Source organism: Mycobacterium sp. 852002-51152_SCH6134967, assembly GCF_001667105.1.
In the GTDB taxonomy this organism is placed as follows: Bacteria; Actinomycetota; Actinomycetes; order Mycobacteriales; family Mycobacteriaceae; genus Mycobacterium; species Mycobacterium neumannii_A.
Window position 1 is genome coordinate 57672 of sequence record NZ_LZIK01000071.1, and the last position, 114465, is coordinate 172136.

Annotated in this window: 106 protein-coding genes and 1 tRNA gene (2 of these 107 running past the window's edge); 36 read left to right on the top strand and 71 right to left on the bottom strand. The window is 67.3% G+C overall.

Annotated features, from left to right (window positions below; translation table 11 throughout):
- On the bottom strand, positions 1-160 hold the beginning of the coding sequence (uvrB, locus tag A5790_RS24300; protein ID WP_066850183.1) for an excinuclease ABC subunit UvrB. 1991 nt of this gene lie to the left of the window's left edge; only the first 160 of its 2151 coding nucleotides appear in the window; the start codon lies at positions 158-160; the stop codon falls past the left edge of the window.
- Between the two features lie 62 nt (positions 161-222).
- Between uvrB and A5790_RS24305 the strand changes: the two genes are divergently transcribed.
- Together A5790_RS24305 and A5790_RS24310 are read left to right on the top strand one after the other, a co-directional pair.
- A complete protein-coding gene (locus A5790_RS24305; protein WP_082961872.1) occupies positions 223-729 on the top strand; it encodes a DUF402 domain-containing protein in 507 nt (168 codons plus the stop codon).
- A 201-nt stretch (positions 730-930) separates the two neighbouring features.
- Positions 931-1455 carry a hypothetical protein gene (locus A5790_RS24310; protein WP_066850189.1) on the top strand — a complete coding sequence of 175 codons (525 nt, stop codon included), beginning with the start codon at positions 931-933 and terminating at the stop codon, positions 1453-1455.
- 4 nt (positions 1456-1459) lie between these two features.
- Here the strand turns inward: A5790_RS24310 and coaE are convergent, their stop codons facing one another.
- On the bottom strand, positions 1460-2671 hold the full coding sequence (gene coaE / locus A5790_RS24315) for a dephospho-CoA kinase (protein WP_066850192.1): 1212 nt from the start codon (positions 2669-2671) through the stop codon (positions 1460-1462).
- Between the two features lie 73 nt (positions 2672-2744).
- Positions 2745-4193, bottom strand: a complete 1449-nt coding sequence (gene rpsA, locus A5790_RS24320) for a 30S ribosomal protein S1 (RefSeq protein WP_066850194.1) — start codon at positions 4191-4193, stop codon at positions 2745-2747.
- Positions 4194-4384: 191 nt separating this feature from the next.
- On the opposite strand from rpsA, the gene A5790_RS24325 reads away from it, so the two are divergent.
- Positions 4385-5551, top strand: coding sequence for a PrsW family intramembrane metalloprotease (locus tag A5790_RS24325; RefSeq protein WP_304441303.1), 1167 nt, complete (start codon positions 4385-4387; stop codon positions 5549-5551).
- Positions 5552-5556: 5 nt separating this feature from the next.
- Here the strand turns inward: A5790_RS24325 and A5790_RS24330 are convergent, their stop codons facing one another.
- Both A5790_RS24330 and polA read right to left on the bottom strand, forming a co-directional pair.
- Complete coding sequence (locus A5790_RS24330; protein WP_066850198.1) at positions 5557-6792, bottom strand: threonine/serine exporter ThrE family protein; 1236 nt, start codon at positions 6790-6792, stop codon at positions 5557-5559.
- Between the two features lie 40 nt (positions 6793-6832).
- A complete protein-coding gene (polA, locus tag A5790_RS24335; protein ID WP_197696885.1) occupies positions 6833-9493 on the bottom strand; it encodes a DNA polymerase I in 2661 nt (886 codons plus the stop codon).
- A gap of 275 nt (positions 9494-9768) precedes the next feature.
- On the opposite strand from polA, the gene A5790_RS24340 reads away from it, so the two are divergent.
- Genes A5790_RS24340 through A5790_RS24355 form a run of 4 tightly spaced genes read left to right on the top strand, consistent with a single transcriptional unit; the run spans position 9769 to position 12287 of the window.
- The gene (locus A5790_RS24340; RefSeq protein ID WP_064395703.1) at positions 9769-10206 is read left to right on the top strand and encodes a Zn-ribbon domain-containing OB-fold protein; all 438 of its coding nucleotides are present in this window, start codon (positions 9769-9771) and stop codon (positions 10204-10206) included.
- The gene (locus A5790_RS24345; RefSeq protein WP_066850456.1) at positions 10203-11402 is read left to right on the top strand and encodes a lipid-transfer protein; all 1200 of its coding nucleotides are present in this window, start codon (positions 10203-10205) and stop codon (positions 11400-11402) included. The genes A5790_RS24340 and A5790_RS24345 overlap by 4 nt, the downstream gene beginning before the upstream one ends.
- Positions 11392-12069, top strand: a complete 678-nt coding sequence (locus A5790_RS24350) for a TIGR02206 family membrane protein (protein WP_066850202.1) — start codon at positions 11392-11394, stop codon at positions 12067-12069. Before A5790_RS24345 ends, A5790_RS24350 begins: the two co-directional genes overlap by 11 nt.
- The gene (locus A5790_RS24355; protein WP_082961878.1) at positions 12066-12287 is read left to right on the top strand and encodes a DUF167 domain-containing protein; all 222 of its coding nucleotides are present in this window, start codon (positions 12066-12068) and stop codon (positions 12285-12287) included. The genes A5790_RS24350 and A5790_RS24355 overlap by 4 nt, the downstream gene beginning before the upstream one ends.
- Here A5790_RS24355 and A5790_RS24360 read toward each other — a convergent pair whose 3' ends face one another.
- The 6 genes from A5790_RS24360 to A5790_RS24385 all read right to left on the bottom strand — a co-directional run bounded on the left by A5790_RS24360 (position 12288) and on the right by A5790_RS24385 (position 18183).
- On the bottom strand, positions 12288-13052 hold the full coding sequence (locus A5790_RS24360) for an ABC transporter ATP-binding protein (protein WP_066850206.1): 765 nt from the start codon (positions 13050-13052) through the stop codon (positions 12288-12290).
- Positions 13036-13863, bottom strand: a complete 828-nt coding sequence (locus tag A5790_RS24365; RefSeq protein ID WP_064395705.1) for an ABC transporter ATP-binding protein — start codon at positions 13861-13863, stop codon at positions 13036-13038. The genes A5790_RS24360 and A5790_RS24365 overlap by 17 nt, the downstream gene beginning before the upstream one ends.
- Complete coding sequence (locus A5790_RS24370) at positions 13860-15029, bottom strand: branched-chain amino acid ABC transporter permease (protein ID WP_066850208.1); 1170 nt, start codon at positions 15027-15029, stop codon at positions 13860-13862. The genes A5790_RS24365 and A5790_RS24370 overlap by 4 nt, the downstream gene beginning before the upstream one ends.
- A complete protein-coding gene (locus tag A5790_RS24375; RefSeq protein WP_066850210.1) occupies positions 15026-16072 on the bottom strand; it encodes a branched-chain amino acid ABC transporter permease in 1047 nt (348 codons plus the stop codon). The genes A5790_RS24370 and A5790_RS24375 overlap by 4 nt, the downstream gene beginning before the upstream one ends.
- Positions 16073-16154: 82 nt before the next feature.
- Positions 16155-17369 carry a branched-chain amino acid ABC transporter substrate-binding protein gene (locus A5790_RS24380; protein ID WP_066850212.1) on the bottom strand — a complete coding sequence of 405 codons (1215 nt, stop codon included), beginning with the start codon at positions 17367-17369 and terminating at the stop codon, positions 16155-16157.
- A gap of 181 nt (positions 17370-17550) precedes the next feature.
- Positions 17551-18183, bottom strand: coding sequence for an ANTAR domain-containing response regulator (locus tag A5790_RS24385; RefSeq protein ID WP_066850215.1), 633 nt, complete (start codon positions 18181-18183; stop codon positions 17551-17553).
- 92 nt (positions 18184-18275) lie between these two features.
- On the opposite strand from A5790_RS24385, the gene A5790_RS24390 reads away from it, so the two are divergent.
- Both A5790_RS24390 and A5790_RS24395 read left to right on the top strand, forming a co-directional pair.
- A tRNA-Leu gene (locus A5790_RS24390) sits at positions 18276-18349 on the top strand.
- Positions 18350-18399: 50 nt separating this feature from the next.
- Complete coding sequence (locus A5790_RS24395) at positions 18400-19701, top strand: adenylate/guanylate cyclase domain-containing protein (protein ID WP_082961879.1); 1302 nt, start codon at positions 18400-18402, stop codon at positions 19699-19701.
- Here the strand turns inward: A5790_RS24395 and A5790_RS24400 are convergent.
- The 8 genes from A5790_RS24400 to A5790_RS24435 form a co-directional block, all read right to left on the bottom strand.
- The gene (locus tag A5790_RS24400; protein ID WP_066850218.1) at positions 19676-20125 is read right to left on the bottom strand and encodes an SRPBCC family protein; all 450 of its coding nucleotides are present in this window, start codon (positions 20123-20125) and stop codon (positions 19676-19678) included. The genes A5790_RS24395 and A5790_RS24400 overlap by 26 nt on opposite strands.
- Positions 20126-20240: 115 nt before the next feature.
- Positions 20241-20732, bottom strand: coding sequence for a Dps family protein (locus A5790_RS24405; RefSeq protein WP_066850221.1), 492 nt, complete (start codon positions 20730-20732; stop codon positions 20241-20243).
- A gap of 54 nt (positions 20733-20786) precedes the next feature.
- Positions 20787-22538: a DUF2339 domain-containing protein gene (locus tag A5790_RS24410; RefSeq protein WP_066850225.1), complete on the bottom strand. Its 1752-nt coding sequence runs from the start codon at positions 22536-22538 to the stop codon at positions 20787-20789.
- A gap of 44 nt (positions 22539-22582) precedes the next feature.
- Positions 22583-23236, bottom strand: a complete 654-nt coding sequence (locus A5790_RS24415; RefSeq protein ID WP_064395588.1) for a response regulator transcription factor — start codon at positions 23234-23236, stop codon at positions 22583-22585.
- Complete coding sequence (gene macS / locus A5790_RS24420; protein ID WP_197696880.1) at positions 23209-24336, bottom strand: MacS family sensor histidine kinase; 1128 nt, start codon at positions 24334-24336, stop codon at positions 23209-23211. Before macS ends, A5790_RS24415 begins: the two co-directional genes overlap by 28 nt.
- Positions 24337-24340: 4 nt before the next feature.
- Positions 24341-25093 carry an amino acid ABC transporter ATP-binding protein gene (locus A5790_RS24425; protein ID WP_066850462.1) on the bottom strand — a complete coding sequence of 251 codons (753 nt, stop codon included), beginning with the start codon at positions 25091-25093 and terminating at the stop codon, positions 24341-24343.
- Between the two features lie 5 nt (positions 25094-25098).
- The gene (locus tag A5790_RS24430; RefSeq protein WP_066850227.1) at positions 25099-26031 is read right to left on the bottom strand and encodes an amino acid ABC transporter permease; all 933 of its coding nucleotides are present in this window, start codon (positions 26029-26031) and stop codon (positions 25099-25101) included.
- Positions 26032-26041: 10 nt separating this feature from the next.
- On the bottom strand, positions 26042-26887 hold the full coding sequence (locus A5790_RS24435) for an ABC transporter substrate-binding protein (RefSeq protein ID WP_082694267.1): 846 nt from the start codon (positions 26885-26887) through the stop codon (positions 26042-26044).
- Between the two features lie 255 nt (positions 26888-27142).
- On the opposite strand from A5790_RS24435, the gene A5790_RS24440 reads away from it, so the two are divergent.
- The 6 genes from A5790_RS24440 (at position 27143) to A5790_RS24465 (ending at position 33928) form a co-directional block, all read left to right on the top strand.
- Positions 27143-27745, top strand: coding sequence for an HdeD family acid-resistance protein (locus tag A5790_RS24440; protein ID WP_066850231.1), 603 nt, complete (start codon positions 27143-27145; stop codon positions 27743-27745).
- Between the two features lie 62 nt (positions 27746-27807).
- A complete protein-coding gene (locus A5790_RS24445; RefSeq protein WP_066850233.1) occupies positions 27808-29262 on the top strand; it encodes a cytochrome ubiquinol oxidase subunit I in 1455 nt (484 codons plus the stop codon).
- A gap of 14 nt (positions 29263-29276) precedes the next feature.
- A complete protein-coding gene (gene cydB / locus A5790_RS24450; RefSeq protein WP_066850234.1) occupies positions 29277-30317 on the top strand; it encodes a cytochrome d ubiquinol oxidase subunit II in 1041 nt (346 codons plus the stop codon).
- A complete protein-coding gene (gene cydD / locus A5790_RS24455) occupies positions 30314-31891 on the top strand; it encodes a thiol reductant ABC exporter subunit CydD (protein ID WP_082961873.1) in 1578 nt (525 codons plus the stop codon). The genes cydB and cydD overlap by 4 nt, the downstream gene beginning before the upstream one ends.
- Complete coding sequence (locus tag A5790_RS24460) at positions 31884-33374, top strand: ATP-binding cassette domain-containing protein (protein ID WP_066850237.1); 1491 nt, start codon at positions 31884-31886, stop codon at positions 33372-33374. Before cydD ends, A5790_RS24460 begins: the two co-directional genes overlap by 8 nt.
- The gene (locus A5790_RS24465; protein WP_066850240.1) at positions 33371-33928 is read left to right on the top strand and encodes a DUF4190 domain-containing protein; all 558 of its coding nucleotides are present in this window, start codon (positions 33371-33373) and stop codon (positions 33926-33928) included. The genes A5790_RS24460 and A5790_RS24465 overlap by 4 nt, the downstream gene beginning before the upstream one ends.
- Here the strand turns inward: A5790_RS24465 and A5790_RS24470 are convergent, their stop codons facing one another.
- The 14 genes from A5790_RS24470 to A5790_RS24535 all read right to left on the bottom strand — a co-directional run bounded on the left by A5790_RS24470 (position 33929) and on the right by A5790_RS24535 (position 53459).
- Entirely contained in the window at positions 33929-34789 is an 861-nt protein-coding gene (locus tag A5790_RS24470; RefSeq protein WP_066850243.1) for an acyl-CoA thioesterase II, read from the bottom strand.
- Positions 34786-36204, bottom strand: a complete 1419-nt coding sequence (gene pyk / locus A5790_RS24475; RefSeq protein WP_066850244.1) for a pyruvate kinase — start codon at positions 36202-36204, stop codon at positions 34786-34788. Before pyk ends, A5790_RS24470 begins: the two co-directional genes overlap by 4 nt.
- Positions 36205-36230: 26 nt before the next feature.
- Positions 36231-37739, bottom strand: a complete 1509-nt coding sequence (locus A5790_RS24480; protein ID WP_066850246.1) for a glutamate synthase subunit beta — start codon at positions 37737-37739, stop codon at positions 36231-36233.
- Positions 37732-42273, bottom strand: coding sequence for a glutamate synthase large subunit (gene gltB / locus A5790_RS24485; RefSeq protein ID WP_066850248.1), 4542 nt, complete (start codon positions 42271-42273; stop codon positions 37732-37734). The genes A5790_RS24480 and gltB overlap by 8 nt, the downstream gene beginning before the upstream one ends.
- A gap of 84 nt (positions 42274-42357) precedes the next feature.
- Positions 42358-42768 carry a DUF2752 domain-containing protein gene (locus A5790_RS24490; RefSeq protein ID WP_066850251.1) on the bottom strand — a complete coding sequence of 137 codons (411 nt, stop codon included), beginning with the start codon at positions 42766-42768 and terminating at the stop codon, positions 42358-42360.
- Positions 42758-43171: an NINE protein gene (locus A5790_RS24495; protein ID WP_064426732.1), complete on the bottom strand. Its 414-nt coding sequence runs from the start codon at positions 43169-43171 to the stop codon at positions 42758-42760. The genes A5790_RS24490 and A5790_RS24495 overlap by 11 nt, the downstream gene beginning before the upstream one ends.
- Before the next feature lie 196 nt (positions 43172-43367).
- Entirely contained in the window at positions 43368-44792 is a 1425-nt protein-coding gene (locus A5790_RS24500) for an HNH endonuclease signature motif containing protein (protein ID WP_066850465.1), read from the bottom strand.
- Between the two features lie 76 nt (positions 44793-44868).
- A complete protein-coding gene (lgt, locus tag A5790_RS24505) occupies positions 44869-47682 on the bottom strand; it encodes a prolipoprotein diacylglyceryl transferase (protein WP_066850254.1) in 2814 nt (937 codons plus the stop codon).
- Positions 47679-48467: a tryptophan synthase subunit alpha gene (gene trpA / locus A5790_RS24510; RefSeq protein WP_066850256.1), complete on the bottom strand. Its 789-nt coding sequence runs from the start codon at positions 48465-48467 to the stop codon at positions 47679-47681. Before trpA ends, lgt begins: the two co-directional genes overlap by 4 nt.
- Positions 48464-49723 carry a tryptophan synthase subunit beta gene (gene trpB, locus A5790_RS24515; protein ID WP_066850258.1) on the bottom strand — a complete coding sequence of 420 codons (1260 nt, stop codon included), beginning with the start codon at positions 49721-49723 and terminating at the stop codon, positions 48464-48466. Before trpB ends, trpA begins: the two co-directional genes overlap by 4 nt.
- Before the next feature lie 3 nt (positions 49724-49726).
- Complete coding sequence (gene trpC / locus A5790_RS24520; RefSeq protein ID WP_064395570.1) at positions 49727-50545, bottom strand: indole-3-glycerol phosphate synthase TrpC; 819 nt, start codon at positions 50543-50545, stop codon at positions 49727-49729.
- Between the two features lie 77 nt (positions 50546-50622).
- Positions 50623-51213, bottom strand: coding sequence for a TIGR02234 family membrane protein (locus A5790_RS24525; RefSeq protein WP_066850261.1), 591 nt, complete (start codon positions 51211-51213; stop codon positions 50623-50625).
- Complete coding sequence (locus A5790_RS24530; RefSeq protein ID WP_066850265.1) at positions 51210-52736, bottom strand: anthranilate synthase component I; 1527 nt, start codon at positions 52734-52736, stop codon at positions 51210-51212. The genes A5790_RS24525 and A5790_RS24530 overlap by 4 nt, the downstream gene beginning before the upstream one ends.
- Before the next feature lie 3 nt (positions 52737-52739).
- Positions 52740-53459 carry a phytanoyl-CoA dioxygenase family protein gene (locus tag A5790_RS24535; RefSeq protein ID WP_066850268.1) on the bottom strand — a complete coding sequence of 240 codons (720 nt, stop codon included), beginning with the start codon at positions 53457-53459 and terminating at the stop codon, positions 52740-52742.
- A gap of 158 nt (positions 53460-53617) precedes the next feature.
- Here A5790_RS24535 and A5790_RS24540 point away from each other — a divergent pair, with 158 nt between their 5' ends.
- Positions 53618-54082, top strand: coding sequence for a peroxiredoxin (locus A5790_RS24540; RefSeq protein WP_066850467.1), 465 nt, complete (start codon positions 53618-53620; stop codon positions 54080-54082).
- 15 nt (positions 54083-54097) lie between these two features.
- On the opposite strand, the gene hisI is transcribed toward A5790_RS24540, so the two are convergent.
- Genes hisI through hisD form a run of 8 tightly spaced genes read right to left on the bottom strand, consistent with a single transcriptional unit; the run spans position 54098 to position 60519 of the window.
- Positions 54098-54448 (bottom strand): phosphoribosyl-AMP cyclohydrolase, encoded by a 351-nt coding sequence (gene hisI / locus A5790_RS24545; protein ID WP_066850271.1) that lies wholly within the window; start codon positions 54446-54448, stop codon positions 54098-54100.
- Positions 54445-55227, bottom strand: a complete 783-nt coding sequence (hisF, locus tag A5790_RS24550; protein ID WP_066850273.1) for an imidazole glycerol phosphate synthase subunit HisF — start codon at positions 55225-55227, stop codon at positions 54445-54447. Before hisF ends, hisI begins: the two co-directional genes overlap by 4 nt.
- Positions 55227-56042, bottom strand: a complete 816-nt coding sequence (locus tag A5790_RS24555) for an inositol monophosphatase (RefSeq protein WP_066850276.1) — start codon at positions 56040-56042, stop codon at positions 55227-55229. The genes hisF and A5790_RS24555 overlap by 1 nt, the downstream gene beginning before the upstream one ends.
- Positions 56042-56770, bottom strand: coding sequence for a bifunctional 1-(5-phosphoribosyl)-5-((5-phosphoribosylamino)methylideneamino)imidazole-4-carboxamide isomerase/phosphoribosylanthranilate isomerase PriA (gene priA / locus A5790_RS24560; protein ID WP_197696886.1), 729 nt, complete (start codon positions 56768-56770; stop codon positions 56042-56044). Before priA ends, A5790_RS24555 begins: the two co-directional genes overlap by 1 nt.
- Before the next feature lie 50 nt (positions 56771-56820).
- Positions 56821-57441 (bottom strand): imidazole glycerol phosphate synthase subunit HisH, encoded by a 621-nt coding sequence (gene hisH / locus A5790_RS24565; protein ID WP_066850279.1) that lies wholly within the window; start codon positions 57439-57441, stop codon positions 56821-56823.
- The gene (gene hisB / locus A5790_RS24570) at positions 57438-58070 is read right to left on the bottom strand and encodes an imidazoleglycerol-phosphate dehydratase HisB (RefSeq protein ID WP_197506185.1); all 633 of its coding nucleotides are present in this window, start codon (positions 58068-58070) and stop codon (positions 57438-57440) included. Before hisB ends, hisH begins: the two co-directional genes overlap by 4 nt.
- Positions 58049-59179 (bottom strand): histidinol-phosphate transaminase, encoded by a 1131-nt coding sequence (locus A5790_RS24575; RefSeq protein WP_066850281.1) that lies wholly within the window; start codon positions 59177-59179, stop codon positions 58049-58051. Before A5790_RS24575 ends, hisB begins: the two co-directional genes overlap by 22 nt.
- The gene (gene hisD, locus A5790_RS24580; protein ID WP_197696881.1) at positions 59176-60519 is read right to left on the bottom strand and encodes a histidinol dehydrogenase; all 1344 of its coding nucleotides are present in this window, start codon (positions 60517-60519) and stop codon (positions 59176-59178) included. Before hisD ends, A5790_RS24575 begins: the two co-directional genes overlap by 4 nt.
- Before the next feature lie 36 nt (positions 60520-60555).
- On the opposite strand from hisD, the gene A5790_RS24585 reads away from it, so the two are divergent.
- Positions 60556-60966, top strand: coding sequence for a nitroreductase family deazaflavin-dependent oxidoreductase (locus A5790_RS24585; RefSeq protein ID WP_066850284.1), 411 nt, complete (start codon positions 60556-60558; stop codon positions 60964-60966).
- Between the two features lies 1 nt (position 60967).
- On the opposite strand, the gene A5790_RS24590 is transcribed toward A5790_RS24585, so the two are convergent.
- A complete protein-coding gene (locus A5790_RS24590; RefSeq protein ID WP_066850288.1) occupies positions 60968-61993 on the bottom strand; it encodes a zinc-binding dehydrogenase in 1026 nt (341 codons plus the stop codon).
- A gap of 64 nt (positions 61994-62057) precedes the next feature.
- Here A5790_RS24590 and A5790_RS24595 point away from each other — a divergent pair, with 64 nt between their 5' ends.
- The gene (locus tag A5790_RS24595; RefSeq protein ID WP_066850291.1) at positions 62058-62624 is read left to right on the top strand and encodes a TetR/AcrR family transcriptional regulator; all 567 of its coding nucleotides are present in this window, start codon (positions 62058-62060) and stop codon (positions 62622-62624) included.
- Between the two features lies 1 nt (position 62625).
- On the opposite strand, the gene A5790_RS24600 is transcribed toward A5790_RS24595, so the two are convergent.
- From A5790_RS24600 to nadA, 4 genes are read right to left on the bottom strand one after another with little or no spacing between them, the layout of a single operon-like run.
- Complete coding sequence (locus A5790_RS24600; protein WP_066850295.1) at positions 62626-63108, bottom strand: hypothetical protein; 483 nt, start codon at positions 63106-63108, stop codon at positions 62626-62628.
- A gap of 22 nt (positions 63109-63130) precedes the next feature.
- Positions 63131-63988, bottom strand: coding sequence for a carboxylating nicotinate-nucleotide diphosphorylase (gene nadC / locus A5790_RS24605; protein ID WP_066850473.1), 858 nt, complete (start codon positions 63986-63988; stop codon positions 63131-63133).
- The gene (locus A5790_RS24610; RefSeq protein WP_066850299.1) at positions 63988-65553 is read right to left on the bottom strand and encodes an L-aspartate oxidase; all 1566 of its coding nucleotides are present in this window, start codon (positions 65551-65553) and stop codon (positions 63988-63990) included. The genes nadC and A5790_RS24610 overlap by 1 nt, the downstream gene beginning before the upstream one ends.
- Positions 65550-66593 carry a quinolinate synthase NadA gene (gene nadA, locus A5790_RS24615; protein WP_066850302.1) on the bottom strand — a complete coding sequence of 348 codons (1044 nt, stop codon included), beginning with the start codon at positions 66591-66593 and terminating at the stop codon, positions 65550-65552. Before nadA ends, A5790_RS24610 begins: the two co-directional genes overlap by 4 nt.
- 47 nt (positions 66594-66640) lie before the next feature.
- Here nadA and A5790_RS24620 point away from each other — a divergent pair, with 47 nt between their 5' ends.
- Both A5790_RS24620 and A5790_RS24625 read left to right on the top strand, forming a co-directional pair.
- Positions 66641-67345: an NUDIX domain-containing protein gene (locus tag A5790_RS24620; RefSeq protein WP_066850305.1), complete on the top strand. Its 705-nt coding sequence runs from the start codon at positions 66641-66643 to the stop codon at positions 67343-67345.
- Between the two features lie 42 nt (positions 67346-67387).
- Positions 67388-68725 (top strand): lipase family protein, encoded by a 1338-nt coding sequence (locus A5790_RS24625; RefSeq protein ID WP_066850308.1) that lies wholly within the window; start codon positions 67388-67390, stop codon positions 68723-68725.
- On the opposite strand, the gene A5790_RS24630 is transcribed toward A5790_RS24625, so the two are convergent.
- Genes A5790_RS24630 through bioB form a run of 3 tightly spaced genes read right to left on the bottom strand, consistent with a single transcriptional unit; the run spans position 68682 to position 70546 of the window.
- On the bottom strand, positions 68682-69338 hold the full coding sequence (locus A5790_RS24630) for a DUF2567 domain-containing protein (RefSeq protein ID WP_066850310.1): 657 nt from the start codon (positions 69336-69338) through the stop codon (positions 68682-68684). The two genes, A5790_RS24625 and A5790_RS24630, sit on opposite strands and share 44 nt — an antisense overlap.
- The gene (locus A5790_RS24635; RefSeq protein WP_064395549.1) at positions 69335-69526 is read right to left on the bottom strand and encodes a hypothetical protein; all 192 of its coding nucleotides are present in this window, start codon (positions 69524-69526) and stop codon (positions 69335-69337) included. Before A5790_RS24635 ends, A5790_RS24630 begins: the two co-directional genes overlap by 4 nt.
- A gap of 24 nt (positions 69527-69550) precedes the next feature.
- Positions 69551-70546: a biotin synthase BioB gene (bioB, locus tag A5790_RS24640; RefSeq protein ID WP_066850314.1), complete on the bottom strand. Its 996-nt coding sequence runs from the start codon at positions 70544-70546 to the stop codon at positions 69551-69553.
- A 142-nt stretch (positions 70547-70688) separates the two neighbouring features.
- On the opposite strand from bioB, the gene A5790_RS24645 reads away from it, so the two are divergent.
- Positions 70689-71267 carry a TetR/AcrR family transcriptional regulator gene (locus A5790_RS24645; RefSeq protein WP_066850317.1) on the top strand — a complete coding sequence of 193 codons (579 nt, stop codon included), beginning with the start codon at positions 70689-70691 and terminating at the stop codon, positions 71265-71267.
- On the opposite strand, the gene A5790_RS24650 is transcribed toward A5790_RS24645, so the two are convergent.
- Positions 71264-72037 carry a hypothetical protein gene (locus tag A5790_RS24650; RefSeq protein WP_066850320.1) on the bottom strand — a complete coding sequence of 258 codons (774 nt, stop codon included), beginning with the start codon at positions 72035-72037 and terminating at the stop codon, positions 71264-71266. The two genes, A5790_RS24645 and A5790_RS24650, sit on opposite strands and share 4 nt — an antisense overlap.
- 80 nt (positions 72038-72117) lie before the next feature.
- Here A5790_RS24650 and A5790_RS24655 point away from each other — a divergent pair, with 80 nt between their 5' ends.
- On the top strand, positions 72118-72453 hold the full coding sequence (locus A5790_RS24655) for an MmcQ/YjbR family DNA-binding protein (protein WP_066850321.1): 336 nt from the start codon (positions 72118-72120) through the stop codon (positions 72451-72453).
- Here the strand turns inward: A5790_RS24655 and A5790_RS24660 are convergent.
- The 4 genes from A5790_RS24660 to A5790_RS24675 form a co-directional block, all read right to left on the bottom strand.
- On the bottom strand, positions 72446-72967 hold the full coding sequence (locus A5790_RS24660; protein ID WP_066850322.1) for a 2'-5' RNA ligase family protein: 522 nt from the start codon (positions 72965-72967) through the stop codon (positions 72446-72448). The two genes, A5790_RS24655 and A5790_RS24660, sit on opposite strands and share 8 nt — an antisense overlap.
- Before the next feature lie 2 nt (positions 72968-72969).
- On the bottom strand, positions 72970-73635 hold the full coding sequence (bioD, locus tag A5790_RS24665; protein WP_066850323.1) for a dethiobiotin synthase: 666 nt from the start codon (positions 73633-73635) through the stop codon (positions 72970-72972).
- On the bottom strand, positions 73632-74780 hold the full coding sequence (locus tag A5790_RS24670) for an 8-amino-7-oxononanoate synthase (RefSeq protein WP_066850325.1): 1149 nt from the start codon (positions 74778-74780) through the stop codon (positions 73632-73634). Before A5790_RS24670 ends, bioD begins: the two co-directional genes overlap by 4 nt.
- A gap of 85 nt (positions 74781-74865) precedes the next feature.
- On the bottom strand, positions 74866-76164 hold the full coding sequence (locus A5790_RS24675) for an adenosylmethionine--8-amino-7-oxononanoate transaminase (RefSeq protein WP_066850327.1): 1299 nt from the start codon (positions 76162-76164) through the stop codon (positions 74866-74868).
- Positions 76165-76196: 32 nt separating this feature from the next.
- Between A5790_RS24675 and A5790_RS24680 the strand changes: the two genes are divergently transcribed.
- From A5790_RS24680 to treZ, 4 genes are read left to right on the top strand one after another with little or no spacing between them, the layout of a single operon-like run.
- Positions 76197-78374: an acyltransferase family protein gene (locus A5790_RS24680; protein WP_066850328.1), complete on the top strand. Its 2178-nt coding sequence runs from the start codon at positions 76197-76199 to the stop codon at positions 78372-78374.
- Positions 78374-80524: a glycogen debranching protein GlgX gene (gene glgX, locus A5790_RS24685; RefSeq protein ID WP_066850474.1), complete on the top strand. Its 2151-nt coding sequence runs from the start codon at positions 78374-78376 to the stop codon at positions 80522-80524. Before A5790_RS24680 ends, glgX begins: the two co-directional genes overlap by 1 nt.
- Complete coding sequence (treY, locus tag A5790_RS24690; RefSeq protein ID WP_197696882.1) at positions 80524-82857, top strand: malto-oligosyltrehalose synthase; 2334 nt, start codon at positions 80524-80526, stop codon at positions 82855-82857. The genes glgX and treY overlap by 1 nt, the downstream gene beginning before the upstream one ends.
- Positions 82850-84574 carry a malto-oligosyltrehalose trehalohydrolase gene (gene treZ, locus A5790_RS24695; protein ID WP_066850332.1) on the top strand — a complete coding sequence of 575 codons (1725 nt, stop codon included), beginning with the start codon at positions 82850-82852 and terminating at the stop codon, positions 84572-84574. Before treY ends, treZ begins: the two co-directional genes overlap by 8 nt.
- A 74-nt stretch (positions 84575-84648) precedes the next feature.
- On the opposite strand, the gene ilvA is transcribed toward treZ, so the two are convergent.
- On the bottom strand, positions 84649-85929 hold the full coding sequence (gene ilvA / locus A5790_RS24700; protein WP_066850334.1) for a threonine ammonia-lyase IlvA: 1281 nt from the start codon (positions 85927-85929) through the stop codon (positions 84649-84651).
- Between the two features lie 29 nt (positions 85930-85958).
- Positions 85959-86396, bottom strand: a complete 438-nt coding sequence (locus A5790_RS24705) for a nitroreductase family deazaflavin-dependent oxidoreductase (RefSeq protein ID WP_066850335.1) — start codon at positions 86394-86396, stop codon at positions 85959-85961.
- 88 nt (positions 86397-86484) lie between these two features.
- On the opposite strand from A5790_RS24705, the gene A5790_RS24710 reads away from it, so the two are divergent.
- Positions 86485-86715: a hypothetical protein gene (locus tag A5790_RS24710; protein WP_066850337.1), complete on the top strand. Its 231-nt coding sequence runs from the start codon at positions 86485-86487 to the stop codon at positions 86713-86715.
- On the opposite strand, the gene A5790_RS24715 is transcribed toward A5790_RS24710, so the two are convergent.
- On the bottom strand, positions 86712-87125 hold the full coding sequence (locus A5790_RS24715; protein ID WP_066850339.1) for an SRPBCC family protein: 414 nt from the start codon (positions 87123-87125) through the stop codon (positions 86712-86714). The genes A5790_RS24710 and A5790_RS24715 overlap by 4 nt on opposite strands.
- 30 nt (positions 87126-87155) lie before the next feature.
- Between A5790_RS24715 and A5790_RS24720 the strand changes: the two genes are divergently transcribed.
- On the top strand, positions 87156-87839 hold the full coding sequence (locus A5790_RS24720) for a hypothetical protein (RefSeq protein WP_066850341.1): 684 nt from the start codon (positions 87156-87158) through the stop codon (positions 87837-87839).
- 4 nt (positions 87840-87843) lie between these two features.
- On the opposite strand, the gene dnaE is transcribed toward A5790_RS24720, so the two are convergent.
- The 4 genes from dnaE to lspA form a co-directional block, all read right to left on the bottom strand.
- A complete protein-coding gene (dnaE, locus tag A5790_RS24725) occupies positions 87844-91389 on the bottom strand; it encodes a DNA polymerase III subunit alpha (protein WP_066850343.1) in 3546 nt (1181 codons plus the stop codon).
- A gap of 188 nt (positions 91390-91577) precedes the next feature.
- Complete coding sequence (rarD, locus tag A5790_RS24730) at positions 91578-92477, bottom strand: EamA family transporter RarD (protein WP_066850345.1); 900 nt, start codon at positions 92475-92477, stop codon at positions 91578-91580.
- Positions 92474-93403: an RluA family pseudouridine synthase gene (locus A5790_RS24735; protein WP_066850347.1), complete on the bottom strand. Its 930-nt coding sequence runs from the start codon at positions 93401-93403 to the stop codon at positions 92474-92476. Before A5790_RS24735 ends, rarD begins: the two co-directional genes overlap by 4 nt.
- Positions 93404-93922, bottom strand: coding sequence for a signal peptidase II (gene lspA / locus A5790_RS24740; RefSeq protein ID WP_231987891.1), 519 nt, complete (start codon positions 93920-93922; stop codon positions 93404-93406).
- Between the two features lie 73 nt (positions 93923-93995).
- On the opposite strand from lspA, the gene A5790_RS24745 reads away from it, so the two are divergent.
- Both A5790_RS24745 and A5790_RS24750 read left to right on the top strand, forming a co-directional pair.
- Positions 93996-94931, top strand: coding sequence for an asparaginase (locus A5790_RS24745; protein WP_066850351.1), 936 nt, complete (start codon positions 93996-93998; stop codon positions 94929-94931).
- Between the two features lie 36 nt (positions 94932-94967).
- Positions 94968-95435: a hypothetical protein gene (locus A5790_RS24750; protein WP_066850476.1), complete on the top strand. Its 468-nt coding sequence runs from the start codon at positions 94968-94970 to the stop codon at positions 95433-95435.
- On the opposite strand, the gene A5790_RS24755 is transcribed toward A5790_RS24750, so the two are convergent.
- Positions 95417-96787, bottom strand: a complete 1371-nt coding sequence (locus A5790_RS24755) for a DNA polymerase IV (RefSeq protein ID WP_066850352.1) — start codon at positions 96785-96787, stop codon at positions 95417-95419. The genes A5790_RS24750 and A5790_RS24755 overlap by 19 nt on opposite strands.
- 33 nt (positions 96788-96820) lie before the next feature.
- Here A5790_RS24755 and A5790_RS24760 point away from each other — a divergent pair, with 33 nt between their 5' ends.
- Entirely contained in the window at positions 96821-97054 is a 234-nt protein-coding gene (locus A5790_RS24760) for an RNA-binding S4 domain-containing protein (RefSeq protein ID WP_066850353.1), read from the top strand.
- On the opposite strand, the gene ileS is transcribed toward A5790_RS24760, so the two are convergent.
- Both ileS and A5790_RS24770 read right to left on the bottom strand, forming a co-directional pair.
- Positions 97051-100167, bottom strand: a complete 3117-nt coding sequence (gene ileS, locus A5790_RS24765) for an isoleucine--tRNA ligase (RefSeq protein WP_066850355.1) — start codon at positions 100165-100167, stop codon at positions 97051-97053. The two genes, A5790_RS24760 and ileS, sit on opposite strands and share 4 nt — an antisense overlap.
- 279 nt (positions 100168-100446) lie before the next feature.
- Positions 100447-101091 (bottom strand): hypothetical protein, encoded by a 645-nt coding sequence (locus A5790_RS24770; protein WP_066850357.1) that lies wholly within the window; start codon positions 101089-101091, stop codon positions 100447-100449.
- A gap of 136 nt (positions 101092-101227) precedes the next feature.
- Here A5790_RS24770 and A5790_RS24775 point away from each other — a divergent pair, with 136 nt between their 5' ends.
- Positions 101228-101599 carry a hypothetical protein gene (locus tag A5790_RS24775; RefSeq protein ID WP_064395525.1) on the top strand — a complete coding sequence of 124 codons (372 nt, stop codon included), beginning with the start codon at positions 101228-101230 and terminating at the stop codon, positions 101597-101599.
- 44 nt (positions 101600-101643) lie between these two features.
- A complete protein-coding gene (locus tag A5790_RS24780; protein ID WP_064426658.1) occupies positions 101644-102381 on the top strand; it encodes a hypothetical protein in 738 nt (245 codons plus the stop codon).
- Positions 102382-102388: 7 nt separating this feature from the next.
- Here A5790_RS24780 and A5790_RS24785 read toward each other — a convergent pair whose 3' ends face one another.
- From A5790_RS24785 to mutA, 4 genes are read right to left on the bottom strand one after another with little or no spacing between them, the layout of a single operon-like run.
- Positions 102389-103663 (bottom strand): serine hydrolase domain-containing protein, encoded by a 1275-nt coding sequence (locus tag A5790_RS24785; protein WP_066850359.1) that lies wholly within the window; start codon positions 103661-103663, stop codon positions 102389-102391.
- A 47-nt stretch (positions 103664-103710) separates the two neighbouring features.
- Positions 103711-104703, bottom strand: coding sequence for a methylmalonyl Co-A mutase-associated GTPase MeaB (meaB, locus tag A5790_RS24790; protein ID WP_066850360.1), 993 nt, complete (start codon positions 104701-104703; stop codon positions 103711-103713).
- Positions 104704-106953 carry a methylmalonyl-CoA mutase gene (scpA, locus tag A5790_RS24795; RefSeq protein ID WP_156656504.1) on the bottom strand — a complete coding sequence of 750 codons (2250 nt, stop codon included), beginning with the start codon at positions 106951-106953 and terminating at the stop codon, positions 104704-104706. It abuts the gene before it with no gap.
- Positions 106954-106972: 19 nt separating this feature from the next.
- On the bottom strand, positions 106973-108790 hold the full coding sequence (mutA, locus tag A5790_RS24800; RefSeq protein WP_066850362.1) for a methylmalonyl-CoA mutase small subunit: 1818 nt from the start codon (positions 108788-108790) through the stop codon (positions 106973-106975).
- 99 nt (positions 108791-108889) lie between these two features.
- Between mutA and A5790_RS24805 the strand changes: the two genes are divergently transcribed.
- Together A5790_RS24805 and A5790_RS24810 are read left to right on the top strand one after the other, a co-directional pair.
- Positions 108890-109636 carry a TVP38/TMEM64 family protein gene (locus tag A5790_RS24805; RefSeq protein ID WP_066850363.1) on the top strand — a complete coding sequence of 249 codons (747 nt, stop codon included), beginning with the start codon at positions 108890-108892 and terminating at the stop codon, positions 109634-109636.
- A 60-nt stretch (positions 109637-109696) separates the two neighbouring features.
- Complete coding sequence (locus tag A5790_RS24810) at positions 109697-110893, top strand: phytanoyl-CoA dioxygenase family protein (RefSeq protein ID WP_066850364.1); 1197 nt, start codon at positions 109697-109699, stop codon at positions 110891-110893.
- 16 nt (positions 110894-110909) lie between these two features.
- Here the strand turns inward: A5790_RS24810 and A5790_RS24815 are convergent, their stop codons facing one another.
- Positions 110910-112115, bottom strand: coding sequence for an SPFH domain-containing protein (locus A5790_RS24815; protein WP_066850366.1), 1206 nt, complete (start codon positions 112113-112115; stop codon positions 110910-110912).
- Between the two features lie 30 nt (positions 112116-112145).
- A complete protein-coding gene (locus tag A5790_RS24820; protein ID WP_066850368.1) occupies positions 112146-112577 on the bottom strand; it encodes an NfeD family protein in 432 nt (143 codons plus the stop codon).
- A 60-nt stretch (positions 112578-112637) separates the two neighbouring features.
- Between A5790_RS24820 and A5790_RS24825 the strand changes: the two genes are divergently transcribed.
- Positions 112638-113486 (top strand): hypothetical protein, encoded by an 849-nt coding sequence (locus A5790_RS24825; RefSeq protein ID WP_066850370.1) that lies wholly within the window; start codon positions 112638-112640, stop codon positions 113484-113486.
- On the opposite strand, the gene A5790_RS24830 is transcribed toward A5790_RS24825, so the two are convergent.
- On the bottom strand, positions 113483-114465 hold the 3' portion of the coding sequence (locus A5790_RS24830; protein WP_066850477.1) for a ferrochelatase. Its footprint extends 4 nt past the window's final position; the window shows 983 of its 987 coding nt (coding positions 5-987); the start codon falls outside the window, past its right edge — the gene reads right to left on this strand; the stop codon is at positions 113483-113485. The two genes, A5790_RS24825 and A5790_RS24830, sit on opposite strands and share 4 nt — an antisense overlap.

Below are 114465 nucleotides of genomic sequence, written 5' to 3' on the forward strand. Positions count from 1 at the left end.
CCGCCTTGATCCGGCGCTCCAGCTCGTCGATGGCGGCCGGCTGGTCGCCCGCCGGCGAATAGGGGCTGACCACCTCGAAGCGGTTGCCCGTGCGCACGATCGCATCGACGGGGCGGTACTCGGAGTGCGCGAGCACGGGGTGTTCAGTAGCGAAAGCCATAATCACTCAGGGTAAGCGCGTACTCCGACAAGTTCATTCCCGCTGCGGCCTATCCTGTTGTCATCCACGCTCCCAAACACGAGACGTTCGACCTCGTCGCCCGCACCAACACCGACCCGAAGGGCATCGTGCGGGCGGTCGACATCTACACGGTCCAGCCTTGGGGCCTCTACATGGCCCGTCCGACCCCGGGCCGGGCGCAGTTCCACTATCTGGAGTCCTGGCTGCTGCCTTCGCTGCGGCTGCGCGCGACGGTGTTCCACTTCAACGCAGGTCACGAGCTCGACCAGGACTACTACCTGGATGTGGGCCACTACACACCGGGCTCGAAGGTCTGGCACGCCGAAGACCACTACCTCGACCTGGCGGTTCGCACCGGCCGGGGCGTCGAACTCCACGACGTCGACGAACTGCTCACCGCGGTCCGGCACAACCTGCTGGCGCCCGAGACCGTAGAACAGGCGGTCCAGACCGCGGCGGCCGCGATCGACGGGCTGGCCAGGCACGACTACGACCTCAACCGGTGGCTTGGCGGTCTGGGCATGCCGCTCACCTGGCGCGACGAGTAGTCATGCCCGAACCACCCGACGTCGAGGGCTTCCGCAGGGAGCTGGCTGGCGCCTGAGCTGCCGGGGCGTCGCATCCGCCGCGTCGACGTGCGCGACGCGGAATGGCTTCGGGTAACGAACCACCTGCAGTTACCGATCTTGATGTCGATGGCTACCGCTACGAATTTGTCTGCCCAGGTACGGCCGGTATTCTCTCGTCGCATGTCCCCCACAACACGCATCCGGACCGCTGGCGCGACGGCCGCGGCGATGCTCGTGGGCTCGGTTCTGTTCCCGGGTGGCGCCGCGGCCCAACCGAGCGCCGAGACCGAGGCGCAGCCGGCGCCCGAAGTTCTGCACAACGTCATCTACCGAGCGCGTGCGGACGGTACCTCCCGCGGCGCGGTCGTCGCGTACAAGATGGACGACCACAACGTCAACAGCGCGCAGCCCACGCTGCTACCCGGTCAGACGTTCGAGGTGAACGCGGTGCTGGCCGACCCCCAACTGGCCGGCATGGAGATCTCCATCGAATGGCCCTACGGCTCCAACCTGCACTGCGAGATCCTCGTCGACGACCAGATCGTGGCCAAGGCCGACCAGTTCATCGCGCCGCGCCTGCTGCGGCCCAAGGACGACCCGATGTACGGGGTGCTGCAATGCGGTGCCCCGCTGAACCTGCCGACCGACGGGGCCGCCACCGCACCGACACCCGACGTCAGCACACCGTTGCCTCCCGAGGCTTAACGCCTCACGGCCGCCACCCGGTGGTGTCGGCCCACTCCCACGCACGCCGGTAGGCATCGAGGAACCAGGGCTCCTTCGCGTCGGCATAGGCGCCCGTGTGTACATGCCCCTCCTCGGCGACGCGCCGCTTCAACGCGACGTAGTCGGCCTGGACGCCGGGATTGGCACGCATCCAGTCCACGAACAGCAACGCGAACTGCTGGCCCGGCCATCCGTCGACGCGGATGTGAACGTTGGTCGGCCGCCCCGGATCGGCTGAGCAGTGAATGCGCTTGTGCCACAACGCATCATCGTTCGAATGATCGAACTCGGCGACCGTGCTGCGGGCATCCGGCTTGGCGACGTCGGCGGTGGCCTGTCCGCGCACGTAACCCGCGCCGGTCAGCGCGTCGTCCAGTTCGTCGGCATCCGCGAGCGAGGCGACCGTCACCTGGACGTCGATCACGTCCTTGGCGTCCATCCCCGGCACCGCCGTGGAGCCGACGTGGTCGACGCGGACGGCGCGGTGCCCGCATGCGGTGTTGAGCCGAGCCACGATGCGCCGCGCCTGATCGGGCCACGTCGGGTCGAATGGCACCAGGACGGGCTTGGAGTGTGCCGGCTGCTTTTCATGCAGGTTGTGGGCGAACGGCAGGATCCGCTCGTGCCACAGCGCGCGGGCCTGCTCGACCAGTTCACCCGCGGTGCCCGAGTTGTCGAGCCAGACGTCGGCGACGGCGCGGCGCTGCTCCTCGGTGGCCTGCGCGGCGATCCGCGCCCGGGCGTCCTCTTCGGTGAAGCCGCGGTACTCGAGCAGGCGCTTCACTCGCACCTCTTCGTCGGCGTGGACGATGACCACCAATGGAAACATCGGAGCCATACCGGATTCGACGAGCAGCGGGATGTCCTCGATGATCACGGCGTCGTCGGCCGCGGCCGCGATGAGCTCGGACCGGCGGTGGGCCACCAGCGGATGCACGATCCCGTTGAGGGTTTGACGCTTCTGTTCGTCGCTGAACGCGATCGCTGCCAGCGCGGGACGGTTCAAGGCGCCGTCCTCGTGCAGGATCTCCCTGCCGAACGCGTCGACGAGCTTGGCCAACCCTTCCGTCCCCGGTTCGACGACCTCGCGGGCGATCACGTCACCGTCGACGACGATTCCGCCCAGATCGCTAAAAGTCGAAGACACCGTCGATTTTCCGGCGCCGATACCGCCGGACAGCCCAATGCGCAGCACCGCACCAGTCTGTCAGGGCCGCTCGACGACGAAGGCCCCGGCTCGGTGAGCCGGGGCCTTCAGTCGTTACGAGTTAGGCGTTGCCTGCGAGCTTCTCACGCAGCGCCGCGAGTTGGGCGTCGCTGGCCAGCGAGCCGCCTGCCGACTGCTCCTCGCCGCGCGAGGCGCCGTTGGACCTGGAACCGGACGCCTCAACAGCTTCTGCTTCAGCAGCGGCGAACTTCTCCATCTGCGCGGTGTGCATCTTGTGCCGGCGCTCGGCCTCGGCGTAGCGGGACTCCCACTCCTCACGCTGCTTCTCGAAACCCTCGAGCCATTCGTTGGTCTCGGAGTCGAAGCCCTCCGGGAAGATGTAGTTGCCCTGCTCGTCGTAGCTGTCGGCCATGCCGTACTTGCTGGGGTCGAACTCCTCGGTGTAGTCCTCGTTGGCCTGCTTGAGGCTCAGCGAGATACGGCGTCGCTCCAGGTCGATGTCGATGACCTTGACCATCGCGTCGTCGCCGACCTGCACCACCTGATCCGGGACCTCGACGTGGCGCTCAGACAGCTCGGAGATGTGCACCAGGCCCTCGATGCCCTCCTCGACGCGGACGAACGCACCGAATGGCACCAGCTTGGTGACCTTGCCCGGCACGATCTGGCCGATCGCATGGGTGCGGGCGAAGTGGCGCCACGGGTCTTCCTGAGTCGCCTTGAGCGACAACGAAACCCGCTCGCGGTCCATGTCGACGTCGAGCACCTCGACGGTGACCTCGTCGCCCACCTGAACCACCTCGGACGGGTGGTCGATGTGCTTCCAGGACAGCTCGGAAACGTGCACCAGGCCGTCGACGCCGCCGAGGTCGACGAACGCACCGAAGTTGACGATGCTGCTGACGACGCCCTTGCGGATCGCGCCCTTCTGCAGCTGGTTGAGGAACTCGCTGCGGACCTCGGACTGGGTCTGCTCCAGCCATGCGCGGCGGCTCAGCACGACGTTGTTGCGGTTCTTGTCGAGCTCGATGATCTTGGCCTCGATCTCCTTGCCGATGTACGGCTGCAGATCGCGGACGCGACGCATCTCGACCAGCGACGCGGGCAGGAAGCCGCGCAGGCCGATGTCGAGGATCAGGCCGCCCTTGACGACCTCGATGACGGTGCCCTTGACGGCCTCGTCCTTCTCCTTGAGCTCTTCGATGGTGCCCCAGGCCCGCTCGTACTGAGCGCGCTTCTTGGACAGGATCAGACGGCCTTCTTTGTCCTCCTTGGTGAGGACCAGGGCTTCGACCTCATCGCCCACGGAAACGACCTCGTTGGGGTCGACGTCGTGCTTGATGGAAAGTTCTCGGGACGGGATGACGCCTTCGGTCTTGTAACCGATGTCGAGCAGGACTTCGTCCCGGTCGACCTTGACGATGGTTCCCTCGACGATGTCGCCATCGTTGAAGTACTTGATGGTCTTGTCGATGGCGGCGAGAAAGTCCTCGCTCGAGCCGATGTCGTTGACGGCTACTTGCGGCGAGGTGACGGAGGGACTTGGCATGTGGTGGGTTGCTCCGGACAGGTTTGATCGTAGGGACTTAGGACATTCGAGTTATTGGCTCGGCGCGGGCGCCGACATCGTGCTCTGCACCCGCCGCGGAAGATGACGAAAACCACAGACAGGTACCCGTAGAGGCTACTCGACTGGGCACATGCTGGACAAACTCGGTCCCCACCGGCCGCTAGTCTGCTCTGGTGTCACATCCCGGCGCCCCGCATCACCCCTGGCTGCCTGCCCCGCCGTTTCAACGCAAGGTCCGCAAGGTCGGGGCGCCGCTGGCGGTGCTCATCCTGCTCGCCACCGTGGTCGGGCTCATCATCATCGGGCTGACGGCGCTGAACCCTGTCGGGGCCGGGATCGGGCTGGTGCTGTCGAGCCTGGCCATGGTGGTCGTGGTCCTGGCATACGTGTGGCTCGACCGCTTCGAGCCCGAACCGCCGCGTCTGTTGGCCTTCGCGTTCCTGTGGGGCGCCTCGGTCGCGGTGGTGTTGTCGGTGATTCTCGGCCTCTACCTCGAGTCGTTGATCGTGACGGGTGACTCCGACGGGGTCAGCGCGGTCTCGGTGGTGGTCATCGCCCCGGTCATCGAGGAAGCGGCAAAAGGCGCGTTCCTGCTGGTCATGATGACCGGCCGGCGTCGGCGCGAGCTGAACTCCCTGACCGACTGCCTGGTCTACGCGGGGTTGGTCGGCGCGGGATTCGCCTGGCTGGAGGACATCCTCTACATCGCCAGCGGAGAATCACTCGGAGACTCGCTGCTGACAGCCGCGCTACGACTGGTCATGGCACCGTTCGCGCATTCGCTGTTCACCACGTTCTTCGGGATCGGCGTCTACTTCGCTCTGCACCGCCGCGACGTATCCGCCAAGGCCGGCGCCGTTCTGCTGGGCTACCTGGCGGCGGTCTTCACCCACGCACTGTGGAACGGTTCGTCGCTGCTGGGCGTCGAGTGGTATCTCGGGGTGTATTTGTACTGGATGATGCCGCTGTTCGCGCTGGCGATCGTCCTGGGCGTGCAGAGTCGCCGTCGCGAGCAGGCGATCGTCGCCAGCAAGCTGCCCGGCATGGTGCAGGCCGGTCTCGTCACACCCGCCGAGGCCGCCTGGCTGGGCTCGCTACGGCACCGCAAGCTGGCGCTCGCCCAGGCCGCGCGCCAGGGAGGGCGCCCCGCCCGCAACGCGGTCAAACGGTTCGCCGGCCAGGTCGTCGAGTTGGCGTTCGTGCGAGACCGCATCGATCGCGGGTTCAGCGATCCGCGCGTGCAGGCGATGCTGGTCGAGGAGACCTACGCGCTCTACGCCGCCCGCGCGGCTGCGCCGGTGCTGCAGGCGATGGCCGGCTATCGCGGCGGGCGCTGACCGGCTCACCGCCTGCGCAGCAGCCAGCCGCCGGGGCGCCGGAACGCTTGCCACAACACCAGGCCCGCCTGCAGGCCGAGCGCGACCGAGATCATCGAGATGAATGTGACGCCCAGCGCGGAGTCACCGTCGGCGCCGAACAATTCGGCGATTCCGATCAAACCCATCGAGCCTGGGACCAGGAGCCAGAAGCCGGGCAGAATCAGGGTGAGCGCCGGCGGCGCTCCTCGGCGTCGGCTCAACAGCAGTGCACCCACGGTCAGCACCACGCCGCCACAAAAGCCGCTCGCGTAGCTGCCCAGCACCAAATCGCCGACGTACTGAGCAGTGAAGGCGGCGTAGGAGACCACCAGCAGCCACGGCAGAAACGACGTCGGCGGCCCGAGAAACAGCATGACGCCGACGGCGTAGACCGCGACCCCCAGCCAGGGGGCCCACGGCCCCAGTTTGTTCAACGGCTCGGCGCTCAGATGCGATACGTCCTCGCCGAGCAGCTGGGCGGCGATGAGGATTCCGAACGCCAACTGGGCCAATTGCGCGAACCCGGCCACCAGCCGACTGGAACCCGACACCGCGTCTCGGGCGGTGACCTCGATGACCGCCAGAGTGATCGCGGCGCCGGGCAGGAACATCGCCAGCGGGGGGATCAGTGCGCGCAGCCCGATGTGGTCGAGCCCGAGGTACTCGGCGACGGCGATACTCACCGCGGCCACGGAGAAAGCGCTGACAACCGGCAGAAGCTGGGCGAGCACACCGAAGCGCTGCCCCACCATGGCGAAAATCCCGACCATCAGACCGAGCGCGGTGGCGCCGAGCAGGTTCAGCGGCGTGGGCTCGAGCACCAGACCCAGACCGGCGCTCCACACTCCATATCCCAGTACGGTCAACCACGGCCGGAACCGGGGCCGCAAGGCCAGGATGCGGTCGAGTTCGGTGTCTCCCCCCGCGGGATCGATCGCGCCGCGCATGGCGTCGGAAACCAAGCGCGCCAACGGGAAAGCTTGGTCGAAACGCACATCGCGATCCAGATGGGCCGACTTCACGATCGTTCCCGAGCCGGTCGCCGGGCCGACGACCTGCACGGTGTTGGGTAGCACGATCACTTCGTTGGGAACGCCGTAAGCGGCGGAGGCGCGGCCCAGCATCTGCCGGATCAAGGTCACCGGGTAATTCGCCGCGGCCATGGCCGCACCCAGTCGGGCCAGGAACCGGATTTCGTCGTCTGTGGTCTTGCTGTCCATCACACGCGCCCGTGTCGGACCGTACCCGACGACCGGCTCGCTAGTGGGCTGCGGCGTCCCAGCTGCGCCCGTAACCGACGCTGACCTCCAGCGGCACGTCCAGCGGGTAGGCGTTGCCCATCTGCTCGCGGACCAGCGCCTCGACCGCCTCGCGCTCCCCGTCGGCGACCTCGAACAGCAGCTCATCGTGCACCTGCAGCAGCATCCGCGACTTCAGCCCCGCTTCTTTGAGCGCCGTGTCGACGTTGATCATCGCCACCTTGATGATGTCGGCGGCGCTGCCCTGGATCGGCGCGTTGAGCGCGGCACGCTCGGCGGCCTCGCGCACGTTGCGGTTGCTGCTGTCCAATTCCGGCAGATAACGCCGCCTGCCGAACACCGTCGACGTGTAGCCGTCCTTGCGCGCCTGGTCCACCACGTTGCGCAGGTAGTCGCGCACCCCGCCGAAGCGGTCGAAGTACTGCTCCATCTGGACCTTGGCTTCTTCGGTGGAGATCTTGAGCTGGGCGGCCAGCCCGTAGGCGCTCAGCCCGTAGGCCAGCCCGTACGACATCGCCTTGACTCGGCGCCGGAGTTCGGCGTTGACCTCGTCGATCGGCACCGAGAACGCCCGTGATGCGACGAAGGAGTGGAGGTCCTCGCCGGTGTTGAAAGCTTCGATGAGGCCCTCGTCCTTGGACAGGTGGGCCATGATGCGCATCTCGATCTGGCTGTAGTCCGCGGTCATCAGCTCCGCATAACCCTTGCCCACCACGAAGGCGTCGCGGATTCGGCGGCCGGCGTCGGTGCGGATCGGGATGTTCTGCAGATTCGGCTCGGTCGACGACAACCGCCCGGTCGCCGCGATGGTCTGGTTGAAGGTGGTGTGAATGCGGCCGTCGGAGGCCACCGAATTGAGCAGCCCGTCGACGGTGACCTTCAGCCGGGTCGCATCGCGGTGGGTCAGCAAATGTTGCAGGAACGGGTGGCCGGTCTTGTCGAACAGGGATTGCAGCGCGTCCGCGTCGGTGGTGTACCCGGTCTTGGTGCGCTTGGTCTTGGGCATCTCGAGTTCGTCGAACAGCACCACTTGCAGCTGTTTCGGCGAGCCGAGGTTGATCTGCTTGCCGATCACCGCGTAGGCAGCCTCGGCCGCGTCGCGGATGTGGTCGGCGAACTCGCTCTGCAGCTGCCCCAGTTGCTCGAGGTCCACCGCGATGCCCGCGGTCTCCATCTCGGCCAGCACCCGCTGCACGGGCAACTCCATGTTGCTGAGCAGAGCCAGCGAGTCGATGCGGGCGAGTTCCTCGTCGAGCGCGTCGGCAAGGTCCATCACCGCGCTGGCCCGCAGGATCACGGTCTGCACGGCCTGGTCATCGACGCCGTCATTGTCGTCGAGCAGCGAAAGTTGTTGTTGCTCTGGGTTTTCGGCGCGTAGCTCGCGCTTGAGGTAACGCAACGAGAGGTCGTCGAGCGCGAAGCTTCGCTGGCCTGGCCGGACCAGGTACGCGGCGAGCGCGGTGTCCGACGTGACGCCGGCGAGCTTCCAGCCTCTGCCTTCGAGGTCGTGCATCGCCAGTTTGGCCTCGTGCAGCGCTTTGGGCGGTCCAGGGTCGGCCAGCCACGACGCGAGGGCGGCCTCGTCGTCGTCGGTCAGCGCGGCGGTGTCGATGTAGCGCCCGTCGCCGTCGGCGGCGACGATCGCGAGCGCGGTCGCGTCCGCGTCGTAGGCCAGGTGCGTGCCGACGACCGCCATGCCGAACCGCTTGCCCGAGCTGTGCTCGGCCAGCCACGCGGCCAGCTCGCCCGCTTCCAGCGCCCCGCCGCGCACGTCGAAGCCCTGGTCGACCTCGGGATCGGCCGAGGCCAGGGTGTCGAACAGCCGATCGCGCAGAACGCGGAACTCCAGGTCGTCGAACAGCCGGTGGATCTGGTCGCGGTCCCACGGCTGCATGCGCAGGGTGTCGGGGGTCTGCGGCAGCGGGACGTCCCTGACCAGATCGGTCAGTTCCCGGTTGAGCACGACGCTGGACAGGTTGGCCCGTAACGCGTCGCCGACCTTTCCCTTGACGGTGTCGACGTTGTCGACCAACGCCTGCAGCGAACCGAACTCCGCGATCCACTTGGTCGCCGTCTTCTCACCGACGCCGGGGATGCCGGGCAGGTTGTCGCTGGGGTCGCCGCGCAGCGCCGCGAAGTCCGGGTACTGCTGCGGGGTCAAGCCGTACTTGTCCAGCACCGCGTCCGGGGTGAACCGGGTGAGCTCGCTGACGCCCTTGCGGGGGTACAGCACTGTGACGTCATCGCTGACCAACTGCAGCGAGTCGCGGTCTCCGGAGACCACCAGCACCCGGTAACCGCCCTGCTCGGCCTGCGTGGCCAGTGTGGCGATGATGTCGTCGGCCTCGAAGCCCGGTTCGGCGAGCACGGTGATGCCCAGCGCGCCGAGCACCTCCTTGGTGATGTCGATCTGGCCGCGGAACTCATCGGGCGTCGACGAGCGGCCGGCCTTGTACTCGGGGTACTTGTCCACGCGAAACGTCTGCCGCGACACGTCGAACGCGGCGGCGATGTGGCTGGGCTGCTCGTCGCGCAGCAGGTTGATCAACATGGCGGTGAAGCCGTACACCGCATTGGTGGTGAGCCCGCCCTGGGTCTTGAAGTTCTCGGCGGGCAGTGCGTAGAACGCCCGGTATGCCAGGGAATTGCCGTCGAGCAACATCAATGTCGGCTTCTGGTCCGTCGGCTGGGACGCCGCCTTCTTGGCGGTGGCGGTGGTGGCAGGGCTCACGGCCCTAACTCTAGGCACCGCCGCCGACATCGAGGCCACCGCCGCGGCGACCGACGTGGCCCGCGGACGTGGCCCGTGGATGTGCGGTTTCATCCGCGACTCGCCGGCGCGGTCGGATGAATTCGCACGCTCACGACGGTCAGACCCATGTCCCACTGAACTGGAACACGTTTCAGTTCTGCCGCTCCACTCGGTACTCTGAGCGGGTGTCAGCTTCCACTCAGCCCGCGATCGACGGTTGGTTCGCCACCGACGGGTCCGGAGCGCCCTATCTGATCGGCGGCAAGTGCCACCAGTGCGGCACGTATGTGTTTCCGCCCCGCGCCAACAACTGTCCCAATCCCGCGTGCGACGGTGACGAACTGGCGCAGGTGCCGCTGTCGCGGCGCGGAACTCTGTGGAGCTACACCGAGAACCGTTACGCTCCCCCACCGCCGTACCCGGCGCCGGATCCCTTCGAGCCCTTCGCCGTTGCCGCGGTGCAGCTCGCCGACGAGGGTCTGATCGTGCTGGGCAAGGTCGTCGAGGGAACCTTGGCCGCCGACCTGAAGGTCGGTATGGAGATGGAGCTGACCACGATGCCGCTGTTCGTCGACGACGACGGCGTCGAACGCGTCGTCTACGCATGGAGGCCTGCGTCATGAGTCCCGAACCGCTGTACATCCTCGGCGCCGGCATGCACCCGTGGGGCAAATGGGGGCGCGACTTCACCGAGTACGGCGTCGTGGCCGCGCGGGCCGCGCTGGCCGAGGCGGGCCTGGACTGGCGGCAGATTCAGCTCGTCGCGGGAGCGGACACGATCCGCAACGGCTACCCCGGCTTCGTGGCCGGCTCGACGTTCGCGCAGAAGCTGGGCTGGAACGGTGTGCCCGTGTCGTCGAGTTACGCCGCGTGCGCCAGCGGTTCTCAGGCCCTGCAGAGTGCCCGCGCCCATATCCTCGCCGGATTCTGCGATGTGGCGCTCGTGATCGGCGCCGACACCACGCCGAAGGGCTTTTTCGCCCCGGTCGGCGGTGAGCGTAAGAACGACCCCGACTGGCAGCGCTTCCACCTGATCGGCGCCACCAACACCGTCTACTTCGCCCTGCTGGCGCGCCGGCGCATGGACCTCTACGGAGCCACGCTGGAGGACTTCGCCGCGGTGAAGGTGAAGAACGCCAAGCACGGGTTGGACAACCCGAACGCGCGCTACCGCAAGGAAGCCACGATCGACGACGTGCTCGCCAGCCCGGTGGTCTCCGATCCCCTACGGCTGCTTGACATCTGCGCGACGTCGGACGGCGCGGCCGCGCTGGTGGTGGCGAGCAAGTCGTTCGCCGAGAAGCATCTGGGTTCGGTCGACGGGGTTCCGTCGGTGCGCGCCGTCAGCACGGTGACACCGCAGTACCCGCAGCATCTGCCCGAATTGCCGGACATCGCAACGGATTCCACCGCGGTGGTGGGTGCGCCCGAACGGGTGTTCAAGGACCAGATCCTCGACGCCGCCTACGCCGAGGCCGGCATCGGGCCGGAGGACTTGAGCCTCGCCGAGGTGTATGACCTGTCCACCGCGCTCGAACTCGACTGGTACGAGCACCTGGGCCTATGCCCGAGGGGCGAGGCCGAGCAACTGCTGCGCAGCGGTGCGACGGCGATCGGCGGGAAGATCCCGGTCAACCCGTCCGGCGGCCTGGCGTGCTTCGGCGAAGCCATTCCGGCGCAGGCCATTGCGCAGGTGTGCGAGCTGACCTGGCAACTGAAGGGACAGGCGACCGGCCGCCAGGTCGAAGGCGCCACGGTCGGTGTCACCGCCAACCAGGGCCTGTTCGGGCACGGCTCGTCCGTGATTGTTGCTCGCTAGGCAGTTCGAACCGTACGGCCCCTCCTACTGGGGCGCCATCACCGTGTTCGTGGTCGGCGCCTCCGTGCTGGTGTGGGCGGGTCGCCGGCAGACGGACGCGCAGGCGCAGCGGTGGGGCCGTGCGCTCGGCGGGCTGACCGCGCTGATCTACGCTGCGATCCTGGTCTACAACCTGGTGCCGCCGACCCTGGCCGGTTCGGTGCCGCTTCAGCTCACCGACCTGGCGACCGTCGTCGCGGCCTACGCGCTGTGGTCCCAGCGGCAGTGGGCGTATGCGCTCACCTACTACTGGGGTCTGGTGCTGAGCGTGCAAGCGTTGATCTCACCGGTGTTGCGGGGCCCCGACTTTCCGCACTACCGCTTCCTGGCGTTCTATGCGATCCACCTGCTCGTGGTGTGGGCGGCGATCTATCTGACCTGGGGCCGCGGCATGCGGCCCGACTGGCGCGACTACCGACTGGCGGTGGCGGTCACCAGCGGGTGGGCGGTGGTGACCGTCGTGTTCAACAGGATCGCCGACACCAATTACGGCTTCACGAACCACAAACCGGAGACCGCGTCGGCGTTGGACATCCTCGGGCCATGGCCGGTCTACATCGTGAGTACTGCGGCCCTGGTCTTCGCCGTGTGGGCGTTGATGACATGGCCCTGGGTGCGACGGCGATGATCGTCGTCGTCCGCGTCAAGCCCGGCAGCGCGAAAGGCCCGCTGGTGGAGGTCGACGACGCTGGCGAGCTGACGGTCTACGTTCGGGAGCGAGCCGTCGAGGGCAAGGCCACCAGGGCCGTCACCAAACTGCTCGCCGCGCACCTGGGCGTCGCGCCAAGCCGGCTCAAGCTGGTATCGGGCGCCGCGGCGCGGATCAAGCGCTTCGAGGTCAGTTGATCAAGCGACACCGAGGTAGGCGGCGCGAATGCTGTCGTCGTTCAACAACTCCCGGGCATCCCCGGTGCGTGTGACCTCACCGGTCTCGAGGATGTAGGCGCGGTCCGACCGGCTCAGCGCCTGCTGCGCGTTCTGCTCCACCAGCAGCACCGTGGTGCCCTGTGCGTTGATCTCCGCGATGATCCTGAAGATCTGCGAGATCACCATCGGCGCCAGGCCCATGGACGGCTCGTCGAGCAGCAACACCCGCGGCCTGGCCATCAGCGCCCGGCCGATCGCGAGCATCTGCTGCTCGCCACCCGACAGCGTGCCGCCGACCTGGCTGCGGCGTTCGGCCAACCGAGGAAACGTCTCCAGGATCCAGTCCAGTCGTTGCCTGTGCTCGGAGCGGGAGGGGAATTTACGGCCGTAACAACCCATTTCGAGGTTTTCCACGACCGTCATCCCCGGGAACACCCCCCGCCCCTCTGGCGCCTGCACCAGCCCCTGGACCACGCGTTGATGGGCCTTGACCTTGCTGATGTCCTGACCCTCGAACCATATCGAGCCCGACGTCAGGGGCAGCAGCCCCGAGATCGCACGCATGGTGGTCGTCTTACCGGCGCCGTTGGAGCCAAGTAGCGTGACGAGCTCACCCTCGTGGACCTTCAGCGAGATACCGTGCAGTGCACGGATTCTGCCGTACTGCACGACGATGTCGCGCAGCTCGAGGATGACGGGCCGTTCGGAGGCCTGCTCAGTCGGCCCTTCATTCGAGGCTGTCATCGGGCACCCCCAGATAGGCTGCGATGACCTTCGGGTCCTCGCGGATGTCGGAAGGCAGGCCGTCGGCAATCTTGCGCCCGAACTCCAACACCACGATGCGATCGGTCACGCCCATCACCAGCCTCATATCGTGTTCGATCAGCAGCACCGTGTAGCCGTCGTCGCGGATCTTCTGGATCAGTTCGATCAAGGCGGCCTTCTCGCGCGGGTTGAACCCTGCGGCCGGTTCGTCCAGACACAGCAGTTTGGGTTCGGTGGCCAGCGCCCGGGCGATCTCCAGCCGGCGCTGATCGCCGTACGACAGGTTCTTCGCCTTCTCCTCGCCGCGGTTCGCGATCCCGACGAAATGCAGTAGCGCCGCGGACCTCTCGATAGCCGACCGCTCCTCGCGGCGGTGGCGCGGGGAGCGGACCAGCGCACCCGGCACCGAGGTGAAGTGCCTGGCGTCGGTGCCGACCATGACGTTCTCCAGAGCCGTCATCTCGCCCCACAACCGGATGTTCTGGAAGGTGCGGGCGATACCGCGGCGGGTGATCTGGTGGCGTTTGATCCGGCCCAGCGGCGCGCCGTCGAACGTGACGGTGCCCGACGTGGGTCGGTACACGCCGGTGATCGCGTTGAAGCACGTGGTCTTGCCTGCCCCGTTCGGCCCGATCATGCCGAGAATCTCACCGCGGCGGATGTCGAAGGACACCGAGTCCAGCGCCGTCAGCCCGCCGAACTTCATTGTGAGATCAGTTGTCCGCAACAGGATTTCACCCTCTGCGGCCTGGATCTCGCGGTGCACACCCGCCAACTCTTCGATGGTCATCGCGCCGACTCCTTCTCCGGCGAGCGCAGCAGGTCGCGGGCGGCCTTACCGTAGGCCAGCAATTGCGCTCGCGCCGGGAACAGGCCCTGCGGCCGGAAGATCATCAACACCACCAGCGCCAGCCCGAAGAACAGGTACTTCAGGTCACCGAGGTTGATGCCGAGGAACTCCACCCCCAGCAACCGGTTCGGCAGGTAGACGATGATGAACGCGCCGACCACCACGCCGAGCTTGTTGCCCTGCCCGCCGAGCACCACCGCGCACAGGAACAGCATCGAGTTGATGATGTTGAACGTCGGTGGGGCCACGAACTGCACCTGACCGGCGTACAGCGCGCCCGACAGCCCACCGATCGCCGCGCCGATGACGAAGGCCCAGAGCTTGAACCGGAACGTGTTGACGCCCATCACTTCCGCGGCGTCCTCGTCCTCGCGGACCGCGATCCAGGCACGTCCCACGCGGCTGCGTTCGAGGTTGCCCACCAGGACCAGGATCCCGATCATCAGCACGATGCCCAACCAGAACCACCACGTCCCGTAGTTGGCGTCGCCCGCGGAGTTGCCGCTCGAGAAGACGCCGTCGGGCACGCGTTCGCTCGCCCCCACCCGTGGATAGGCGACCTCGTTGAGGCCGCGCGGCCCGTTGGTCACCTCCGAGAGGTTGTCAGCCATCAGGCGAATGATCTCGCCGAACCCCAGTGTGACGATCGCCAGGTAGTCGCCGCGCAACCTCAGCGTCGGCGTTCCCAGGATCAAACCCGTCAGCGCGGTGATCGCCATCGCCAGCGGTACACACGCCAGCCACGCCCAGTCCTCGTTGAACCACCCCGTGGCGCCCATCTTGTTCCACGGACTATTCGGACTGGTCAGCAGCGCAACGGTGTACGCGCCCACGGCGTAGAACCCGACGTAGCCGAGGTCGAGCAGACCGGCCTGGCCGACCACGACGTTGAGGCCGATCGCGATGATCGCGACCATCGCGAACTGCGCCATGGTGCCGCCGAAGCTGATGTTCGGCGTGTTCAGGAACGGCGGCGGAAACAGCGGCAGCAGCGCGAGCAGGCCGAAGGCGATCAACCCGAAGCCCCACTTCTGCGCGCGGGAAAGCCCGTCCCACCACCGACGCAGTGCGTCGCCGGGTGCCAAGACCCTCTCGCTGGCCCTCATGCTCGCGCCTTCCCGAGGCTTTCGCCGAGTATCCCCGTCGGCCTGAAGAACAGAACGAGAACCAGCAGCACGAAGGCGACGACGTCACGCCACTGGGTCCCGAACACGGCCTGCCCGTAGTTCTCCATGATGCCGAGCAGCAGCCCGCCCAGCAGGGCGCCGCGCAGGTTGCCGATGCCGCCGAGGACCGCGGCCGAGAACGCCTTGATGCCGAGCAGGAAACCGCCGGAGTAGATGATGCCCTGCGGCACCTTCAGCGTGTACAGCAGCGCGGCCGCCCCGGCCAGCAGGCCGCCGATCAAAAACGTCGTCATGATGATGCGTTCGCGCGAGACACCCATCAGGGTCGCGGTGTCCGGGTCCTGGGCAACCGCCCGGATCCCGCGCCCGAACCTGGTCCGGTTGATGGTCAGATCGGTCATCAGGGCGAGAACCAGCGCCGCGCCGACGATGATCAGCGTGATGTTGGAGACCGCGGAACCGAACACCGTGAACTGGGTTTCAGGCGCGACGAGCCGGATCGGTTGTTGCGCATTGGATCCGCCGTACCCGTCGATGATCTTGGGCAGGATGAAGTGCACGAATTCCTGCAGCACGAACGACATGCCGATCGCGGTGATGAGAAACGACAGTCGGTCGGCCTTGCGTCGTCGCAGCGGTCGGTAGGCCACCGCCTCCAGGCCCACCGCGGTGGCACCGGACACCGCCATCGCGAACAGCATGGCGATACCGAGATACAGCACCGTCAGGGCGATGCCCCTGTTGTAGGTGTTACCGCTCGGTGTGAAACCCAGGATCATGTCGAGGCAGAAGTACGCTCCGAACATGCCGAACATGAACACTTCCGAATGCGCGAAGTTGATCAGCTTCAGCACGCCGTAGACCAACGTGTAGCCGACGGCCACCAACGCGTAGATGGCGCCCCACGAAAGTCCGTCGATCGTCAACTGCCAGAAGCCGTCTCGCAACCCGTCGAGGTTGAAGCTGATGTTGGCGGCCAAGCAGGTGTACTGGTCGACGCACTCGGGTGGGATCCCGGTCATCCGGTGGCGGCTCCTCGCGGGAACGGGCCTCTAGCGAAAACGCGTCCGAGCCTTTCGGTCTCGGACGCGTTCGCCTCAGCGGCTATTGAACTTTGTAGATCCAGATCAAGCTGGTGGTCAGCTCGCCGTTCGGGGTCCACTGGTACTGCCGGGCCACACCGCGACCGTCGTAATTGCGGACGAAGTCGAGCAGCGCGGGCCGGGTAACGGCGCCCGAGTCGATGCCCTTCAGCAGGATGGTGCCCAGGTCGTAGCCCTCGCTGCTGTAGGTGCCCGGTGCCTGGTTGAACTTCTTGTTGTACTCGTCGGCGAAGCCGCCGGTGGCCGGGCCGCACGGGCAGGACAGCACGGCGTCCTTGGCCGCGTCGCCGGCCTGCTTGACGAACTCGGGATCCTTGGTGCCGTCGGCGCTGGCGAACGTTCCCTCGTACCCGCCGTCCCGCAGCTGCTGCACGAACGGCGCCGCTTCGGCGTAGTAACCGCTGAAGAACACCGAGTCCGGGGTGGCGCCCTTGATCTGGGTCACGGCCGCCGAGAAGTCCTTGTCGCCCTTCTTGACCGAGATGTTGCAGGACGAGTCGGCCACCGGACCGAGCGTCTGACGAACGGTCTGCGCCAGGCCCAGGCCGTAGTCGGTGCTGTCGTCGACGACGCAGACCTTCTTGTGGCCGAGGGTGTTCTTCAGGTAGTTGGCCACCGAGGGGCCCTGCACGCCGTCGTTGCCCAGACCGCGGAAGAAGGTCCGCCAGCCCTTGTCGGACAGCGTCACGTTGGTGGCCGAGGCCGTGGCGGCGACGAGACCGGCCTGATTGAACACGTCGCCGGTGGCCATGGTCTCACCGGAGAACGCGGGACCGATCAGGCCGATGGTGGAGGCGTCGTTGATGATCTGCGGTGCGATCTGGGTGGCCTTCTGCGGATCACCCTCGGTGTCGAAGGTCTTCAGCTGGACCTGGCAACCCGGGTTCGCGGCGTTGTGCTTGTCCACGGCCAGCTGGATGCCGTTCTTGATGTTGATGCCCAATGCCGCATCGGGACCGTTGAGCGCTCCGGCCATCGCCAGCGACACCGGCGGGCACTGCGCGTTGCCGTCACCGGCGGGGTCGGCAGGCGCGGCGCTCTCGTCGGCCTTGACCTCGGCGCCGTTCTCGTCGATCTGTACCTGTTCGACGATCTTCAGAGCGGTCTGTGCCTCACCGCCCTCGGTCGGCTCGGCCTGTTGGCAGCCGGCTATGCCGAGCACAACCAGACCAGCGCTGCTGATAGCAAATGCTTTCCGTGCCATGCGACCGCGCACGCTTCACCTCCGGGTCGTTGTGTTAGTCGGCTCCGGCGCCTCGGCCCGGCGGGCGGGGGCGGCGACGTTCCGGGAAGACCATAGCCAACGCTCGGCGCTGGTGCGCGGTGTTGAACGACGCGTCGCGGCCGTCGCGGTCAAACCGCGCCATCGGAAACGCACTTTTTACGGGGTGGCGAAGTTAGCTCGACTCCGGCGCGTCGCTCGGTGTGTCGAGGGTTTCGAGGACCACTTCGGCGACGCGTTTCATGGTGGTGCGCCGGTCCATCGCGGCACGTTGAATCCACTTGAACGCCTCGGGCTCGGTCATCCCCTGTTTGGCCTGCAGCAAACCTTTGGCCCGTTCGACGAGCTTGCGCGTCTCCAGCCGGTCGGCCAATGTGGCCACTTCCTGCTCCAGCGCGGCGATCTCGCCGAAGCGGCTCACCGCGACCTCGATGGCCGGGATGAGGTCGGTGACGGTGAAGGGTTTGACCAGGTAGGCCATGGCACCGGCATCCCTGGCGCGTTCGACCAGTTGTCGTTGGCTGAACGCGGTCAGGATGACGATCGGCGCGATGCGCTTGCTGGCGATCTCGGCCGCCGCGTCGATGCCGTCGCGACGGGGCATCTTGACGTCCATGATCACGAGGTCGGGCTTGAGGCTCTCGGCGAGATCGACGGCCTCCTGGCCGTCGCCGGCCTCGCCGACGATCTCGTAGCCTTCTTCGCGGAGCATCTCCGCCAAGTCCATCCGAATCAGCGCTTCGTCCTCGGCGACGAGCACACGGCGGGCCTTACCGGCCTCTGGCGGTGCCCCAGCAGCGGTTGCCATGGAAGCCATTGTGGCGGTAGCGGTGCCGTTCAGCGAGTTCGGGGCATCATCTAAGGTGGTAAGCCGCGCAACAGAGCCGTCCAACTACTACAGCCCTCGTAGCCCAATTGGCAGAGGCACACGACTCAAAATCGTGACAGTGTGAGTTCGAGTCTCACCGAGGGCACCGAGAATCAGCAGGTCGATCCGGTTCGGCGTTACGCTCTAGTCGTGGAGATGAGGCTGCGGCCGGTCTGCGTGCCCGATGTGGCGCTGGAGAACCGGACGCCCGCCCGGGTTCGGCACCAAGCGGAAAGGTCCGTGCGACGCCGCCGGGTGCTCGACGTCACCGCAATGATCAGCGCGGCGATCAGCGCCTTCTTCGGTTTTCAGGGTCTGCTCGTCGGTGTCGAGGTGTGGTGGATCCCGGTACTCAGCCTCGTCAGCGCCGTGGCGTTCGCGACGATTCCGCTGCTGTGCCGGTTCGGTGAACTCGTCGCACCGCTGGTGTTCTTCGCGGTCGCGTACGTGACCATCGCGATCCAGTGCATACAGTTGGGCACCGGGTCGGGGCTGCAGTTCTACTTCGTCGCCGCCGCCGCGATCGTGGTGGTCATTCTCGGCATCGACCACATCGTGCTGGCTTCCGTACTGGCGGCGCTGGGCGCGGCGACGGTCGTGGCGCTGGAGTACCTCGTCCCCGAAAACACCGGCATTCAACCGGATTGGGCCCGGACGACCTCGTTCGTCCTCACCGTGGCCACGGCGTGGATCCTCGTCGTCGCCACGCTGTGGTTCGCGCTCCGGGAGCTGCGCCGGGCGCGGTTGGCGATGGAGGCCGAATACGAACGGTCCGAACGTCTGCTGGCGAACATCCTGCCCGCGACCATCGCCGAGCGGCTCAAGGACCCGACCCGCACGGTCATCGCCGACAGGTACGACGACGCGTCGATCCTGTTCGCCGACATCGCCGGGTACACCGAGCGGGCCAGCGACACCAATCCCTGCGATCTGGTGCGCTTCCTTGACCGGCTCTACACGGATCTGGACGCACTCGTCGACCGTCACGGGTTGGAGAAGGTCAAAACCAGCGGCGACTCGTACATGGTGGTCAGCGGTGTGCCGCATCCACGGCCGGATCACCTCGAAGCACTGGCGTGCCTGGCGCTCGACATGGCCGACGCCGTAGCCGACCTGCGTGATCCGCGCGGACGCAAGGTGCCGTTGCGGATCGGCCTGGCCGCGGGACCGGTCGTCGCCGGGGTCGTCGGGGCCCGCAAGTTCTTCTACGACGTATGGGGCGATGCGGTCAACGTCGCATCCCGGATGGAGACCACCGACGTCGAAGGGCGCATTCAGGTGCCCCAGGACGTCTACGAACGCCTGCGCAGCACCTTCGTGCTGGAGCCTCGTGGTGAAGTCGAGGTCAAAGGCAAGGGCGTCATGACGACGTGGTACCTCGTCGGACGTCGCGACGACGCGGCCGTGCGCGACGCGGTGGAACTCGAACCGCTCAGCTCTCGACCTCAGTCGGTTTGAGCCGCTCGGCCAGGGCGGCCAGCCGCCACAGGGTTTCGCGGTTACGGGGGTAGACGGCGAGGTCGGTCAGCTTGTTGGGCATCACCGCGGCTGGACCGCTCACCGGGACTTCCGTCATCTCCACCCGGCATCCGTCGGGAATCTCGAACAGCCGCAGAGTGATTCGCGCGCCCCCGAAAGGCCGGCCCTTGGCGTGCAGGACCAACTCCTCGGGCGGCACACTCTTCTCCACCACGGTTTTATCGTCGAGCAGCAGGGGCCAGACGCCCACCGAATGGCGGATCTCGGATCCGGGCGCCGGCCAGTTCGGGTCGACAGCCCGCATCCGGCTGTTGCCGACCACCCATTGCGAGTAGGTCCACCCGTCGGCCATGACGTCCCAGACCTGCTGACGGGAGGCGTGAATATCGCGTGTCACAGTCACGGCGGGAGATATACCCCGATCGCGGAAAACGACTCACCTTCGCGACTGTGCCGTTGCATACGCAAAACGCCGCGACCGGCGTAGTGAAACGCACGGTCGCGGCGTGGGGGTCCCTCTAGACCTTGCGGTTCTCGGACTTGATCAGCCAGGCCAGCTTCTCGAGACCCTCGATCAGCTGATGGAGGATGTCGGCGGAGGTCGGGTCCTCGGCGTCCACCGCGTCGTGAACCTGACGCATGGTGTCGACCGCGGCGTATACCCGAGCCGTGATCAGGTCGACCGCGTCCTGCGTGCTCACCGCGTAGGCGGGGAACTGCGGCAGAGTGGTGCTGGCGGTGACCGTATCCGACCGGCCATCGGGCCAGGCCTCCATCGCACGCATCCGCTCGGCGATGGTGTCGCTGCCCTCACGGGCGAAGTCGACGAGTTCGTCGAGTTGTAGATGAAGGTCGCGGAAGTTGGTGCCGACGATGTTCCAGTGGGCCTGCTTACCCTGAAGATGCAGCTCGATTAGATCGACCAGAACCCGCTGCAGGCTGTCGCTGAGTTCCGGCGAGGCCTCGAAAGCCTGGATGTCTGCTTCTGAACGACGTGTTGTTGTGGTCATGATCGCTACAACGCCTCCTTTTCTGGACTAATTCCAGTTTAGCACATTTCCTGGTCAGAGGTCATTTTGTTGGTCTTGCCTGTCCAAGAGGCGGGCATATCCGGCGCCCATGCCCAACAGCACCAGGCCGACGACGATGAACACCACCACCCGGAAGATCCCGTCGAGCGTGCCCAGGTCGAACAGGAACAACTTCGCCACCGCCGCGGCCACCAGCGCCAGTCCCCCGGCGATCGGAACCGAGCGGTCGGCTCGTGGCAACCGCGCCGCGTAGCCGAACAACGCCGCGGCCAGACCGATCCAGCAGATGGTCGCCGCCATGTGACCGGCGTAGAAGCCGCTGTCGGTGCCGCCAACCAACACGCCGGTCGTGACGGCGAACGTGGTGACCGCATATCCGGCCACCGCGGCCGCGACCGCCCACCAGGCCGAGTTTCTGCGGTCGAACGCCCACACGATCGTCACCGACCACGCGATCAGCAGGACGCTGGCGATCAGCGTCGACGCCGCCACCCCGCCGCTGGTCGCCGTCCCCCGCATCAGCGTGTCCGGCGGGGCCCAGTTCAGGTAGTAGACGGCGCCCACGACCGCGAAGCCGATCGAGATCGCCTTGGCCATGACGAGCTGCCGTCCTGCCGTCGCGACCACCAGCGCCATCGCCAGCAGGACCGGCCCCGCGATCGGGCCGTCGAACGCCACCACCACCGCGATCAGCGCCGATAGTGCGGAGAGCACCGTCCAGATGCGCTGCACCGCGCCGTCCACACCCGGCAATCGGTCGCTGATGAGCACGATGGCAAGCAGTCCGGCCGCCAGTGCGGCCGCCATCAGCGCTGCGACGATGCGGTCGACGGCCAGCGCGACCGACAGCACCGGCAGCAGACCTGCCCCCGTCAGCACGGCCATCGCCGACTTGTTGGCCGTCCCCGGCAGCAGGATCAGCGCGCAGGCGATCGCGAGCAGCGCCGCGATGGCGCACGCGCCGACCAGCCACAGATCGCGGCCGTCGTCGAAATACACGCCGATGAGCGCCACCAGCGGCGGCAGTGTGCCGGCCGCGATGCGGGCGGCGTGCAGCCAGAGCCAGTCCTTGCCGATCTGCACGGGCAGCGAGGCCGCGGACAGCGCGAGCATGAACGCCACGAGCAGCAGCGTCACACCCCCGACCACGATCGGCGCCAGCACCAACAACGGCACCAGGACGAGCAGCCCCAGCTGCTCGGAGTTCCAGCGCCGGGCCAGCGTGAGCCCGCCGCCGCCGATCAACGCGGCGAGTACCAGTCCAGCGGGCGCGGCCACCCAGTCGTAGATCGTGGTCAACGCGATGACGTCCATGTACGCCGCGGCGATACCGGTCGCCGCCAGGGCGACGGCCCCGGTGCGGCCGCCGGGCCTGCGATACAGCCACCAGCCTGCGCCCACAAGCCCACCGGCCAGTACCGCCCCGGCCGCGACGCGGATCTCGGGCCTCAACAGGCCCGCCTGCGCGGCCAGCACGAGGAGGAACACCACCCCGATCAGCGTCACCGCGACACCGGCGACCGCCAGCAGCTTGCCGATCCAGCCTTCGCCCCGGGATGAAGGCGGAGGCGGTGGAGGTGAAGACGCAACGGGCGCAGCGTGATGCGACGGATGCTGCGGCGGCGCTGGGTAGGCATGCGGCTGGTACTGCGGCTGGTATTGCGGTAAGGACGTCAGCTGCCGGTCAAGTTCGGTCAAGTCCGACGACACCCGCGCCAGGTACGCAGAGATCGCGGCGACATCAGCGGACAGGCGGGCGACGACGGCACGCTGCGGTTCGGTCATGCAGCCATCGTCACAGCACGACGGCGTCACCGGGATGAGTAGGACTACTCGTCCAACCCGTGTTCGATCGCATATCGCGCCAACTCGACGCGGTTGGCGACCTGCAGCTTGCGGAACGTGGCCTGCACGTGGTTCTCGACGGTGCGGTGGCTCAGCGACAACCGCGCCGCGATCTGTTTGGCGGTCAACCCTTTGGCGACGTAGCGAAGGATCTCGGTCTCCCGCTCGGTCAGGCTCGGCGTCTCGGGCCCGCCGCGATTCTGGGCGATCCGCCGGTACTCGCCGAGCACCAGGCCCGCCAGGCCGGGGGTGAAGACGGCCCTGCCCTCGGCCGTGGCGCGCACCGCATCGCCGAGTTCCTGCTTCGACGCGCTCTTCACCAGATATCCGGTCGCCCCGGCCTTCACCGCCTCGAGCACGTCCTCACGTTCGTCGGATGCCGACAGCACAAGGATTTTCGATGACGGCGACACGGCGAGCACTTCCGCGGTCGCCTGCGCGCCGTCGCCGTCGGCGAGCCGCATGTCCATCACCACCACATCGGGCTGTACCGCCGCGGCGCGGCGCCGCGCTGCGCCGACGCCGTCGGCCGTGGCGACCACGGTGAAACCGTCCTCTTCGAGGTCGCGGGCCACCGCGTCGCGCCAGATGGGATGGTCGTCGACGACCATCACCGTCGGGGTAGCGTCAGTTCCCATTCCGTCCCGCTCTCCGGCGCGGTGGTCAGCTTGGCGCTGCCACCGAGCCAGTCCATCCGTCCGACAATCGATTTCGCGACACCGATGCGGCCCTCGCGCACCGCCTCCTTGAGCCGCCCTTCGGGAATCCCGGTGCCGTCGTCACGGATGCTCACCGTGATCGTGTCGCCGAGGTCTTCGAGCAGCACATAGGCATGCGCGTCCGGCCCGGCGTGCGCGACCACATTGTCGAGCGCGTTGACGACCGCGGCGGACAACTCGGTGGCCACGACGGCGTCGAGCAGTACGGGATCGGCAGGCAGGCTGACCGATACGCGGTCGGACGCTCGCTGCCGCAACAACGCGCCGACGTCTCTCATCGCCCCGACGCGCGGTTCGGCGTCACCGGAGCTGACCAACCGCCTCAGCGCACGCTCCTGCTCGCCCGCGAGTTCAGCGAGTTCGGCTGTGGCTCCCCCGATTTCGCGGCCACGACGCGAGACCAGCGCGAGCACCTGGATGGCGCCGTCGTGCACCTCCCGAGACAACCTCTCCCGCTCCTGGTGGGCCGCGGCCAGCCTGGTCGCCTGCTCCAGCTCGGAATGGGCTCGTCGGGCAGTCTGCGCGGCCATCCCCACCGCTAGGCCGACCGCGAGCTCGATGACGATCGTCGCGTTGCGGCCGAGGTCGTAGTTGATGAAGCCCTTGACGACGGTGCTGGCCACCATCACGAGCACGCCGGTGAACATGCCCGCGATCGGCCCAGCCACGATCGCCGCCGAGATGGTCGCGTTGGTCGCCCACAACGTCGTCGGCCACGACTGGTTGTCGAACGCCCACTGTGACGAGGCGACCACCTCGGTCGACAGGATCAACGCCACCACCACCGCGATCTCGACCAGCACGAACGCCGGTCGTCTGCCGAACCCCTGCAGATAGGCGACAGCGCACAAGGCACTGAACCCCAGCAACACCGCGAACAGCGCCCACGCCATACCCGGGCGGTCCAGGTCCGGATTCACCGACACCTGGAATCCGAGCGCATAGAGACAACTCAGCAATCGGAACACCTGGGCCGCCCGCCACAGCGGGGTGGCCGGATCCGGGACGTGGGCCGACATCTGTCTACAGCACCTTGGACAGAAACGCCTTCGTGCGTTCGTGCTTCGGGTCGGCCAGCACGTCGCGCGGCGGTCCGCTCTCCACGACCACGCCGCCGTCCATGAACACCAGATGGTTGGCCACCTCGCGGGCGAACCCCATTTCGTGTGTCACCACCACCATCGTCATCCCCTCGACGGCAAGCTTTTTCATCACTTCGAGCACCTCACCCACAAGCTCGGGGTCCAGCGCCGACGTGGGCTCGTCGAACAGCATCAGTTTGGGGCTCATCGCCAGAGCGCGGGCGATCGCGACGCGTTGCTGCTGCCCTCCGGACAGCTGGGCGGGATAGGCGTCGGCCTTGGCGGTCAGCCCCACCTGGTCGAGCAGGTCTCGGGCACGCGCGACCGCCTCGTCCTTCTTGACGCGCTTGACGTGAATGGGTGCCTCGATGATGTTCTCCAACGCGGTGCGGTGGGGAAACAGGTTGAAGTGCTGGAACACCATGCCGATGTCGCGGCGCTGCCGGGCCGCTTCGCGCGGAGGCATCTCGTGAATCTTGTTGCCCCGCTGCCGGTATCCGATCAGCTCTCCGTCCACGTACAGGCGCCCGGCGTTGACCTTTTCGAGGTGGTTGATGCACCGCAGGAACGTGGACTTGCCCGAACCGGACGGCCCCACCATGCACAGCACTTCGCCGCGCCCGATCTCGAGTGTGACGCCTTTGAGAACCTGCAACGCACCGAAGTTCTTACAGACGGCCTCGGCTTTGACCATCGGTGTCACGGGTGCGCCTCCCCCAAGGTCTGCGCCTTGGCCAGCGCCTCGAGTTGTTTGGTGGTCAGCTTGCGCGACGCACCACGCGAGTAGTAGCGCTCCAGGTAGTACTGGCCGACCATCAGCACGCTGGTGATCGCCAGGTACCACGTCGCGGCGACCAGCAGAAGCGGAACGGGTTCGAAGATGCGCGCGGCGATTTCCCGCGACGTGATGCCGTACAGGTCCAGCGTGAACGGCACCGCGGTCACCAGCGACGTGGTCTTCAGCATGCTGATCACCTCGTTGCCGGTCGGTGGGATGATCACCCGCATCGCCTGCGGAAGCACGGTGCGCCGCATCGTCATCCCCCAGGACATGCCCAGCGCCGTCGAGGCTTCGGTCTGACCTTCGGGCACGGAACTGATTCCGGCGCGGATGATCTCGGCCATGTACGCGGCCTCGTTCAGTGCCAGCCCGAGGATCGCCAGCAGGAAGGGGATCGACAGCGACTGCAGGTCCACCTCAAGCAGCGAAGGCCCGAACGGCACGCCGAGCCGAAGGTTCTGGTAGATCGTGGGTAGCAACCCCCAGAACACGAGCTGCACATACACCGGGGTGCCGCGGAAGATCCACAGATACACCCAGGCAACGGCTTTCAGCACCGGGTTGGGCGACAGCCGCATCACCGCGAGCAGCACACCCAACACGATCGCGAGCACCATCGAATAGACAGTCAGCTGCAGCGTGTTGAGCACCCCGACCGTCAGCACCCGTTCGTTGAACAGGTACTTCCAGTACGTCGACCAGCGGTAGGAGTCGTTGGTCGCCGCGCCGTAGAGGAACAGGGCGACGAGTATGACGATGACGACCGCCGCCACCCAGCGCCACGGATGGCGCAGCGGCACCGCATCGATGGCGGCAGGGGCCTCGGGTGACGACGTGTCGACATCGCTCATGGAACGTCCTTTACGAGACGGCGCCGTTGATGACCGGCTTGTCGATCATCCCGTTCTCGACGCCCCAATTGGCGGCGATCTCTTTGTAGGTGCCGGTTTCGATCAGATGCTCGAGCGCCTTCTGCAGCGACTGCGCGAGGGCCGATCCCTTCTGCACGGGCCAGCCGTACGGCGCCGAATCGAAGATCTCACCGGCGGCTTCGAGCTTGCCGTTGGTCTCCTTGATCGCGTACGAGGTCACCGGAGAGTCGGCCGACATCGCGTCGGTCTGGCCGAGCACCACCGCGTTGGTGGCGGCGTCCTGCCCGTCGAATCTGACGATCTCGATCGGTGGCTTGCCCGCGTCGGTGCACGCCCTGCTCTTCGCAGGCAGCTCGTCGGTGTCTTGATAGGTGGTGGCCTGAACCGCAACCTTCTTGCCGCACGCGTTGTTGGGGTCGATCGGCGCCTCCGGTCGCTGAGCCCACAGAGTCCCGGCGTTGAAGTAGGTCACGAAGTCGACTGACTTCTCGCGTTCCTTGGTGTCGGTGAACGACGACATCCCCACATCGAAGGTGCCTCCCTGGATCGACGGGATGATCCTGGCGAAGTCCGCCTCGCGGTATTCGGGCGTCAAGCCGAGCGTGGCCGCGATCGCGTTCATCAGGTCGACGTCGAAGCCCACGATCTTGCCGCTGGGATCCTTGAACTCGTTGGGTTTGTAGGGGATGTTGACCCCGACGATCAGCTCTCCGCTCGACTTGATGTCCTCTGGAACGGTATTGGCGATCTCGTCGACCTTCGCCGCCGGCGCCGTCGGGGATGCACTGGTGGCATCCCCACCGCCGCCTCCGCCACCGCTGGCGCAGCCGGACATCGCCAGGGCGCCGGCCGCGGCGAATACGACTGCGAAACGCCAGAATCCACCTCGACGGTTGTGACACTCACCTAACACGGATGCCTACTTTCTGCGTCGTGGGATCGGTGCGCAGCACCGGTAACGGAACAGTAGTGGAGACGCCACGCTGCGGCAGGGGAACCCAACGGCGTACGCGCGCGACCTCACCACTGATAGTCGAACCGATATCGAAATGCGACGATCATTGACGTTTCGCTATGCCACACTGCGGCCATGACTAGCACCGCGCCGCCCGACTTGCTGCGGCATCTGTGGAAAACGACCCTGGTCTCCGGACTTCTCGCGCTGATCCTCGGCGTGCTCATCTGGGTGTGGCCGGGCAAGACGATCGTGGTCGCTGCGATCTTCTTCGGGGCATACCTGCTGATCGCCGGCATCGCCCAAGTGATCTTCGCTTTCAGCCTGCACGTCTCCGCCGGCAGCAGGGTGTTGCTGTTCATCTCCGGCGCCGCGGCGCTGATCCTTGCGGTTTTGTGCTTCCGTAGCCTGCAGGAGTCGATTCTGCTGCTGGCGATCTGGATCGGCATCGGCTTCATCTTCCGCGGCGTAGCGACCGCGGTCTCGGCGATCAGCGACCCGACGCTTCCCGGGCGGGCGTGGGAGATCTTCGTCGGCGTGATCAGCCTGATCGCGGGCGTGGTGATGCTCGCTCTGCCGTTCGAGTCGCTCGCGATTCTGACGGTTGTGGCCGGCATCTCGCTGGTCGTGATCGGCATCTTCGAGATCGTGGCCGCGTTCGGGATCCGCAAGGCGTTCAAGGACCGTGACAACGCCGGATCGGCCGCTCCACCTGCGTCGGAAGAGCCCGTGAGCTAACCCACACTGACGTCTACTACGCCCTGTCGTAGGCTGGTGCCACAGCCACGGAAGAGGGTGAGATGGACGCGCTCGATGTGTCGCGGTGGCAGTTCGGTATCACGACCGTCTACCACTTCATCTTCGTCCCGCTGACCATCGGGCTGGCGCCGTTGATCGCTGCCATGCAGACCGCGTGGCTGATCACCGGCAACTCGTCCTGGTACCGCCTCACCCGCTTCTTCGGCAAGCTGTTCCTGATCAACTTCGCCCTGGGCGTGGCCACCGGCATCGTTCAGGAATTCCAGTTCGGCATGAACTGGAGCGAGTACTCACGGTTCGTTGGCGACGTTTTCGGCGCACCGCTGGCGATGGAGGGGCTGGCCGCCTTCTTCTTCGAGTCGACGTTCCTGGGCCTGTGGATCTTCGGGTGGACCCGACTCCCCCGCCTCGTGCACCTGACCTGCATCTGGGTGGTGGCCATCGCGGTGAACCTGTCGGCGTTCTTCATCATCGCCGCCAACTCATGGATGCAGCATCCCGTCGGCGCCCGGCTGAACCCGGACACCGGTCGCGCGGAGTTGACCAGCATCGTCGCGCTGTTCACCAACAACACCGCGATCGCCGCGTTCGCGCATGCGGTGTTCGGGGCGTTTCTGACCGCCGGCATGTTCGTCGCAGGCGTGTGCGTGTGGTGGATGATTCGCGCGCGAGACGACAAGCGTTCCGACGCGCAGACGATGTACCGGCCGGCGGCGATCATGGGCTGCCTGGTCGTCCTCGCGTCGACGCTCGGTCTCGTCGTCACCGGCGATGTCCAGGGCAAGCTGATGTTCGAACAACAGCCGATGAAGATGGCGTCGGCAGAATCGTTGTGCCACACCGCAACCGATCCCGACTTCTCCATCCTGACCGTCGGCACCCACAACAACTGTGACAGCGTCACGCACCTCATCGAGGTGCCGTACGTGCTGTCGTTTCTGGCCAAAGGCGAATTCGACGGCGTTCACCTCGAGGGCGTCAAGGACCTTCAGGACCAGTACGTCGAGAAATTCGGACCGGGCGACTACCGGCCCAACCTGTTCGTCACCTACTGGTCGTTTCGCGCCATGATCGGATTCCTCGCCGTCCCAGTGCTGTTCGCTTTGACCGTGCTGTGGCTGACACGTCGTCGCCGGATTCCGCAGTCGCGCCGGCTGTCCCGCTTCGCCCTCGTGGCGCTACCCGCGCCGTTCCTGGCCAACAGCGCCGGATGGATCTTCACCGAGATGGGCCGTCAACCGTGGGTGGTCGTGCCCAATCCGACCGGGGATCCGATGATTCGGCTGACGGTCGCCGACGGGGTCTCCGGGCACCCGGTCGGCATGGTGGTGCTCTCGCTCGTGGCCTTCACGCTGGTATACGCGGCGCTGGCGGTCATCTGGTTCTGGCTCATCCGCCGCTACACGATCGAGGGTCCGCAGGAACACGACTCCGAACCCGTCGCGCCGCTGCCACCCGGTAGCGACGAGGTCGCGCCGTTGTCGTTCGCGTACTGAGAGGAGTGGTGACAATGGCGCTTGCCGAACTGTGGTTCGTGGTGATGGCCGGTCTGTTCCTCGGCTTCTTCGTCCTGGAGGGCTTCGATTTCGGCGTCGGCATGCTGATGCGCATGTTCGGTGGAAAGGGCGGCGATGACCCCGAACGGTCACGTCGCGCGGTGCTCAACACCATCGGACCCGTCTGGGACGGCAACGAGGTCTGGCTGATCACCGCCGGCGGCGCCATGTTCGCCGCCTTCCCCGACTGGTACGCGACCATGTTCTCGGGCCTGTATCTCCCGCTGCTGGCGATCCTGCTGTCGATGATCCTGCGCGTCGTGGCGATCGAATGGCGCGGCAAGATCGACGATCCCGGCTGGCGGCGGTGGGCCGACATCGGGATCGCTGTCGGATCGTGGGTGCCCGCCGTGCTGTGGGGTGTCGCGTTCGCGGCGCTGGTACACGGGCTTCCCGTCGACGCCGACAAGCAGCTACGCACCTCGATCGGCGACCTGATCAACGGGTACACGCTGCTCGGCGGCCTGACCACCGCCGGACTGTTCCTGTTCCACGGCGCGGTGTTCGTGGCGTTGAAAACCGATGGCGCCGTGCGCGAGAACGCACTGCGAGTCGCCGGCCGGCTGGCACTGCCGGTGACGGCGGTACTGGCGTCGTTCGGGCTGTGGACGCAGCTGGAGTACGGCAAGGCCTGGACATGGCTCGTGCTTGTCGTCGCGGGTATGGCACAACTGGCGGCGACCCTTCGGGTGTGGCGCGGTGCCGAAGAAGGCTGGGCTTTCGCGTACACCACTCTGACCGTCGCAGCGGTCGTGGTTCTGCTGTTCGGCGTGCTCTACCCGAACCTGATGCCGTCGACGATCGATCCCGCCTACAGCCTGACGATCGACAACGCGGCCTCCAGCCCGTACACGTTGACGATCATGAGCTGGGCGGCGCTCATCTTCGCACCGCTGGTGCTGGTGTATCAGGGATGGACGTATTGGGTTTTCCGGCAACGCATCTCGGCCGACCGGATTCCCGATCCCGCGGGTTTGACGCGGCGGCGGACATGAACCTGTGGCGGACCTCGCCTGCGATGCGTCGCTACCTGGTCGCATCGGTGCTGTGCGGGGTGCTCATCACCGGCGCGACCATTGGTGCGGCCGTCGTGCTCGCCGATGTCGTGGCAGGCGTGATCACCGACCCCACCACGCGCCACCTCCGCCACTGGGCCGGCCCCCTCGCACTTCTGGTGGCGCTGTGGGTGATCCGCACCGTCGCACACTGGCTCCAGAGCAGGCTGGCCTCGACGGGCGCCACGCAGGTGATCGCCGACCTGTCCGCCCAGGTGCTCCATGCGGTCACCGCGCTGCCACCGCGACTCCTCGCCGCCGAACGCGACACCGCGGCCGCGTTGATCACTCGTGGCCTCGACGGTCTACGACCGTTTCTCACGGCGTATCTGCCTGCGGTGTTCCTCGCGGGCATCCTCACCCCGGCTGCGGTGCTGGTGATCGCCGTGGTCGACTGGCGCTCGGCACTCATCGTCCTGATTGCGCTGCCGCTCATTCCGATATTCATGGTGTTGATCGGGCTGCTGACCAAGGAACGCTCGGAGGCCGCCTTGTCGGCGATGAGCACACTGCAGTCACGGATGCTCGACCTGGTGGCGGGCATACCGACGCTGCGGGCGTTGGGGCGACTCGAAGGCTCTGTCGGGCGCATCACCGAACTGGCTGCGGCGCATCGCCGTTCGACGATGTCCACCCTGCGGATGGCGTTTCTGTCGGCGTTGGTCCTCGAACTGCTGGCCACGTTGGGCGTCGCGCTCGTCGCCGTCGGCATCGGGTTGCGGCTGGTCTTCGGCGAGATGACACTGACCGCGGGCCTCACCGCGCTGCTGCTGGCACCGGAGGTGTTCTGGCCGCTTCGCCGCGTCGGGGTGGAGTTTCACGCCGCCCAGGACGGCAAGACGGCGGCCGACGCCGCACTCCGACTCCTCGACCAACTGCCCAGCCGACCAGCGGGAACCCGCACGGTCCCGGCGGCCGGGGCCACCATCCACCTCGGAGCCCTCGACGAGGATGTGGCGCCGGGCCGGGTGACGGTGCTGACCGGTCCCAACGGTGCCGGTAAGTCGACGCTGCTGCACACGATCCTCGGCCTGCATCCTGGCGAGGTTTCGATCAGCGGGATCGATGTCGGCGACCTCGACCTGCCGTCATGGTGGCACCAGGTCTCCTGGTTACCGCATCGTCCGGTCCTGGTGCCGGGCACCGTCCGCGACAACCTCGAGCTGTTCGGGCCGATTGCCGACCTCGACGAGGCCTGCCGCTCAGCGGGTTTCGACGAAGTCCTCGCAACGCTCCCCCAGGGCCTGGAGACCGTGCTCGGTCGCGACGGTACGGGACTGTCGCTCGGTCAGCGTCAGCGGCTGGGGCTGGCCCGGGCGCTGGGTTCGACCGCGGAGGTGCTGTTGCTCGACGAGCCGACGTCGCATCTCGATGCGGCGATGGAAGCCCGTGCGCTCGACGCGATCGTCGCGCGGGCCCGCGCCGGCGCCACGGTGCTGGTGGTCGGTCACCGGGCTCCGGTGCGCGCGATCGGCGACCGGGTGCTCGTCATGAGGGAGTTCGTCGATGCGTGAACTGTTGAGAGCTCGGCTGGGGCGACTGTCGCTCGCGGCGGTGCTCGGTGTCCTGTCGCTGGGCAGCGCGCTGGCGCTGGCCGCGATTTCGGCTTGGTTGATCACGAGGGCGTGGCAGATGCCGCCGGTGCTGCACCTGACGGTCGCGGTCGTCGCGGTGCGTGCGCTCGGCATCTCTCGCGGTGTCCTGGGGTACTGCCAGCGGCTGGCGTCACACGACACCGCGCTGCGCTGTGCGGCAGACACCCGCGAGGCCCTGTACCGCCGCCTGGCCGAAACGCCTGCCGACACCGCGATGCGAATGCCCAGCGGTGAACTGGTTTCCCGGATCGGCGCGTCGGTCGACGACCTGGCCGACGTCGTGGTGCGGGCGGTGCTGCCGATCGCGGTGGCCGCCGTACTCGGGCTGGCCGCCGTCGTCGGCATCGGCCTCATCTCCCTCGAGGCGGCCGTCGTCCTGGCGCTGTGTCTGCTGATCGCGGGCGTCGTCGCGCCCGTGATGGCAGCCCGGGCCGCCGAGGCGACGGAAGATGCGGCCACGCAACATCATTCGGGACGTGATGTGGCGGTGATGCACGCCCTCGACCATGCTCTGGAGCTTCGGGTCTGCGGACGCCTCGAGGCGGTCCTCGCCGAAGTCGAGCGTCGTCACCGCAACTGGGGACAAGCCACGGACATGGCGGCGGCACCCGCCGCGGTGGCGACCGCGGCCTCGACCGCGGCGATCGGCGCCAGCGTGTTCGGCGCCGTGATCGCCGCGATCGCGATCGCCGACTCGGTCGCACCGACGACGCTCGCGATCCTGATGCTGTTACCGCTGTCGGCGTTCGAGGCGAGCGCCGCATTGCCCGCGGCCGCCGTGCAGTTGACCAGATCGCGTATCGCGGCGCGCCGCCTCGCCGAGATCAGCGAGCCGATCGACTCGCCGCGCGAGCGGCCGACCGTTCCCGAGGTCTCTGTGGGGCCCGGCGACCGCCTCGCGATCGTGGGCCCGAGCGGATCGGGCAAGACCACGCTGTTGCTGTCCATGGCCGAGAGCGACCCGACCGCAGTCTTTCTCGCCGAAGACGCCCACCTGTTCGCCACCACAGTGCGCGACAACATGTTGGTGGCGCGCGGTGATGCCAGCGACGACGAGATTCGAGCCGCGTTACAACGGGTGGGTCTGCGCGACTGGCTCGACGCGTTGCCGGATGGGCTGTCCACGGTGCTGATCGGCGGGGCGGTCGCCGTGTCCGCCGGGCAGCGTCGGCGGCTGTTGTTGGCGCGCGCTCTTCTCACCACGGCCCCGACGGTGTTGCTCGACGAACCCACCGAGCATCTCGACGCCGCCGCTGCCCACCGGATTCTGGTCGACCTGCTGACTCCGGGTGCGCTGTTTGCTGCCGACCGCGCGGTCGTCGTGGCCACACATCATCTGCCCGAGCACCTCGAGTGTCCTACCGTCATCCTCGCTGGTCGCGGAGTAACCTCCTCGGCATGAGCGAGCCGGAAAACCCCGAGACGCCACCGCAAACGCCACCCCAAACACCACCGCCGCCGTCGCAGTCGCCGCCACCGCCGTCACAGCCGCAGCCGCCTCCGTCACAGCCGCAGTACGGCGCCTATCCGGGCGGTTATCCCCCGCCTCCGCCGCAGGGTTACGGCTATCCACCGCCGGCGAGCGCCCCCAAGAACGGCATCGGCATCGCGGCCCTGGTGGTCGCGATCATCGCGCTGCTGTCGGTCTTCGGCGGCGTCGTCCTCGGTGTCGTCGCCGTGATTCTCGGCTTCATCGGCTGGGGCAGGGCCAAGCGCGGTGAGGCCACCAACGGCGGTATCGCCATCGCCGGCATCGTGCTCGGGTTCTTGAGCATCATCGAAGCCATCGTCGTCATCTGGCTGGCCGTCTGGGGTTTCAACGAGGTGGGCGGCAGCGACTACATCGACTGCATATCGCGCGCGGGCAACGACCAGGATGCGGTGCAGCAGTGTGCCGAGGAGTTCCAACACCGTGTCGAGGACCAGTTCGACGTGACGATCACGCCGACGCCGTAGTCAGCGGGGCGGGAAATACTTGACGATACCCTCCTGCACCACGGTGGCGACCGGCTGACCGGACCGATCGAAGAAGTGGCCGGTTCCCAGACCGCGGGAGTCGGCGGCCACGGGTGAGGCCGTCGAGTACAGCAACCATTGGTCGAAGTGCACGGGCCGGTGAAACCACACCGAGTGGTTGGTGGTGACCGCGAAGATCCGGTCGTAACCCCATGACAGGCCGTGCGTGGTGATGATCGAGTCGAGCACGGTGGTGTCCGACGAGTAGACGAGCGCGGCGGCGTGCAGCACCGGATCGTCGGGCATCTGGCCGAGCGCCCTCATCCACACACGGTTGTGCGCCAGCTTCTCGCCTTTGTGGCGCATCACCCAGCTCGGATCGTTGGTGTAGCGCCAGTCGATGGGCCGCAACGCGTTGACGAAATGCGGGACGACTTCCTCGTAGCCGCGCAGCAGGTCGTCCACCGGCGGCACCGACTCCGGGTCGGGCAGGTCGGGTGGCGCGATCGCGTGCTCCAGGCTGCGACCGCCGGCCAGGAAGGACACCATCGCCGTCGTCAGCAGGAGGCCGTCCTGCATGACGTCGACGCGGCGGTTGGCGAAGCGCCGTTCGTCACGGAGTCGCACCACGTGGAACTCGAGATCCTTCTCCGGATCCCCACCCGCGATGAAGTGGGCCGACAACGCACTGGGCGGTGTGGGGTGCTTCAAGCTGCGGCCGGCCGCCACGAACGACTGGGCCATCATCTGCCCGCCGAAGGTCCGCACGGGGTTCTTGCTGGGGTGCGAGCCGATGTAGATGTCGTCGGCGATCTGGCGGAGATTGAGTACCTCGAGCAGTTCGTCGAAGTCCGCTGTCACACGTCGTCCTCGCCGATTCTGTGCACATGGATCAGGTTCGTGGAGCCTACTGTGCCGGGCGGAATGCCGGCGATGACGACCACCAGGTCCCCTCGCTTGTAGCGACCGAGCTCGAGCAGCGACTTGTCGACCTGGCGGATCATTCCGTCGGTGGTCTGGATATGCGGGACGATGAACGTCTCGGTGCCCCAACTCAGCGCGAGCTGGCTGCGCACCTCCGGCAGCGACGTGAACGCCAGCAGCGGCAGCGGCGTGTGCAACCGTGCGAGCCTGCGCACCGTGTCACCCGACTGGGTGTAGGCGACCAGCGCCTTCGCATCGAGGCGCTCGCCGATATCGCGGGCGGCATAGGAGATTACGCCGCGCTTGGTCCGGGGCACGTGCGTGAGCGGCGGTGCGGCCACCGAATTCTCCTCGACCGCCTTGATGATGCGTGCCATCGTCTTGACCGCTTCGAGCGGATACTTGCCGACGGAGGTCTCACCGGAGAGCATCACCGCGTCGGTGCCGTCGAGGATCGCGTTGGCGACATCGGACGCCTCGGCCCGGGTGGGCCGCGAGTTCTCGATCATCGACTCCAGCATCTGAGTCGCGACGATGACGGGTTTTGCGTTCTCCCTTGCCATTTGGATCGCACGCTTCTGCACCAGCGGCACTTCCTCGAGCGGCAACTCCACGCCGAGGTCACCGCGGGCGACCATGATCGCGTCGAATGCCAGTACCACTGCCTCGAGATTGTCGATGGCTTCGGGCTTCTCGAGCTTGGCGATGACGGGCACTCGACGACCGACCCGGTCCATCACCTCGTGCACGAGTTCGATGTCGGCCGGCGACCGGACGAACGACAGCGCGACGAAGTCCACACCGAGGCGCAGGGCGAATTCGAGGTCGTCGATGTCCTTTTCCGACAGCGCCGGCGCCGAGACGTTCATCCCGGGTAGCGACATGCCCTTGTTGTTGCTGACCGGACCGCCCTCGGTGACGGTGCAGACGAGGTCGTTGCCCTCGATGCTCTCGACGACGAGGCCGACGTTGCCGTCGTCGACAAGGACGCGGTCACCGGGGGTGGCGTCCTCGGCCAGCCGCTTGTAGGTGGTCGAAACGCGGTCAGAGCTTCCCTCGACGTCGTCGACGGTGATGCGCACCGTCTCGCCGGCAGCCCAGAAGGTGGGGCCGTCCTTGAAGCGGCCGAGCCGGATCTTGGGGCCCTGCAGGTCGGCGAGGATGCCGACCGCGCGGCCGGTGGCGTCCGACGCGGACCGGACCCGCTTGTAATGGGCTTCGTGATCGGGATAGTCGCCGTGGCTGAAATTGAGCCGCGCAACGTCCATTCCCGCTGTGACCAGGGCACGGACGGCGTCATCGGTCGCGGTGGCCGGACCGAGGGTGCAGACGATCTTTCCGCGTCTATTCACGACACTCGAGCATAGTCGTTATCGATTCAGACGACGGCCAGCGGAAGAGCACCCGGGATCACCGGGGCAGGCAGATCCGACTCCCCCATCAGGAACGTGTCGACCGCGTGCGCGGCGCTACGGCCCTCGGCGATCGCCCAGACGATCAGCGAGGCGCCGCGATGGGCGTCGCCGCAGACGAACACGCCGGGTACGTCGGTCTGCCAGTCAGAGCCACACGGCAGCGCGCCGCGCCGGTTCAGTGTCAGGCCCAGTTGGTCGAGGAGCGGCATGTGTTCGACGCCGTCGAAACCGATGGCCAACAACGCCAGCTCGCAGGGAATTTCCATCGGTTCGCCGACCGGGGTGATGACGCGACGGCCGGTTGGGTCACGCTCGACCTTGACCTCGGCGATCTCGAGAGCGCGAAGGTTCCCGCTGTCGTCGCCGACGAATCGCTGGACGGCAACTTCGTAGCGCCGGTGGCCACCCTCGGCGTGGGCCGGTGAGAGCCGGGTCCGCAATACGAGCGGCCAGGTGGGCCACGGTGTGCGCGAGTCGTCGCGGGTTTCGGGCGGTTCGGGGTTGTAGTCGAGCTGGGTCACCGACAGCGCGCCCTGCCGATGCGCGGTGCCGAGGCAGTCGGCACCGGTGTCACCGCCACCGATGATCACGACGTGCTTGCCGGTCGCGCTGATCATGCTGGGCCCGTCGCCCTCGCACTCCTTGTTCGCGGGCACGAGGTGCTCCATCGCCAGGTGGACACCTTTGAGATCGCGCCCCTCGACCACGTAGTCCCGCGCACGCAACGCCCCGACGGCGAGCACGACGGCGTCGTACTGCGCGCGGAGCTGCTCGACGGAGACATCCACGCCGACTTCAGTCTCGGTGACGAATCGCGTTCCCTCCGCACGCATCTGAGCCAGCCGCTGATCCAGCGTCGCCTTCTGAAGCTTGTACTCGGGGATGCCGTAGCGCATCAACCCGCCGATGCGGTCGTCCCGCTCGTAGACCGTCACCTCGTGGCCGGCACGCGTGAGCTGTTGTGCCGCAGCAAGCCCCGCCGGACCGGAGCCGACGATCGCGACGCGCTTACCGGAAGCGATCGCGGCCGGTTGCGGTTGCACCGCGCCCGAGAGCCAAGCGTGGTCGGCGATGGTCTGCTCGATGCGCTTGATCGTGACGCTGCCGCCGGTCTGCTCCTCCGAGATCGACAGCACGCACGCCGCCTCGCACGGTGCCGGGCACAACCGGCCGGTGAACTCCGGGAAGTTGTTGGTGGCGTGCAGGCGGTCGCTGGCCGCATCCCATCTGCCGCGGCGCACAAGATCGTTCCACTCCGGGATCAGGTTGCCCAGCGGACAGCCCGCGGTTCCGGAGTGGCAGAACGGAATTCCGCAGTCCATGCACCGCCGGGCCTGCTGGGACACCTCGGCGGCGCGCCGGTTCGGGTCCTGCTGCTCGTAGACCTCGCGCCAGTCGCCCACGCGTTCATCGACAGGACGTTTGGCCGCCTCGACCTTCGGAACCTTGAGAAATCCGGTGGGATCAGCCACGGCTGGCCTCCATGATCGCGGTGTCGACGTCGCGGCCCTCGCGCTTGGCGGTGAGAGTGGCCTGCAGGACGCGCTGGTAGTCGCGGGGCATGATTTTGGTGAACTGGCTACTGCGCCTTGGCCAGTCCGACAGCAGCGAGGCCGCCAGGCTGCTGCCGGTGTACTGGGCGTGCCGGGAGATCACGTCGCGCAGCCAGGCGAGATCTTCCGGGTCGAGGCACTGCAGCTCCACCATCTCGGTGTTGACCCGCCTGTGGTCCAGGCCGAGGACGAAGGCGATGCCACCGGACATGCCCGCGGCCATGTTGCGGCCGGTCTTGCCGAGCACCACGACCCGACCGCCGGTCATGTACTCGCAAGCGTGGTCGCCGACGCCTTCGACGACCGTCAGCGCACCCGAGTTTCGGGCCGCGAAGCGTTCGCCGGCGCGGCCGCGCAGGTACACCTCCCCCGACGTCGCGCCGAACAGCAGCGTGTTGCCGGCGATCACGTTGTCCTCGGCCAGGAACAGCACGTCCTCGGGCGGCCGCACCACGATCCGGCCGCCGGACAAGCCTTTTCCGACGTAGTCGTTGGCGTCGCCGACGAGTTCCAGGGTGATGCCCGGTGGCAGGAACGCACCGAGCGACTGGCCCGCAGAGCCGGTCAGGGTGATGTGAATGGTGCCGTCGGGCAGGCCCTGCGCGCCGTAGCGCCGGGTCACCCCGGAGCCCAGCAGCGTGCCGACGGTGCGGTTGACGTTGCGGATGGGCAGTTCGAGCCGGACGGTATGGGCGTCCTCGAGTGCACCCTCGGCGAGCTGGATCAGCGTCTGGTCGAGCGCCTGATCCAGTGCGTGGTATTGCTCGCGGACCTTGCGGCGAGGCGAGGGTCGGCCCGTGTGCCCGTCGGCGGGCACGGCGAAGATCGGTGACAGGTCCAAACCTTGGGTCTTCCAATGCTGGACGCCCGTGACGGTGTCGAGCAGCTCGGCGTGCCCGATCGCCTCGTCGAGGGTCCGGAAACCGAGCTCCGCCAGATACTTACGGATGTCTTCGGCGATGAAGCGGAAGAAGTTCTCGACAAACTCGGGCTTGCCGGTGAACCGGGCGCGCAGTTCGGGGTTCTGCGTGGCGACCCCGACCGGGCAGGTGTCGAGGTGGCAGACCCGCATCATGATGCAGCCGGACACGATGAGCGGGGCGGTGGCGAAGCCGTACTCCTCGGCGCCGAGCAGCGCGGCGACGACGACATCGCGCGCAGTGCGCATTCCGCCGTCGCACTGAACGGTGATCCGGTCGCGTAACCCGTTGAGCATCAACGTCTGCTGAGTCTCGGCGAGTCCGATCTCCCACGGCACGCCGGCGTGCTTGAGGCTCGTCAGGGGTGCCGCCCCGGTGCCGCCGTCGTAACCCGAGATCAGCACGACATCGGCGTGGGCCTTGGACACGCCTGCGGCGACGGTTCCGACGCCGACGCTGCTGACGAGCTTGACGTGGATGCGCGCCTGGTCGTTCGCGTTCTTGAGATCGTGGATCAGCTGCGCGAGATCCTCGATGGAGTAGATGTCGTGATGCGGCGGCGGCGAGATGAGGCCGACCCCTGGGGTGGAGTGTCGCGTCTTGGCGATGTTGGGATAGACCTTGAAGCCCGGGAGTTGACCCCCTTCACCGGGTTTCGCCCCTTGGGCCATCTTGATCTGGATGTCCGTCGCGTTCACCAGGTAGTCGCTGGTGACACCGAAGCGGCCAGAGGCGACCTGCTTGACGGCGCTGCGACGCTTGGGGTCGTAGAGCCTATCGGTGTCCTCGCCGCCCTCACCGGAGTTCGAACGGCCGCCGAGGTTGTTCATCGCGATCGCCATCGTTTCGTGGGCCTCGGCCGAGATGGACCCGTAGCTCATGGCGCCGGTGTTGAACCGCTTGACGATCTCCTCGACGGATTCCACCTCGTCGAGCGGTACCGGCGGCCTGACCTTCTTGAACTCGAACAGGCCCCGCAGAGTTCCGCCTTCGCGGCTGAGGCGGTTCACCTCGTCGGAATACTGCTGGAAGATGTCCTGGCGCGCGGTGCGCGTCGAATGCTGCAGCAGGAAAACGACTTCGGGGGTGAACAGGTGCAGTTCGCCTTCTCGGCGGAACGCGTAGTCGCCGCCGACCTCGAGGCGTCGGTGGACACGCTCGGTCGGGTTCTCCGGGTAGGCCCGGCGGTGGCGTTGTTTGACTTCTTCGGCGATCACGTCGAGGCCGACACCGCCGAGCTGGCTTGGCGTGCCGGTGAAGTACTCGTCGATGACATCTTTGTCGATGCCGACCGCCTCGAAGGCCTGCGCGGCCGTGTAGGAGGCGACGGTGGAGATGCCCATCTTGCTCATCACCTTCATGACACCTTTGCCGAGGGCCTTGCAGTAGTTGCGTACTGCGGCGGCGGGTTCGATGCCGGTCAGTTCCCCTTCGCGGACGAGGTCTTCGATCGACTCGAAGGCGAGGTACGGGTTGACCGCGGCGGCGCCGAATCCGATGAGCATCGCGATATGGTGCACCTCGCGGGCGTCACCGCTCTCGACCACCAGCGCGACGGTGGTGCGCTCCTTCGTGCGCACGAGGTGGTGGTGCACGGCCGAAACGGCCAACAGCGACGGGATCGGCGCGCGGGTGTGGTCGGAGTCCCGATCGGAGATGACAAGCGTTCGTGCGCCTTTGGCGATCGCCTCACAGGCCTTAGTGCGAAGGTCCTCGAGAGCGTCGGCAAGCCCTTCGCCGCTGCGCTCGACGTCGTAGAGGGCCTTCAGCACGGTGGTGCGCAGGCCGGGGTGTTCACCGTCGTCATTGATGTGAACGATTTTGTTGAGCTCGTCGTTGTCGAGAATCGGCCAGCGCAGCACGATCTGGCGACATGAGGCGGCGGACGGTTCGAGCAGGTTCTGTTCGGGACCCATGATCCGGGCCATCGATGTGATGATCTCTTCGCGGATGGCGTCCAGCGGCGGGTTGGTGACCTGTGCGAAGAGTTCGACGAAATAGTCGTAGAGCAGTCGGGACCGTTGTGAGAGCACCGCGGTTGGAGTGTCGGTGCCCATGGAGCCGAGCGGCTCTGCCCCCGAGGCGGCCATCGGTGTGAGCAGCACGCGCAGATCCTCTTCGGTGTAGCCGAAGGCGATCTGGCGCTTCACGACGTTGTCGTGGTTGGGCTGAACACGGGTGCGGTCGGGCAGGGTGGCGATGTCGAGCAGGCCGGCGTGCAACCACTCGCCGTAAGACTCCTGCGCCGACAGGTCCGCCTTGATCTCGTCGTCGGTGACGATGCGCCCAGCGCCGGTGTCGATCAGGAACATCTTGCCTGGTTGCAGGCGGCCCTTGGCGACGATCTGCGCTGACGGCACGTCGAGCACGCCGCTCTCGCTGGCGAGGATGACGCGGTCGTCGATCGTGCGCCACCACCGGCCGGGGCGTAATCCGTTGCGGTCCAGCACCGCACCGACGAGCGTGCCGTCGGTGAAGGTGACACACGCGGGACCGTCCCAAGGCTCCATCAAGGATGCGTGGAACTGCCAGAAGGCGCGTTCGGCGTCGTCCATGGTGGCGCTGTTCTCCCAGGCCTCCGGGATCATCATCAGCACGGCGTGGTGCAGGCTGCGACCGCCGAGGTGCAGCAGTTCGAGCACTTCGTCGAAGGAGGCCGAGTCGGAAGCCTCCGGCGTGCAGATCGGGAACAGGCGGGACAGATCGCCGGGGATGTTCTCGCTGGCGAGCATCGCCTCGCGTGCGCGCATGCGATTGCGGTTGCCGCGAACGGTGTTGATCTCACCGTTGTGGGCGACGTAGCGGAAGGGGTGAGCCAAGGGCCACGACGGGAACGTGTTCGTCGAGAACCGGCTGTGCACGATCGCGATGGCACTACGGCAGCGCTTGTCGCGCAGATCCGAGAAGTATTGTGGCAGCTGCTTTGTGGTGAGCATGCCCTTGTACGCCATGGTGCGGCTGGACAGCGACGGAAAGTAGACGCCTTCGCGCTCGGCCCGTTTGCGGAGCGGATAGACGCGTCGGTCGAGTTCGATGCCGCCGACCTCGGTGGTCGAGGCGACGAACAGTTGCTCCATGTGCGGCATGCAACCCAGCGCGGTGGCACCGAGGTTTGCGCCGAGGGGATCGATCGGCAAGAGACGCCAGCCGAGCACCTTCAACCCTTCGTCGTCGGCGATGGCTTCTACGCTTTCGCGGGCGGCGGCGCGGGCCGCGGGTTCTTGAGGCATGAAACAGATACCTGCGGCGAAGGTGTTGCTTCCGTCGAGCGCAGGGGCCGGGAGGTCGAAGTCGACGACCTCGCGCAGCAGCTCGACGGGCAGTTGGATGAGAATGCCCGCACCGTCACCGCTGTTGGTCTCGGCGCCTGCGGCGCCGCGGTGGTCGAGATGCTCGAGGGCGGTCAGCCCGTCGGCGACGATGGAGTGCGAGCGTCGGCCCTGGATGTCGACGACCATGGCGACACCGCAGGAATCCGCTTCATTGGCCGGGTCGTAGAGACCTTGGGGTTCGGGGAATGTCGAAAAGAGCATCGAGGGGGCACCTTCGCAGTCCGGAAGTGTTCATGTCCGGGACTGCACCGGCCCGCAGCCGATTGTATCAGCGCGGCTAAGCGCTCACCCGTCGAGAACCGTGGGGACCAGCGGGAATCCGGGAAGATTGCGTACCACTGTCCAGGTCAGGGCTGAGACCACAATCACGACAATCATCGGGGTGTTCATCACCGGTTTGCTCTGGCGCCATCGGACCAGAAGCCACGTCAGCAAAAGGGGAAGGCCGACGAGTAGATAGAGGTTGTCCACCACGGCCGCAGCGAGATCGCCGTGCAGCAGATCGTGCGTCATGCGCAGTCCGCCGCAGGCGGGGCAGTCCAGACCGGTGAGCGCCTTGAAGGGGCAGGCCGGAAAGATGAAACCCGGGCGATGCGGATCGGCGATGCCGATGTAGGCCAGCGCGCCAGTCAGGACGGCGCCTGCACCGAGTGCGCCGTAAAGCCGCTTGCGGCTCGTGCCGACGCTAGGTGCCATCGCGCAGCGGGCGCCCCTGAGGATCGCGGACTTTGTCGGTGAGCAGCATGATGGCGTCGATGATGCCCCAGATGATGGCGCCGATACCGCACGTGATCAGGCCGACGACCAATTGCGCTATACCCAGCCCGGTGTAGCCGAGGTAGATGCGGCCGATGCCGACCAGGCCGAAGAGGCCAAGCAGCTGAAGCAGCCCCGCGACGAGTTTGGACTTGTCGGAATAGGGTTCGCCCGTAATGGGGTGACGGCCGTAGGGCGCCAATGGATCGCCGTATGCCGACGGGTAACCCCCCGGCGGCGGCCCGTACTCGCTGCCTGGCGGGGGCGGATATTGCGGCTGGTAATTCGGCTCTTGCGGGGGCGTGCTGCCATGCTCACTACCACCGAACTGCGGCTCCGTCATGGCACCCAGCATGCCAGACGGGGGTGGTGCCAGTCAGTAAGAATTCTGTGCGCACTGGCCTCACGGCATTGCCCCGATGTTTGCGGAGGCTCGACGAACCCGGCGGTCGTAGCCGACAAAGGTCAAGAGATTGTCGCTCAATCTGATTCGCTGGAGCGACCGCGGAAGGACTTCGCAAGTGCCGATACCGCGCGTGTCAGAACGGTGGCGGTTGGTAGTTGGCGGCCAGCCAGGCTTGCCGCTGCCGTTCTTCTTCGGCAATCAGCTCGGCGCGCTGGCGACGTTCGGCTTTTATGCGATCGCGACGGTCGTCTTCGCGTGTCTGTTTGCGCCGGGGCATCATCAGGGTTCGGTCGACCGTAGCGGGCGCGGTATCGGCGGGAATCTCAAGCTCGCCCGTCGACTGCCCGAGTGCCGGAAACATGTTTGCGCCATGGGGTTCGCTGCGCCACACGTGTCCCGTGGGCCCGATCAACTCGATTGTGCCGTCGGCCAACTGTTGATCAGTCCAGCCACGTGGTCCACAGAAGAACGTCTTGATCAGATGGTGAGTCCGGCAGTAGTGCTTGGTGTTCGACGGATGCGTCGGACCCTGGGGCCAAGGAGTGGTGTGGTCGACGTCGGACTGGTGCACCGGTTTGTCGCAGCCCGGCCATCGGCAGGTCAGGTCTCGCCACTGCAGGAAGTCGCGCAGCGCCACGTTGGGCCGGTACCCGTTGTCGGCTTTGGTCGGCACGGTCAACGGCTTCAGTTGCGCGGTCTTGGCAGTCTTACGAATCGACTCGGCGGGCAGCACCCCGAAGCCCTTCAGGTAACCGGGCTTGTCACTGCCCCCCTCGAGGGTGGCCTGCTCGGCAAGCACGTGGATGATGGCCGTCGTTGCGGCCGCGCGTTCTGCGGCTGCGGGGCAGTCGTCGAGCCCACATTCACAGGGCAGTGTGGATTCCCCGCGAGCCAGCGGTCCACATGCATCGGCGCGGCGCTGCTGCTGGGTTCGAGGATCGTTTTCGCACACCGTGGTGGCCAAAGCATTCAGTCGGTTGTCCAGTGCCGCACCATCGGTCGCCCGCAGATTGCCCCCGATCCACGCCATCCCTGGACAGCCCGGCTCGACGTTGATGTGGCGATTGTCTTCGGCTCGTCGCGGGACCCGCACTGCTTCCGGATCGAAGCGTGCTACGAACATGTCCACGCGGTCAATCAGTTTGGGACCAGACAGTTTCATCCACTTCTCGGCCCTGGCAGCCAGCGCCTCATCGAGCGCGGGCATGATGTCGGGCTCGACGTTCTCGGTGCGAGACATGATGGTGGCCACCACCCGGTAATCGATCCACCCGCGTCGAAACACTTCTGCTACCCGCGGAAGCCGTTCGCGCAACGTGTTCGCCGCATGTACTTGACTGAGCGCGCGGGCATGACTGATGTTCTGAACGGGCGATATTTCTGCCGCTACGACGACAGCGACATCGGTTAGAAACATCTTGGCTTCGATATGCTCGGTGACGCGCCGTGCGTAAAGTTCGGCGACGAGCGCCAGCCGGCGCCCCATCGCCGCAGCCTCCTCGCGAGCCTCTTCACCCATAAGGGTGATTAGATCGCCAGCGGAAGCGTCTTCGAACATGAGTTCGACACTACTCGAACCCACCGACAGCACAGCGCATTCGACAGTCGGGCTGTGGAGAACCCGGGAGAAAGGTCTAACCTCTCCGACGGCGGCGCAGCCACTTACGCACTCGCCGGCCGTCCGAGTCCTCGGCTTTGCTTGCGAGCTCTTCGGCTGCGGCTTTAGCCTCGACGGCTGCCTCGTGCGCCTCAGGAGCGTCTACGAGCGCGTCGCTGGCGTCCTCACCTTCGACCGCGCCCACACTACTGACGTCATCAGCGTCGGAGTCGGGCGATTCTTCGCTCACCGCAACATCTTCCGTCGCTTCCGTGTCGGCCGACTCCTCGGCTTCGTCGGCCGCCTCAGCAGCTTCAGCCTCGGCCGCGTCTGCCAACTCGTCCGCAACAGTCTCGCCCTCGACGGCCGACTCGTGTGCCTCAGGAGCGTCTGCGAGCGCGTCGCCGGCTTCCTCACGTTCGACCGCACCGACGCCACCGGTGTCAGCGGGTTCACCGGCATCAGTCGCGTCGCTTTCATTGGCTTCAGCCTCGGCCGCGGCTGCCAACTCTTCGGCAACCGTCTCGCCCTCGACCGCCGACTCATGTGCGTCGGCAGCGTCTGCGAGGGCGTCGCCGGCTTCCTCACCTTCGACCGCACCGACACCACCTGCATCGGCGGGTTCACCGGCAACAGTCGGCTCGTCGCTTTCGTCGGCTTCAGCCTCAGCCTCGTCCGCCAGCTCTTCGGCGACTGCCTCACCCTCGACCGCAGACTCGTGCGCCTCGGCGGCGTCTCCGAGCGCGTCGCTCGCCTCCTCACCCCCAATCGCACCGACACCACCGGCATCGGCGGGTTCACCGGCAACGGCGGCTGCGTCGGCGTCAGCCTCGTCGGTCTCGGTCTCGGTCTCGTCCGTCCCTTCGTCGGCTTCAACCTTGTCAGCCGCTTCAGCCTCGGCCTCGTCCGCCAACTCTTCAGCGGCTGCCTCACCCTCGACCGCCGACTCGTGGGCCTCCGCGGCGTCGACCAATGCGTCACTGGCCTCCTCACCCTCAACCGCGCCCACGCCACCGGCGTCACCGGCTTCACCGGCCTCGGCGAACTCCTCCGCCTCGAGAATCTCCTCCGCCGGCGCCTGGTCCACACCCTCAGCCAGCGCCTCGGCCTCAGCGACCGCCTCCGTCTCGGGCACGCCAGCGTCGGGCTCGTCGATGGCTTCAGCCTCGGCCTCATCGGCCAACTCTTCGGCGGCTGCCTCACCCTCGACCGCCGACTCGTGGGCCTCGGCGGCGCCGACCAGCGCGTCGCTGGCCTCCTCACCCTCGACGGCACCCACACCGCCGGCCTCAACGACCGACTCCGCCTCGGCGGGCGCATCCGCTACCGCCGCACTGCTTACGTCGGCAGCTCCACTGGGCTCCTCCGCGACGTCCTTCCGCCCGCGCTTCGACCAGAACCGCAGCCTGCGCCGCGCCTTCGCCGGTGGCACCACACTCGTCCGTGCCCCCGCCCCGTCTGCCAGATCCTCGGCCGCTGCCTCGCGCTCGACCGCAGATTCGTGGACCTCGGCGGCGTCGACCAGCGCGTCGCTGGCCTCCTCACCCTCGACCGCACCGACACCGCCCGTGTCGGCCGCTGCACCGGCCTCGGCGAACTCCTCCGCCTCGAGAATCTCCTCGGCAGGCGCCTCGTCCACCTCTTCGGCGAGAGCTTCAGCTTCTGCGACCGCCTCGATCTCAGTCTCGGGCTCTTCCGCCGATTCCTCGTCGCCCTCTGCTGCGAACTCCTCGGCCTCTTCCACGTCGTCCGCCGGCACACCTGCCACGTCCGCGCCGAGCTCCTCGGCCGACACGTCCTCGACCGGGACCTCCTCGCCCTCCGGAACATCTGCCGTGAGCGATTCGGCCTTCACCGCTTCCGAGGTTGCTTTCGATGTCTCGTCTTCGTCGGCGGCCGCAGCCTTGGCAGCCGCCACCACCCCTGTCGTCGAGGCCACGGCGGCCAGTTCCTCGGTCAGCTCCTCGACGGTCGTGCGTTCCGGCTGTGGCTCGCCCCGCAGGCTTGCGGGATCTTCGCGGCCCTTCGGCGCGGCCATGATGTAGACAACTGCGCCGATGAACACGAACGTCGCCGTGAAGGAGTTGATCCGGACGCCCTCGATCAGCGTCGCGTCGTCGACCCTCAACAGCTCAATCCAGAAGCGGCCCACGCAATAGCACGCGACATACAACGCGAACAGGCGGCCGTGGCCGAACTTGAAACGGCGATCGACGTAGATGAGAACCACGAAAACCAGCAGATTCCACAGCAGTTCGTACAGAAAAGTGGGGTGGACGAGGTGAACGACTTCACCGGTCGACACGCCGTTGAGATTGTCGATCATGCCGGATGAATCTCGGCGCTCGTAGATCTTCAGCGCCCAGGGCAGCGTCGTTTCGGCGCCCCACAGCTCCTGGTTGAAATAGTTGCCGAGGCGACCGATCCCTTGCGCGAGAATGATTCCGGGCGCGATCGCGTCCCCGAACGCGGGCAGCGGAATGCCTCTGCGCCGGCAGGCGATCCACGCGCCGACGGCACCGAACGCGACGGCTCCCCAGATTCCGAGACCGCCGTCCCAGATTCGGATCACGCCGGCCAACCCGGCACCGTTGTCCCCGAAGTAGCGCCACCAGTCGGTCGCCACATGGTAGAGCCGACCGCCGATCAATCCGAACGGCACGGCCCACAAGGCGATGTCGTAGATGACCCCGCGTTCGCCGCCGCGCGCTTCCCAGCGCCGGTCACCGATGATCAGCGCCGCCACAATGCCGACGATGATGCAGACCGCGTACGCCCGGATCGGCACGGGACCGAGCTGCCAGACGCCCTGAGCCGGGCTGGGGATGGCGGCCAAGACAGTCGTCGTCACGCAGTAACCCTTCGCCTGACGCCGTCGGCGAGTTCGGCTGTCAACGCTCCGACCGCCTCGACACCGTTCTGCAGCGCCGACACCAACGCCGATCCCACGATCACTCCGTCGGCGTAGGCACCGATCTCGGCTGCCTGGGCGCCCGACCGGACCCCAAGGCCCACGCCAACAGGGATATCCGAGACGGCCTTCACCCGGCGAACCAGTTCGGGCGCAGCCGTCGACACTGCGTCACGCGCACCGGTCACACCCATTGTCGATGCGGCGTAGACGAATCCGCGTGATGCCTGCACCGTCATCGTCAGCCGTTCCGGTGTGGATGATGGCGCCACCAAGAAGATCCGGTCCAAGTCGTAGGTCTCCGAGGCCGCGAGCCATTCGTCGGCTTCGTCGGGAATCAGATCGGGCGTGATCATCCCGAGGCCGCCCGCCGAGGCCAGATCTCGAGCGAATGCGTCGATACCCCACCGCAGCACGAGGTTCCAGTACGTCATCACCACGGCCCTGCCGCCGGCATTGGTGATCGCCTCGACCGCGGCCAGCGAGTCTCGCACCCGCACTCCCCCGCGCAGCGCCGCCTCGGTAGCCGCCGCGATCGTCGGGCCATCCATACCGGGATCGGAGTATGCGATGCCGACCTCCACGAGGTCGCACCCGTTTTCGACCAGTGCAGTCATCGCCGAGATCGAGCCGCGCACATCGGGAAAGCCCGTCGGCAGGTAGCCGATCAGCGCACTGCGCGCCTCGCTTCGGCACGTGTCGAACAACGGTGCCAGCCGACTCACGGTGCACCGTCCAGCAAGCCGAACCACTTCGCCGCGGTCTCGACGTCCTTGTCGCCACGTCCGGAAAGGTTCACCAGCACGATTGTTCCGGGCCCGAGCTCTTGCCCTAGCTGCAAAGCACCCGCGAGTCCGTGCGCCGACTCGATCGCAGGAATGATCCCCTCCGTGCGGCACAGCAACGAGAACGCGTCCATTGCCTCGGTGTCGGTGATCGGCCGATACTCTGCGCGGCCGATGTCCTTGAGGAACGCGTGCTCCGGCCCGACCCCTGGATAATCCAAACCCGCTGAAATGGAATGTGATTCGATGGTCTGACCGTCTTCGTCCTGCAGCAGGTATGAGAATGAGCCTTGGAACGCACCCGGTGATCCCCCGGTGAAAGTCGCTGCGTGCCGTCCGGTTTCGACACCGTCACCGGCGGCTTCATAACCCACCAGCCGCACGTTGGGGTCATCGATGAACGCGTGGAAGATTCCGATCGCGTTGGATCCGCCGCCGACACAGGCCGTCACCGCATCGGGCAGCCGGCCCGCCTGCGCCTGGATCTGGGCGCGCGCCTCGAGTCCGATCACCCGCTGAAAGTCGCGCACCATCGTGGGAAACGGGTGGGGTCCGGCGGCTGTGCCGAAGCAGTAGTAGGTGTTGTCGGCGTTGGTCACCCAATCGCGGAACGCTTCGTTGATCGCGTCCTTCAATGTCTTCGAGCCCGCCTCGACCGACACCACCGTCGCCCCCAGAAGACGCATCCGCGCGACGTTCAACGCCTGGCGCGCCGTGTCGACGGCACCCATGTAGATGACGCACTCCAAGCCGAGCAGCGCGCACGCCGTCGCCGTCGCCACCCCGTGCTGCCCCGCGCCGGTCTCGGCGATCACGCGGGTCTTGCCCATCTGCCTGGCCAACAGGGCCTGGCCGAGGACGTTGTTGATTTTGTGGGATCCGGTGTGGTTGAGGTCTTCTCGTTTCAGGAAGATTCGTGCGCCGCCGGCGTGCTCGGACAACCGTTCGGCTTCGTACAACGGTGAAGGGCGCCCGCTGTAGTGCCGCTGCAGGCGATCCAACTCGTCGAGGAAGGTCTGATCTCCGCGCGCCTTCTCGTAGGCCGTGGTGACTTCCTCGATGACGGCCATCAGCGCCTCTGCGACGAATCTTCCGCCGTAGACACCGAAGTGGCCACGCTCGTCGGGGTCGTGGGCCGTGGGCTCGGCTACGGCCGCGCTGGAACGGGGCAGCTCAGGCCCGGCGAGATCGGCCACTTCTCAACGCGCTGGTTTCGGGCACGACGGATGGGTGCCTGCGGTGACCAGATCGGCGACGGCGCTGCGCGGGTCACCGCTGGTGACCAGACCCTCACCGACGAGCACCGCGTCAGCACCCGCACCGGCGTACGCCAGCAGATCAGCGGTGCCGCGGACCCCGGACTCCGCGACGCGGATGACGTCGGTCGGCAATCCCGGAGCGATCCGCGCGAAGCAATCCCGGTCGACCTTCAACGTCTTGAGATCGCGTGCGTTGACGCCGATTACCGCGGCGCCGGCGGACAGCGCACGGTCGGCCTCCTCCTCGGTGTGCACCTCGACCAGTGCGGTCATGCCCAGCGATTCCGTGCGCTCCAGCAACGACTCCAGCACCGGCTGCTCCAACGCCGCGACGATGAGCAACAGCATGTCCGCGCCGTGGGCGCGCGCCTCGTGGATCTGGTAGGGCCGAACGATGAAGTCCTTGCGCAACACCGGGATTGACACCGCGGCGCGCACCGCGTCCAGGTCCTCGAGCGATCCGTTGAAGCGACGCTGTTCGGTGAGCACGCTGATGATGCGCGCACCACCGCTTTCGTAGGCGCTCGCGAGTTCGGCCGGATCCCCGATGGGGGCCAGTTCGCCGCGCGAGGGGCTCGCACGCTTCACCTCGGCGATCACCGCGATCCCCGGGGCGCGCAGCGCGGCCATCACGTCCAGCGGGGGCGGCGCGTCCTTGGCCTTGGCTTTGATGTCGGCGAGCGGGATGAGGGCCTCGCGGGCGGCGACGTCGGCTCGGACTCCCTCGATGATCGAGTCGAGTACCGTCGCCGAACTCATGAGTGCCGCTTCCCTTCCCCCGGAAACACCGAACGATCTTCAACCACGAAGGGTAGCCGCCACCACAACACCGCCGATCACCGGCCCTTGTTGTCCGGATTCGTCGCATCCTGGGTCGGATCGGAACCCGCGTCGAGGGCGTCCCAGATCGCGCGTTCGGACATCTCGCCTGCGGGTTCGTCGGGTTGCGGGGCGCGTCGCGAGTACCGGGCCGCGCCGGAGCGCTCACGGGCCGCAGACCGCATCAACAACACCGCGCAGGCCAGCGCGATCACCGCGGCCACCACAGTGATCACTGCTCCCGCGTAGTGCCGCTGGGTACCGACCAGGTCCGCAACCGGCGCCTCCGCGATGTGCGAGGCGCGTACCGCCACATCCCGAGTGACCCACAGGCTGATGGCCAGATACGCGGTCCCGGCGCTGGCCGCCGCGACGAGCAGAGCCAGCAGCCGCAGCGGCCATCCCCGCACCGCCAAGGCGGCGACCGCGGCGGCCAGCAGGAGCACCGCCAGCGGGATCAGAGCGGTCGACCAGGTGCTGCCGGACAGGGCGACCGTCTTCGGCTCGCCGAGGCCGTCGAACGAGGTCACCTCGACCCAGGTCATCCGCGACGCCACCCAGAGCCCGGCTGCCGCGAGCACGAGACCGAGTTGGGCGAGCCTGATCATGGCTCGGTCAGCGTCTCGGCGGCGGCGATGGCATTGAGCACCGCGCGCGCCTTGTTGGCCGCCTCGGTGTACTCGTAGGGACCGTTGGAATCTGCGACGACGCCACCGCCTGCCTGCACGTACGCGGTGCCGTCGCGCATCAGGGCGGTGCGGATGGCGATCGCGAAATCGGCGTTGCCCGCGAAGTCGAGATATCCCAGCACCCCGCCGTACAGGCCGCGACGCGTCTTCTCGACCTCCTCGATCAGCTCCATCGCCCGTACCTTCGGGGCACCGGAAAGCGTGCCTGCCGGGAAACAGGCGGTCACCGCGTCCAATGCGGTCTTGCCGTCGGCCAGCAGGCCCGTCACCGTCGACACCAGGTGCATGACGTGGCTGTAGCGCTCGATGTGGCTGTAGTCCTCGACGCGTACGGTGCCGGGCCGGCAGACCCGGCCCAGATCGTTGCGGCCCAGATCGACGAGCATCAGATGCTCGGCGCGTTCCTTCTCGTCGGCCTGCAGCTCTTTTTCGAGCAGCAGGTCCTCTTCCTCGGTCGCGCCGCGCCAGCGCGTACCCGCGATCGGATGTGTGGTGGCCCGTCCGTCCTTGACGGTCACCAACGCTTCCGGGCTGGAGCCGACGACCGAGAAGTCTGGTCCGCCAGCGGCATTCGGCACGTTGAGCAGATACATGTACGGGCTGGGGTTGGTCACCCGCAGCATCCGGTACACGTCAAGCGGGTCGGCTTCGGTTTCCATCTCGAACCGTTGCGACGGCACGACCTGAAACGCCTCGCCGGCCTCGATGTCGCGAACCAGCTTCTCGACGATGGCCTCGTACTCCTCGAGCGTGCGCTGAGCGCGGTGCAACGGCTCGGGTCGGCTGAACGTCGCGACCGCCGACGGCAGGTGCTCACCAAGCGCGGCGGTCATCACGTCGAGGCGGGCCACCGCGTCGTCGTAGGCCCAGTCCACCCGCTCGTCGGTGCCGTTCCAGTTGACCGCGTTGGCGATCAACGTGATGGTGCCTTCGTGGTGGTCGACCGCTGCGATGTCGGTGGCCAACAGCAGCAGCATGTCCGGGAGGCCGAGATCGTCGACGGCCAGCGAGGGGAGCTTTTCCAGGCGCCGGACCATGTCGTAGGCGAAGAAGCCCACGAGCCCGCTCGACAGCGGCGGCAAGCCCGGCACCGGCTCGGTCTTGAGAAGCTCCAGCGTCGCGCGCAGCGCCTGCAGCGGGTCGCCGCCCTGCGGCGCGTCCTGCGGCGTCGTGCCCAACCACACGGCCTCACCGTCACGAACGGTAAGCGCCGACGGCGCACCGGCCCCGATGAACGACCAGCGCGACCACGAACGGCCGTTCTCCGCCGATTCCAGCAGGAACGTTCCCGGCCGGTTGGCGGCCAGTTTGCGGTACGCCGACAGCGGGGTCTCGCTGTCGGCGAGGACCTTGCGGGTCACCGGCACCACGCGATGCTCGGCGGCCAGCGCGCGGAAGTCCTCCCGCGAGGTGGTGATCGCGAGGTCGGCCGTGGTCTGCACAGGTCAAGTGTCCCAGACGTGCCCCAGTACCGACGACGACGCGGGCGTGAGCGGGCGAGTCAGCAGGATCGGCGACTGCGCCATGAACCGCGGTGTCCTGCCGCGATGCTCGTCGGCGGCGTGCACGGTGAACGGGTGCAGCACGTACATGTCGCCGGGTTCACCTGTGGCGTACACCACGGGACGAGCCGCGCTCGCGACGTCGACGAGCCGGCCCATCTCGGCGAGTGCGACGGGTTCGGGACCGAGCACCTGAGCCACGTCGCGGTGTGAGCCCGACCTGATCCGCGTCGGTGCGTCATCCGGGCCCACGTCGGACAGCACGGTGAGCAACAGCACGGTCTGTGGGCGTCCGGTGACCACCCATCCCCCGTCGGCCTGCGGCGTGTTTGCGTCGATGTGCCATCCGCGGTCGTCGTCGGCCGGAGATACCGGGAAACGCACGGGGATGTTGCCCAGCGCGCCGCGCGGCGACCAACCCCCGGGACCGCAGATGCGGTCCAACGCCGCAGCCAGTTTCGGGCTTCGCATCAGTTCGCCGAACGGACCCGCGCCCGTCATGTCGCTGGCCCAGTAGACGGGCTTGAGCCATTTCTCGGGCTCGTCCGGCGACAAACCGAGCTGCTGCCACAGCGCAGTTCGCGCCGCATCCGCGACGCCCCGCGGAGCGGCCCCGTTGATCTTCAGATAGCCGTCGGTACAGAAGGCGTCGAGATCCAACATCGAGGCGAGGTTCTCACGATAACCGCGTCCCGCACCAACGATTTTCGGTGGCCGAAACCGACGCAATGGTCGATCCGACTGCCAGAAATCAGCCAAAACGTCGGTCTGGTGGTCGCGCGGCGCGGTCGCGCGATCACTCGCGGCGTAGCGTGACCACCATGAAAAAGGGTGACCGAGTTGCCGAGTTCGAATTGCCGGACCAGTCGGGCACAGTGCGAAGCCTCAGCGAGTTACTCGCCGACGGCCCGATCGTGTTGTTCTTCTATCCCGCCGCGATGACACCTGGGTGCACCAAGGAGGCCTGCCACTTCCGCGATCTGGCCGCGGAGTTCGCCGCCGTCGGTGCCAAGCGCGTCGGAATCAGCACCGACGCGGTCGACAAGCAGGCGAAGTTCGCCGATAAGGAGCGGTTCGACTATCCGCTGCTGTCGGATGCCGACGGCGCCGTCGCAACGCAATTCGGCGTGAAGCGGGGTCTGCTCGGCAAGTTCATGCCTGTCAAGAGGACCACCTTCGTGATCGATTCCGACCGCACGATCCTGGCCGTGATCGCATCGGAGATCAGCATGGACAGCCACGCCGACAAGGCTCTCGAGGTGCTGCGCCAGCGCCAGTCGGCATGACACCGGTTCTCGTAGTCAGCTGTCCTCCGGTGCGAGCAACACATCCGCGTCGAAGCAAGTGTGATCGCCCGTGTGGCAGGCCCCGCCGACCTGATCGACCTCCAGCAGCACCGTGTCGCCGTCGCAGTCGAGCCGCACCGAGTGGACGTATTGGGTGTGACCCGACGTCTCGCCCTTGACCCAGTGCTGTTGCCGAGAGCGCGAATAGTAAGTCCCGCGGCGGGTTTCCAGTGTGCGGGCCAGCGCGAGATCGTCCATCCAGGCCACCATCAGCACCTGCCCGGTACCGCGCTCCTGCACGACGGCGGTGATCAATCCGTTGGCGTCGCGTTTGAGTCGCGACGCGATTTCTGCATCGAGCGTCATCGCACGGTTATCCCTTCGGCCGCCATCGCCGCTTTCACCTCTGCGATGGTGAGCTCTCGGAAATGGAACACGCTGGCGGCCAATACCGCATCCGCCCCCGCGGCGATGGCGGGCGCGAAATGTTCGGGTGCCCCCGCACCGCCGCTGGCGATTACCGGGACGTTGACGGCTCCGCGAACCGCCTCGATCATCGGCAGATCGAACCCGGCCTTTGTGCCGTCGAAATCCATCGAGTTCAACAGGATCTCACCCACACCGAGTTCGGCGCCCCGCGTTGCCCATTCCACAGCATCGAACCCGGTTCCCCGGCGCCCGCCGTGGGTGGTGACCTCCCAGCCCGACGGCGTCGACTCCTGGTCCTGCGGCACCGTGCGGGCGTCGACCGACAGCACGATGCACTGCGAACCGAACTGACGCGACAATTCGGCGAGGAGTTCGGGGCGAGCGATGGCCGCGGTGTTGACCGCGACCTTGTCCGCCCCCGCGCGCAGCAGCACGTCCACGTCGGCCACCGAGCGCACCCCGCCGCCGACCGTCAACGGGATGAACACCTGCTCGGCGGTGCGTTTGACCACCTCGAGCATGGTTGCTCGCCCCGAGGAAGACGCCGTCACGTCGAGGAAGGTCAGTTCGTCGGCGCCCTCGGCGTCGTAGGCCGCCGCCAATTCCACGGGATCGCCTGCGTCACGCAGATTTGCGAAGTTGACACCTTTGACCACACGGCCGTCATCGACATCCAGGCACGGGATGACCCGCACGGCCAGATCCTTGCCGTCCATCAGAAGTCCTTGGGATCGCCGACCGAACGAAGCAGATCGAGCAGTTCTTCGTGCACGCCGGGGCCGCCGGCGAGCGCCGACGGGCAGTCCACCGTCCACTCGTTGCCCGCGAGGTCGGTCACGACACCACCCACCGCGCGGATCAACGCCACACCCGCGGCGTGGTCCCACACGTGGCCACCGAAACTGATTGCGCCGCCGAGGATTGCGGCCGCCGTATAGGCCAGGTCGATGCCCGTGGCACCGTGCATGCGCATGCGTGAGCACTTGCGGCTGAGGCTCTCGATGACGGCGAGTCGGTAACGTCCCGGCACCCTGCCTCGGGAGTCGACGCTGAATGTGCTGACCCCGACCATCGAGTCGGACAGCGCTGCCCGGTCCAGCATCGGCAACTCGACGCCGTTGCTGCGCAAAGGCCCTCCGACCACGGCGGTGAACCGCTCCTTGGTGAAGGGAACCCACGTGAGTCCGGCCACCGGTTCTCCATCACGCACCAGGCCCAGCAGGATCGCCGCCATCGGCGAACCGGCGGCGTAGTTGAAGGTGCCGTCGATCGGATCGAGCACCCACACCAGCGGCGACTTGAGATCCGCGCCGCCGAATTCCTCGCCGTGCACCTCGATCCCGGTTCTAGCGGTCAACGCCTCGACGACCTGTCGTTCGATGGCCAGGTCCACCTCGGTGGCGAAGTCGTCGCCCTTCTTCTGCACCGCGGAATCAGCGCGGTGGCCGTCGATGAACGGGACGGCTGCATCATCGAGGATCTGCGCGGCCTCGGCGACCAGAGCGTCGAGGTCGGCCGCATCGAGGGCCATTACCGCTCCACCGCGGCCAGGGCCTCAGGCAGGGTGAACCGACCGGCGTACAACGCCTTTCCGACGATCGCCCCTTCGACTCCTCGGTCGGTCAGTGTGGCGATCGCCTGCAGGTCGTCGAGGCTCGACACGCCCCCGGACGCGATCACCGGCGCGTCGGTGCGGTCGGTAACCTGCGACAGCAGTTCGAGGTTGGGCCCCTTGAGCGTGCCGTCCTTGGTGACGTCGGTGACGACGAAGCGCGAACAGCCTTCTCGGTCAAGCCGTTCCAGGACGTCCCAGAGGTCTCCGCCGTCGGTCTCCCATCCCCGGCCGCGGAGGCGGTGGTCTCCGTCCACGATCTTCACGTCCAGTCCGACCGCGACCTTCTCGCCGTGTTCGGCGACGACCTTCGCGCACCACTGCGGGTTCTCCAGCGCCGCGGTGCCGAGGTTCACGCGGGCACAGCCGGTGGCGAGCGCCGCCGACAGTGACTCGTCGTCACGGATGCCACCGGACAACTCGACCGCCACGTCGAGCTTGCCAACCACCTCGGCCAACAGTTCTCGGTTGCTTCCCCGCCCGAACGCGGCGTCGAGATCGACAAGGTGAATCCACTCCGCGCCGTCACGCTGCCACGTCAGCGCGGCCTCCAGCGCGGAGCCGTATTCGGTCTCACTGCCGGCCTGGCCCTGCACCAGGCGCACAGCGCGGCCCGCGACCACATCGACGGCGGGCAGAAGAATCAAACGTTTCGGCACCGTGGTGGTCTCCTCTTCGCGCGAGCGCTCATCGGTGGTCAACCTAATGCCTTCACCCAGTTGGCGAGTAACGCGGCACCGGCGTCGCCGCTCTTCTCCGGGTGGAACTGCGTGGCCGACAGCGGCCCGTCCTCGACGGCGGCCAGGAACGGCACGTGGTGCGTGGCCCATGTCAGTTTCGCGGCCGGGTCGCCCTCCCACTGCTGGGCGGCGTACGAGTGCACGAAATAAAAGCGGGTGTCCGCCTCCATCCCGGCGAACAATGTGCTGGCTTCGGGGGCGTCGACCACGTTCCAGCCCATGTGCGGGATCACCGGCGCGTCGAGTCGCACCACCGCACCGGGCCATTGGCCGCAGCCTGTGGTCTCGACCCCGAACTCCACGCCGCGGGAGAACAGGATCTGCATACCGACACAGACGCCGAGCACGGGACGCCCGGCGGCCACCCGGCCGGCGATCAGCTTCGGGCCGTCGATCTTGCGCAGGCCGGCCATGCACGCCTCGAAGGCGCCGACGCCGGGCACCACGAGGCCGTCGGCGTTCATCGCGGCATCGGCGTCGGATGTCACCGTGACGTCGGCACCGACGCGCTCCAGGGCGCGTTGAGCGGATCTGAGGTTGCCCGAACCATAGTCCAGGATCACGACTTTGGTCGTCACAGAGTGCCTTTCGTCGACGGCACACCGGTCACCCGCGGGTCGTACTCGACAGCTTGGCGCAGCGCGCGTGCGACGGCCTTGTACTGCGCCTCGGTGATGTGGTGGGGGTCGCGTCCGTAGATGGTGCGCACGTGCAGCGCGATACGCGCATTCATCGCCACCGACTCGAACACGTGCCGGTTGACCACAGTGTGGTACGGCGCCGAGGAACCGGCGATCGTGAAGTGCAGCATGTGATCCGGTTCTCCGGTGTGCACGCAGTACGCCCGGCCCGATACGTCGACGGCGGCGTGGGCGAGCGTCTCGTCCATCGGGATCCACGCGTCACCGAACCGGCGAATACCCTTCTTGTCGCCCAGTGCCTGCCCGAGGGCCTGCCCCAGCACAATTGCGGTGTCCTCGATGGTGTGATGGCCTTCGATCTCGACGTCACCCTTGGCCCGCACGGTCAGGTCGAAACTCGCGTGACTGCCAAGGGCGGTCAGCATGTGGTCGAAGAACGGCACACCTGTGTCGACGTGCACCTGCCCGGTGCCGTCCAGGTTCAGTTCGACGACGATGTCGGACTCTTTGGTCTTGCGCTCAATCGTCGCGCGGCGGGGTTCGTTCACGGTGCTCCTACTGGGGATAGTTCGGTCTCGGCCAGTCGGGCGCTGGCAGCCAGCAGCGCGTCGTTCTCCTCGGCCAGGCCGGTGGTGGCGCGCAGATAGCCCGGGATGCCGACGTCGCGCACGAGGATGCCAGCGTCCAGATACCGCTGCCAGGTGGCGGGGGCGTCGGCGAACTCGCCGAACAACACGAAGTTGGCGTCACTGCCGATCACTCGGAAACCCATCTCCGACAGGGCTTCTGTGACGCGGTTGCGTTCGGCGATGAGGGTGGCGACGCTGCCGAGCGTGTCGTCGGCGTGGCGCAGCGCGGCGCGGGCGGCGGCCTGCGTCACCGACGACAGGTGGTACGGCAGGCGGACGAGCAGCATCGCGTCGATCACCGCGGGTGCGGCGATCAGATACCCGAGCCGGCCGCCGGCGAACGCGAACGCTTTGCTCATCGTGCGGGTGACCACGAGCCGGGTGGGATACTCGTCGAGCAGACGCACCGCGCTGGGCTGTGACGAGAACTCGCCGTACGCTTCGTCGACGATCATCATGCCGGTGCTCATCGCGTCGAGCAGCCGGCGGAGATCGTCAAGCGGAACGCTCTGTCCCGAAGGGTTGTTCGGGCTCGCGATGAAGACGATGTCGGGGTTGTGTTCCTTGATCGCGTGCACCGCCACGTCGATGTCGAGGCTGAAGTCATCGGCCCGATTGGCCACCAGCCACTGGGTCTGCGTGCCATCGGAGATGATCGGGTGCATCGAGTAGGAGGGCACGAATCCGATCGCGCTGCGCCCGGGCCCGCCGAAGGCCTGCAGGAGTTGCTGCAGGATCTCGTTGGAACCGTTCGCCGCCCAGAGGTTCTCAACGGTCAGCGGAGTTCGGGTCTGCGCCGAGAGGTAGGCGGCCAGATCGGTGCGCAGCGCCACCGCATCACGGTCCGGGTACCGGTGCAGCTCCCTCGAGACCGCGGCGACGGACGCCGTCAGATCGTCGATCAGCGCCTGGGTCGGCGGATGCGGGTTCTCGTTGGTGTTCAACCGCACCGGAACGTCCAGTTGAGGTGCGCCGTACGGTGATTTACCGCGCAGATCGGCCCGCAGCGGCAGATCGTCGAGTGTCGCCTTCTTTCCGAGCGTCACCTTTCGAACCTCCGCCGCACCGCTTCGCCGTGCGCGGGCAGATTCTCGGCTTCGGCAAGAGTAATCACGTAGCCGGAAACGTCTTTCAGAGCTGCCTCGTCGTAATCGACGACGTGGATACCGCGCAGGAACGTCTGCACCGACAACCCGCTGGAGTGACGGGCACAGCCCGCGGTGGGCAGCACGTGGTTGGATCCCGCACAGTAGTCACCGAGGCTGACCGGTGCATACGGGCCGACGAAAATGGCGCCAGCGGAACGGATTCGACCGGCCACCTCGCGCGCGTCGAGGGTCTGGATCTCGAGGTGCTCGGCAGCGTAGGCGTTCACGGTTCGGATGCCGGCCTCGAGATCGTCGACGAGCACGATGGCGGACTGCTTTCCGCCCAGCGCGGCGGTGACCCGCTCGCGGTGCACCGTCGTCTGTAGCTGGTTGGCCAACTCGCGGTCCGTTGCGTCGGCCAACTCCACGCTCGGGGTGATCAGCACGCTGGCCGCCATCTCGTCGTGTTCGGCCTGGCTGATCAGATCCGCGGCGACGTGGGTGGGGTCGGCGGTGTGGTCGGCCAAGATCGCGATTTCGGTGGGTCCGGCTTCGGCGTCGATGCCGACCTGCGAGCGGCAGATGCGCTTGGCGGCGGTGACGTAGATGTTGCCCGGGCCGGTGATCATGTCGACCGGCGCAAGTTCGGCGCCGTCGGTGTCGGCGCCGCCGTAGGCCAGCAGCGCGATGGACTGCGCCCCGCCGACCGCCCAGACCTCGTCGACGCCCAGCAGCGCGGCGGCGGCCAGGATGGTCGGGTGCGGCAGGCCGCCGAACTCCGCCTGCGGCGGGCTGGCGATCACCAGCGAGTCGACACCCGCGGTCTGCGCAGGCACGACGTTCATCACGACGCTGGATGGGTAGACCGCGTTGCCGCCGGGCACGTACAGGCCGACGCGCTCGACCGGTACCCAACGTTCGGTGACCGTGGCGCCCGGGGCGAGCGTCGTCGTCGTATCGATACGGCGCTGGTCGGCGTGGACCGCGCGGGCGCGTTCGATGGCGACCTCGAGCGCGGCGCGGACATCGGTGGGCAGTTCGGCGAGGGCCTTCTGCAGCTCAGAAGCCGGTACGCGAACCTGCGCGGGGCGCACACCGTCGAACGATTCGCCGTATTCCAGCGCCGCCTCGGCTCCGCGTGCGGCGACCGCGTCGACGATCGGGCGCACCTTTGGCACCACCGTGTCCACGTCCACGCCGCCGCGCGGCAGGGCGGATCGCAAGCGCGCGGCAGAAAGCTGCGTACCCCGCAGATCGATGCGGGCGATCGGGCCCGGCGATAGATTCACGGTGTCCATTCTCCCAGAGCAGACCAAATTGGTTATGGAGGCACCATGCGAGCCAGCGAGCACCCGAATAACGCGCCCGGCGTGCCTATGGTATTTCCGCCGTGGTTTGAGAACCTGCAGGTCAAGTACCTGAATAGAATGATCAGACCGCTTTCTCGACTGATGCCCGGGATGGCGATGATCAAACACCGCGGCCGCAAATCCGGAAAACCGTACGAGACGATCGTCACTGTCTATCGCAAGGGAAACACCGTGGCCGTCGCACTCGGGCACGGGAAAACCGACTGGGTGAAGAACGTGCTGGCCGCCGGCGAGGCAGACCTACGCCATGCCCGCCAAGACTTGCATCTGGTCAACCCGCGGATCGTGCCGGCCGGCGGTGACGCGGACGGGCTTCCGTTCATGGCCCGCCTTCAAGCCAAGAAGATGGGCGTCTTCGTCGCGGATATCGCCTGAGCTACAACCGGCTGAACACCGTCTTGCCCGTCATACTCGGCCACGCCTGCGGCGCCTCCTCCCACGGCACCACACGTTCGACGGCAGGCAAAAGGTCCTGCCCGGCAGACAGTTCCAACACCTCCGGCAGTACCGCGCGAGCATTGACCCGCCCGGTGACGAAGCGCACGCCGCGGGTGTACATCGACAGCAGCGGCATGTCCACCGCGCCCTGGTAGTAGATGCCGGTGTCCGTGCACACTCCGTCCGGCCAGGTCGCCCGCAGAGTCGCCGCCAACAGCGCCGGGTCCGCCGACGTGTGCACCGTCACCGGATACGGTTCGGCGGTCTTGTCGGGCTTCTCGCGGTCGTGCACGGTCGCGCCCAACTTCTCGGCCGCCGCGAGCCGATGCGGGTCGGTGTCGACGTAGTCGACGTGCACACCGGCCGCGGCTGCCGTCGCCGCCGCGTACAAGCCGATCGACAGCCGCCCGATGACCAGCACCCTGCGGTCGGCCGGTGAAAGCAGAGCAAGCTCCTCGCGATACGGCCCGACACCGCGCCAACCGTCGGGGATGTTGTCCGACATCGAAGCGACGGCAACAGGGTCGGCGCCATCGGGCAACGGCACGAGCATCGCGTCGGCATAGGGCACCAGCACCAGGTCCGCCATGAAACCCCCGCCGTCGAGACCCGACAGCGGCGCCATCCCATATGTCGCCATCAGCGGTAAGGCCGCACACGATCCGGTCGCTCCGCGCAGACACGCACTGCACTCACCGCAGCTGATCTGGAACGGCACGACGACCCGCGCACCGACCGCAACGCTGCGGACGTCGTCGCCGATCGCGACCACCTCGGCTACTCCCTCATGTCCGACCGCATGACCGGGCGGCATCGGGAGCCGACCCTGCACCACCGCCACGTCGAGGTCGCAGCACGCCACGGCGATTGGCCTGACGAGCGCCTGGCCCGGACCGGCGAGGTGGGGATCGGGCGCCTCGCGCCACGCGTATGTACCGGCGTCTTCGAGCATCAGCTGTTGCATGGTCGGCCCCTTCTTTAGTGATCGCTCAACTATTCTTGAGTGATCTTTCTAGTAAAGTCAAGGCATGCCTCGCCCGGATCGCAGCCGCACCGCCCTGATCGATACCGCGGCGCTGCTGTTCCGCAGGCAGGGCTACGCCGCGACCGGCGTCAACCAGATCCTCGAGCTCGCCGACGTCAAAGCGGGATCGCTGTACCACCACTTCCCCGAGGGCAAGCAGCAGTTGGCGGCCGCCGTGGTAGAGCGCGTCGGGGCGGACATCGAGCAGCGACTGCGGGATCTGCTGGCCGCCGGCTCCCCCGTACCCGACCTCATCGACGGCTGGATCGACCTGATGGCCGTGGGGCTGACCTCCGATCCACGCGACGGCTGCCCGATCGAACCGATCGCCACCGAGTCGGTCGACGCCAGCGCACTGGTTCGGCAAGCGTCGGCGACGGCATTCGCCGGCTGGCGTCGGGCCATTGCGGACCGGCTGCACGCCGACGGGTGGGCACAGGACGACGCCGAGCAGACTGCGCTGGCGTTGATAGCACTCATCGAGGGTGCGTTGATACTCGCCCGGATCGCGGGTGATACCACCGCCCTCGACTCCGCGAAAGTCGCCGCCAGGACGCTGTTGAGCCGGTGAGCTACTTGCAGAGCTCGGTGATGCTCTTGTTCTGCGCGTCGGCGTCGGACAGCCGCTTCGTTTGCGCCGGATCATCATTGGGCACTCCGGCCGTAGCGTTGGCGCCGATGTCCATCAGACTGTTCGCGAACTCTTCGACTTTCTCCGCGAGCACCACCGGGGTCGCCGGATCGAGCCGGTCCAGCAGGTACTGACCTCCGTCGTACAACGAGATGCGCGCATTGGCGGCCACCGCCTGCGCGCCGGTGACGTCCTGTGGGCCGCCTTCGGGTTGCATGTTCGTGTTGAGCGTGATGCCCTTGCGGACGACGTCGGCGGCGCTACAGATCTTGGTCTTGGCCTCGGCGACCTGAGTCGAATCGTATTCAGGCTCAGACGCGCTGGTCTTGTAGAGCGTCCATCCGGCGAGCGCCAAAGCGACGACGGCTACGACCAGGCTGACGACGACCAACAAATTGAGGCGCCGCGACGAATCCTCATCCACGCGACCGATGCTATCGGGCCATTCAGATATCGAGCCCGATATCGAGCACCCGCACCGAGTGCGTGAGCGCCCCCACCGCGAGATAGTCGACACCCGTTCCCGCGTAATCCGCTGCGCTTTCCAGCGACAGCCCGCCCGACGATTCCAGTTTGGTCGCAGGCGAGCGAGAGTCGCGGCGCTGCACCGCGATCTGCGTCTGCCATACGGGAAAGTTGTCGAGCAGCACGAGTTCGACGTTCTCGGCCAGCACTTCGTCGAGTTGCTCGAGGGAGTCGACCTCGACCTCACATTCGAGCTCCGGCGCGGACGCGCGCACCGCCCGCAGTGCCGCCACCACCGACCCCGCGGCCGCAACGTGGTTGTCCTTGATCAGCGCCGCGTCCCCGAGCCCCATGCGGTGGTTGATCCCTCCGCCGACGCGCACCGCGTACTTCTGCAGTGCGCGCAAGCCCGGCAACGTCTTACGGGTGTCGCGGATCTTCGCCGCGCTCCCGGAGACGGCCTCGACCCACGTCGCGGTCGCGGTCGCGATGCCCGACAGGTGACAAACCAGGTTCAGCGTGGTGCGCTCAGCGGTCAACAGCCCCTGGGTGGGGGCTTCGACCGTGAGCACGACACCGCCCGGTTCGAGCCGGGCACCGTCCTCGACGCGATGCTTGACCAGGTAGTTATCGCAACCGATTACCTCGTCGAACGCGAGAAGTGCGATGTCCACACCCGCGATCACACCGGCCTCCCGGACCACCATGGACGCTGTGGTCCTGGCGTCGGCGGGCACCGTCGCCAGCGTGGTGACATCGGGTCCGTACCGCAGATCCTCTTCGAGCGCACGAGCGATGACGCTGCGAGCCTCAGTGAGCTCGTCGGCGGTCAGCTCCATCAGCAGCACGCTCCTGCTGGGACCAGCGTGCGTGCCCGGACGGGGTCGGTGCCCGGGTAGTCGCGGCGATGATGGCAGCCCCGAGATTCAGTCCGGGCCAACGCACCCGCGGCGACCGCCACCGCAGCGGTGGTCAGCGCGGCGTCCTCGAAGTCGGCGCGCGAGCCGATCACCTCGGGTGGCGCGGTGTCGAGTTCCTTGGCCAGGATGCGCAGGCCGTCGGCGTCGCGGACCACCCCGGCGTTCTTGGTCATCGCGCGCTGCAGATCGGCACGGGGCAGCGCACGCCGCACCACCGGCTCCGGAGGCCGCGCCGTCACCGGCCCAGCGGCCAAAGCGTATGCGGCGGCGGCCTTTCCGGCTCTGTCTCCGACGACGAGCCCCTCGAGCAGGCTGTTCGACGCCAGCCTGTTCGCACCATGCATACCCGTGCACGCCACCTCGCCCGCGGCGAACAGACCCGCGAGCTCGGTGCGCCCGTGCACATCGATCACCACACCACCGCAGCTGTAGTGCGCCCCCGGTAGCACGGGAATGGCCTCGAGCGTGGGATCGATACCGGCCGCTCGGCATGCCGCGGTCACCGTCGGGAACCGTCTCTCGAAGTTGGCGATTCGCCGCGCGTCGAGGAACACGCAGGGCGCGCCCGTCTGCTCGATGCGGGCCTGGATCGCCGCGGCAACCACGTCGCGGGGCGCCAGGTCACCCATCGGGTGAATACCCTCGGTGACCGAACGACCTTGCGAGTCAACGAGTATCGCGCCCTCACCGCGGACGGCCTCGGTGATCAGCGGACGCCTGCCCGCATTGTCTCCGTCGAAGAGCATGGTGGGGTGGAACTGGATGAACTCGATGTCGCTGACCGGAACTCCGGCCCATATGGCCAACGCGACACCGTCTGCCGTCGACCCATCGGGATTGGTTGTCGCCGAGTACAGGTGGCCCAGCCCCCCGGTCGCGAGGATCACCGACGGCGCGTGCACCACGCCGAACCCGTCGTCGTTGAGCACCAGCACACCGGTGACCGCTCCGGCGTCGTGCAGGATCTCCACCGCGACGTGGTTGGGTCGGATGTCCAGCGTGGCCGCGGCGACGTTGAGGGTTCGCTGTACCTCGGCGCCGGTCGCGTCGCCACCGGCGTGGATGATCCGGCGTCGGGAATGCCCTCCCTCACGGGTCAGTGACCATGTCCCCGGCGTCGACTCATCGAATTGTGCACCGTGTTCGACCAGTTCGGCGACCGCGCGGTACCCGTCGGCCACGATCGAGCGCACGGCGTCGGGATCACACAGTCCCGCGCCCGCGGCAAGCGTGTCGGCGATGTGCGCCTCGATCGAGTCGCCGTCCTCGCGCAGAGCGTCGGGCAGCACAACGGCGATCCCGCCCTGGGCGTAGAACGTCGCGGTGTCACCGGTCTTGCTGAGCACCACGACTTTTCGGCCAGCGCGCTGTGCGGCGAGGGCTGCCACCAGGCCGGCCACACCGGTCCCGATGACCACGACGTCGGCGCGCTGCTGCCAATGACCGGCCCACCTGCCGGCGCCGCAAGCCGCCGGACGCGTCATTCTCCGCCGCCGGGCTGGCCGATCGCGATCATGCGTTGCACGCTGGCCCGAGCCAGCCGTGCGGTCTCGGGATCGACGTGCACCTCGTCCTTGCCCTCCATAAGGCAGCGCAGCAGCGCGGCGGGGGTGATCATCTTCATGAACCGGCAAGACGCTCGGTCGTTGACAGCCATGAAGTCCACACCCGGCGCGGCGCGGCGCAACTGGTGCAGCATCCCCACCTCCGTGGCGACCAGCACCTGCTGTGCGCCGGTCTCGCGCGCGGCGTCCAGCATGCCGCCCGTCGACAGGATCTTGACGCGGTCCTCCGGGAAGGCGCCCTCGCCGGCGAGGTACAGCGCCGATGTCGCGCAACCGCATTCGGGATGAACGAACAGCTCGGCGTCCGGGTGAGAGCGAGCCTGGTCGGCAAGCTCGTCGCCGTTGATCCCGGCGTGCACGTGACACTCGCCCGCCCACACGTGCAGGTTCTTACGTCCGGTGACGCGCCGGACGTGCGCACCGAGGAACTGGTCCGGGCAGAACAGCACCTCGCAGTCTTCGGGTATCGACGCCACCACCTCGACGGCGTTCGACGATGTGCAGCAGATGTCGGTCTCGGCCTTCACCGCCGCGGTGGTGTTGACGTAGGACACCACGACCGCGCCGGGATGCTCGGCCTTCCACGCGCGCAGCTCGTCGGCGGTGATGGAGTCGGCGAGCGAACAGCCGGCTCGCTGGTCCGGGATGAGCACCGTCTTGTCCGGTGACAGGATCTTGGCCGTTTCGGCCATGAAGTGCACGCCGCAGAACACGATGGTGTCCTCGGGCACTTCGGCGGCGATCCGCGACAGCGCCAGCGAGTCACCGACGTGATCGGCGACGTCCTGGATGGCGGGCAACTGGTAGTTGTGCGCCAGCAGCGTCGCGCCCCGCAGATCGGCAAGGCGACGAACCTCGGCGGCCCACTCCTCGTCGCCGTCGACCCCGGAGAAACCGGTGGGACCGTCGACGATGCGGCTCGAGAGGTTGTCTGCGGGCATCCGGTCCAGAACCGTCATGGCCGCCTCCTTCGTCCAAATCGAGTTTTCGACTTACAATCGAAAACATGGCACATACTAGCACCGCCCACGAGGTGCTCGCCGCCGTGTTCCAGGTTCGCGAAGCCGCTCACGGGGACACCGACCGGAAACCAGCACTTCACGTGCTGTTGTGGCAGCGCGCACTCGATCCGCAACGCGGAAATTGGTCCCTTCCCGGCGGACGTCTCGGCGACGACGAGGACCTGACCAGCTCGGTACGCCGTCAACTGGCCGAGAAAGTGGACCTACGTGAGCTTGCCCACCTCGAGCAGCTCGCGGTGTTCTCCGATCCCTATCGAGTCCCCGGCGATCGGACGATCGCGTCGACCTTCCTCGGGCTGGTGCCCTCCCCCGCCGTTCCGGAGTTGCCGCCGGACACGCGCTGGCATCCGGTCAACGATCTGCCGCCGATGGCATTCGACCACGGCACCATGGTCGAGCACGCGCGCACCAGGCTCGTCGCCAAACTCTCCTACACCAACATCGGTTTCGCCCTGGCACCAACAGAATTCGCGATATCGGCATTGCGGGACATCTACAGCGCCGCGCTCGGCCACCACGTCGACGCCACCAATCTGCAACGCGTGCTCGAACGCCGCAAAGTCATCACCCGCACGGGCACCACGGCGCGGTCCGGTCGCAGCGGCGGCCGCCCGGCGGCGCTGTACCGGTTCACCGAGTCGCGCTACCGCGTGACCGACGAGTTCGCCGCACTGCGCCCGCCCGGGTGAGTCGACTGGATTCTTAACGGTTCCTTAAGTAAGAATGGCCGAATGTCTCTGGGCAATGCCGCGCCAGCATCAGGTGCCGAGTGGATCGGGCACGTACCCCACCAGGACCTGGCGCGCGGCTCCCGCCCGCTGCGTCCCGACGACGACCCGTTCTATGAGCCCCCGAGCGGCTTTCAGCACGCCGAACCGGGCACGGTGCTGCGCAGCCGCGATGTCGAGCTGGCCTTTTTCGGCCTGATTCCGCAGAAGTTCACCGCGACGCAGCTGCTGTACCGCACCACCGACATGAACGGTGCGGCGGAAGCCACCGTGACCACGGTGATCGTGCCCGCCGAGCGGACGAATCGCGACGTCATACCGGTGATCTCCTACCAGTGCGCGATCGACGCGGTGTCCTCGCGCTGCTTCCCGTCCTACGCGCTGCGCCGCAAGGCGCTGGCTCCCGGCGCGCTCGCGCAGCTGGAGTTCCTGCTGATCGCCGCCGCGCTCGCCGAAGGGTGGGCCGTTTCGGTGCCCGACCACGAGGGCGCGCACGGACTGTGGGGCACGCCGTACGAGCCGGGATACCGCATTCTCGACGGCCTACGTGCGGCAGTGAGCTGCGAACGGCTCGCGCTGGACGAATCGGCGCCGATCGGGCTCTGGGGTTACTCAGGCGGCGGGCTGGCGTCGGCATGGGCGGCCGAGATGCACAGCCAGTACGCCCCTGAGCTCAATATCGTCGGCGCCGTGCTCGGCTCGCCCGTCGGCGACCTCGGACACGCCTACCGGCGGCTCAACGGCAGCCTGTACTCGGGCCTGCCCGCGATGGTGGTGGCCGCGCTGAGCCACGTCTATCCGGACCTGGACCGGGTCATCCAGGAGCACGCCACCGACGCCGGCAAGGCGATGTTGATGCGTATCCAGGACATGACCACCGCCCAGGCTGTGCTGCGGTTCGCGGGCATGGACATGGGCAAGCTGGTCGACCGGCCGTTGAACGAGATCCTCGATATGCCCGAGGTCAAGCACGTCTTCGACAGCATCAAGCTGGGCACCGCGGTGCCAACCCCGCCCGTGCTGATCGTGCAGGCCGTCCACGACAGGATCGTCTCGGTCGACGACATCGACGAGCTCAGCGAGATCTACCGCAGTGGTGGCGCATCGGTGACCTATCACCGCGACATGTTCAGCGAACACATGTTGTTGCACCCGATGTCGTCGCCGATGGCGCTGCGGTGGCTGATCGACCGGTTCGACGGTAAGCCGTTGTCGGAGCATCTGGTCCGCACGACCTGGCCGACGCTGCTGAACCCGATGACCTATGTCGGAATGACGCGGCTGGTCCGCATCGCGTTCAAGGTGATGACGGGCCGGAAGGTGGAGCGCTCTCCGCTGTGACGTCCGCCGCGGCCGGCGGGGGCACGAACGCAGGCACCTCGACGGGCGGCCAGGCACCCAGATCGTCGCGCGCGGTGGACACCGCGGCCAGCGAGTAGACGAGCGCGGCGACCGCGGCGGGAAACAGTATGGTCAGCACCGCCTGTATCGGGGATGGCCCGAAGAAGACCGGCGGCGCCTCCACGACGTAGTACACGCGGTTCTCGGGTGTCACCGGTGCGGCGGCCATGTCGATAGTCCCGTAGCGCAGGCGCACCAAGAGCGCCCCGACACCGGCGGCCACGCCCGCGGCGAGCATGCCTCCCGTCGCCAGTGCCGCGGTCATCACCGGTCCGCGGTGCGCGCGCCACTGCCACACGGCCACCGCGGCGATGGCCCCCACGACGCAGAGCATGCCGACCAGCAGGAAAGCCGCCACGAAGAAATGGTCGCTTTCGTTGCCCAGGTGTGCGCGGACGCGGTCACCGTCGCGTGTCAGCGCCACGACACCGTGGACAGGCGGCGCCAGAAACGCCCACAGCGCGCCGACCAGCGCACCGGCCGCCGCGAGTGCCGCGACAACCGTCAGCGCTGCGCGGGTACGTGAGAATCGTGGCGGGGCAACGTCGTTCATCGCTGTTCCAGATCTTTGGAATCGGTTAGCCCGTGCCGTGAGCACTTGGCCGACCAGCCGTCGGGGCGCACTTGCACGATCATCCGCCTGCCGCATTCGGCGCAGAACCGGGGCGGCTCCAGACCCAGCTGGGCCGCGGTCGGCACAGCGGTGCCGTCGGGCTCGCCGGTGTAGACGTTGAACGCCATACTTCTACGTTCTACCGGCCGGCCTCAGAGACTGGCATTGAGCGCCTTGATCGGCATCTGCAGATCGTCGAGTAGTTCGAGGTCGGACTCGGCGGGCCGGCCCAGTGTGGTCAGGTAGTTGCCGACGATGACGGCGTTGATCCCGCCGAGAATGCCCTTCTTGGCGCCGAGGTCGCCGAGGGTGATCTCCCGGCCGCCGGCGAAGCGCAACATGGTGCGGGGCAGCGCAAGGCGGAAGGCCGCGACGGCCCGTAGCGCATCGGCAGCAGGTAGCACGTCGAGGTCGCCGAACGGGGTGCCCGGCCGGGGGTTGAGGAAGTTCAGCGGCACCTCGTGCGGATCGAGTTCAGCCAGGTTGGCGGCGAATTCGGCCCGCTGTTCGAGGGTTTCGCCCATACCGAGAATTCCGCCGCAGCACACCTCCATGCCGGCCTCGCGGACCATCTGCAGGGTGTCCCAGCGCTCTTCCCACGTGTGCGTGGTGACGACGTTGGTGAAGAACGACCGCGCGGTCTCGAGGTTGTGGTTGTAGCGGTGCACGCCCATCTCGGCGAGCTGCTCGACCTGTTCGGAGGTCAACATGCCCAGCGAGCAGGCGATCTGGATGTCGACCTCGTTGCGGATCGCCTCGATGCCGGCGGCGACCTGCGCCAGCAGCCGTTCGTCGGGCCCGCGCACGGCGGCCACGATGCAGAACTCGGTCGCGCCGGTCTTCGCGGTCTGCTTAGCCGCCTCGACCAGGCTCGGCACGTCCAGCCATGCGCTTCGCACGGGTGAGGCGAAAAGTCCTGACTGCGAACAGAAGTGACAGTCCTCGGGGCAGCCGCCGGTCTTGAGGCTGATGATGCCCTCGACCTCTACGTCGGGGCCGCACCACGCCATGCGCACCTCGTGCGCCAACGCGAGCAGGTCGTCGAGTCGATCATCCGGCAACTGCAGCACCTGCAGCGTCTGGTCCTGGTTCAGGCCTTCGCCGCGCTCGAGCACCTGCTCGCGGGCCACTGCCAGAATGTCGCTCACTGATCACCTCTCGGTACTTGCACACGTCGGCGAGCCGACACTTGAACACGTCGGCGGGCCGACACTTGAACACGTCGGCGAGCCGACAATTGAACACGTCGGCGGGCCGACAATTGAACGCCGTTCAGGTTAGGGTACGGCCGTGCAGCTTCACAAACGCGACGTGGTGGCCGCGGCGGCGACACTGTTGGACAGCTACGGTCTGGCCGACCTGACCATGCGGCGGCTGGCACGCGAGCTCGAGGTCTCCCCCGGCGCGCTGTACTGGCACTTCACCAGCAAGCAGGAGCTGCTGGGTGCGGTCGCCGACCGGATCCTCGAGCCCGTCGGTGACGCCACTGGGGCCTGGCGGGAGCGGGTGTCGAGTGTCTGTGTGGCGCTGCGCGATGCGCTGTTGTCGCATACCGACGGCGCCGAGCTGGTGTCGGCCAGCTTCGCGGCCGGTCAGTCGACCGCGATGGCACGGATCCTCGAAGGGCTCACCGAGGCCGCACGCGACGCCGGTGTGCCCGACGGCCACGCCGAGCTGGCCGCCCGCACCGTCGTCTATTACGTCCTGGGCTTCACCGTCGACGAGCAGTCGCGACTGCAGTGGGATGCCGCCGGCGCCGACCTGCCAGGCGACCGGTCGGTGTTGACCGAGGATGCGTCCGCCCGGTTCCGCTTCGGGGTGGGCCTGCTCGTCAGCGGAATCCGCGGCAGACAAGATCAACCGGTCTAGAAGCCCCGGTAATTCTCGACGTCGTTCATCCACCGAGGATCGCCGGCGTCTATCGATGCGGTGAGGGCCCACATTCGAACCCCCTCGTCGTGCCCGCCCACCATCGCGAAGCCGAGCTGGCGGTGCGTTTCGCTTGGCCCGGGTCGAATGAGCACCTCGACGATCTTGTTCGGGCGGCCCTCGGCTGTCACTCCGGCGAATTCACCTTGGTCGTAGATCGGGCTCTCATGTACGACGACGTTGTCGGCTTTGGGCGCTTCATTACCGCTTCCGACAAGAGATTCCACATCCGGGTAGGTGTGGGCCGGGTCCATCTTCAAAACGGGGGCGTACACGCACGAGAGCAGATTCTCGCCTTCGTCGGTGGGCGCCGACTTCTCGGCATAGTCGACCACGGTCAGATAGGTGTTGACGATCGCCTGGCCCGTGGCGTTCGCATCGTCGAGGGCCGCAAACGGTACGGGTGGCTTCTGACGCGAACCTCCGGAGTCGTCGAGCGCGGCGCGCCACTTGTCGCGCCAAGCGGCAGCATGCTCGTAGATGTAGGGCACGCACCGGTCGATCCGGTCGGAGTAGCTCAACTTCATGAACTCCGAGTGCGCCGAGTCGATGGTCGTTGGCGGCGGACTCGGGTGATAGAAGAAATTCATGATCAGCGATGTGCCGCCGACTACGGCGCCGATGATGGCGATCGCCGTCGTCGTCCACCAATGGTGGCGGCCCGGACTCCAACCCGAAGTCCCGGCATCCTCGTCCGATTGCTTGGCCACCGAGGCGTAAGTTACCGGACTGTCCGCCGCGAAATGGCAGATCAGCAGTGATGTCGTAGCACTCGGCTAGCGTTCCGTACGTGATCACCGTCGACGATGTGCGACGCACCACCGCGACGCTGCCCCGGTCGTCCGAGGCGGTGGTCCGCGACAGCATCAGGTTCCGGGTCGGGCGCCTCGTCTACGCCGCGTTCTCGCGCGACGAGACGGTGATGGGCGTCGCCTTTCCCAAGGAGGAGCGGGCCGCGATGGTGGCCGCCGAGCCCGACAAGTTCGCGCTGCCACGCCAGTCGGAGATGCGGTTCAACTGGATACATGTCCGGCTCGACGCGATCAGTTACAACGAACTTCGCGAGCTGATAATCGACGGTTGGCGGATGTGCGTGCCGAAAAGCGTTGGCGCAACGGTCAGCTGATCGGATACTCGACCCGGTTATCGCCGTCCCAGTGACGCAGGCCGGTCACCGCACCCCGTATGTCGCGGCCCACCGACTTGAGTGTCAGCGCCGCAGGCAGCTTGTCGGGCGCCACGCGACGCGCCAACGTCACATGCGGTGTCCACTGCCCCGGATCGGCATGGCTCAGTACGCCGTTGGGCATGTGCGACAGGCACAACTCATGCACTCGGCGATGCAACGCCAGCAGTTCTTCGGAGGGCACCACCAGCCGCACCAGCGTGAAGACGCGACTGCCGAACAGCATCGGCGCCCCGATGGTGCAGTCCAGCGGCAGCCGCTTCAGCACCGGACGTAGCGCGGTGTTGGCCGCCTCGTCGAGGCTCTCGGCGACGGTCACCGTGACATGCGGCCGATTGCTCGGCGACGTGTTGCTCGCCTGACTGCGGATCCCGGCGCGTGTCAGGTCATCCCAGACACCGCGGATCTTGGCATCCGTGTCCGGGTCGAAGACCAACTCGACCGAATGCACCATGTCTAGACCAGGCTTTCGATCCACGCGGAATCGAAGGCGTCGCCGCTCATGCGCTCGAAATCGCATGCGGTCAGCGCGCCGGCACCCGCAGGCAGAATCCCCCGCACGGGAGCCAGCTCGGCCAGCGCGGCGCGGTTGCCCTGCTCGGCGACACCCGGCGACGACGGCCACGCGCCGATCACCAGGCCGGCACACGGAATACCTTCGTGTGCAAGCGCTTCCAGTGTCAGCGCGGTGTGGTTGAGCGTGCCGAGCCCGGCCCCGACGACCACCAGTACCGGTGCACCCAGGTCGCCCGCGAGGTCGCGCAGCGTCGTCCCCGCTCCGATCTCGACGAGCAGCCCGCCGGCCCCCTCCACCAGCGTCAGCGACGCGGCAGCGGACCGCACCGACTCGACCAGTTCGGGGCGGGTCGGCAGTGTCATGCCCGCTCGGCGCGCGGCAGCGGCGGGCGCGAGCGGCTCCGGGTATCGCCATCCGCCATACAGCCGGGTCACACCCGAGAGCCGCCCGACGTCGGCGAGGTCGTCGTCGTGGGGGCTGCCGGTCTGTACGGGTTTGCACACCGCGACGTCGATGCCCGCGAGCCGGGCGTGGCAGGCCAGAGCTGCGGTGGCGATTGTCTTTCCGACGCCGGTGTCGGTGCCCGTGACGAGGAGGGTGCTCACCGGCGCGCGGTCGCCAGCACGTCAGTGAGCACCTCGGCCGCCATCCGCATCTCGTCGTCGGTCAGCGACGCCCGCGCGGTCAGTCGCAGCCGCGATGTGCCTGCCGGCACCGTCGGCGGCCGGAAGCACCCCACGCGCACACCGCGGTCCAAGCATGCCACCGCTGCGCCGAAGGCGACGTCCGCGTCGCCGAGAACCACTGATACGACGGCCGATTCGGGAAGCTCCGACACCGAGCAGATCGATGCGAGCTCCGCGGCGCGGTCGATCACGGCCCGTGCTCGCCACGGCTCGGCGACCAGAATGTCGAGCGCAGCCCAGGCCGCACCGACGGCGGCGGGCGCCAGCCCGGTGTCGAAGATGAACGGCCGCGCGGCGTCGATCAGGTGGTCACGCACGACCGTCGGGCCCAGCACCACACCGCCTTGGCTGCCCAGCGCCTTGGACAGCGTCGTGGTCATCACGATGTCGGGCGCACCGGCCAGGCCGACTTCGTGCAACAGGCCGCGTCCGCCCGTGCCGCGGACGCCGAGACCATGGGCCTCGTCGACGATCAGCAGTGCGCCGTGGCGGCGGCATGCATCGTGCAGGGCGCGCAACGGTGCGAGGTCACCGTCCGCGGAGAAGACGGAGTCCGTCAGTACCACCGCGCGCTCCTCGCCGCGCGCCGCCAACGCCGCCTCCACCGCGGCGACGTCGCGGTGTGGCGTGACGACGACCCGCGCCCGCGACAACCGGCACGCGTCGACCAACGAGGCGTGTGTCAACGCGTCGGACACCAGCAGCGACCCCGCACCCGACAATGCGACGACCGCGCCGAGGTTGGCGGTATAGCCGGACGAGAACACCAGCGCAGCCTCCGCGCCGACGAATCCGGCCAGTGCCCGCTCGAAACCCTCGTGCAGTTCGGTGTTTCCGGTGACAAGGCGCGATCCGGTGGAACCCGCACCCCAGGTACGCAACGCGACCACCCCGCCGTCGATCACCGCGGGATGCTGCGACAGGCCCAGATAGTCGTTGGAGGCCAGGTCGAGCTCGGTGCTGACCGGTGGCCGCGCACGCAGGGATCGCCTCAGCCCCGCGGCGCGCCGCTGCCTTTCGACATCGTCGAGCCACGCCAGCGGTGAGAGACCTGCGCGCGTCACCGTGCTCCTCGCATCGGACTTGAACAGCGTTCAGGTTAGGGCACCCGCGCGCGACGGCACAAATGTGCCGCGAGCGCCTGAGGAGTTAGTGGCTTGGTTCATCACCCAGGGCCCGGGCGACCGCGACCATCCCCGCGGTGATCTGCGCGATCTCCTCGGACGTGCAGATGTACGGCGGCATCGCATAGATGAGGTTGCGGAACGGGCGCAGCCACAGGCCGTGCTCCAGCGCCGCGGGCGTCGCCACCTTCAGGTCGACGGGACAGTCCATCTCGATGACGCCGATCGCGCCGAGCACCCGCACATCGGCCACCCCGGGCAGCGACGGCGCGGAGGCCAGCCCCGAGCGCAGTCCCGCCTCGATCTCGCGGACCCGCGTGCGCCAGTCCTGGTCGAGTAGCAGTTCGACCGCGGCGACCGCGACCGCGCATGCCAGCGCGTTGGCCATGAACGTGGGGCCGTGCATCAGGGCGCCCGGCTCGTTCGAGCTGATCGTGTGGGCGACCTCCCGTGTGCAGAGCGTCGCCGCCAGCGTGATGTAGCCGCCGGTGAGCGCCTTGCCGACGCACATGATGTCGGGGCTCACGCCCGCGTGGTCGGCCGCGAACAGTTCACCGGTGCGGCCGAAGCCGGTCGCGATCTCATCGAAGATCAGCAGCACCTCGTACCGGGAGCAGATGTCGCGCAGCTCCGCGAGGTAGCGGGGGTCGTGGAACCGCATCCCGCCCGCGCCTTGCACGACGGGTTCGACGATCACCGCGGCCAGTTCGTCGGCGTGTTCGGCCAATTGCGTCTCGAACGACTCGACGTAACCGGCGTCGTAGTCGCGCGGCACCGGCGGTGCGAACTCCTGGGCGACCAACACGTCCGTCCACAGCTCGTGCATCCCGCCGTCCGGGTCGCACACGCTCATCGGGGTGAAGGTGTCGCCGTGGTACCCGCCGCGCCACGTCATCAGGCGATGCTTGGCGCCTCGGCCCCGGCTGCGCCAGTACTGCAGCGCCATCTTCACGGCCACCTCGACCGACACCGACCCTGAGTCGCTGAAGAACACGGTGTCCAGGCCGTCGGGAGTGATTTCGACCAGTAACTGCGCGAGCCGTGCGGCCGGTTCGTGCGTGAGCCCGCCGAACATGACGTGATTCATGGTGGCGAGCTGCTCGGTGATCGCCGCGTCGAGCACCGGATGACCATGGCCGTGGATCGCGGTCCACCACGACGCCATCGCGTCGAGAACCCGCACCTCGCGCCCGTCGTGATGGAGGCTGAGCCAAGCGCCGCGGGCACCGACCGCGACGACGGGAGCCAAGGCTTCCGCGCCGATCGTGCTGTAGGGATGCCAGACGTGGGCGGCGTCGATCGCACCGATCTCGGCGGGCGTCATGGCTGGCACCTTCGGTAGATTATCGGTCGACCATGATGACCCTCGCCCCTCCCCGGTCGGCGCCCGTCAGCTATCCGGGACGTCCGTTGCGCGCCGCGAAAGCCTCGACCGGCACCCGCTCCTCAGCGGCTTACCGGCATGACCTCGACGGTTTGCGCGGTATCGCGATCGCACTCGTCGCGGTGTTCCACGTGTGGTTCGGCCGGGTGTCCGGCGGTGTGGACGTGTTTCTGGCGCTGTCCGGCTTCTTCTTCGGCGGCCGGTTGCTGCGCTCGGCGATGACGCCGGGCGTGTCGCTGCGGCCGCGTCCGGAGGTGACGCGGCTGATCCGGCGGCTGCTGCCCGCCCTGGTCGTCGTGCTCGCGGCGTCCGCGGTGCTGACCGTCCTGATCCAGCCGCAGACGCGATGGGAGACGTTCGCCGACCAGAGCCTGGCCAGCCTCGGCTACTTCCAGAACTGGGAACTGGCCAACTCCGCGTCGAACTACCTGCGCGCGGGTGAGGCGGTCAGCCCGCTGCAGCACATCTGGTCGATGTCGGTGCAGGGCCAGTTCTACATCGCGTTCCTGGCGATAATCTTCCTGTCCGCCTTGCTGTTTCGCCGGGTCTTCGGCCGATACACCCGTGTGGCGTTCGTCGTGCTGCTCAGCGCGCTGACCATCGCGTCGTTCGTCTACGCCGTTCACGCCCACAACGCCGACCAAGCCACTGCGTACTACAACAGCTTCGCCAGGGCGTGGGAGCTGCTGCTCGGTGCGCTGGTCGGTGCGCTCGTGACACATCTGCGGATGCCGATGTGGCTGCGGACGATGGCCGCGGTGGTGGCGCTGGCGGCGATCCTGTCGTGCGGCGCGCTGATCGACGGCGTCAAGGAGTTCCCCGGGCCGTGGGCGCTGGTCCCCGTCGGCGCCACCATCCTGTTCATCCTGTCCGCGGCGAACCGGGTGGCCGACCCGCACACCGCAGGACGGATGCCGCTGCCCAACCGGCTGCTGGCCACGGCGCCCTTCGTATCGCTGGGGGCGATGGCCTACTCGCTGTATCTCTGGCACTGGCCGCTGCTGATCTTCTGGCTGTCCTACACCGGCCACAGCCGCGCCACCTTCCTCGAAGGGGCGGTGGTTCTGCTGTTGTCCGGGGTGCTGGCGTGGTTGACCACCAAGTACGTCGAGAACCCGCTGCGCTACCGCAGTTCCTCGGCCCAACGCACGGCCGCGCCGAAGAAGGCCCGCCGGCGCAGGCCGCCGGTGGTGCTGGGGTCCGTGGTCGCCCTGCTGGGTGTGGCGTTGACCGTCACCTCGTTCACCTGGCGTGAGCACGTGCTCGTCCAACGCACCAACGGGGCAGAGCTCGTGTCGCTTTCGACACAGGACTACCCCGGCGCCGCTGCTCTGCTGAGCAATGCCAGGGTGCCCAAGCTTCCGATGCGCCCGAGCGTGCTGGAGGCCAAGAACGATCTGCCGGAGACCACTGAGGACGGGTGCATCAGCGACTTCGAGACCGTCGACGTGATCAACTGCACCTACGGTGACAAGAACGCCAAGCGCACCATTGCGCTGGCCGGCGGATCGCACGCCGAACACTGGATCACCGCGCTCGACCTGCTCGGCAAACGGCACCACTTCAAGGTGGTCACCTACCTGAAGATGGGCTGCCCGCTGACCACCGAGCAGGTGCCGCTGGTGATGGGCGACAACCGCCCGTACCCGAAGTGCCACGAGTGGAACAAGCGAGTGATGGCCCAGATCGTGGCCGACCGGCCCGACTACGTCTTCACCACCTCCACGCGGCCATGGAACATCAGGGCCGGCGATGTGATGCCCTCGACGTATGTCGGCATCTGGCAGGAATTGTCCGCCAACAGGATCCCGATCCTGGCCATGCGGGACACGCCGTGGTTGGTCCGCAACGGTGAACCGTTCTTCGCCGCTGACTGCCTCGCGGGCGGCGGTGACGCTATCTCCTGTGGAACACGGCGATCCGACGTACTCTCGGAGCGCAACCCGACACTCGATTTCGTCAAGCGATTCCCGTTGATGAAGCCGCTCGACATGAGTGATGCGGTGTGCCGCAAGGACATTTGCCGGGCCGTGGAGGGGAACGTGTTGCTCTACCACGACGCTCATCACATCTCGAAGACGTATATGCGCACGATGGCGCCCGAACTCGGAAGGCAGATCGCCGCCGCCACCGGTTGGTGGGTTGGCTGATGCCTTCCGGCGAACCGGCGGCGGTACCCACCGTCTGGCCGGGAGTGGCGTATCCGCTGGGCGCAACCTACGACGGCGCGGGCACCAACTTCTCGGTGTTCTCCGAGGTGGCCGATCGGGTCGAGCTCTGCCTGATCGGCAAGGACGGCAGCGAAGAGCGCATCAACCTCGAAGAGGTCGACGGCTACGTCTGGCACTGCTACCTGCCGACGGTCACCCCGGGACAGCGCTACGGCTTTCGCGTGCACGGCCCGTGGGACCCCGCGGCCGGCCACCGGTGCGACCCGAGCAAGCTGCTGCTCGACCCGTACGGCAAGTCGTTCCACGGTGACTTCGAGTTCTCCCAGGCGCTGTTCTCCTACGACTTGAACGCCGAGGATCTCGCCTCCGGCGGCACCCCGCCCCGCATCGACTCCCTCGGGCACACCATGACCAGCGTCGTGATCAACCCGTACTTCGACTGGGTTTCGGACCGCGCACCGCGCACGCCGTACCACGAGACGGTGATCTACGAGGCCCACGTCAAGGGCATGACGCAGCGACATCCCGGCATCCCCGACGGGCTCCGCGGCACCTACGCCGGCCTGCACCACCCGGTGATCATCGACCACCTGAAGTCGCTGAACGTGACCGCCATCGAATTGATGCCGGTGCACCAGTTCCTCCACGACCACCGGCTCATCGACCTCGGGCTGCGAAACTACTGGGGCTACAACACTTTCGGGTTCTTCGCACCACACCACCAGTACGCGGCCAACAAACACGCCGGCGGTGCGGTCGCCGAGTTCAAGACCATGGTGCGCGCATTCCACGAGGCCGGGATCGAGGTCATCCTCGACGTGGTCTACAACCACACCGCCGAGGGCAACCACCTCGGTCCGACACTGAACTTCCGGGGCATCGACAACGCCGCCTACTACCGGCTACTCGACGGCGATCTGCGCCTGTACAAGGACTTCACCGGCACCGGCAACAGCCTCAACGCCCGCCATCCCCACACTCTGCAGCTGATCATGGACTCGCTGCGCTACTGGGTGATGGAGATGCACGTCGACGGGTTCCGTTTCGACCTTGCCGCCACCCTGGCCCGCGAGTTCTACGACGTCGACCGCTTGAGCGCGTTTTTCGACCTGGTGCAACAGGATCCGGTGGTCAGCCAGGTCAAGCTGATCGCCGAACCGTGGGACGTCGGCGAAGGTGGCTATCAGGTCGGCAACTTCCCAGGTTTGTGGACCGAGTGGAACGGGAAGTATCGCGACACTGTGCGTGATTACTGGCGGGGCGAGCCCGCAACCCTCGGCGAGTTCGCATCGCGGCTGACCGGTTCGTCCGACCTCTACGAGGCGACCGGCCGGCGCCCTAGTGCGAGCATCAACTTCGTCACCTGCCACGACGGCTTCACGTTGAACGACCTGGTGTCCTACAACGAGAAACACAACGAGGCCAACGGCGAGGACAACCGCGACGGCGAGAGTCACAACCGGTCGTGGAATTGCGGCGTCGAGGGTCCGACCGACGATCCGGACATTCTGGCGCTCCGCGGTAAGCAGATGCGCAACATCATGGGCACGTTGATGGTTTCGCAGGGCACGCCGATGATCTCGCACGGCGACGAGATCGGCCGCACCCAGCGGGGCAACAACAACGTCTACTGCCAGGACTCCGAGCTCTCCTGGATGGACTGGTCGTTGTGCGAGAAGAATGCCGACCTGCTCGAGTTCACCCGCAAAGTCACCCAGCTGCGCAAGGACCACCCGGTGTTCCGCAGGCGCAGGTTCTTCGAGGGCAAGCCGATCCGCAGCGGCGATCAGGTGCGCGACATCGCGTGGTTGACCCCCGCCGGTGAGGAGATGACCATCGAGGACTGGGGCACCGGGTTGGGCAAATGTGTTGCGGTGTTCCTCAACGGTGACGCCATCTCGGCGCCGAACGAACGCGGAGAGCGAGTCGTCGACGACTCGTTTCTGTTGTGTTTCAACGCCCATGACCGCCCACAGCACTTCGTCACTCCCTCGGGTTACTACGCGAAGGAGTGGACCGCGGCGCTCGACACCACAGACGCCACCGGGTCCACCGAGCTGGTGGCCAAGGCCGGGGAGAAGATCTTGCTGCCTGCGCGCTCCCTGCTGGTGATGCGTAAGACGGCCTGATGGCGCGACACATTCCCGTCCAATCCACGTACCGCCTCCAGATGCGCGGTGACGCCTTCACTTTCGCCGATGCCGAGAACCTGCTCGACTATTACGCGGCGCTCGGCGTTTCCCACCTGTACCTGTCGCCGATCCTCACCGCGGCGGAAGGCTCCACCCACGGTTACGACGTCACCGATCCCACGACGGTGTCCGCCGAACTCGGTGGGCCCGAAGGGTTTGCGCGCCTGTCGCGCGCGGCCCGCGACAAGGGCATCGGCTTGATCGTCGATATCGTGCCCAATCACGTCGGTGTGGAGAAGGCGCGGGATAACGCGTGGTGGTGGGACGTGCTCAAGCACGGGCGCGAGTCGGCCTACGCTTCCTATTTCGACATCGACTGGGACCTCGACGGCGGGCGCGTCGTAGTGCCTGTGCTCGGATCCGACGACGACGCCGACGATCTCGAGGTCGACGCCAGCGGCGCTGAGCCCGTGCTACGCCTCGGCGACCTCGTCTACCCGATCGCACCCGGCACCGAGGACGGGACCGGTCCGCAGGTGCACGATCGGCAGCACTATCACCTGGTCGCCTGGAAGAACGGGTCGAGCGAAGCGACGGGGGAATTGTCCGGTATCTGCGGCTACCGCCGGTTCTTCTCGATCACCTCGCTGGCCGGCTTGCGCCAAGAGGACCGCGCCGTCTTCGATGCCACCCACGCCGAGGTGAAACGGTGGTTCGACGAGGAATTGGTCGACGGCATCCGCATCGACCACCCGGACGGGCTGTCGGACCCGGCCGGCTATCTGACCTGGCTGCGCGAGCTCACCGGACCCGACGCCTGGATCGTGATCGAGAAGATCCTGGCCGCCGACGAGCCGCTGGAACCGACGCTGCCGGTCGCCGGAACCACCGGTTATGACGCGATGCGGGAAATCGGCGGCGTGTTCATCGACCCGTCGGGCGAGGAACCCCTGACCGCCCTGTTCGACTCCACAGGGTTGGCCTATAGCTCGATGCCGGATCTCGCGCGCACGCTCAAGGCGAATGCCGTCACGGTCACCCTGGGCAGCGAGCTCGCCCGGTTGCGCCGCAAGATCGTCGGCGCCATCGGAACCGACCATGACGACCTGCCTGCGGCGATCGCGGCTCTGCTCAGCCGCATCGACGTCTACCGCTCCGACTACCGCTCGCTGTCTGGTGTCCTGCCCAGCGCGCTGGCCGAGACAGCCACTGCGAAACCTGAATTGGCCGAGCCCCTGGCCTTGATCACGACCGCGCTGGCGGTCAATAACGAGGCCGAGGTCCGGTTGCAGCAACTGTGCGGTGCGGCGACGGCCAAGTCGATGGAGGACTGCCTGTTCTACCGCGACGCGCGGCTGGTCTCACTCAACGAGGTCGGTTCCGAACCGCACCATTTCGGAGTGAGCGTCGCCGAGTTCCACCAGCGGGCCGCGGTGCGTGCCCGGTTGTGGCCTGACGCGATGGTTGCGATGACGACCCACGACACCAAGCGCGGCGAGGACGTGCGGGCGCGCATCGGACTGCTGTCGCAGGTTCCGTCGCTGTGGGCCGAGTACGTCACCGCATGGGAGCAACGCACGCCATCTCCCGACCGTGCCACCGGGTTCTTCCTGCTGCAGAACATGTTCGGGGTCTGGCCTGCCGACGGCACGGTGACCGACGAGCTGCGGGAGCGACTGCACGCGTACGCGGAGAAGGCCATCCGCGAAGCCGCTGTGCACACCACCTGGAACGATCCGGACGAGGATTTCGAAACCCGGCTGCAGACCTGGATCGACGCCGTGATCGACGGCCCGGTGGCCACCGAATTGACCGGTTTGGTCGCGCGGCTCGACCTGCATGCCCGCAGCGACGCGCTGGGCCAGAAACTGTTGGCGCTCACCGCACCCGGGGTCCCCGACGTCTACCAGGGCACCGAACTGTGGGAGGACAGCCTGGTCGATCCGGACAATCGCCGACCCGTCGACTACGCGGCTCGCCGCAAGGCATTGGAGGCGATGCGCCATCCGAAGCTGCGGGTGGTCACTTCTGCGCTGGCGGTCCGGCGGGAGCGGCCCGCGACGTTTTCGACGGGCGGTTACACCCCCGTGCTGGCCGACGGGCCGGCGGCGCAACACCTCGTGGCGTTCCAGCGCGGTGGCGACGTGCTGACCGCCGTCACCCGGCATTCCGTGCGGCTCTCCGAAACCGGCTGGGGAGAAACAGCTCTCACCCTGCCCTCGGGCACCTGGGCGGACCGCATCGGCGGACGCCGGCACACCGGGCGGGTGCTGGCCGCCGAACTCTTCACCGAACTGCCGGTCGTACTGTTGGAGCGGGTCGATGGCTGAATTCAGCGTGTGGGCGCCGCGACCGCAACGGGTCCGGCTCGACGTGGACGGTGAACTGCACGACATGACCCGCTCCGACAACGGGTGGTGGCGCGCCGACGTCGAGGCCCGGCCTGACGCGCGCTACGGTTTCGTCCTCGACGACGACCCCAAAGTGCTCCCCGACCCCCGCTCCCCCCGTCAGCCCGACGGTGTGCACGAGAGGTCGCAGCTGTGGCAACCGGATCCGTCGGCATGGACGGACGCCGACTGGGCCGGCCGCTCGATCGAGGGTGCGGTGATCTACGAATTGCACGTCGGGACCTTCACTCCCGAAGGCACGTTCGACGCCTTGGCCGACAAGCTGGACTACCTCGTCGACCTCGGCGTCGACCTCGTCGAGCTGATGCCGGTCAACGCCTTCGGTGGCACCCACGGGTGGGGTTACGACGGTGTGCTCTGGTACGCGGTACACGAACCATACGGCGGGCCCGACGCGCTGGTACGCCTGATCAACGCCTGCCACGAACGCGGACTCGGGGTGCTGATCGACGCCGTGTTCAACCACCTGGGCCCCTCGGGGAACTACCTGCCCATGTTCGGGCCGTACCTGTCGGCCGGCAGCAATCCGTGGGGCGAGTCGATCAACATCGCCGACGCCGATGCCGACGAGGTGCGGCGCTACATCATCGACTGCGCGCTGCGCTGGATGCGCGACTTCCACGCCGACGGGCTGCGTCTGGATGCGGTGCACGCCCTCGTCGACACGACGGCGATCCACATCCTCGAAGAGCTATCCGCCGAAACCGATGCGCTGGCAGCAGAGTTGGGCCGGCCGCTGTCGTTGATCGCCGAGAGCGACCTCAACGATCCGCGGCTCATCACCCCCCGCGACAAGGGCGGCCTGGGGATGACCGCGCAGTGGGACGACGACATCCACCACGCGATCCACTCCGCAGTGTCCGGCGAACAGCAGGGCTACTACAACGATTTCGGAACCGTTGAGGCGCTGGCCACCACGCTGAAGAACGGTTACTACCACGCCGGCACGTACTCGTCGTTTCGGCACCGCAGGCACGGGCGACCGTTGGACACCGCCACGATTCCGGGCACCCGCCTACTGGCGTATACGTTGACCCACGATCAGGTGGGCAACCGCGCCGTCGGAGACCGGCCGTCGCAGAACCTGACGTTCGGTCAACTCGCCGTCAAAGCCGCCTTGGCGCTCGGAAGCCCGTATACGGCCATGCTTTTCATGGGCGAGGAATGGGGGTCGTCGTCACCGTTCCAGTTCTTCAGCTCACATCCGGAGCCCGAACTGGCGCGGGCCACGGCCGAGGGCCGCAAGCGCGAGTTCGCCGAGCACGGCTGGGACGCCGACGAGATCCCCGATCCGCAAGACCCCGAGACGTTCGAGCGCTCGAAGCTGAAGTGGGATGAGATCGACGAGGGCGACCACGGCCGGCTGCGGCGGGTATACCGCGATCTGATCGCGTTGCGGCACAACGAGCCCGATATGGCCGACCCGTGGCTGGACAACCTCGGGATCGACTACGACGAAGACCGGCGCTGGATCGTGATGCACCGCGGGTCGCTGTCGATCGCATGCAATCTGGGCAGCGACGCCGTCGACGTCCCGGTCACCGGCGAGGTGGTGCTGGCGTGGGGCGTGCCCGAGGTCGCCGAAAAGACCACCCGCCTCGAGGGGCACTCGTTCGCGGTCATCCGCCGAAACTGAACTTATTCGCCACTTCGCGCGGAAAAGTCCTACACAGCTTCAGTTTCGACGCCGGGCGCGCGGCACCGATCATCTCAGAGCAGGTAGCGGTACGCCGGTGAGTCCGGTTCGAGCGCCTCGACGTGGATGTCCGAGGCGCGCATGCGCTCGAGCAGGCCCTCGAAGTCGGTCGCCGAACCCAACTCGATTCCGACCAGCGCCTCGCCGGTCTCGCGGTTGTTGCGCTTGACGTACTCGAACAAGGTGATGTCGTCGTTGGGGCCGAGGATCTGGTCGAGGAAACGGCGCAGCGCGCCCGGCTCCTGCGGGAAGTCGACCAGGAAATAGTGCTTGAGGCCAAGATGCACCAGCGAACGCTCCAGCACCTCGCCGTAGCGCGACACGTCGTTGTTGCCGCCCGAGATCACGCACACCACAGTCGATCCCGGCTCGATGTCAGCCTCCATCAACGCGGCCACCGACAGCGCTCCCGCCGGCTCGGCGATGATGCCCTCGTTCTGGTACAGGTCGAGCATCGCGGTGCACACGGCGCCCTCGTCGACGGTCGTCATCGACACCATGTCGCCGGCCGCCGCCAGCACCTCGTACGGCAATGTTCCCGCACGCTTCACCGCCGCACCGTCGACGAATTGGTCCACGTCGTCGATCGTCACCGGCTCACCAGCCGCCAGCGCCGCGATCATCGCGGGGGCCCCCGCCGGTTCGACGCCCAACACGGAGGTGCCGCTGGTTCGTTCGACCAGATAGGTGGTGATGCCGGCGATGCATCCGCCGCCCCCGACCGGGACGACGACGAGGTCGGGTTCGGTGTCGAGCTGATCGATGATCTCGGCGGCGATAGTGCCCTGTCCGGCCATCGTGCGCAGATCGTCGTAAGGCGGCACCAATGTCGCGCCCGTGCGGGCGATGTCTTCGGCCGCGGCGGCCGCGGCGTCGTCGTAGGTCCTGCCGCCGACGATCAACTCGATGAACTCGCGGCCGTGGTATCGGATCCGGTCACGCTTCTGCTTGGGCGTCTTGCCCGGCACGTAGACCCGGCCGCGCACGCCCATCGAGCGGCACGCCATCGCGAAGCCCTGCGCGTGATTGCCCGCCGACGAGCACACCACGCCCGCGGCCAACTCGTCGGGGGACAACTGCATCAGCAGGTTGTGCGCGCCGCGCAACTTGTAGGACCGCACCGGCTGCAGATCCTCGCGCTTCAGATACACCGCAGCGCCGGTGGCGTCCGAGAGCCTGTCGCTGAGTTCCAGCGGGCTGCGCAGCACGACGTCCGCAATTCGCTGAGCGGCCTCGTCGATATCCGCCGCACGAAGTGGCGACGTCCTCGGGCTTTGCCTCAGTTCAGCGGACACCGGTCAATGGTGCCACCAACCAGCGGTTTTCAAGAAATCGGGGTCAGCACGAACACCGGGATCTGGCGGTCGGTCTTCTTCTGATACTCGGCGTAGTCGGGCCACGCGGACACGGCGCGCTCCCACCAGACGGCCTTCTCCTCGCCGGTGACCTCCCGAGCGTCATACTCCCTGGTCACCGCGCCGTCCTGCAGTTCCACCCGCGGATGGGCCTTGATGTTGTGGTACCAGACCGGATGCTTCGGGGCGCCGCCCAACGAGGCCACCACCGCATACTGGCCGTCGTGTTCCACCCGCATCAGCGGGGTCTTGCGGATCTTGCCCGTCTTCGCGCCGACGGTCGTCAGCAGGATGAGCGGCTTGCCCTTCATGTCCACACCCGCGGTGGTGCCGGATTGTGCGATTCGGTCGGCGTGTTCCCTCACCCAGTCCCACGGGCTGGGCTCATACTCTCCGGAAAGTGGCATCCCACCAGCTTAGACGCGCTGGAGATCCGCTGGCCTGATCCGGCGTTTCGGGTGGCCGAAAAATTGGTTACGAGCTATCGTGGGTGCTATGACCACCGCAGGTAACTTCCGCACCGCAGCCGCACGCGTGACGTGCGACGTGTCGGTGGCGGGCGTGCCGTGGCCGGCCTACAAGCTGATCGCTCTGGTGCTCGGCGCGCTGGTGGCGCTGGTGGTCGGGATCGCCACCGCGACGACGGCCGCCGCGGTGCTGACCGGTGCCGCGGTCGGAACCGTCACGTGGCTGACGTTCAGCGCGCTCTGCCCGCCGCGCCTTTAGTCCTCGATCAGCCTCTTGAGCGTCGCCAGGTCGGCGGCCACCGCTTCGGTGTCGGCATCGAACTGCTCGTTGGTCATCGCCGGCCGCCGGCGCACGCTGAACACCACCTCACAGCGCGGCTCGCCGGCGTCGGTCGGCACATTCCAGGGCTGCACCCGCATCGGGTTGTAGACCGCTTCCCCGGTGGGCAGGCGCACGACGTGGTCGAGCACGCCGAGATCGTTGCGCGGCGAGAACTCGACGGTCACCTCACCCATCGGTGAGTCGGCCACCCAACCGCCCGGAGTCTGGCGAAGGCCGCCCTGTGCGAGGCCCGCCGCCCACCGCGGCCACGTCTGCGGGTCCGCGGCGAACTCGTAGACGGCCTCGGGCGGCGCGGCGATCCAGGTGCTGACGTGTCGTGACTCCATCCGACCATCCTGGCGCATCACAATGACGGCATGGAATCACCGCCGGAACAGCACCGCGCGCCGGCCTGGTTGCGGCGCGGCGTTCCGGAGAGCACGCTGCCCGTGCTGATCGCGGTGGTGGCGGTCATCGCGTTGCAGCTCGCGATCCCGAAGGACTACACGCTGGTCCCGCGGTGGCCGCTGGTGGTGTTGGAGGGACTTCTGCTGCTGGCGCTGCTGGCGATCAACCCGCGCGTCATGACCCGGCGCACGCGGGTCGGCCGGTACACCACATGGGTTCTGCTGGCGGCGATCACCCTCGACAACACGCTGTCGGCGGTCGTGCTGGCCTTCGGCATCCTCAGCGGCGACGAAAGCAACGACGCGGCGGTGCTGCTGGGCAGCGGCGCCTCGATCATCGTCACGAACGTGATCGTCTTCGGTATCTGGTACTGGGAACTGGACCGGGGCGGGCCGTTCGCGCGGCATGCAGGAGAGCGGCCCTATCCCGATTTCCTGTTCCCACAGATGACGACTCCGCATGTGGCCGAACCGGATTGGCGGCCCACGTTCATCGACTACCTCTATGTCAGCGTGACGAACGTAATGGCGTTCTCCCCGACCGACACCATGCCCCTCGCACGGTGGGCGAAGATGATGATGACGGTGCAGGCGATCGTCGCGCTGGGCACCGCCGGGCTCGTCATCGCGCGGGCGGTGAATGTCCTGAACTAAGGCGTCAGCCGCCCAGGCAGCCCGGCCCCAGCAGCGCCTTGAGGTCGCCCATCAAGGCCGACGACGGTGTGACGCGCAGCGACGTGTCCAACTCCAGCGTCGTGATCCGCTCCCCGCTGATCAACCGCAGATGCACCTGCGACGTGCCGGGGTGGCGGGCCAGCACCTGCTTGAGCGCGGTCACCTTGTCGACGGTGCACTGCCGCGTCGGCAGGCTCACCGCCAGCGGGCGATCCAGCTGCGCATTCGAGAAGTCGGGCACCACAAGGTCATTGGCGATCAACGAGATCCGATCGTCGCGGATCGCCACCTTGGCACCCACCAGCACGACGGCGTCGTCGGCGATCTCGGCACCGAACGTCGAGTAGGTCTGCGGAAAGAACAGCACCTCGATGCCGCCGGTCAGATCCTCCAGTTGCGCTGAGGCCCAGGGCAACCCGTTCTTGTTAACCCTGCGGTTGACCGAGGCGAGGATGCCGCCGACGCGCACCTGGGTGTCGTTGGGAAGGTCGCCGTCGAGGATCGCCGGGATCGCGGTGTCGACCTGGGCGGCAAGCAGGTGGGCGATGCCGTTGAGCGGGTGACCGGACACGTAGAGGCCGAGCATCTCGCGTTCGAGCGCCAGTTTGTGCTTGTCCTCCCACTCCTCGTCGGGCACCTTGATGGTGAACACCGCGTCGGTGGCCGTGTCGGCGCCGCCGAACAAGTCGAACTGCCCCATCGCCTCGGCCTTCTTGGTGCCGAGCACGGAATCGACGGCGTCGGTATGGATCAGGAACAACCCCTTGCGCGGATGCCCCAGCGAGTCGAACGCGCCTGCCTTGATCAGCGACTCGGTGACCTTCTTGTTGCAGGCGCCGATCTCGATCTTGTTCAGGTAATCGGAGAAGTCGATGTACTTCCCCTTCTCGGTGCGCGTATTGATCAGTGAGGCAACGACATTGGCGCCGACGTTGCGGACGGCCCCCAGGCCGTAGCGGATGTCCTCGCCCACCGAGGCGAAGTTCAGCCCCGACTCGTTGACATCCGGCGGGAGCACCGTGATGCCCAGTTTCCGGCAGTCGGCCAGGTACACCGCGGCCTTGTCCTTGTCGTCGCCGACCGACGTGAGCAGCCCGGCCATATACTCGGCCGGATAGTTGGCCTTGAGGTAGGCCGTCCAGTACGAGACGAGGCCGTACCCGGCGGCGTGCGACTTGTTGAACGCGTAGTCGGCGAACGGCAGCACCGTGTCCCACAGCGCCTTGATGGCCGCGGCGGAGAAGCCGTTGGACTTCATGCCCTCCGAGAAGCCCTCGAACTCCTTTTCCAAAACCTCGCGCTTCTTCTTGCCCATGGCTTTTCGGAGAATGTCGGCTCGGGCCAGCGAGTACCCGGCGACCTTCTGCGCGATCCGCATGATCTGCTCTTGGTAGACGATCAGGCCGTAGGTCTCGGCGAGGATCTCGCGCAGCGGCTCTTCGAGTTCGGGGTGGATCGGTTTGATCGCCTGGCGGCCGTTCTTGCGGTCGGCGTAGTCGTTGTGGGCGTTCATGCCCATCGGGCCGGGGCGGTAGAGCGCGATCACCGCGACCACGTCCTCGAAGCCGGTGGGCTGCATGCGCCGCAGCAGGTCGCGCATCGGCCCACCGTCGAGCTGGAACACGCCGAGCGTGTCGCCGCGGCCCAACAACTCGTAGGTCGCCTTGTCGTCGAGCGAGACGGCTTCGAGGTCGAGCTCGATCCCCCGGTTGGCCCTGATGTTGTCCAGCGCGTCACCGATAATCGTCAGGTTGCGCAGCCCGAGGAAGTCCATCTTGAGCAGGCCGATGGCCTCGCACGACGGGTAGTCCCAGCCCGTGATCACCGCACCGTCCTGCGGGCGTCTCCACAGCGGGATCGCATCGATCAGCGGCTCGGAGCTCATGATCACCGCGCAGGCGTGCACACCGGCATTGCGCACCAGGCCCTCGAGTCCGCGCGCGGTCTCGTAGATGGTGCGGACGTCTGGGTCGGTGTCGATCAGCCCTCGGACCTCGGCGGCCTCCTTGTACCGCTCATGGTTGGGGTCGGTGATCCCCGACAGCGGAATGTCTTTGGCCATGATCGGCGGAGGCAGCGCCTTGGTGATCCGGTCGGCGATCGCGAAGCCGGGCTGACCGTAGTGCACACGCGCCGAATCCTTCAGCGCTGCTTTGGTTTTGATGGTGCCGAAGGTGATCACCTGGGCCACCCGGTCGCTGCCCCACTTGTTGGCGGCATATCGCAGCATCTCGCCGCGTCGGCGGTCGTCGAAGTCGATGTCGATGTCGGGCATCGACACCCGCTCGGGGTTGAGGAACCGCTCGAACAGCAACCCGTACGGGATCGGATCGATGTTGGTGATGCCCAGCGCGTAGGCGACCAGCGATCCGGCGGCCGACCCGCGGCCGGGGCCGACCCGGATGTCGACCGACCGCGCATAGTTGATGAGGTCGGCCACGATCAGGAAGTACGACGGGTAACCCTTGTCGCAGATGACCTTGATCTCGAAGTCGGCGCGATCGGTGTACTCCTGCGGTACCTCACTGGACGGGAAGCGACGCTCGAGCCCCGCGCGGACCTCGTGGCGCAGCCACGACTCCTGGGTGTGGCCCTCGGGCACGGGGAAAACCGGCATCCGGTCGCGCACGGTCCACACGTCCTCGTAGGAGGACACCCGCTCGGCGATCAGCAGCGTGGAGTCACATGCCCCGGGCACCTGGTCGTCCCACAGCGCACGCATCTCGGCGGCCGTTTTGAGGAAGTAGCCGTCACCGTCGAACTTGAACCGGTTCGGATCCGACAGCGTCTTACCCGTCTGGATGCACAGCAGCGCCTCGTGATTCTGGGCGGCGTCGCGGGTGACGTAGTGGCAGTCGTTGGTGGCCAGCGGCGGGATGCCGAGCTTGCGTCCGATGTCGAGCAACCCCTCGCGCACCCGGCGTTCGATGTCGAGGCCGTGGTCCATCAGCTCGAGGAAGAAGTTGTCGGGTCCGAAGATGTCCCGCCACTTGGCGGCCGCTGCCACGGCCTCGTCATAGTGGCCGAGCCGCAGCCGGGTCTGCACCTCGCCCGACGGACAGCCGGTGGTGGCGATGATGCCCTCGGCGTGTTCGGCGATCAGCTCGGCGTCCATGCGTGACCACTTGCCGAGTTGGCCCTCGAAGGAGGCGAGCGAGGACAGCTTGAACAGGTTGCGCAACCCGGTGGCGTTCTCGGCCACCATCGTCATGTGGGTGTAGGACCCGCTGCCGGATACGTCGTCACCCTTCTGGCTGGGATCGCCCCACTGGATGCGCTTGGTTTCGAAGCGCGAACCCGGTGCGATGTAGGCCTCGACACCGATGATCGGCTTGATCCCTGCGCCGGTGGCGGCGTTGTAGAACTCGCTGGCGCCGAACATGTTTCCGTGATCGGTCATCCCGATCGCGGGCATCTCCAGGCGCTGAGCTTCGGCGAGCATCGGCTTGACCTTCGCGGCACCGTCCAGCATCGAGTACTCGGTGTGGTTATGCAGGTGCACGAACGACCGTGAATCCGAAGGGCTCATAGGAGGGCCAGTCTATGACCGCCTTCCGACAGTTCTCGGCGTGTCGGAAATGCGTGTCTCCGCGCCGCGCCCAGAATCCCGGCGTGACGGGAGAGTCAGACGGGATTCAACCCCGGCACGGCATCCGCAGGCCGGAAGCCGGCATTTCTGTGACGTCGGACGCTCGCCGGGCAATTGCCACGTCGTGGTCAACGCGACGAGTCACAGAGATCTCGCTCTACCGTGGACCGACGTACGGCGTCGGCGCTGAAGACCAGCAGCGCCAGCCAGATCAAGGCGAAGCCCAACCAGCGGGCCGGCGGCATCGGCTCCCGGCCGACGACCACTCCCCACGTCAGCTGCATCACCGGCGTCAGGTAGAACAGCAGGCCCATCGTCACCAGCGGGATTCGCTGCGCGGCCGCGGCGAACAACAACAAGGGCACCGCCGTCAGGACGCCCGAGAGCACCATCAGCGCGACGTGGTCGCCGCCGTAGTCGGTGAACGTCGCGTGCCCAGTGCTCTGCAGCACGACGATGTAGGCCGCCGCGAATGGCGTGGCGATGCCGGCTTCCACCCCGACGCTGACCCGCGGGTCGGTCGTCACGACTTTCTTCACCGCGCCGTAGAGGCCGAACGACAGCGCCAGGCCCAGTCCGATGTAGGGCGGTGCGCTCACTTCCACCGTCAGCACCACCACGCCAGTCACCGCGACGGCCAACGCGGCGAACTGCGCGCGATTGAGCCGCTCCCTGAAGACGATCAGACCCAGCGCGACGACCACCAACGGGTTGATGAAGTAGCCGAGCGCCGCGTCGACGACGTGGCCGTTGTTGACGGCATAGACGTAGACCCCCCAGTTGATCGAGATCAACGCCGACGCAGCGGCCAGCAGCAGCCAGGTGCGGCCGGTGATCCGCCTCAGGTCGCCGAGCCTGCGCACGACGGCGACCACGACGACCATCAGCAGGAAGTTCCACACGATGCGGTGCGCGAGCACCTCGAGGGCCGAGGCGGGTTTCAAGAGCGGAAAGAACGCGGGAAACGTTCCCCAGCACACGTAGGCGCCGACGCCGAACAGCAAGCCCGGTCTGCGGGTCTCGCTCACAGTTCGTGGTTGCGCAGTGCGTCGAGGGCGTGCTGCAGATCGGCCGGATACGGGCTGGTGATCTCGACGCGGCGCCCGTCGGCGGGATGCGCGAAAGCCAGCGACCGCGCATGCAGCCACTGCCGGTCCAACTTGAGCCGCTTGGCCAGCGTGGGATCGGCACCGTAGGTGAGATCACCGACGCATGGATGGTGCAGCGCGGCGAAGTGCACCCGAATCTGGTGTGTACGACCCGTTTCCAATTCGATGTCGAGCAGGCTGGCGGCGCGGTGCGCCTCGAGGGTGTCGTAGTGGGTGACGCTGTGCCTGCCGCCCTCGGTGACCGCGAACTTCCAATCGTGTCCGCGGTGACGGCCGATCGGTGCGTCGATCGTTCCGCTCGACGGGTCGGGATGCCCCTGCACCAGCGCGTGGTAGCGCTTCTCGACGGTGCGCTGTTTGAACGCCCGTTTGAGCACCGTGTACGCGCGTTCGGAGAGCGCGACGACCATGACCCCCGAGGTGCCGACGTCGAGGCGGTGCACGATGCCTTGGCGCTCGTGGATCCCCGAGGTGCTGATCCGGAAGCCCGCCGCGGCCAGGCCGCCCAGCACGGTCGGGCCCGACCAACCGACGGTGGCGTGCGCGGCGACCCCCGGCGGCTTGTCCACCGCGACGATGTCCTCGTCGGAGTACAGGATCGCCATCCCGTCGATCTCGACGGGTGTGTTCTCCACGGGTGCGGGTGCTTCGGGCAACCGCACGTCCAGCCAGGCGCCCGCGGTCAGCTTGTCCGATTTGCCCGCAGGGGCGCCGTCGATCTCGACACCGCCCCCTTCGGCCAGCGCCGCGGCGGCCGTGCGTGACAGGCCGAGAAGTCGGGCGAGGCCCGCGTCGACCCGCATGCCCGCCAGGCCCTCGGGAACTGGAAGCGACCGATCGGCCATCTATTCGTCCTCGGCGGCTTTCCGCCGCCCGACGGTATCGAAGTCGAACCCGAACAGCGACAGCCCCACCAGCAGGATCGCCCCGCCGACCACGCACGGGTCGGCCACGTTGAAGACCGGCCACCACCCGATGGCCAGAAAGTCCACGACGTGTCCCTGCAGCGGGCCGGGTGAGCGGAAGAACCGGTCGATGAGGTTGCCGAGGGCCCCGCCGAGGATCATGCCCAGCCCGACCGCCCACCACGGATTGACCAGCCGTCGGCCCATCCAGATGATCCCGATCACCACGCCGGTGGCGATCAGCGTGAGCACCCACGTGTAGCCGGTGGCCATCGAGAACGCCGCACCCGAGTTGCGCACCAGCGTCCAGGTCACCGTGTCGCCGATGATCGACACGGGCTGGCCGGGGGTGAGGAGTCTGACCGCGAGCACCTTGGTGACGACGTCGGTGACCAGCACCACGGCAGCGATGCCGAGCAGCAGGCCCAGCCGTCGCTGCGGCGGAGCCTCTTCGGTCATCTTGTCGGCCACGCCTGGGTCGTCAGTCACTGCTTCATCATCCCAAAACGCCGATGCGGAAGAATCTCGGACCATGGGTCGCCTCGTTGTCGTCACCACCGGCGGCACGATCGCCAGCGGCACAGGCGAGGACGGCGTCAAGCGTCCGTCCCGCACTGGGGCCGAACTAACGTCAGGGCTCGAGGTCAATCTCGACGTGGATGTGGTCGACCTGATGGCGGTCGACAGCTCGCAAATGATTCCCGCCGACTGGGATCGTATCCGGGCGGCCGTCGCGGCGGCAGAAGACGCCGATGGCGTCGTCGTCACGCACGGCACCGACACCATGGAGGAGACGGCGCTATGGCTCGACCTGACCTACCGCGGCACTACACCAGTGGTGTTCACCGGCGGACAACGCAGCGCCGATGCTCCGGACGCCGATGGCTCAACCAATCTTCAGGACGCTTTGGCGGTCGCGGCAAGTCCCTCAGCTCGAGGCCTCGGAGTCGTGGTCAGTCTTGCGGGCACGGTCTGGCAGCCGTTGGGGTTGCAGAAAGTGGCGACAGAGGACCTACGTGGCTTCGCGGGTACGGTGATCGGCGCCGTGTCGCAGGATAGGTTCGTCCGGCACGCGCCGAAGGAGCGGCCATACTTGGGTGCGCTGCCGGCGGCGGCAGCACCGAGGGTGGACATTGTCGCCGCTTATCCGGGCGCGGACGCGGTGGCGATGGACGGCTGCGCCGCCGCAGGCGCCCGCGGAATCGTGCTGGAGGCGGTGGGGTCGGGCAATGCCGGCTCGGCGGTGATCGCTGGCGTACAGCGACTCTGCGCCGCCGGAGTGGCCGTCGCGGTGACCACCCGCGTGCCTGGAGCGCGGGTCAGCCCAACATACGGTCCGGGCCACGATCTGGTGGCCGCGGGCGCCATGCCGGTGCGGCGGCTGCGGTCTGCTCAGGCACGGGTGCTGTTGATGGCGGCGCTGGCGAGCGGACTCCCCGTCGACGAAGCCGTCGACCGATGGGGTTGACGCGCATGGCACCGTGGACGCGTGCCCTTCGAGAACATGATTCGCCGAGGCGCCACGCTGATCGCGGTTCTGCCGCTGGCCTTGGCCGCGGGCACGGTGGCGCGTGCCGAAGCGCCTCCGGGAGCCGACGCGATCGACGACTACCCCGTCGCGCAAGGCTTCTACCGACCCGGCCCGCCACCCAACTACCACGTGTTCTTCAAGACACCCGACGGCCTGTCGTGTGGCATCGGCCCCAACGGCGGGCCCATCGGCTGCGACGGTGTTCCACGGGGCGCCCCGCCCGGGACCAATCAGACCTTCCTGATCAGCGGCGGCCCCGCAGAGTACCGGCACTCCCCCACACCGATGTTCACCCGCGAGGGGGTCGACGTCCTGCCGGCCGGTTATCGGCTCGAAAACTGGGGCGCCAGTTGCGGTGTCGGGTATCAGGGCACCGTGACTTGTAAGACGTACGGCGATCACGGCTTCACGATCTCGAGCGTTTACGGGGTGCTCTGGTAGCGCGCCAGTTCGGCAAGGTAGTCGGGCCAGTCGAGGGAGTCGACGGGGTTCGCACGCTCGATTCCGGGCGTGTCGACCGGGAACGTGCGGGCCTGGCCCGGTCCGCTGGTCCGCGTCTCGAACCGGATCGTCATCACGCCGTGCCCGGCGCCCTGGATCCAGCCGTGCCCGAAGTCGGGATGGGTGACGTCGTCGCCGACGCGCCAGGCGGGTGCGGTCGCGGCAAGGTCTGAGACGGTGGGTGGCACCCCGGTGTAGGTGACGTCGTCGTCGGCGGCCATCAGCTCCAAGTCCGGGAACAACGACTCCTGGCGAACGTCCGTGAGCCCCGAAAAGCCCACGCCCAGAAGGCGAATCGGCCCGACATCGACGGGGTCGAGCAGCAGCCGGCGCGCGGTGGCGATCAAGGTGGCCGCGTCGGTGGTGCCGTACGGCAGGGTGGCCGAGCGGGTGAGCGTGCTCATATCGGACTTCTTCAGCTTCACGGTGACGGTGCGCGCACCGCGGCCGTCCTTCTCCAGGCGCCGGTGGGCGTGCTCACCGATCGGGCCCATCGCTTCGCGGAGCTGATCAAGGGTGGTCAGGTCTTCGGGGAACGTGGACTCCGCGCTGATCTGTTTGGCGGGCGCGTTCTCGGCTACCGGCCGGTCGTCGATGCCGCGGGCGAGCCGGTGCAGCGCCGGGCCCACGGTGCCGCCGAGGATGTCTGCGGCCTCGGCCTCGCTGAGCGCGGCGAATGCGCCTATCGTCTCGATGCCGAGCCTGTGCAACTTCTCCCCGGCGACGGGTCCGATCCCCCACAACCGCCGCACCGGAAGACCGTCGAGCATCGCGCGCTCCTCGTCGCGGCGGACCACACGCATACCGTCGGGTTTGGCCAACCCGGATGCGATCTTGGCGAGTTGTTTCCCCGAGCCCGCCCCGATGGACGCGACGAGCCCGGTCACCTCGAGTACCCGCGCGCGCAGGGTCCGGCAGAAGTCCTCGACCTCATCCGCCGACGCGCCCGCGAGTTCGGCGGGCTCACCGAAAGCCTCGTCGTACGAGAGCTGTTCGAGAACGGGGACCGTCGCGCGCACGGTCTCGAACACCCGGCGGCTGGCCACTCCGTAGACGACGCCGCGCGGCGGAAGGACGACCGCCGCGGCGCCGACCAGCCTGCGCGCCTGGTGCATCGGCATCGCCGACTTGGCGCCGTACACGCGGGACTCGTAGCTCGCACCGGCGACCACACCGCGCCCACCGAGCCCACCGACCAACACTGGGCGCCCCCGCAGCGTGGGACGGGTCAGCTGCTCGACGGACGCGAAGAAGGCGTCCATGTCGAGGTGCAGAACCCAGCGAGCGTCCATTGCTGCAGATGCTAAGGCGCTAGCCTGGCCTGCATGGCACACCCGGGCGCCGAACCGTTCGATGTCGCCATCCGGGATGCCTCGATTCGGCTTGGTCAGTTCCTCAAGCTGGCCGGGCTCATCGACTCGGGGGCCGACGCGAAATCGGTGATCGCCGACGGCCTGGTCACCGTCAATGGCGAGGTCGAGCGCCGACGCGGCAGGCAGCTGCGCACCACCGATGTCGTGGTGTTCGCCGGGCGCAGCGCCCGGGTTTCCGACGCTTAGCGGTCGACCTTTGCGATCGAGACCCGCACCCCGTCGCCGATCTCGCTGCCGTCGACCGGGTCACCGAAATCGAAACTGGTGGCCAGGATTTCGCGGGCGATCAAGTCGCTGTGCGTCTGCGCCCACGTCTGTCGCCCGGACGGCACCGCCATCACCACCGAGATTCGGTCGGACACGTCCAGACCCGTGGACTTGCGCAGATCCTGCAGTTCGCGGATCCGGTCCTTGGCCCAGCCCTCGGCCTCCAACTCCTCGGTGACCGTGCCGTCGAGCACGACCAGCCCGGCCCCGTCGGACAGCGCCGCGGTGTATCCCGGATCGGCGGCGACCAGCCGCGAGCTGTACTCCTCGGGCTGCAGCACCGCCGGTCCGGCGGTCAGTGTGCCGTCGGCGTTGACCACCGCCTCTCTCGCCTTGACCGCCTTGATGGCCGCCTGCACGTCCTTGCCCAGCCGCGGACCCGCGACGCGCGCGTTGACCGTGAGCTCGAAGCGGCCGTAGGTGTCGATGTCGTCGGTGAGCTCGACGGTCTTCACGTTGAGCTCGTCGGCGATCAGGTCGGCGAACGGCGCGAGCCGCTGCGGGTTGTCCACGGCCACGGTGAGTTTCGGCAACGGTAGTCGCACCCGCAGCTTCTTGGCCTTGCGCAGCGACGACGCCGCCGATGCCACCTCGCGCACCAGGTCCATGGTCTCGACCAACTCGGGGTCGGTGGGCAGCAGGTTGTCCTCGGGCCAGTCGGTCAGGTGCACCGACCGCTCACCGGTCAGGTCGCGCCAGATGCGCTCGGTGATCAACGGCAGCAGCGGTGCCGCCAGCCGGGCGGTCACCTCCAGCACCGTGTGCAGGGTGTCGATCGCGTCGGGGTCCTCCTCCCAGAACCGCGAACGAGACCGTCGCACATACCAATTCGTCAGCGCCTCGGTGAACTGCCGCAGCTCGTCGCATGCCCCGGAGATGTCACAGACGTCCAGCGACGCGGTGAGGTCGTCGCGCAGCACGGCGAGTTTGGCCAGGATGTAGCGGTCGAGCACGTGCTTCGAGTCGGTGCGCCAGGTGCCCTTCTTCGGTGCGTACAACGCGAGGAAGGTGTAGGCGTTCCACAGCGGCAGCAACACCTGCCGGACGGCTTCGCGGATGCCCTGTTCGGTGACGATCAGGTTGCCGCCGCGCAGGATCGGCGAGGCCATCAGGAACCAGCGCATCGCGTCGGAGCCGTCGCGGTCGAACACCTCCGTCACATCCGGGTAGTTGCGCAGCGACTTGCTCATCTTCTGCCCGTCGTTGCCGAGCACGATCCCGTGCGCCACACAGGTTTTGAACGCCGGTTTGTCGAACAGCGCGGTGGCCAGGATGTGCAGTGTGTAGAACCACCCGCGGGTCTGCCCGATGTACTCGACGATGAAGTCGCCCGGGAAGTGCGAGTCGAACCAGTCCTGGTTCTCGAACGGGTAATGCACCTGCGCATACGGCATGGAGCCCGAGTCGAACCAGACGTCGAAGACGTCCTCGATGCGGCGCATCGTCGACTTGCCCGTCGGGTCGTCGGGATTGGGCCGGGTGAGATCGTCGATATAGGGCCGGTGCAGATCGGTGGGCCGGAGCCCGAAGTCACGTTCGAGCTCGTCGAGGCTGCCGTAGACGTCGATGCGCGGATACGCCGGATCGTCGGACTTCCACACTGGGATCGGAGTGCCCCAGTAGCGATTTCGCGAAATCGACCAGTCGCGGGCACCGGCCAGCCACTTGCCGAACTGCCCGTCCTTGACGTGTTCGGGATACCAGGTGATCTCTTGGTTGAGCTCCACCATGCGGTCGCGGAATTCGGTGACCTTGATGAACCAGGACGACACGGCCCGGTAGATCAGCGGATTGCGGCACCGCCAGCAGTGTGGATAGGAGTGCTCGTAGGTCTCGTGACGCAACAACACCGCACCGTGCGCAGCCGCGGGCCGGCTCTGGTTCTTCAGGTCGCGGATGATCTGCGGGTTGGCGTCGAAGACGTGCTGTCCGGCGTAGTCGGGGACAGTGGCGTCGAACCGTCCCTTGGAATCGACCGGTGTGACGGCCTCGATGCCCGCGGCCTGCGCGGTGAGCATGTCGTCTTCGCCGTAGGCGGGCGACATGTGCACGATGCCGGTGCCGTCCTCGGTGCTGACGAAGTCGGCGGGCAGCACGCGGAACGAGCGGGGCGCATCGGCGAAGTACGCGAACGGCGGCAGGTAGCGGGTCTCGAGCAGCTCGCGACCGGAGTACGTGCCGAGGATCTCCGGCTCCTCGCCCAATTCGCGCGCATAGGCGCCGACCCGCGCCTCGGCCAACACGAAACGCCGCCCGTCGGGGCCCTGCACCTGCACGTAGGCGACGTCGGGGTGGACCGCGACGGCCTGGTTGGACGGCAGCGTCCACGGCGTCGTGGTCCAGACCAACAGGTAGGCGCCGGCCAGATCCCCTTCGGCGATCCGGAAGCCCACGGTGATCGCGGGATCCTGACGACTCTGGTACACGTCGTCGTCCATGCGCAGTTCGTGGCTGGACAACGGTGTCTCGTCGTTCCAGCAATACGGCAGCACGCGGTTGCCCTCGTAGGCAAGGCCCTTGTCCCACAACTGTTTGAAGGCCCAGATCACCGACTCCATGAACTCGGGTTCGAGGGTCTTGTAGTCGTTGTCGAAATCCACCCAGCGGGCTTGGCGAGTCACGTAGGCACGCCATTCGTTGGTGTACTTGAGCACCGAGGCTCGGCAGGCGTCGTTGAACTTCTCGATGCCCATCTCTTCGATCTGAGCCTTATCGGTGATGCCGAGTTGGCGCTGCACCTCGAGTTCGGCGGGCAGGCCGTGGGTGTCCCAGCCGAAGCGACGCTCCACCTTGTAGCCGCGCATCGTGCGGTACCGGGGCACGATGTCCTTGACGTACCCGGTGAGAAGGTGCCCGTAGTGCGGCAACCCGTTGGCGAACGGCGGGCCGTCGTAGAAGACGTACTCGGGGGCGTCGTCGCGGCGGGCGATGCTGGCGCGGAAGGTGTCGTCGCGGTCCCAGTACTCGAGGACCTCGGTCTCCAGCGCGGGGAATCTGGGCGCCCCAGTGGCCGGCTTCGGGTAGGCGGTCATAGCTCCTGTGCCTCGTTCGGCTTCCGGCGGAAGCCTCACATGTTCGTCAAGGCACGGGGACGACGTCGCGCCGGTGCGCGAGCGCCGCGGTACCACCCCGCTTGCGCACACTCAGAGATGCGCGCCGCTCAGTTAGGGCGTTGACGGGCCCACCCGTTCGGTTCTACTGGGCTCGGAACGCCCCAAGAGATGGTGGCGCCGAACTGTTCTTCCGAAGGCTCCCCGGTGATGGCCGGATCCAAGCCGATGGCGTCGATCTTACCGCCGAACGGCGTGTGCTCAGTTCGGGGGCAAGGCGTCCGACGTGATCTCGACGAGCGCGCGCGGGAACTGTTCGGACAGCTCCTCGATGGTGTACTGCTCGAAGCGGCTGGTGTCGTACCACCAGTCGATCCGCACGTCGCCACCGGCGCGGTAGACACGCACCTCCAGGGCGTGGCCGAGGCCAGGCGGGGTCTCCTGCACCGGCACGGTGTCCGACGGCGTTTCGCCGATGTAGTTGAAGTACACCTCCGGCGAAGCGGCAACCTCGCGCTCCGAAGCGGCGGCCAGCGTCTGGTGCACGGAGGCCAGCACCTCGGTGGCGCTCGCCTGCTGCCCCGCCACACAGACCAGAGGTACGGCATCGAGCAGGGATCCGCGCTCGCTGGCGATGTCGACTCGGACCAGGCCTTCACCGAGTGTGCGGGCGATGGTTCTGCTCAGGGCGGCGACGAGGATCTCGTCGGCCGGCAGACCGAGCCATTCGGTGGCCCCGTCGAGTTCGGCCGTCAGCTCGTCGCTTGCCGGGGTCGAAACCTTGACCATGCTGGCGGAGGCACCAACGTCCGCAGCGTCGTAGTCCGTGACGCGGACCGTTGCCGTAGCAAACTCGCCGAGCGGGCGCAGAACCTCTGTCGGCGAAGCCAGGTAGGGAGCAACCATGCGACCAAAGATAGCTCACGTGTCCCAGAAATGGGAGACACCTCCCAAAACTGTGACGCCAGTGTCAATATAGGCAAACTTCTCCAGTTTGCGGACCGCACTGCCCAAACACGGGACGTTGGTTTAGAGTGGACAAGTGCCTCGGACAGACGAGAACGGCAGACAACTCAAAGCGCTGCTCGACTACCTGCTTGACGGCGACATCGAGGCCAAAGACATCTACGACGCACTGGGCACATCCAGCAGCACCTATTACCGCCGAATCAAAGAGCCGGACTATCCAGACGCCGAGGAGCTGCGGCGGGTCGCCGACCGGTTCGGTCTGAACTATCCCGACCTGCAGATCAGGTTCGGCCTGATGACCAGGCAAGAAGTACTCAGTTACGTCGAATACCTCGAACGCACAGGCGGTTCCGGCCAGACGGCCGTGCGGGAGACGACCAAGTCGCGAACCCGCATTCCTCGACTCTCCGAGCTGCGACCGCGGAGTGACGCCCCGCCCCTTTAGCCGTACACTTTGCTGAGTACCACGGCAGCTCCGAAGGCAACCCTATGGCTTTGGCGACACTGATCGCGATCACGCTTTGCTGTATCGCGTGGAGCCTGTGGATTCGCCGGGTCACCTGGTCCTCCCGTTGGGAGGTGGCCGCCACCCTCAACATCGCCCTGCAGGGCATGGCGGTGTTGTTGATGTCTCCGTGGGCCTCGGAAACGCTGGGAGTCGCGCTGCACGCGCTCACCGGCAAATGGAACCTCGAAGACTTCATCGGCCACGACTGCTACATCGTCGCCGCCTCCGCCGTCGTCTACAACGCCCTCGGTCGCCTGCAGGACGACCACCTGCTGCAAAGGTCGTTCAAGCAGTACGTCGAAATCCCGGCCACGCTGTGCATCCCGCTGCTGCTGGTCACCTTCTCCCTCGGCAACGGCGCGCGCATCTTCAAGCCGGACTTCTTCCAGGTGCCCACCGACTTCTGGCTGAACACCTACTGGCTGATCCTGTGCGGCATCCTGATCTACCTGCTGGGGTACGGCAGCCGGGCCCTGCTTGTGCTGCGCAGGGATCCGCGGTCGCGCAAGATCGCCAACGTCTATCTGATCTCGTCCGCCGCGGGCATCGCCGCGTGCATCGTGCGCCTGCTGACGGCCTACATTCCCGCGCTGCAGCAGCACGACGGCGGCGCGACCCTGGTATGGGTCTTCGCCTGTATGTGCGGCGCCGGCTTCGCGCTGACCTCGGCGGAGTCCTGGCGGCAGAAGACGAAGTGGTTCAGCAGCGCTTCTCAGTGACTGCGCGTTACCCCGCAACCTCGCGCGACACGCTGTAGAACGGCGCTCCCAGATCGGGCACCGTCTGATAGCCACGCCTGCGCGCCCGCGCCGCGTCGCGCCGGATCAACACGCCCAGCCCGGCGAACGTCGCCTGGTCGAGCACCATCCGCGTGAGCAGCCGGTTGTGCACGAAGCCGAACGCCAGGCCGGTGCTCGGATCGGCCCACCCGACCGAGCCGGCCAGCCCGGCATGACCGAACCCGGGCATCACACCCGGGGGCACCGGGAGCGAGTGGTAACCCAGGTTGAAGCTCAACGGCACGAAGATGTTGCGGTCAGGCCAGTAGCTCGCCCGGCCGGTCAGCGCCGCGACCCGCTCCTCGGACACGAACTGTTTGCCCTCGATGCGGCCACCGTTGGCGATCGCGCCGTACATCTTGGCCAGGCTCCTGGCGGTGGCCACACCGTTGGCGGCCGGGATCTCGGCGTCCAGGAACGGCGTGTCGCCCTGGACCACCGACTTCATGCCGGGGAAGTACATCGAACCGAACATCCCCGACACCCCGAGCGCCGCGACGCGCGGGGCGACGAAGTTGAAGATCGGGTTGGCGAGGGCGCCCTGCGGGGCGAGGATCTGCGCGGCGCGGGTCGGCGCGCCGACAGGCGGGCGCCCCAGGTGCAACCCGTCGGTGTCCAGCGGCTCGGCCAGCTCCTCGCGGATTAGATCGCGCATGCCCTTGCCGGTGACGGCGCGGCCCAGGCCGGACATCAGCCAGCCGTAGGTCAGCGCGTGATAGGCCTGATGCCCGAACAGCAGCTTGTTGACCGGCGCGGCCGCCACTCGCTCTTCCATCACCTGATGGTCGAGCAGCTGGGCCTTGGTGCACCCGTTGAGGTGCGACAGCCCGGCCCGGTGCTGCATCAGCTCGCGCACCGTGATCGCGGCCTTGCCCTTGACGCCGAACTCGGGCCAGTACTCGGCCACCGGGGTGTCGTAGTCGATCAGGCCGCGGTCGGCGAGTCGGTGGATGACCGTGGACGCCATGCCCTTGGTGACCGAGAAGACCATCGCACCGGTGTCAGCGTTCCAGTACTGCGTGCCGCGGCGGTCCGAGTAACCGGTCCACACGTCGACGACGGGCTCACCGTGCAAGTAGATCGACAGGGCGCCGCCGCCGTAGCGACGACCAGGGAACAGTCGCGAGAAAGTACGCAGGGTGCAGGCGAAATTGGAATCGGCAGCGCCCTGGACACCGTGCGGAAGCGCGACGCTGCGCTCCCGTTTGTTGACACCCGTCACAATTTATTTAATTTACTCGCAGCCCCGGCAAATAAACCTACCGTTACCTATTTGTTAGGTTCGCGCATGTCAGAGGCGTCGAGCAGCTGCTGCGCAGCAAGCGCGGGAGTCAGCTCCCCGTCGCGGACCTGACGTTCGATCTCGGCGCGCATCCGCTTCACGTTCGGGTTCGACAGCACCCGGTCGAGGACCGAATCCCGCACCATCGACCAGGTCCACTCGACTTGCTGAGCGCGCCTGCGACTTTCGAACTCCCCCGCCTCGGTGAGCACGTCGCGGTGCTTGAGCACCGTCGCCCACAGCTCCTCGAGGCCCGTCCCCTCCAGCGCGCTCATCGTGAGAACCGGTGGGCGCCACAGTCTTTCGCGGGGATAAATGAGGCGAATGGCACCGGCGAGCTCACGGGCGGCCCGTTTTGCCTCGATCGCGTGCTCGCCGTCGGCCTTGTTCACCACGACGATGTCGGCGAGTTCGAGCACGCCCTTCTTGATGCCCTGCAGCTGATCGCCGGTGCGCGCGAGCGTGAGGAACACGAAGGTGTCGACCATGTTGGCCACGGTCACCTCGGACTGCCCGACGCCGACCGTCTCGACCAGGACCACGTCGAAACCGGCCGCCTCCAACAGGACGATCGTCTCGCGGGTCGCCTTGGCGACGCCGCCGAGTGTGCCCGAGGTGGGCGATGGGCGGATGTAGGCGTCGGGATGCACGGCCAACTGCGCCATGCGGGTCTTGTCGCCCAGGATCGAGCCCCTGGTCCTGGTCGACGAGGGATCGACGGCCAGCACGGCGACGCGGTGTCCCTGGTTGATCAGGTACATGCCGAGCGCCTCGATCGTCGTCGACTTGCCGACGCCGGGCACGCCGGTGATCCCGACATGCAGCGAGTTGCCCGCGTGCTCAGTCAGCTTCAGCAGCAGTTCCTGGGCCTGCTCGCGGTGGTCGACGCGCGTCGACTCCACCAGCGTGATGGCTCTTGCCAGGGCGGCACGGTCGCCGTCCGCCACGGCGGCCGCAAGGTCGGCGGTCGGATCGGCCATCTAGTCGAGGCGGTAGCCCAGCCGATCGGCCAGCTTGTGCAGGAGGCCGACCGCCGCGTCCGCGATCACCGTGCCGGGCGGGAAGATCGCGGTGGCTCCGGCGGCGTAGAGCTCGTCGAAGTCGCCGGGCGGGATGACGCCGCCGACCACGATCATGATGTCGGGCCGACCCACATCGGCGAGCGCTTCGCGCAGCGCGGGCACCAGGGTCAGGTGCCCTGCCGCGAGCGATGAGACGCCGACGACGTGCACGTCGTTGTCGGCGGCCTGCCGTGCGACCTCCTCGGGGGTGGAGAACAGCGAGCCGACGTCGACGTCGAAGCCGATGTCGGCGAACGCGGTCGCGATCACCTTCTGCCCGCGGTCGTGGCCGTCCTGGCCCATCTTCGCGATCAGGATGCGCGGCTGGCGACCGTCGGCCTCGGCGAACTTCTGCACGAGGTCGGTGGCTTTCGTGATGTTGCTGACCCCTGCACCCCCCATCTCATCGCGGTAGACGCCGGCGATCGTACGGATCTCGGCGACGTGGCGCCCGTAGACCCGCTCGAGCGCATCGGAGATCTCACCGACGGTGGCCTTGGCCCGCGCGGCGTTGATGGCCAGGGCGAGCAGGTTGTTGCCCAGCCCGTCCTCGCCCGCCGGTCCGCGGGCACCGGCCGCCCGGCTCAGCTCGGCCAGCGCGGCGTCCACCTCGGCCTGATCGCGTTCGGCGCGCAGCCGCTCGAGTTTTGCGAGCTGCTCGGCCCGCACCCGGCTGTTCTCGACCTTGAGGACCTCGACCTCGTGGTCCTCGTCGACTTGGTACTTGTTGACGCCGATCACCGTCTGCTGGCCGGAGTCGATGCGCGCCTGGGTGCGCGCGGCGGCCTCCTCGATGCGCAGTTTCGGTATGCCGTCGGAGATCGCCTGCGCCATTCCGCCGTGCTCGACGACCTCGCCGATGTGCATCCGCGCCGCGGTGGCCAGCTGGTGGGTCAGCCACTCGACGTAGTACGAGCCGCCCCACGGATCGATCGGCCGCGTGGTGCCCGACTCCTGCTGCAGCACCAACTGGGTGTTGCGCGCGATGCGGGCCGAGAAGTCAGTCGGCAATGCCAGCGCCTCGTCAAGCGCGTTGGTGTGCAACGACTGGGTGTGCCCCTGCGTCGCGGCCATCGCCTCGATGCAGGTGCGCGCGACGTTGTTGAACGGGTCCTGAGCGGTCAACGACCACCCCGACGTCTGCGAATGGGTGCGCAGCGACAGCGATTTCGGGTTCTTGGGGTTGAACTCGGCGACCAGCTCGCTCCAGAGCAGCCGGCCGGCCCGCAGCTTGGCGACCTCCATGAAGAAGTTCATGCCGATGCCCCAGAAGAACGAAAGGCGCGGCGCGAACTTGTCGACGTCGAGCCCGGCATCGAGGCCGGCCTTGATGTACTCGACACCGTCGGCCAGCGTGTAGGCCAACTCGAGATCGGCTGTGGCACCGGCTTCCTGGATGTGGTAGCCCGAGATCGAGATCGAGTTGAACTTAGGCATCTTCGTGCTGGTGTAGCCGAAGATGTCGGAGATGATCCGCATCGACTCCTTCGGCGGATAGATGTAGGTGTTGCGGACCATGAACTCTTTGAGGATGTCGTTCTGAATGGTCCCGGCCAACTTCTCCGGCGGCACGCCCTGCTCTTCGGCGGCGACGACGTACAGCGCCAGGATCGGCAGCACCGCGCCGTTCATCGTCATCGACACCGACACGGTCGACAGGTCGATGCCGTCGAACAGCTGACGCATGTCGAGGATGGAGTCGATTGCCACGCCTGCCATTCCGACGTCGCCCTGCACCCGCGGATGGTCCGAGTCGTAACCGCGATGGGTGGCCAGGTCGAACGCCACCGAGAGGCCCTTCTGCCCCGCTGCCAGGTTGCGCCGGTAGAACGCGTTGGACTCCGCGGCGGTGGAGAAACCCGCGTACTGGCGGATGGTCCACGGCTGGTTGACGTACATGGTGGGGTACGGGCCCCGCACGAAGGGCGGTTGGCCCGGGAAGGTGTCGAGCGGATATCCGGCGGCGACGGCGGCGTCGCGGTCGGCCCCGATGTAGACGGGCTTGACGTCGATACCCTCCGGCGTCACCCAGTCCACTTGGTCGGCGCTGTATCCGTGCGTCGTGGCGGCCGCTTCGACATGGGCGGTGACGGCGGCCTCGGTCGGCGGGTCGGCACGCTTCTCGCCGTGCAGCGGGACTCCGGCGAAACTCCCGATGGTCTTTCCGATCCCGGCTGTGGCAGTCACCTCAGGCCCCCAATCTGGTGAGCAGGTCCGACAGGGTGGCGACCGCGTCGATCTTCGCGGTCAGGTAGCCGTCCGGCTTGGAATGGGCTTCCGCGACGGCCTTTTCCGGCCCGGCGAGCAGCACATGCGATACGCCCGTCTCGCGTGCCGAGTCGACCGCGGCCGAGGCTTCCTCTCCGTAGCGGGTGTCGGTGCCGCAGATCACGGCGATCGGCGGTGTCTGCTCCGCCTCGGTCACCGCTTCGATACCGCCCGACGCGAGCAGGTTCGTGGCGAAGGTGGTGCGCACGTTGTGTTCGGCGAGTGGACCGAGCGGCAGCAGCAACACCTTCGGCCTGGCCCCGGTCCTCTCGAGGAAAGCGTCGGAGCGGTCCCGCAGCTCCTCGAAGCCCGCCGCGTAGCGGGCCACCCCCGGCAGCGAATCACCTTGCGGCAGAGCCGGATCGGCGATATTGGGAAACTCGTTGACACCGGTCAGCGCCGTTCGCCGGTGTGCGATGTCCTCGGCGCGCCGCTGGGCGACCTCGGCGATCTGGGCAACGATGTGATCACGGGCCTGTTCGAAGCCGCCGCGGGACTCGATGTCCTGGAAGTGCTTCCATGCCTGCTCGGCGAGCTCCTCGGTGAGGTCCTCCACATGCCAGGAACCCGCCGCCGGGTCGAGCACACGGCCAAGGTGCGACTCCTCGAGCAACAGCAGCTGGGTGTTGCGGGCCATTCGGCGCGCGAAGCTCGGCGCCGTCCCTGGGAACCCACCGGGGATCGCGACGTCGAACGGGTGGACCTGGATGGTGTCGGCCCCGCCGACACCGGCCGAGAAGGCGGCCACGGTGGTGCGCAACATGTTCACCCACGGATCGCGCTTGGACATCATCGGCAGCGACGTCATGGCGTGCAGGGTGACCGCTCCGTGCTCCGGCGCTCCGACGACCTCGGCGACCCTGGCCCACAGCAGGCGCGCGGCCCGCAGTTTGGCGATCGTCATGAACTGGTCGTCGTCGGCGGCGATGCGGAAACTGATCTGCCGCAACCCGTCCGGGACACAGATACCGCCCTCTTCCAGCTGCCGCAGGTAGCTCACCCCCGTTGACACCAGGCCGGCCAGCTCCCACGATGCGTTGGCGCCGAGGTTGTGGAACGCGGGTCCGTCGACGGTGACGGCACGAACGCCGCCGCTGTAGTCGCCGAATTTGGCGGCGGTGGCCACGACGTCGGCGATCTCGGGAGCCGCGCGCTCGCTCAGCGGTGCGGTCAACGGGTCGGCGCCGAGGTCCACCGACAGCCGGGAGCGTTGGTCGGCGTCGAGGTCGCTCAACAGCCCGAGCACCGCGTCGGCGGCCGAAACGTAATCGGGCCCGGCGATTTCGAAGAGCACCGGGACGAGGTCGAGGAAGACACCGTCGAACAGCCGGTCCAACTCCGAAGCCGCGACGCCCGCGGGCGCGCCGACGCGGATGACGAGCGCGCTGACCCCCTCGGTGAGGCTGACCAACACGGCGCCGTTGGATTCGGCCAGGTTGCCGGGCCCGTTCACCGGGAACGCCTCGGCGACTTTCCAGCCGGCCTTGACGTCACGGAGCGCGTCACCGCCGCGCACGAACGGCCACTGCCCGGGCAGCGGAGGTTCGGGAAGCGCATCGGCGCTGGTGTACAGCGGGCGGATCGCGAAGCCGTCGTAGGTGGGCGAATCCAGCAGCCGCTCGGGCTCGGCGGGCAGATCGGCGGGATCGCGCCGGGTGCTCTTTGCCAGCACCGCGGCAACCGCTGAGCGCCAGCGCTCGCGATCGGCCTCGACCACAGTGGGTTTCTGCACGATCATCAGGCTAAATGATCGCAGTCACAGCGGTGTCTGCCGGTCGGTCGACTCGCGGTCCCGCGAACAGGTGGCTTCGGCCGCGGTTCCGTAGTCTTGGTAGACGTGAACTCCGTCGTCAGCACCCTGCGCGCGGCCCGAGGGGCGGTGATCGCGACGCTTTCGAGCGTCTCGCGGGTGCGTCTGGTCGGGTCCCTGGCGGCGATTGTGATTCTCGTCGCAGTTGCGTTGCTGGTCCCGGTGCCGACCGCGGTGCAGTTGCGCGACTGGGCCACCTCGGTCGGGCCGTGGTTTCCGCTGGCGTTTCTGGCCGCCCACATCGTGGTGACGGTCTTCCCGTTCCCCCGCACGGCATTCACGCTCGGCGCGGGCCTGCTCTTCGGCCCGGTGCTGGGCATCCCCCTGGCGGTGACGGCGGCGACGATCAGCGCGGTCATCGCGGTGCTGCTCGTCCGCGCCGTGGGCCTTCGACTGGACCGGGCGGTGCGCCATCCGCGAATCGAATCCCTCAACGCGCGGCTGCGCGAACGCGGTTGGCCGACGGTGCTGTCGATGCGGTTGATTCCCGCCGTGCCGTTCGCCGTGCTCAACTACGCCGCGGGCGTGTCGTCGGTGCGCGTGCTCCCCTACGCGCTGGCCACCTTGGCGGGACTGGTGCCGGGCACTGCGGCGGTGGTGATCCTCGGCGACGCGCTGACCGGCAACGTCAATCCCCTGCTCGTGCTGATCTCGTTCTGCACCGCCAGCCTGGGTGTGGCGGGCCTGGTCTACGAGGTCCGCGTGCACCGGCGGCACCACCGCGAGCGCGCGGTCGAACCCGAGGTCGATGAACCGCTGCGCCTGACGAGATGAACTCGGCCGTCGTCTGCCCTTGATGGGACGGGTTGCAGCTTCCTACGCTGGTCTGCACACATGAGTGTCGACGTACGAACGAGGGTCGACGGCGAGCCCGCACTTGTTGAGCCCGCCGAGTTCTTCGAGGCCACGCTCCCGCAGCTGTTCGCCGACTCGAACGAGCGGCTCACGCCATCGCTTCGGCAGCGGCCGCCGCGACCGCTGACCGTCTCGATAGACGATCAACGCTGGACCCTCGACGTTGACGGTGACCGCGCGACGTGCGTGAGTGGGTCGACGACCGGCACCGTACTGCGAATCGACACAGAGCAGCTGGCGGCGCTGATCGCCGATCACGTCACCCCGATGGGGTGGCTGGCCGCCGGCACGCTGCACATCCACGGGCAACTGTCTGACGTCTTGGACTGGTGGCTCCTGCTGCGAGCCGCGATCGACGGCACGACCCCTCACGTCAACGGAGCCGTCGTCTTCCGCGATCGCGACGGCGAACCACTGAACCTGCACCACTCCTACGCCCCAGACGATCCAGCCGACGAGATGGCCTGGTTTCTCGAGCAAGCCGGCTTCCTGCACATCAAGGGCGTGTTCAGCCAGGCGGAGATGTCCGCCGTCTCGACGGATATGGACCTCGCCGCGCCGCGCTACTTCGAGGGCGATGGGCGTTCCTGGTGGGCGACCCTGAGAGACGGAACCCACGCGCTGGTGCGGATGCAGGAATTCGATGCGCAGTCTCGGACAGCCGCTGCGCTCGTCGCTGACGAACGTCTTGCCAGAATCGGCAGGTTGACGGGTGACGCACACGTCCCAAGCGGATGGGACGGGAAACGCGTTGAGGCTCTTTTCAAGCCGCTCGGCGTCACACGGGGCATCTCGGACGTCCCCTGGCACAAAGACTGCGCCCTCGGTCGACACAGTTACGACTGCTGTGGCCTGACGGTCGGCATCTCAGTGACCGGTGGCGGTGCCACGTCGGGCCAGCTGCGAGTGGTCGCCGGTTCGCATCGAGCCCTCGTGTGGCCCGCACCAAGCCTCCAACCGGGTCTCGATCTTCCAGTCGTCGATCTGGCCACCGAGACCGGTGACGTCACCGTCCACCTCTCCTGCACGTTGCACATGGCCCAGCCGCCGGTGGATCGCGACCGACGGGTGATGTACACCAGTTTCAGTCTTCCGACGATCGACGACAGCGCGCAGCTCGGCCGTCAGCGGTTGAGGCGAATGGCCGACGCGGCGCCGCTGAACACGAGCCAGTGACAGCCTCCGCCACGTCTCAGCGGGAGTGCGCCCCGCTGCCCGGCTCGCGGTCCTGCGGCGCAGGGTTGGTCTGCTGGCCGATCCCCGGGAACGACGGCGGTGCGTTGATGGGCGCGGGGCCGTCCACCGAGGTGCGCGCCTCGGCTTCTGCCTTGGCCACGGCGCGAGCGATCTCGGGATCGGTCTCGGTGTTGAACCAGTCGGCGACCTCGTCGTCGTCGGGCTTGACCGGCGTGTCGTCGACCGGCGACGGGGTGTAGCGGAACACGCCGTCCTCCCCCGGCGCGCCGAGCAGCTTGGTGAAACCCTGTAGGGCCGAACCGAAGTCGCTGGGCACCAGCCACACCTTGTTCGCCTCGCCCTTGGCCATCTGGGGCAGGGTCTGCAGGTACTGGTACGCCAGCATCTCCGGCGTGGGCCGGCCCGCCTTGATGGCCGCGAACGTCTTCTCGATGGCCTTCGCCTGGCCCTGAGCCTGCAGGTAGGCCGCCGCGCGTTCGCCTTGGGCACGCAACATGCGCGACTGGCGGTCGGCCTCGGCGGCCAGGATCGCGGCCTGCTTGGCACCCTCGGCGGCCAGGATCTGTGCCTGCTTCTGGCCCTCGGCCTGTTTGATGGCCGATTCCCGGTTGCCTTCCGCGGTCAGGATCATCGCGCGCTTCTCGCGGTCGGCGCGCATCTGCTTTTCCATCGAATCCTGGATCGACGGTGGCGGGTCGATGCTGCGCAGCTCGACACGCGCGACCCGCAACCCCCAGCGGTTGGTGGCCTCGTCGAGGACGCCGCGCAACGCCGTGTTGATCTGGTCGCGCGAGGTCAGCGTCTGCTCCAGCGTCATACCGCCGACGAGGTTGCGCAGCGTGGTGGTGGTCAGCTGCTCGACACCGACGATGTAGTTGCTGATCTGGTAGACCGCCGCCTGCGGGTTGGTCACCTGGAAGTAGACCACCGTGTCGATCTGCACGGTCAGGTTGTCCTCGGTGATCACCGGCTGCGGCGGGAAGGACACCACCCGCTCGCGCAGGTCGACGCGGGCACGGATCCGGTCGACGAACGGCAGCAGCAGCGTCAGCTGACCGGACACGGTCTTGCTGTAGCGGCCGAGCCGTTCGATCACCGCGGCCTCGGCCTGCGGTATCAGCGCGATCGACTTCGCGACGATGATGGCGGCGAACACCACCAGCACGCCGACGAGCACCAGGCCGGCGACGGCTCCATCCATGACGATTCCTTCCCTCGTACCCAGTGTGTTCTAGGCGAGTTTCTGGACGACGGCGGTGGCACCGTCGATCTGCACGACGGTCACCTGGTCCCCCGGTTCGTACACGTCATTCTCGTTGAGCGGCCGCGCCGTCCAGACTTCACCGTCGAGCTTCACCTGTCCCTCGTGCTGGGCCACGCGGTCGAGCACCAGCGCGCTTTTGCCTTCGAGCGCCCTGGCCGGGTCGGGCAGACCGGTACCGGCCTGGAAGTGCCTGCGCAGCGCCGGCCGCACCAACACAAGCAACAGGATCGACGCAACGGCGAACACCGCGCCGTGGACCCACAGGTCGTCGAAGATCAGGCTCGATCCGGCCGCGGCCAGCGCCCCGCCGCCGAGCATGAGGAGGAACAGGTCGCCGGTCAGTGCTTCGGCACCGGCGAGCGCCAGCGCGGCAATTAACCAGATCAGCGCAGCGGGCATGACACCACCCTATCGTCGCGCCCGACCACCTGCGGGCGTAACAACTACACTTCGAACATCATGTGGTGTCCCAGTGTTTCGCTGTCGGTATGGGCCAATGCCTGGTTAGCGGGCGTTGCCGCGCCCGACGATGTCCTCGATGCGCTATCGCATTGGGCGCCAAAGCATTCCGTAACCGCCTACGATTCGGTGGCGGCAGGCGCGACCGGTTTGCCCTGGCCCGATCTGGTGGATACGGGCACGGTGTCGCTGCTGCAGACGCTGCGCACGGCGGCCGGCCCCGGTGTGACGGAACCGCCGATCGGCCTGGCCCTTCCGGTGCCCGGCGACGTCCGGGGACTGCCCGCAGGCACCCAGTTCCAGCGCGACGCGGTGACCGCGGGTGAGGCCCTGGTCGTCTCCGGTGCGGGGTCGATCGGTCTGGTGCCGGATTTCGAGTACGACGGATTCGAGGATTCCGACGAGTTCGACGGTGACCCGTGCGGGCTGTCGTGGACGGTGTACTCGATACCCGAAGGATCCCCGCCTGTGGGATACGTCGATCTCGCCGAGGCCGAGTACGCGCTGCGGTCGGCGGTCCGCTCGGCGGCGGACGCGCTCGGGGCACTGCGCGCAGGCGCGGCGGAGATCGACGTGGAGGATCCCCGCGGACTCGTCGAGCAGGTGCTGGAATCCACCCGCATGCATCGCCTTCCCGACCACGCGCCGAACCGGGCGGCGCGCGTGCTGGAGAACGCCGCGCACGTCGACGCGATCATCTCGGTCAGCGCCGGGCTGATACCGATCGGGCTGCACAGCTCCGCTGAGGTGCAGATCGCCAACGACGCGTTGCGTCCGCTGTCGACCGTGGTGCGCTCAGCGCGACTGGCCGCGGTCGACGCGGTCCTGCACTCGGCCTGGCGAGCCTAGCCGCACACCGGCGTGCACAGCACGCCGTCGACCGAATACCCCTGCAGCGGCGGCGGATTCGTTCCGGCTATCCGCTCAGGGGCCCGGCCGTCGCGCAACTCGGCGAGCAGATCGGCGGCGACACGTGCGAGATCGGCGTTCGGCGTCGCCGCCCTCACGAAGGCCATTCCGGCTTCTTCTGCCTGTTCGCGCAGTTCGGTGTCGAGATCCCACACCACCTCGATGTGGTCGGCGACGAAACCGATCGGACACACGATCACGGCCGTGGTGCCGTTCTCGGCGAGCGACGAAAGATGGTCGCCGGCATCGGGTTCCAGCCACGGCACCTGCGGCGGGCCGGATCGGGACTGCCACACCTGGTCGTAGTCGTCGTATCCGGCCGCGGCCGCCACCAGACCGGAGGCATATGCCACCTGACGCTCGTAAAGCTCTGTGCCACAGCGAGACCGCGCGGCCAGCGGAATCGAGTGAGCGGTGAACACCAGGCGCGCGTCGCGCGGCACCGTCTCGGCTGCGTCGGTGATCGCGTCGGCGAACATCTGCACGAACAGCGGATGGTCGAAGTACTGACGCAATTTGATCAGTTGCGGTGCCGCGTCGCCCGCCGCCTGCCGTCCCCTGGCGATGTCCTCGACGTACTGTGTGCAGCTCGAGTAGCCGCCCCACGCCGACGTGGTGAACACCGCCGCGCGGCGCACCCCGTCGTCGCGCATGGCGGTCACGGCGTCCTCGACGTAGGGCTCCCAGTTGCGGTTGCCGAAGTACACCGGAACGTCGACGTAGGTGCGCAGCCGCTCGATCACCGCCCGGTTGATGCCGTTGATCGGTGAGACGCCGCCGAAATGCAGGTAGTGCTCGGCCACCGACGCCAACCGCTCACGCGGGATACCCCGCCCGCGAGTCACGTTCTCCAGGAACGGCATCACGTCCTCGGGGCGCTCCGGCCCGCCGAACGAGAGCAGCAGGACGGCGTCGAAGT

Excerpts from the sequence above, each read along its gene's own strand:
- A5790_RS24630 (WP_066850310.1), bottom strand. The coding sequence starts at position 69,338 with ATGAACGACGTTGCCCCGCCACGATTCTCACGTACCCGCGCAGCGCTG.
- dnaE (WP_066850343.1), bottom strand. The coding sequence starts at position 91,389 with ATGAGCCCTTCGGATTCACGGTCGTTCGTGCACCTGCATAACCACACC.
- A5790_RS24705 (WP_066850335.1), bottom strand. The coding sequence starts at position 86,396 with ATGCCACTTTCCGGAGAGTATGAGCCCAGCCCGTGGGACTGGGTGAGG.
- A5790_RS24345 (WP_066850456.1), top strand. The coding sequence starts at position 10,203 with ATGAGTCCCGAACCGCTGTACATCCTCGGCGCCGGCATGCACCCGTGG.
- glgX (WP_066850474.1), top strand. The coding sequence starts at position 78,374 with ATGCCTTCCGGCGAACCGGCGGCGGTACCCACCGTCTGGCCGGGAGTG.
- cydB (WP_066850234.1), top strand. The coding sequence starts at position 29,277 with ATGGCGCTTGCCGAACTGTGGTTCGTGGTGATGGCCGGTCTGTTCCTC.
- A5790_RS24430 (WP_066850227.1), bottom strand. The coding sequence starts at position 26,031 with ATGAGCGATGTCGACACGTCGTCACCCGAGGCCCCTGCCGCCATCGAT.
- hisI (WP_066850271.1), bottom strand. The coding sequence starts at position 54,448 with ATGACGCTCGATGCAGAAATCGCGTCGCGACTCAAACGCGACGCCAAC.
- A5790_RS24370 (WP_066850208.1), bottom strand. The coding sequence starts at position 15,029 with ATGAGGGCCAGCGAGAGGGTCTTGGCACCCGGCGACGCACTGCGTCGG.
- A5790_RS24555 (WP_066850276.1), bottom strand. The coding sequence starts at position 56,042 with ATGGCCCTCGATGCGGCCGACCTCGACGCTCTGGTCGCCGAGGCCGCG.
- A5790_RS24535 (WP_066850268.1), bottom strand. The coding sequence starts at position 53,459 with ATGTTGGATCTCGACGCCTTCTGTACCGACGGCTATCTGAAGATCAAC.
- A5790_RS24715 (WP_066850339.1), bottom strand. The coding sequence starts at position 87,125 with ATGGAGTCACGACACGTCAGCACCTGGATCGCCGCGCCGCCCGAGGCC.
- A5790_RS24810 (WP_066850364.1), top strand. The coding sequence starts at position 109,697 with ATGAGTGTCGACGTACGAACGAGGGTCGACGGCGAGCCCGCACTTGTT.
- A5790_RS24460 (WP_066850237.1), top strand. The coding sequence starts at position 31,884 with ATGCGTGAACTGTTGAGAGCTCGGCTGGGGCGACTGTCGCTCGCGGCG.
- A5790_RS24590 (WP_066850288.1), bottom strand. The coding sequence starts at position 61,993 with ATGCAACAGCTGATGCTCGAAGACGCCGGTACATACGCGTGGCGCGAG.
- gltB (WP_066850248.1), bottom strand. The coding sequence starts at position 42,273 with ATGCTCTTTTCGACATTCCCCGAACCCCAAGGTCTCTACGACCCGGCC.
- A5790_RS24355 (WP_082961878.1), top strand. The coding sequence starts at position 12,066 with ATGATCGTCGTCGTCCGCGTCAAGCCCGGCAGCGCGAAAGGCCCGCTG.
- A5790_RS24490 (WP_066850251.1), bottom strand. The coding sequence starts at position 42,768 with ATGGCACCTAGCGTCGGCACGAGCCGCAAGCGGCTTTACGGCGCACTC.
- A5790_RS24750 (WP_066850476.1), top strand. The coding sequence starts at position 94,968 with ATGATTCGCCGAGGCGCCACGCTGATCGCGGTTCTGCCGCTGGCCTTG.
- A5790_RS24500 (WP_066850465.1), bottom strand. The coding sequence starts at position 44,792 with ATGTTCGAAGACGCTTCCGCTGGCGATCTAATCACCCTTATGGGTGAA.
- A5790_RS24585 (WP_066850284.1), top strand. The coding sequence starts at position 60,556 with ATGCGAGCCAGCGAGCACCCGAATAACGCGCCCGGCGTGCCTATGGTA.
- A5790_RS24680 (WP_066850328.1), top strand. The coding sequence starts at position 76,197 with ATGATGACCCTCGCCCCTCCCCGGTCGGCGCCCGTCAGCTATCCGGGA.
- A5790_RS24445 (WP_066850233.1), top strand. The coding sequence starts at position 27,808 with ATGGACGCGCTCGATGTGTCGCGGTGGCAGTTCGGTATCACGACCGTC.
- A5790_RS24365 (WP_064395705.1), bottom strand. The coding sequence starts at position 13,863 with ATGACCATCGAAGAGTTGGCGGGTGTGCACCGCGAGATCCAGGCCGCA.
- A5790_RS24425 (WP_066850462.1), bottom strand. The coding sequence starts at position 25,093 with ATGGTCAAAGCCGAGGCCGTCTGTAAGAACTTCGGTGCGTTGCAGGTT.
- polA (WP_197696885.1), bottom strand. The coding sequence starts at position 9,493 with ATGTTGCTCGACGGCAATTCCCTGGCATACCGGGCGTTCTACGCACTG.
- A5790_RS24610 (WP_066850299.1), bottom strand. The coding sequence starts at position 65,553 with ATGACGCGTCCGGCGGCTTGCGGCGCCGGCAGGTGGGCCGGTCATTGG.
- A5790_RS24405 (WP_066850221.1), bottom strand. The coding sequence starts at position 20,732 with ATGACCACAACAACACGTCGTTCAGAAGCAGACATCCAGGCTTTCGAG.
- A5790_RS24410 (WP_066850225.1), bottom strand. The coding sequence starts at position 22,538 with ATGACCGAACCGCAGCGTGCCGTCGTCGCCCGCCTGTCCGCTGATGTC.
- A5790_RS24770 (WP_066850357.1), bottom strand. The coding sequence starts at position 101,091 with ATGGTTGCTCCCTACCTGGCTTCGCCGACAGAGGTTCTGCGCCCGCTC.
- A5790_RS24745 (WP_066850351.1), top strand. The coding sequence starts at position 93,996 with ATGGGTCGCCTCGTTGTCGTCACCACCGGCGGCACGATCGCCAGCGGC.
- A5790_RS24820 (WP_066850368.1), bottom strand. The coding sequence starts at position 112,577 with ATGCCCGCTGCGCTGATCTGGTTAATTGCCGCGCTGGCGCTCGCCGGT.
- A5790_RS24595 (WP_066850291.1), top strand. The coding sequence starts at position 62,058 with ATGCCTCGCCCGGATCGCAGCCGCACCGCCCTGATCGATACCGCGGCG.
- A5790_RS24310 (WP_066850189.1), top strand. The coding sequence starts at position 931 with ATGTCCCCCACAACACGCATCCGGACCGCTGGCGCGACGGCCGCGGCG.
- treY (WP_197696882.1), top strand. The coding sequence starts at position 80,524 with ATGGCGCGACACATTCCCGTCCAATCCACGTACCGCCTCCAGATGCGC.
- A5790_RS24815 (WP_066850366.1), bottom strand. The coding sequence starts at position 112,115 with ATGGATGGAGCCGTCGCCGGCCTGGTGCTCGTCGGCGTGCTGGTGGTG.
- meaB (WP_066850360.1), bottom strand. The coding sequence starts at position 104,703 with ATGGCCGATCCGACCGCCGACCTTGCGGCCGCCGTGGCGGACGGCGAC.
- A5790_RS24625 (WP_066850308.1), top strand. The coding sequence starts at position 67,388 with ATGTCTCTGGGCAATGCCGCGCCAGCATCAGGTGCCGAGTGGATCGGG.
- A5790_RS24620 (WP_066850305.1), top strand. The coding sequence starts at position 66,641 with ATGGCACATACTAGCACCGCCCACGAGGTGCTCGCCGCCGTGTTCCAG.
- macS (WP_197696880.1), bottom strand. The coding sequence starts at position 24,336 with ATGTCGGCCCACGTCCCGGATCCGGCCACCCCGCTGTGGCGGGCGGCC.
- rpsA (WP_066850194.1), bottom strand. The coding sequence starts at position 4,193 with ATGCCAAGTCCCTCCGTCACCTCGCCGCAAGTAGCCGTCAACGACATC.
- A5790_RS24375 (WP_066850210.1), bottom strand. The coding sequence starts at position 16,072 with ATGACCGGGATCCCACCCGAGTGCGTCGACCAGTACACCTGCTTGGCC.
- lspA (WP_231987891.1), bottom strand. The coding sequence starts at position 93,922 with ATGACCGAAGAGGCTCCGCCGCAGCGACGGCTGGGCCTGCTGCTCGGC.
- A5790_RS24710 (WP_066850337.1), top strand. The coding sequence starts at position 86,485 with ATGACCACCGCAGGTAACTTCCGCACCGCAGCCGCACGCGTGACGTGC.
- A5790_RS24780 (WP_064426658.1), top strand. The coding sequence starts at position 101,644 with ATGGCTTTGGCGACACTGATCGCGATCACGCTTTGCTGTATCGCGTGG.
- trpC (WP_064395570.1), bottom strand. The coding sequence starts at position 50,545 with ATGAGTTCGGCGACGGTACTCGACTCGATCATCGAGGGAGTCCGAGCC.
- A5790_RS24635 (WP_064395549.1), bottom strand. The coding sequence starts at position 69,526 with ATGGCGTTCAACGTCTACACCGGCGAGCCCGACGGCACCGCTGTGCCG.
- A5790_RS24760 (WP_066850353.1), top strand. The coding sequence starts at position 96,821 with ATGGCACACCCGGGCGCCGAACCGTTCGATGTCGCCATCCGGGATGCC.
- A5790_RS24395 (WP_082961879.1), top strand. The coding sequence starts at position 18,400 with ATGAGGCTGCGGCCGGTCTGCGTGCCCGATGTGGCGCTGGAGAACCGG.
- ileS (WP_066850355.1), bottom strand. The coding sequence starts at position 100,167 with ATGACCGCCTACCCGAAGCCGGCCACTGGGGCGCCCAGATTCCCCGCG.
- A5790_RS24440 (WP_066850231.1), top strand. The coding sequence starts at position 27,143 with ATGACTAGCACCGCGCCGCCCGACTTGCTGCGGCATCTGTGGAAAACG.
- mutA (WP_066850362.1), bottom strand. The coding sequence starts at position 108,790 with ATGATCGTGCAGAAACCCACTGTGGTCGAGGCCGATCGCGAGCGCTGG.
- A5790_RS24540 (WP_066850467.1), top strand. The coding sequence starts at position 53,618 with ATGAAAAAGGGTGACCGAGTTGCCGAGTTCGAATTGCCGGACCAGTCG.
- A5790_RS24435 (WP_082694267.1), bottom strand. The coding sequence starts at position 26,887 with ATGTCCGGCTGCGCCAGCGGTGGCGGAGGCGGCGGTGGGGATGCCACC.
- nadA (WP_066850302.1), bottom strand. The coding sequence starts at position 66,593 with ATGACGGTTCTGGACCGGATGCCCGCAGACAACCTCTCGAGCCGCATC.
- hisD (WP_197696881.1), bottom strand. The coding sequence starts at position 60,519 with ATGGACACCGTGAATCTATCGCCGGGCCCGATCGCCCGCATCGATCTG.
- A5790_RS24360 (WP_066850206.1), bottom strand. The coding sequence starts at position 13,052 with ATGACAGCCTCGAATGAAGGGCCGACTGAGCAGGCCTCCGAACGGCCC.
- hisF (WP_066850273.1), bottom strand. The coding sequence starts at position 55,227 with ATGGACGGCAAGGATCTGGCCGTGCGGGTCATCCCGTGCCTGGATGTC.
- nadC (WP_066850473.1), bottom strand. The coding sequence starts at position 63,988 with ATGGAGCTGACCGCCGACGAGCTCACTGAGGCTCGCAGCGTCATCGCT.
- A5790_RS24675 (WP_066850327.1), bottom strand. The coding sequence starts at position 76,164 with ATGACGCCCGCCGAGATCGGTGCGATCGACGCCGCCCACGTCTGGCAT.
- treZ (WP_066850332.1), top strand. The coding sequence starts at position 82,850 with ATGGCTGAATTCAGCGTGTGGGCGCCGCGACCGCAACGGGTCCGGCTC.
- A5790_RS24495 (WP_064426732.1), bottom strand. The coding sequence starts at position 43,171 with ATGACGGAGCCGCAGTTCGGTGGTAGTGAGCATGGCAGCACGCCCCCG.
- A5790_RS24825 (WP_066850370.1), top strand. The coding sequence starts at position 112,638 with ATGTGGTGTCCCAGTGTTTCGCTGTCGGTATGGGCCAATGCCTGGTTA.
- A5790_RS24525 (WP_066850261.1), bottom strand. The coding sequence starts at position 51,213 with ATGATCAGGCTCGCCCAACTCGGTCTCGTGCTCGCGGCAGCCGGGCTC.
- A5790_RS24465 (WP_066850240.1), top strand. The coding sequence starts at position 33,371 with ATGAGCGAGCCGGAAAACCCCGAGACGCCACCGCAAACGCCACCCCAA.
- A5790_RS24660 (WP_066850322.1), bottom strand. The coding sequence starts at position 72,967 with ATGGTGCATTCGGTCGAGTTGGTCTTCGACCCGGACACGGATGCCAAG.
- cydD (WP_082961873.1), top strand. The coding sequence starts at position 30,314 with ATGAACCTGTGGCGGACCTCGCCTGCGATGCGTCGCTACCTGGTCGCA.
- A5790_RS24720 (WP_066850341.1), top strand. The coding sequence starts at position 87,156 with ATGGAATCACCGCCGGAACAGCACCGCGCGCCGGCCTGGTTGCGGCGC.
- A5790_RS24415 (WP_064395588.1), bottom strand. The coding sequence starts at position 23,236 with ATGGGAACTGACGCTACCCCGACGGTGATGGTCGTCGACGACCATCCC.
- A5790_RS24330 (WP_066850198.1), bottom strand. The coding sequence starts at position 6,792 with ATGGACAGCAAGACCACAGACGACGAAATCCGGTTCCTGGCCCGACTG.
- A5790_RS24385 (WP_066850215.1), bottom strand. The coding sequence starts at position 18,183 with ATGGCAACCGCTGCTGGGGCACCGCCAGAGGCCGGTAAGGCCCGCCGT.
- A5790_RS24755 (WP_066850352.1), bottom strand. The coding sequence starts at position 96,787 with ATGGACGCTCGCTGGGTTCTGCACCTCGACATGGACGCCTTCTTCGCG.
- A5790_RS24735 (WP_066850347.1), bottom strand. The coding sequence starts at position 93,403 with ATGGCCGATCGGTCGCTTCCAGTTCCCGAGGGCCTGGCGGGCATGCGG.